The following is a 92,062-nucleotide window of genomic DNA, read 5'->3' as shown; positions in this document are numbered from 1 at the left end:
TTTAGCTTTATCCAATCAAAAAATTCAAGAGATTCTTTATTCAATTCATCATCCCACTTCTTAGTAAAAGTATCTATTTTTTATATTATACTAAATTATTCTTATTCAAATAAACTGCCATTAAGTGTAATAAGAACTTAACAAAAAGAGGACTTGGAATTGCTCCAGGTCCTTTTATAATTTGATGTATTTACTTGAGCTTTCATTCGGTCTAGCGTGTAAATAACGCCCAGTGGTGCTTACGTTTGAATGACCTAATGTATTTTGTACTAAATGAATTGGTGCTCCTGTCTCCTAGTCCTTTTGCCTTCTGCTTGTCGTATTTTTATCTTCTGGCGTTCTTTTTCAGCAAGATAACTATATAACTCAAAAACTATATTTTTAACATGATAATTCCTCACTCTCTTCGTTTTTAAAGGTACACCTTTATAGACGCATCGAGAGTTGAATTAATGGGTAATGCTATCGCTCGATTCCCCTAAGATTTAATTATTGTTTATGAATTTCCTCCAATAAAAAAGCTCCATCCATGTCCAATTAATATGTACTTTCTATAAAAATGAAATGATGCAGACATAAAAAAAAATAATTTCAAAAATCACACTTATGAATCTGACTTGTCGTGATTATAAAATCTATAATAAGATATAAATGAGAGAACTATATTAGAAGAATTTACATAAGATTTTATTTCTTTAATTCAAACAAAACTACCAGGAATTGAGTGTACTAGAAAAAGAGAAATATAATGGTTTTTGATTATTTTTGAAAAAGGAGTAATTGAAGATTATGGATGAGAATGTTTTTCCAAATGACGAAAAAGAATTTACTTTGAATAGAATACTATCTATTTCATCAGGGTTACAGGGTGTTCTTATTATGTTAAATGCACGTTTTATGATAGAAAGTATTGTGAATGTATTGATCACATGTTTATTTTTGTTAAGTTACTTAATTATTTTTATACTAATGCCTCGAACTAAACGAAATTACCTATCTTTTATTTTAAGTTTTTTATTTTTTGTATGTGTACTAATATTTGTTAATAAATAAAATAGAGTAAGTCAGCTTCTAGTTAATTTCATGCTGACCTACTCTATTTTAAATTGTTTCAGTCCAATAAGATTTTATTAATTTTGTACGTGCTGAATCGCTGTAATATATAATCATCCAGTAAATCATTTTGAGTTAGTTTGCTAATTGAAATTCTTCAATTAATTGGCGTACACTTTATCCTTCCATACATACCCTCTGCAATCTAATTTTAAAAATCGATCAACTTATTCTTGTTTTAGAATGTATGATAAATTTGTATGCAATCTAAAATTTTGATTTTCGACAAATTTAATCAATGAACCGTTTCGATTTAATAATGTTCCGTCTAAATCAAATAAAACGAGCTTTATTATAAGTTTCATCGCCACCTACTCTAAGATTTTAAAAAAATGGTCAACATATTAAAAAATGGATATTTGACCATCCGCCCAAACAAATCATATTAAATTTCATACTTTAATAGGGATTAAATTAAAAAGGAGTTGATAAAATGAACTTTTTCCCACAATATAGAACATTTCCAGGTTTCCCAGGACAACCGGGCGGATTTCCGGGGCATCCAGGTGGATTTCCGGGACAACCGGGTGGCGGAGGTGGAGGTGGAGCTCAAGGTCAACCAACAGCACCACCACCTTCATTTACTCCGGCACAAACTCAAGCTACAGCATTCGCGGTAGATCCAGGTGCAATTGCTGGATGTCGTTTTAGAAATACTTATGTTTGGTTGAATAATGGAGAACAATTTTGGTATTTTCCAACCTTCGTAGGAAGAACTTCAGTTGCTGGCTGGAGATGGATTGGCTGGAGATGGATTTTCTTTGGCATTGATACACATCGTATTAGATCGTTTACGTGTTTCTAAAAACTATAGCTACTTTAAAAGCCTTGTGAATAGTAAATCACAAGGCTTTATATCTATCTATTTAATGACATTTCAGTACCTACTGAATACACGTTTACTTGATTTCTACCATTCATTTTAGCCTCATACAATGCTTTATCCGCAAAATTTATAGCATCAACAAAATGCAATGACTCATTTGGTACTAAATTAACTAATCCAATGCTTGTACTAACAAATGGGATTGCTAAAGAGTTTATATTTGGAATCTTTAAATCTATAATTCTCTCTCGTATACTTTCTGCAATGACGATTGATTCTTCTTCAGATAGACCTGATAGAATCCCAATAAATTCTTCACCGCCGTATCTTGCCGAAAAGTCATCCGCTCTTCGCAAATTTTTAGAAATGATATTTGCGACCATCTGCAGACATTTATCCCCTTCTAAATGTCCATAAGTATCATTAAATTTTTTAAATGAATCAATATCGATGAGAATTAATGAAATCGGAGTTTGATTCATTAACGCCTCATTCCACTTAACTTTAAATATTTCATCAAAATAACGTCTATTTGCTAATCCAGTTAATCCGTCTGTGATTGATAGTTTGTGTAATAAGTGATTTGCATGCTGCAGTTTACGTTGTGCCTCTTTTTGTTCAGAAATATCTCTAAAACTAACCATGGTTGCTAATTGCCCTTGGTAGATTACTTTAGAACCCGAAAAAGAAAAATCTATTTTTATTCCATCTAATCGGATATATGTACTTTCCTTTTGGTCCTGCTTAAGATCCCCATTCATAAATTGATAATATCGATCATAAGATTCCGTTAAACCAATTGGTTCAATCAAATCAAAAACATTTAGATCAATTAAGTCAGACGGAGATTTTGCACCAAGGAGCGAAGCTGCTTTTTGATTAGCTAACTTGATTATGCCGTCAATTTGGACAAATATGCCATCAGGAGAAGTCTCTATTAATGTTCGATAGCTTTCTTCGCTTTCTTTTAATGCAAGTTTTAATTTATCACTTTTATTTAAGAAATGGATAAAAATAGCAATAAACACGCCCCCTAAAATGAGCGACATTTCGTAAATTGGCATGATTGGAAAAACTGAATTTGAATATTCAATCGTTTGATAGAAAAAGAAAAAACAACTTAATAGCACTAAAAAGGCAATCATACTGAACCATTTAAGCCAGTATGTTTTGAGCCATCTATTTAGATATCCGCTGACAATTGCACTGATTGAGATTGTAATACAAGCATAAATAGAACCATTACTCACACCGAAGTATGAAAAACGAAACGCTATGAGCATCACACCTGTAATGATCGTAGCTCTTAATCCTCCAAAATATGCAGCAGTTAAAATGGCTAGCTGTCTTAAATCTAATATGTTATTTTCATAAATTTTCATTCCAAAAAAGATTAATATAATACCAAATATCCCATGAATTATACCAACAAAAACTGGAAAGTCTCTTTGATATCTTTGTCTTAAAAAATTTTGTAATCGATTAAAGCCCATTAAGAAAAATATTAACAATGAAAAATTAAGAAATAAATCTTTTATCATAATTACACCTTTAAAATTGCTTAATTATAGGACACTCTTTAGTACATGATTGGTGCTTCATCCGTTTTTTAATATGGGATTTTAGAAAGAACTGAGTTATTTTTTGTTTATTTAATAAATAGACCCATCATTAATGTATTACAATATTTCCCATCAATAAACGTATCTTCCTTCATTATTCCTTCGATCTCAAATCCTAAATTTTTATATAATTGAATAGCTTTAAGATTATTTTCACTTGTTACTAATTGGATTTTTCGAGTGATTTCATTTTCCTTAGCCCAATCAATTAACGATTGCATTAATAACTTCCCTAAGCCTTTTCCCCAATACTCTTTTTTAATGACAATCCCTAAAGTACCTACATGTTTTGTTCGTTGTTTTTGACTAGAGTTAATTGAAGCGATACTTATTATTTGATCATTTATTGTACCTAATAATATAGCTGAATTCTTTTCATTAAACGTGTCTTCTAAATATGTCTTATATTCTTCTTCTTCTCTTTTAAACTCATTTCCACCAAATGATAGGAAATTTGTTTCTCCACCAACGATATTATAAAAATCTATGATTGTTCTAGCGTCGCTAATTGTTGCTTGACGTATGGTTACTATTTCTTCATTTTTTAATTTCAGTTCAAACATAATCTAACTCCTTACATAGTAAAAAGAACCGCAATCGCAGTCCCAAATTTTCAAACTAATATTATTAATACATTTTATCATAATACTTTTAAAAATCCATTTTATTCTCAACAATCTTTTTCTTTTCAGAAGTTACAACAACTAGTAATGCACCACCTAATACTACTGTGCCACCTAGTAGTTGAAATAAGCTCATATTTTCATGAAATAAAATAGTTGAACATACAATTGTCACTACAGGTTCAACCATGCTCAATACTGCACCTTTAGTTGGACCAATTAGTTTTACACCAGTGAAAAATGCACTCATTGCTATGACACTCGAAATAATTGAAATGCCTAAAATAGAAAGCCAACCAACAAATTTTAAATGAATATGAATTGAACTTGTGGACATCCCTACTAGAAAAAATGAAATGGAAGCAAATAATGAAATATAAGCACTTGTCACTAAAGGAGGAACTTCCAAAGAAACCCTCCCACCAACAATTATGTAGATCGAGTAAACAACAGCTGCAGACAAGGCTAATATGATTCCAAATAGATTAATATTTTCTGCAGGAGTTCCTAATACTAGTATAATTCCAATTAACGATAATAAAATTGAGGTCGTTATCGTTTTCGTAAATTGTTCTTTATTTACTAGAAAAGATAGAAGTGCAACAAAAACCGGATATAAATAAAGGATTAAAGCTGCTAATGAAGCTGGTATGTATTTGACCGAGCTAAAATAGAAACTTGATTGAAGCATGTATAATATTCCACCTAATAAAATGAATAATAATAATTGCTTTTTCGTAATTGTTACTAATTTTTTAGTAAAAACTAAGTAACTAAAGAACATAATTGTTGCAAAAGTAAACCTTAAAAATAATAATGTATTAACACTTATATTTTGATCATATGCATAGAGCGCAAAAATAGGCATTAATCCGAACGCTGTTGCAGATAGTAGAATTAATAAATAGCCGAAGTACAAAGCTTTATTCCTCCTTCCAATATACTTATCTGAATATTATAATTATTAGATAACAGTTTATCACAAAGTTTACCTTTAACTCTAAACAATTTTTATTTATACATAAGGAATATCCGATTAAATTCTAAAAAGGACGTGATTTTAGTGGAATTACTAGGAATTCATCATGTTTCACTACTGACTGGAATGGCTGAGAAGAATTATGAGTTTTATACGAAGATTCTAGGTATGAGACTTGTTAAGAAAACAGTAAATCAAGATAATACATCTAGTTATCATTTATTTTATGGTGATGCTAAAGCAAATCCTGGGACGGAAATTACATTTTTTGACATTCCTAATATAGGAACTTCCTATCCAGGTCATTCTATAATATCTTCAACTTCATTAAGGGTAGCAACCACTGACTCATTAAATTATTGGAAAGATCGCTTCACTAAGCTAAACATCTCACATGACCAAATTAGTAAAAGGGCAAATCGCGATACACTCGCATTTAGAGATTTTGAAGGAACAAGTTTAATTTTAGTGGCCGATAACGGAGAAACTGGCGTTGCACCAGGTACTCCTTGGAATCAATCGGATATTCCAACTGAACATGGAATTCTTGGTTTAGGTCCAGTAACTCTAACTGTAAAAGATTCTTCTCCTACTAGTAGAATCTTAACAGAAGTATTAGGATTTAAGCTTGTTGGTACATATCCTTCATTAGATGGAAACTTCGCAAATATAGAAGTTTATAAAATCGGTTTAGGCGGTGCAGGGGCAGAGGTTCACTTAGAAGAAAGACCTGATCTACCAAGAGCAAGACCAGGCCGCGGTAGTGTACACCATGTTGCATTTCGAGTACCAAACATTGAAGAATACGACAAATGGGCAGAAAAAATTAATTCACTTGGCATCATGAACTCGGGTAAAGTAGAACGATATTATTTTAAAGCGCTCTATTTTAGGGAACCAAATCATATTTTATTCGAATTATCAACAGATACACCAGGATTTGACGTCGATGAGCATATTGATACTTTAGGGGAACGACTAGCATTGCCTCCATTTCTAGAACCAAATCGAGCTGAGATCGAAGCAAGCTTACGTCCTTTAGACTTCAATAATCATTAATAAGTGGTTAGTTCTAAACTAAATACAATTAAATTGAAAACTCACTGGTTATTTTTGCAGTGAGTTTTCTTTATGAACGTAAATTTGTGCTTTATGAACTTAATTTCCATGCATTTTAGGCATAATTCCGTTCTTTATGAGCTTTATGAAGAAAAACCAATGCTTTCTGAACAAAAATCCATCCTTTATGAACAAAGTTCACAGCTTTATGAATAATGTACATATTGTGTTCGTATAACTCTCAAATTTAAATACAATAAAAAAAGGAAGTTTCTCAACGAAACTTCCCTTTTTCATTAAATAAATATATCTAGAACTAAAGTTAAACCAAACGCTATAAAAGAAAGAAGCGTTTCCATAACTGTCCAAGTTTTAAATGTTTCTTTTACGGTTAAACCTAAATATTCTTTTACTAACCAGAAGCCTGCGTCATTTACGTGTGAAAACATTAGTGAGCCCGCTCCAGTTGCGATTACTAGTAATTCTAAATTAACACCAGTCATATGCTGCACTACTGGTGAAACGATCCCTGCTGCTGTTGTTAATGCAACAGTTGCTGAGCCTGTAGCAATTCGAATTAAACCGGCTACTAAAAATGCAAGCACGATTGGTGATAATGACATTTGCTCTGACATTGTTGCAATCGCAGTACCTACGCCGCTTTCAATTAGAATTTGCTTAAATGCTCCACCTGCTCCGATAATTAGAATGATTGAAGCTAATGGTAATAGACATTCTTCAGTTAATTTTTTTATTAATGACTTGTCCATTCCTTGACGGTAACCTAGTAAATAATATGCTGCAAAACAAGAGATTAATAGAGCGATTACAGGACTACCAATTAAGATGAAAAATTTACCAACCGCTCCAGGTAAAGAAAGATATGGCGTTACGACTGTTAATACCATTAGTAATACAGGTAGTAAAATGATAAAGAATGATACACCTGTACTTGGTAATGCGTTTGATTTCGTTTCCACTCTAATTAATTCAGGTTCTCCAATTGGTGTTACACGTTTATGAATCCATTTAGAGAAGATTGGTCCTGCAATAATTGCTGTTGGAAAAGCAATTATTAATGAGTAAAGAAGGACATGTCCTAAGTTTGCATTATAAATACCAATCGCTGTCATAGCCCCAGGATGTGGTGGAACTAATCCGTGTACAATCGATAAACCAGCAAGAACTGGAATACCAATTAATAAAATATTTGAATTAGTAGATTTGCGTATTGAGATAACAAGAGGTAGTAAGATTACTAGACCTACTTCAAAAAACACCGGTATCCCAATAATAAAGCCAGAAAGAAGCATAGCCCATGGCAGGTTTTTCACGCCAAATTTTTTGATAAAGAAATCCGCTACTTGCATACCTGCTCCAGAATCCGACATCATTTTCCCTAAGATCGTTCCTAAAGCTAAAATTCCAACAAGATGACCAAGAACAGCCCCTACTCCGGTTTCATATGCTGTAACGATCTTGTCCATTGGTACTCCTGAAAATATTGCTAGAAAAAGGCCGGCAACTGATAAACTAATAAATGCATGCCATTTCCACCATGATACACCTAAAATAACGATAACGATCGCTACTAAAGTAATGGCGATTAAATATAAATCCATCCTACACACTCTCCCTTAGAAATCGCTTACATTTTAAACAAAGAAGGAAACTTACTGCGTTGAATCATTGTAAGTTACAATGTAATTTTGTTTAGCAGTATTATAATAAGCTTCGCTAAACTCTAATACATTTCCATCTTCATCACTAGAGCGACGAATTCTCTTTAATGTTGTTGTTCCATTTTCTAAATTTAATATTTCGCAAACATGTTTTGGAGCAACTGCTACTGCAAACTCATCTCGAAACGATTCAAGTCGAATATTATTTTCTTCTAAGAAGCGATATAACGAACTAAACTGAATTTCTTCTATTTCCTCATCTGTTACTTCTAATGAAATATAGTGCGTAAAGTGAATATAAGGTTCATTTTCCAGCAAATAAATTCGCTCAATTTGGACATATTTATTACCAAATAAAGAATACGGTATTGATTCCGTTGCTATTTCAGGTTTTTTGATGCTAAGCACTTTTTTTGTAATATGATGTCCCTCTTCAACTAATAATTCTGTAAAACGCTTTCCTTTTGAAAGTTTTGCACTTGTAACATTTGCAATAACCTTTGTCCCTTTACCACTTTTCTTTTCTAAGTATCCTTCTTGAACAAGCTCTTTAATAGCATTTCTAATCGTTATTTTACTAACACTAAATTCTTCTTCTAATTGAGGTTCAGAGGGAATGTTTGAGTGAATTGGATAAACTCCATGTAAAATTCGATCCTTAATCATTTCTTTAATTTGTAAATACAATGGTCCTTTTTTACGATTCACATTCATTCCCTTTCCTCTCCTCTAACGCTTAATATCATCAATTGTTCCAGCCATTGCTGAAAGAATGTCATCTTCCGTTGACATTGGGGTATCCCCGACAATCGTACATGCTAACATTCCCGCTGCAGCTGCGAATTTTACCGTTTTACTAGGTAAAAAATCAGCCAATTCGCCATGCAAAATGCCACTAGTATAAGCATCTCCAGCTCCAATACGATCATATACAGAAAATGATATATTTTCAGAGAAAGAAAACTCTTCATCCGTGTATATGTAACCCATAAGAGAGTGCGTATTGTCACTGTTTATTGAACGATGCGTCCCAGCAATAGTTTTTATATTAAATCGATTTGCTACTTGTGGAATTAGATCCTTTAGTTGTTCTTCTCTAGAAGTTTCTACTGTCTCCATTCCTAACACATACATTGCATCTTTTTCATTCATCATGACGATATCTGCTAATGATAGCATGTCTTCATAATGTGGTTTTGCTTTTTCGTATCCACCATCCCATAGAGAAGGTCTATAGTTACAGTCGAAACAAACTAATCCGCCATTTTCTTTTACTTTTTTAGCAAGGATTTTCATCGTTTCTCGAACATCATCCGTCATTGCTAGTGTAATTCCGCAAAAATGAATAACTTCTGCTTGTTTAGCAATTAAGTCCAGATCATAATCGGTAAGTGAAGCAGTATTAAAACTACTTTCTAATCGATTCGTATAGGTTACACGGCTAGCGCGTTGGCCAAATCCATTTTCTAAAAAGTACAGTCCAAGATATTTGCCGCCTCTAGAAATATAGTTTCGGTTTACCCCTAATCGTTGTAAGAAAGCAATTGCCGCATCACCTAATGGATTATTAGGTAATTTTGTAACGAGAAATCCGTCATGTCCAAGCTTTGTCATTGCAGAAGCAACATTCACTCCAGTTCCTGAAAACGAATATTGTAATGCGTTAGCCTGTGCCAGTAGTTCATACCCTGGCACCTGCAATCGCATCATTACTTCTCCAAAAGCAACGATCTGTTTACGCATATTTCTCAACCAAATTTTTAGTAATTGCTAATAATTTTCTTACATCTTCAGGATTAGTTTTTCCAGTTTCTTCATTAATAATAGAAGAATAAACGTGTGGAATAATTTTTGATACTTTTTCTTGTAAAGCGATTTCTAAAATTTCCTCAAAGTTTTCTAAATCAATTCCACCAGTAGGCTCTAAAGCAAATCCTTCTTCGCCACAAGCTTTAGCTACAGCACGGTACTCTTCAACATGCTTTAACCCTTTCATTGGGAAGTATTTAATTGCATTACCACCCATGTCGCGAATTAGGGCAATTGCAGACTTGATTGGTACAATCGCTGTTTCACTAGCTGCACTCACAGGACCTGTAGAAATATTTACATATCCTACTTTACCTGTTGGTGATACAAGTGAATTAATCCAGCTATCTTTTTCACCTAAATTAGCGCGTGTTGCTCCTACTGCAGGAAATACTTGATTAATATGGCTTCCTGGATAATATTTTGCGATTTCAGCTACAACTGCTGCTTGTCTGTTATCTCCAGCTCCAAGACCAATCGAAACAGCCTCATCAATAGCTTCACCATATTCCTTCATAGCTGATACTCCAGCCTCGACAGTAGGGTAATCTTTTGAAAGAACTCCTACTAACACATGGCCTTCTGCTGCTTCAAAAACCTCAACTGCATTTTCAATACTATTTGCTAATACATTTAGTGCCACACGGTTTTTATAAAAACGTTTTTCAATATTTGTCATTATTCATTTCCCCCTAAAATTGCTCTTAACCTAGCTTCAATTACATAAATATCATCTGCTTGTAATGGTCGTGGATCGATATCGAAAAAGCCTTGGCGAACGCCATAATCGCGAGTATAAATCGCAATATTACCGTTTCTCAGCTGATCATTAACTTCTTTTGCAGTTGTATTAGTTACAACCGGATCTATTTGAATTCGAGCTCTAAAAATAGCGCGTCCAGCTTCATCTTGTACAATTGTTATTTTTAAACCATCGATTGACTCAAGTGATTTTAAAACTTGTAAACTAGCTTTTTCATTTTCACTATTATCTGTTTTTACGAAATACTCATCCAATGCTTGTAACAGTCCAAAAGTTGTTTCTTTTCCAACTTTCATACTTCTACCGATACAGTGCAATTGCACTTTTAACCAATCGATATATTTTTGCTTACCAGCTACGATACCTGAAGTAGGTCCTTCAATCGCTTTTGAACCACTATAGATTGCTAAATCGGAAAATTTTACATATTTTTCTAAATCTTCCTCAGCAGCAGCATCTACAATTAATGGAACATTTTTTGACTTTGCTACTTCCCAAGCTTCTTCAACTGAAATCATATTCTTTTGAACAGCATGGTGAGATTTAACGTATAAGACAGCAGCAGTATTTTCATTAATCGCATCAGCAATATGCTCGGCTTTACCTTCGTTAGCATAGCCAACTTCCACTAATTTACCTCCACCGAGGAAAATCATTGTTTCAACAGGAGCACCATACTGGACGTTATGTCCTTTAAGCATGACAATCTCATTTTTTTGAATTGGTTCTTGGTGTAATCTCTCGCTTTTACGGCGGTTACCTTCAGTAACAATTGCAGCTACCGAAAGAGCAATCCCACTTGAAGCTGAATTAACTACAACTGCTGCTTCAGACTTAAGTAACCCTGCAATATGAGCCCCAGCTTTATCAACTAAGTCTGAAATTTCAACATAATTTTGTCCGCCAGTTTTCATTGCTTCCATAACTGTGTCTGTTGGAGCAGAAACACCAAGTATACTCATCCTACCACTTGCATTAATCACTCTTTTTAAACCATATTTAGCATTCAATGTGTTCTCCATTAATAACCACTCCTTTTACGACGATTTTTTGTTCTGCTGTTTTTTCATCACCTTCAGAATCAATTAAAGATGTTTGCTCATCCTCGACTGTAAACAGTGTAAGGTTTGCGAGATCTCCGATTGAAATTCTTCCAAGTTCAGGTTTCTTTAGCCATTTTGCTGCATTTACAGTAACGGCATTAATGATTTCTTCTAAAGAGTAACCTAGATATAAAAATTTTGTTAAAACATTTGCCATATTATAAACTGGGCCATTTAATCGATTTTTTCGATAAATATCAGTACTAATCGTATCGAATTTTATTCCATATTCTTTAGCATGCATTGCCGTTTTGAAAGAGAAACTTGCATTACCGTGACCTACATCTAAATGAACACCGCGATCGATTGCATCTAGTAGCTTAGGAAGAGGTCTTCCACTTTCATCAAATAAATTATTTGATTTACCATTTAAGTAATGCGTAATAATATCTTTATTTTCAAGTAAATCTAGTACATCATTAATATTTGGCGGTCCTGAGCCAATATGCACCATAAGTGGTAAATCGGTTTCATTAGAAAACTTACGTGCTATTTTTAATGGTTCTACACCGTTTGAACCTACTACACTTTTACTAATTCTTGCCTTCAGCCCGACGATAAAATCTTTATGTTCTGCGATTGTTTTGACTAGAAGTTCCTCATCCAACCAAGTAAGATTAGATAACTCATCGATTCGTTCTAAACCAATTCGAGAAATATTCAAAAAGGCGAATACATTTGTTTTTGAATTTTTACAGCTATTCACTAATTTTGATAAATTATCTGCGCCTGTGCTACCCGCATCAATAATTGTTGTTACCCCTGTTTTATAGCCAATCTCATCGACATCATCTCCATACGGTTCAAATTCAGCAAATGCATGGACATGCATATCAATCCAACCGCTAGAAACATATACTTTGTGATTGTAATCAACTAAGTTCTGACCATTTGCAGTTCCCGCAGTTACAATGTCAACAATCTTTCTATTTTCTACTATGATATCTACAGAACTTCCGTTTATCATTTTTACATTCTGCAGTACGAAATGATCTTTCATTTCCCTCATCCTTTTCAGTAACCAATAAATTAATTATTGAATTCGTTTTCAAGTTTCTTATTTATTATTCCAATGTAGAATAACATCTATTTTTTGATTAGTCAATATAACGTTATAATGTTTAAATCTTTTTTTATTCTATTTTTTATGGATTGCTTTATTATCTGCTAGTTAATAAGCATAAACATTAATATAATCGGGTAAAGTCAGTGTCTATTTTTCATATAACAAAAATAATTTTTTATTATACAAAAAAAACTTGTAGACATGGAACGAATTCCAATTTGTCTACAAGCCTAAAAATTGTCTTACTTATTATTTAAGTCCTAATTCACTTTTAATATCTTCAAGTGTTTTCCCTTTATATTTTTGTACAGGTTTTGGTGCATTTTCAACATATTGATTTTGTAGTAAATAATTTTTTTCAAATAATGCAAAGTCTTTTGCATCTACGACTTTATCAAAATTAAGATCGGCACTTCGTTTATTTGTTCCCCAATATGTTTGAAGATATAAAGCGTCCATTACATCGATTACATTATCTTTATTTATATCGCCTGCATATTCTCTTACAGTTGGGTACGAAATATTTTCACCAATATTAATTTCTCGATCTTTTCGACCAATTTCCATAGGCGTATATGTCGTAAAATGACCAGGAACATCTACGATAACCGTATATACTTGTTCTGAAATTGGAAGTTTACTAAATACTACGTTGCCGTTCTTTTGAACTTCTCCATTATATATTATACCTTTTGAGTCTATTGCTTTAACATCTGCACCAATCGTCGTGTAATCAATGGCAAAATTAAAACTTCCGTTTGCATTTAATAATGCTTCAGCATTGAGTTTCGCCGTTGCTGTTGAATAAGCAGAATAGCTAGGTAAATAACCGACCTGAGTATAAGGATTTACTGTTTTACCATTATTATCTTTATACGAAGAAGAAGTTACTGAAAAAAGTATGGAATTCACATTAACATATTCATTCGAGTTCGTCTCTACTTGCATATCAAACAATGGCATATCACCATTTAATCCATCTCCTGGTGCCTTTATATTAATTGTATTTGATTTGCTAGTAGTTCCTATTGCTGTGGCTGTAAATTGAGTATCCTCGGATAAAGCTTTATTTTTATTAATTACGACTGAATTAAAATATCTTGATGTGTAATCAAATTTAAGTGTTAGATCTTTTGCATTTTGCAGACCGTGTGCATAGAACGTATAAGTTAATTGATCACCCATATTAAAAGATGCTTTATTTGGTTTGGCATAAATATATTGTGCCCCTGGTTTCATATAATAAATGACCTTAGCCATCGTTGAATTACCAGCTCTGTCCGCCGCAACATATTGTAGCACACTGACTGGATTTGAAGAATCAACAGATATTTCTTTCGTAAACTTGCCATTCGCATCAGTAGCAATACCAATTGCCGGAGAGTTAGGTCCATACCAGACTTTATTAGTTGCTTGTGTTACGTTCATCCCGCTGTTTTCCATTACCGTTGCTTCATTATCTATAATACTTCCAGATAATGTGACTGTTTTTTGGCCAGGTGCTAATTGAACAAACGGCAAATCACCTTTAGGTAGAGCATTAGTGTCATCTAGTGTGAAAGTTGGACGGTTATTATCGATATATATTTGGTCAGTCTTTGTAAACTGTTTACCATCCGCATCTGTACCAATAACTTTCAATTTATATAAACCGTCAGTTGCTAAAACCGATGTTGCTCCAATCGGTTTTTTAGAATTCCCTGTAAATGGAAAGTACCTTCCAGCAAAAGCCTGTTGTAGGTAATAATCCTGATCAACTCCAGCACCCGAAATATTTGCAGTACCGATTATCCCTAAATCTTTATTTGTTTTTGCATCCTGTAAAATAAAATCCATTGTTTTCATAGGTGAATTTAATTTAAAATCCAAATCAGACGCCTTAACGCTATATGGGTTAGTTGCACGATTAGTAGAAATGCTCGGTGAATGAGCTCTAAAATATTCAAAACCTTCTTCTACTAGACGGAATCCAAACGGAATTTGATAATGATCATTTTGGTCCTTCTCATTCACAACATGAATATAGCCTTCATAAGTCCCTTTATTTGCAGAAGCCGGTATGCTTAGTTTTGCAGCAATCTTTTCCTGGGATTTCGGATCAATTTTAATGCTTTTTGGTACTGTTATACTAACCCCATTTGCATCTGCATCTAAAGAACCTCGTGCGCCAACATTATATTCAACTGAAACAGTATATTTTTGCGCTTTCTCAGAATGATTCGTAATTAAAATAGTAGTTTTTTTCGAAATATCATTTTTATTAGCTGGAATAAACCCATAACTTAGTCCACCAGTTTGCTCGTCAATCATGACTTTTTCATTATTTCTGATGAAAGGTGTTGTATCCTGTACTGCTAATTCAACTGGTGAATAAATCGCTTCATAAGGGTCCACTCTACCTGCCCCTACCTCAAACACACTATATTTACTTCTTAATGGATCAGCAGTATTCATCAAAACAGTTTTTATATCCGCTGGAGTATAGTCAGGATGTGCTTGTAAAAGTAATGCAGCAATCCCACTGACATGTGGAGTTGCCATTGATGTTCCAGACATTCTCATGTATGCAGAAGAATAATCAGTTACATCAGTTTTGTTGTTTATATATGAAGGAACAGTTGATAATACATCAACACCGGGTGCTGTGACTTCTGGTTTTATGTCGTATAAAGTTCCCGATGGGCCACGAGAGCTAAAGCTAGCTAAATCATCACCAGGAATTTCAGCTTCGCCAATATTTCCAAATGTTACAGAAGGTGTTCCATTTGTAAATAAATCCTTTATCGTCAATCCATCTATATTTGTCATCGAAAATACTGGAATATTATCATTGCTTTCTCCTAAATAATACGGAATTTGCCCTTCAGAAGCATTGTTGTTGTATATGATTACACCAACAGCACCATTTTGTTTTGCATAGTTCATTTTATCAACTAGTGCATATGTACCGCGGGCAACAAACGCAATCTTACCTTGTACATTTTTCCCAGTATAATCAGTAGCTCCGCCTTCACCTACGTTGACAATATCAAATGTTTTTCCAGACATATTTGTGAAATTATCTGTCCACTTTTTCGTCATCAATTGTAAAGTGCTGTTTGTTCCTTTACCATTGACTGAAAAATCACTTGCAAATGTTGTTACTTTAGTAGGAACAGAACTAGCTCCAACAGTTAATGCAAGTGCCGCTGCGCCTGGCGAACCTAAAGTATATAAACTGTCACCAGCGTTTCCTGCAGCAACAACAGCTGTAACGCCATTTAATACAGCATTGTCAATCGCTAAGCTTGTAGCTTCTAAAGGATCATTTAATGTCGATCCTAAAGAAAGATTAATAACATTCATTCCATCTTTAACGGAACGATCGATACCTGCGATAACTGCTGAATTCGAACCAGATCCATATGGACCTAATACTCGGTATACATACAAATCTGAATCAGGGGCTACCCCAGTTACTTTATACTCAGAATTGTTTTTCGCACGACCTGCAATTGTCCCTGAAACATGTGTCCCATGTTCTGTGTAATATGTGCTTCCATTAACAATTTCAGCCTTTTTAGAAGTTTTCCACTGATCATATGTAGTTTCCATCGGATCATTATCGTTATCAACAAAATCATATCCACCCTTATATGCATCTTTTAAATCAGGATGGTTATAATCAATACCGGTATCGATCACACCTATTTTTATATTTTTTCCTGTAAAACCTTCTTCATGTAATTTATCAATCTTTAAAAATGGAAAACTATCAACCTTTGTTTCATCTTTAGCTTCTGCAGATTCAGTAGGTGGGGTAATTTGAACTGTTGAGTCACTATAAACAGCTTTAACTGTATCCATTTTTAACAAATCTTTAATTTGATTTGCTGGAAGTGTCAATGAGACACCGTTAAAGGCGTTCTGATATGTATACTTAATTCGATATTTTTCCTTACCAGCCTTCGCTTTATTTCCCATTTTTTCTTGTAATTGCTGTTTAAAGCGTACATGAGACTTCGTTACATTCTCATTCGCTTTTTTTAAAGTAATCGATTCACCTTCTGTAGCTTTCTCTAATTGCGCTACTTTTGCCGGACGTTCTTTAAATTCAACAATTACAGATACTTCTTTATCGCTTGACAAGTCGATATCACCAGATAATCGTAAACCAGTCTTTGATTCAGCAATATTTAATTGTTTCAAAGCTGTTCTTTGTTCCGACGTAAGAGATTTAAGAATACTTTCTGCTTCACTCGAAACTGCATAAACTGGCTTTTTCGTCACCATTGTGGTTCCTAAAATCGTACTGCTAGCTAAAGCAAGGACTGATGTAGCTTGAAATATCTTACCGCTTAACCCCTTCATTTAAATAACCTCCAACTCTCTTCTAATAGTAGATAAAAAAAACGACAAATTCTTAGTTAATTTTTCAGAAAAATCGCTCAATTTACATTATAACGATTGTTTTTCGTGAAAAGTATTGGGGGAATTTTAATAAAAGAAGGGAAAAATTAAAGGTCAATAAAAAACATTTAATGTCGTATTAAGTAATATAAAGTAAAAAAATCGAAATCCACTTATCCTTTTTATAGAATTTCCATCAAAATTTTCAAAAAAAATAATTTGGGGGAAAATGTAATTCTTTCACCTTTTTTAATAGCCCATTCATTATAATTAATGAAAATTTAACGATTATTTTATAGTAGTAGACTCGAAGGTTTGGAAAAATCTGCAATAAATGCAAAAAAAAATGTCCCAAAATTAAGAGATAATTTAGGACAATCTTTTCTTTTTTAAAGACTCTGTTTTATATATATTATTGATTTTTTTATGTAATCACAGATTAGTTCAATATGAATTCACTTAAAAACAATCATAAATTTTGAGGAACGAATTAATCAAGGATTCTTTTAGAAGCTATTTATTAAATCGATATCCTGTACCCCAAAGTGTTTCAATGTACTCTGGATTGGAAGGATCTTTTTCTAGATTTTTTCGAATTTTTTGAATATGAACCGCAACAGTTGCCGTGTCTCCGAGACTGTCATCGCCCCAAATCCGATCAAATAAGTGCTCCTTTGTGAAAACAACATTTGCATTTTGAGCTAAAAACAGTAATAAATCGTACTCTTTCGTTGTAAAAGACACTTCTTTCCCACGGATGGAAACTTTGTGTGAGGTAGCATCAATGTCTAAGCCCCGAATACTGATTAGGGAAACGACGTTTGAATGTCCTTTCAATCGCTTATAACGGTTAAGGTGAGATTTCACCCTTGCTAAAAGTTCAGCAGGACTAAAGGGCTTCGTTAAATAATCGTCTGCGCCGTAATCTAATCCTCGAATTTTAGAAATATCTCCATTTTTGGCTGAAACAACGATGATGGGAATTTCGTACTTTTCACGTACTTCTTTGATAATTTCGAAACCGTTTTTGTTTGGGAGCATCAGATCAACAATAAGCAGATCGTAATTCCCAGTCAAAGCTTCTTTGCTCCCAAGCGAACCATCAGTCTCAATCGTTACATCGTAGCCATTTAAGCCGAGATAATCTTTTTCAAGTTCAGCGATATTCAGATCGTCTTCTACGATCAGTATATTCACGAAATCCCCTCCTTAGTTGGTCGTGTTCATAACTCTTAAATAAATATGAAAACTAGTCCCTTTTCCAAGTTCGCTTTCTACTTCAATCTTCCCACCCATTGCCTCAATCAATTCCTTTGAAATAGAAAGTCCAAGACCAGTAGATTCAAGATTTTTTGTTCTTGCATCTTCCACTCGATAAAATCTTTCAAAAATTCTTTCTAAGTTTGCTTTTGTAATTCCTTTTCCGTTATCTCGAATTGTAATTTTTATTTCATTTTCTAAAGATGAAAGGATCATTTCTACTTGCAGATTCTCGTTGTCCCCATATTTCAATGAATTACTAACAATATTTTGAATGGATTGATGTAGTCTTTTTCGGTCTACTTTTACAACTTTCGTATGTTCCGTCAGATCAGAGAAAATATACTCTAGACCCCTTTCATGAAAATCAAACTTATATTCTTCTGAAAGATCAGCCATGAATGGGTTAATTTCAACTTCCTCGATATCAAAATCAAGTTTCTGCATATCCAACTTCGAAAACAAAAATAAATCATCGATTAGCTTATTCATGTACTGAGCATTTTTCCAAATAACATCTAAGTACTGAGATTTTTTTTTGTCTGATAAAATTGTGCCGTCCTGCAATACTTCGATATAGCCTTGAATCGAAGTGATTGGCGTTTTTAAATCATGAGAAATATTGGTAACTAATAGTTTGCGATTTTCCTCGTATTCCTGTTTCAATTGTTCGCTCTCTTTTAATTTTCGTACCATTTGATTGAAAGAAGAAATCAAATGCCCGACATCATTGTGTGTATCTACTTTTACCTCAATATCTAGATTTCCATCAGCAACTTCGCTCATGCCTTTTTTTAATTTTTCAATCGGATGCACGATCTTTCCTTCAAAATTTCTTTGGAATCGAGAACCGATAAAACCAATAAGTAACACGATAATGACGATGCCAAATTGTGCTGGTCGCCCGATCCAAGAGAAAACTGTAAATAGACCGATAATATTTAAGCAAATCGTGATTGGGATAAAAATTCTAAAAAAACGCACGAATTTTCTTATATCGTTGCGATGAGGTTTATGTCCTCTATGATAGGAAGAGAAATGCGGTCTTTCTTTCTTACTATTTTGTCTCCAAGTCATTTTGACTCCGCCTTGTTTTTATTGGATGGTTCATTAATTTGCCATTTCATCTATTAATAGTATTGGTGTTTCTTTAGTCATTTTATTATATGATTGTATGAAATAGATAGATAGAAATTGACAAATAAAAGCTGAATATAAAATAAAGAAAGTCTAAGTGCGTGAACACTCGACTTTCTCGAATGATTAACAAAAATCACTTCTTTTTTTAATCAATATATCCTGAAAATAATTGTACTCTTCTTCTGTGATTTCATGTGTTATGCTGTTTTATTTCCAAGTAAATGTTGATTGATATTTCAATTCCAACACTTCTTGCGGCGTATCTTCATGATTTTTTAAGCCTTTAGCATAGACAGTTAGACTTTCAATTTCCTTGTTTGTGTTAACATTCGCTTTCACTAAGAAGTTAGGGTCTTCCACTTCTTGTAAAAAACTCATTTGATTCTTGTTGGAACAGTTAGCTCTTTGCATACCCAACATGAACTTTTTGCGATTTTCACGCATTTCTTTGAAAGATTCTTTTAAGTCTTCCGGAATATCCTTTGAATCTAGCATGAGCGTTGCACCATTTTCAGTTTCTTGAACTTCAATACTGCTTAATAAACCAAAAAACATAGACGCTCTTGAGAATCCCATTTTAAATTTTGAAGGGAATTTATGTTCTTTTAATTCATCCTGTTTGATGTTTTCTTGACAGAATTCACTATTTTGGTATTCCCCATTGCCACCTTGTTCAAAAAATCCTCTGTTTCTGAATCCAGGACCAAAAGGTCTTCTGCCGCGGTGTTGAAATGGGTGGAAAGAATGTTTAGTTAAATCCTTGTCAAACTCGCCACCAAAGAATGCTGTTTTTTGACCATTCTTTAAAATCTCAGCATCCAAATTTACTTTCACTTGCTCTTTTTTCTTCATTGTTTTTGTAATATCATACATTAATTTAATTTTGTTCATCTTCTTGAACCTCCAGTTATTAGGTGTTGTTTCAAGCGTTTTTAAGCGAAAAGTAATTTCGAATTGAAATTTCTTAATCAACTACTTGAAGCAATCCGGTTTTTTTTTTAATTACCGAAGTAACCTACGAGAACAATCTTAACTTAGAGGTTTAAAATCCAAATAAAACGTATTTAAAAAGAAATTAAAAACTTTTTAAAAATTTTATAAAGTGATTATTTATTGTTGACTGGCAAAATGAGCTGCATGTTGAACTTAAGGCAATTAATCTTAGATGAGAGGTTAAAAAAACAATTCATTGGAAATGTAGACAATGGAGTTATGTCTTTAATTTCATATATGAAAAAAGTACAAAAAATCTCATCAATTGAGAGCAAAAACACTTGAAGTGACTAATATAAAAAATAGAAAATAAATTCGGAAATTTTTTTTAGAGGAGTGATTTTGTGCAAAAGAATTTAGTTTTTCACATTCCAACTTATACGGACGATCATTCAACCTTTCCCAAACCCGTGAATGAGGAATATGATTATTGGACCCCTTTAATAAAATACTTTTTACTAAAATCTGATACGATTGAAATTCATTGTTGGAATGAAGAAATTGACACATTTGAAGAAATAAAAAAACTCAATTCTTTTGAAATATATAAAGAAGATCGTATTACTATCCTTAAGGGTATGAAAAACTCAATTCTTTCGATGTATCTATCGAAACATCATATCAATAATATCGGAGAGTTCAAATGGTTCACAGTTAATTTAAACAAAGGAATAGTGCCAGTATTTCATTCAGGTCATTGGGGAACTGAGTTCGTTGTAACTAATGCTAGTGAAAAAGACATTGAACTTATCAAAAGTATAATTCCAGCTAAAACAAGTTTTCATCAATATTAATGCATTTCTAAAGAGTAAGATAGTTGGAGGTCACGAGTCACAAAAATGGCTCGTTTTTTATTGAACAAAATGGGAAGCTAGCTAAATAAGGAAAAGGTATTAAACTGTAATTGTTGAATAGTAAAAAAGTATAAATTTATTAACGGGAGGTAACAAATGCTCTTAAATACCGAAGTTTTAGGAGAAGGTGAACCAATTGTCTTTTTACATACAGGTTTACAAACTGGAATGACTGACTTCGATTACCAAAGGGGTTATTTTGTACAAAAGAATAAAGTAATTCTACCAGATCTACGAGGGCACGGGAAATCAACAAGTAATGATTTATCTAATTTCTTTATAGATTCAGCAACAGATTTAACGGATACTTTTGAATATCATGAGATACAATCTGCTCATATTGTAGGTTGCTCTTTGGGTGCATTAGTAGCTTTATTTTTTAGTAAAAAGTTTCCCGAAAAGGTAAAAACTTTAACGATTTCTGGACTAATGCCAGAAAAGCCTACTGATTGGCTAGAAATCCACAAGAAAAATGTAGAACAACAATCAAAAACCATCAATTATTTTAATAATCTTCATGGAGAAGGATGGAAACAGTTTATTTATATGGGAAGGAACGAAGATTGGTATCCTTTTGAAATAACCTGTGATTTAAGTGGACTCAAAATGCCAATTTTATTTATGGTTGGAGAGGGAAATCTACATGAAATTAAAGGAACTATTACATATCCGAATGCAGATAATGATATCCATGTAGCTGTCATCCCTTTCGCCTCTCATCTTGTACACATTGACCAACCAGAAATATACACTAATATATTAGAGAAATTCATATCTCAATATGAACTACATATTAACTAACCTATTTACAATTGGTAAATGGGTATTTTTTTGAAGAGTATTTCCTTTTCTAACTCAACTAGCGCATATTTTAGTTACATATGAGTTCTAAAGGTAGTCTAAATAGACAACCTTTATTAGTTCAAAAATCTACATTTAAAATTAACTGTGCTTTTTAAAAGTAAGTTCTGTTAGCGTAAATTGTTGATTTTCATATTCAACTAAATAACAGGATAGTTTAATAAGAATGCAGTGTATAAGGATTGTTTTATAATGTAAAATACACTGTAAAATTAAAAAAGGAGTAATATTTTGTTCAAAATATATAGGATTGTCTTTGCTATAATTGCACTAACAATATCAATTTTTGGTTTGATAACTAGTAATCACGAGTATCAACCGTTTGCAATTATATTAGTAAGTGTAACGATAATGATTAATGGCATAATTGAATTAAAGGTAAAACAAAAGAAATTTTCTTTTGAAAATCCAAGTATTATTGTAGCTTTATTTCTGTTTGTAGTTACAATCATTTTATTTTTATCCAACTAATACATATGTTAGTTGGATCGGAGTTCTAAAAGTTGTCTAATGAGACAACCTCTTTTTAAGTTCAAAAAACAACATTATAATTTAACAGTGCTAAAATTAAAAAATAATATCGTAATCACCAATATTTTTTCATTAAATCCTTTGACCATTCTGCTTGTTTTATTTCGCCTTTTGGAAGAAACTCTCTCATGATTGGTTTAATATCAATTATTGGTGTGCTATCAATGGCATCCAATCCCTTCACCGTTAGGATTCGGCCATTATGTTTTAAAAGCTCTACAGCTGTTAACCCTAATTTATTCGGTCTATTTTTGCCTCTTTGGGCAAAAATTCCAACTTTTGGATACTTAGTATTATTTCTAGGATGTCTTGCATTGTATTGAATCATTTCGTCAGTAACTTTATCAAAATAAAAAATAATTTCAAGATGTGAAAAATCACTTATACCGCTGAATGCTTCTTCGTTTAATTCATCAACTAATTCGATTTCTGATACGATCGAACCCCAATAATCGTCTTCAATTTCTTTTCTTGAATTCTTCACAAAAGCGATTGGTTGAATAGCAAATGACATCATTCAATCTCCTAACTTATTTAATTTTTAATTACATTATAAAATAATGAAATGATAGGTTAATCTTAATTTTTATATTACTTGATTAGAAAAAAAAGTATGCGATAAAACGCATACTTTTTTACACATCGATATAGTCAGGTCAGTTTTTAAAATACTTTTAATTTCTACCTTTCATTTTTAAAGGTGCATTTTTCATCATTGGATATGTTAAAAATTGAAGTACAATTCCTAATAGCCCGATTAACGAAAATAGATTGATCGGCTTAATAGTTAAAATCCATGAAAATATGCTTGAACTTACACCACTTATTGATATGAAAGTAATGACAATACTTAAAATGACAAGTGTCATTAAAAAATAGAGAATACCTAAACGTCTAACTAATACAGCAATGAATGCTGAAAGACCTAGGATAATAAACCCGATCATTAGATCTACCCAATAATAAGTAAAGAAATGATATTCTGATGAAACTAATCTAGCAGGATGGAAAAAACGAAAACTATTTATTCCTTTGTCTAATAGTGCATTCATAATGAAATATAATATATTTAAGTAAGTTATGCTTGTTATTACCATAACTACTGCCATCACATTATATGATTTTAAAAACTGCCTTCTTGTACTTCCTAATCCAATTGCAACTTGAAACGGTATGACTAATGCTGCTACTGCAAATGTACAAATTCCCCCATAAGTCGGTCCAAATAATGCAGCTCCAGTTTGTAAAGGTATCTTAAATATTACACTAATCAATAAATAAACAACTGTTAGGAACAAAGTAATTAAAGAAAACAATTTAAAATACCATTTAAATTCATCAAAAACTAGTTGATAAGTACCTTGTTTAGACCTCATTTTTTCACCCCTTTATTCTTATTAAGTGTTTTATTTATTAGGTAGTCTTGTAATGTTGCTTTTTCAATTGTAAGCTGATTTGTCTCAGCGATTTTTTTCCATTCAGCAGTAAATAGTTCATCAATCATTACTTTTTGGGTTGAACTTATTTTAGAAGACTCAAGTATTGAAACATTTTTAGTTACTTCTTTTATAACTTCCATATCGCCTGATAGAATAATTCCTTTTTCTCTCATTACTTCCATTTGCTCATAAAATAATGACTTGCCATCATTTACAACAACCATTGTTTCACATAAAGGTTGAATTTCTTCAATATGATGCGTTGAAAGTAGAATGATTCTAGGGTTTTCTTCGTAACTTTCCAAAAGTGCATCGTAAAACTGTTTTCTTCTTACAGCATCTAATCCATTCGTTGGCTCGTCAAGAATTGTTATTTTCGCATTACTTGCTAATCCTAAAATGATTTGTGCTGCAGTTTTCATTCCTTTCGAAAACTTTTCAATTTTTTTCCTTGGTGGTAACTCAAAGATTTCAACTAAATGTTCAGCAAACTCTTGATCCCAATTTGGATGAAAGTATTTACCATACCTTAACAGATCACCTATTCGCCAGTTATGACCAAAAGGATGATTTTCTTGTATATAACAAATATTTTCTAAAGCATTTAAATTATTATATGGCTCTTGACCTAATATTTTAATTGATCCTTGATCCGGTCTATAATGGCCTGCTAGTAGACTCATTAAAGTTGTTTTTCCTGCGCCATTTCTTCCCCATAATGCAATAATCCTTGGCTCTGATTCAATAAAATTAAAATCAGTTAATACCGGCGTATTATTATAGGCATATGTTAGATTATTAATTTCGATCATTTTTTAATCCCCCTAGTTTGAATCGTTTTTTCTTTTGATTAAATCAATTACCATCTCTTCGTCTAAATGAATTCTGTTAGCTTCTTTAAGTAAAGGTGCAACATATTCTTCATAAAACTGTTGTTTACGTTCTAGAATTAACTTTTCTTTTGCACCTTCAGAAACAAACATGCCTACACCTCTTTGTTTGAAAATAATTTCCTTATCAACTAACGCTTGTAGACCTTTCCTTGCTGTTGCAGGGTTAATATTAAAAAATCGTGATAACTCATTAGTTGAAGGTACTTGTTCACCTTCTTTAATTCTTCCATCAATAATTTCGTCCATAATCATAACCGCAATTTGTTGAAAAATTGGCTGTGATTCATCTAATGTTGGTTTCATTAGCAGCATCCTTCTCTATTTAGTTGTTTAGTTAGTTACTTGTGTAACTAACCATACCACTCTTTAAATCATATGTAAAGCTACTAAATAAAGTACGCCTATTTTTTGAAATATAAAAAAAGTTCATTGCACTTGTGCAATAAACTTAAAATTTTAAAAAATAGCTATTATTTTTCCAGAATTCTACCAGTAATACAATATTTCCCTTCTACATAGATTGGATTCTGACTACTTGATGGTAAGATTTTCACTGACTTTATATACTTACTTGTGTAACTATTCGTATTTCCTGGCAGCACCGTAATTAAATGAGTGCTATTGCTATTTATTTCAATTGTTATTGGGTCTGTACTACTTTCACTATTATAGATTGAAATTGTTGCAAGAGCAGTTAAATTTTCTCCTAACTCCCACAACACAACTGGTTGAACAAGAACTTCTTGAATAAAAATATTTCCACATAGATCGATTGGAATACATGGATCAAACTTTGGTGGTATTGGAGACGGTGGTGTAGGTGGTACTGGCGGTGGAACAGGAGGCAGAGGAGGTGGGGGCGCAAGTGGTGAGGCAATACTTGGTAAATTCGGTTTATCTGGTCTTTTTGGTTTCAATTTTATCCCTCTCAATAGCAAAAAATTAAGAACTTATGTATGACTAAACTTTTAAACTATTAAGCCATACTGTTAAAAATTAAATTTTAATAAAAAAGTGACCACAATTTAGCTTTCAATATAACTTGTAGTCACTTTTTAAACTAACAAATCGAATATTATCCGACTCTCACAATAGAAAGTGTAGCCGCGGTAGTCCCTGCTGCTAACGACACCGTCGCTGCTAATGTAGCTGACACCATAACTTGGATCGTATCTCCAGCATTTACATTAATAATCACTTGATTGCTGACTAAACTGATCCCTATGGCAGCTGCAATGTTCGTACCTGCTACTCCAGCACCATTCCGAAATAATTGAAAAGTAGTTAACAAGGATAATGTAGGATACACCTGGTACGTTATCAAATACCTACCACTAGTATTAATTGTAAAAATAGTAGCTGTTGGGTTGTTAACTGTTATATCTGCCGATAAATTTTGTGCGTTAGGAAATGGTATAGGGGTTGGAGTTAATAATGTTAGTGCTATTGTTGCTCCAGAAGTATTTGCAGCAGAGCCAGAAGTGGTAAAACTTGTTCCAGTTGCTCCTGTTCTGCCTGTTGCTCCGGTTACTCCGGTTACTCCGGTTGGACCCGTTGCTCCGGTCGGGCCTGTTATTCCCGTTGCTCCAGTTGGGCCCGTTACTCCAGTCGGGCCCGTTGCCCCTCTGTCTCCAGCTATTCCTGTTGCTCCTGTTACTCCTGTTGGGCCAGTTGTTCCAGTTGTTCCAGTTGGGCCCGACGCGCCTCTATCTCCGGTTCTGCCTGTTGCTCCGGTTACACCAGTTGGGCCGGTCGCTCCTGTCGGGCCTGTTGATCCAGTTGAGCCTGTGGGACCAGTATTTCCAGTGAAGCCTGTTACTCCAGTCGAGCCGGTTGTTCCCGTCGGGCCTGTTACTCCGGTTGCTCCTGTTATTCCAGTTGGGCCCGTTACTCCGGTCGAACCTGTTATTCCTGTTGCTCCTGTTATTCCCGTTGAGCCTGTGGGACCAGTATTTCCAGTGAAACCGGTTATGCCTGTAGAGCCCGTTATTCCTGTTGCTCCTGTTGTTCCCGTCGGGCCTGTTATTCCAGTCGAGCCTGTTATTCCTGTTGCTCCTGTTATTCCAGTTGGGCCCGTTACTCCGGTCGAGCCTGTTATTCCTGTTGCTCCTGTTAGTCCAGTTGGACCTGTTATTCCCGTTGAGCCTGTGGGACCAGTATTTCCAGTGAAGCCTGTTGTTCCGGTCAGGCCGGATACTCCAGTTGGGCCGGTTGGGCCAGTTTCTCCTGTTGGACCTGTTATCCCCGTCGAACCCGTTTTTCCGGTCGGGCCGATTGCTCCCGTCGGACCTGTTTCCCCTGTCGTGCCCGTTATTCCAGTTGGACCGGTTGCTCCAGTTGTTCCCGTCGGACCGGTTACTCCTGTTTCTCCTGTTGGACCTGTTATCCCCGTCGAACCCGTTATTCCGGTCGAGCCTGTTGCTCCGGTTGGACCGGTTATTCCCGTAGGACCCATTATTCCTGTCGGGCCGGTTAGGCCAGTTTCTCCTGTCGGACCTGTTACTCCAGTTGGGCCCGTTATCCCTGTCGAGCCTGTTATTCCCGTCGGACCTGTTACTCCGGTCGAGCCGGTTATTCCAGTTGAACCCGTTCCTCCGGTTGGGCCCGTTATTCCCGTCGAACCTGTTATTCCCGTCGAGCCAGTTATTCCTGTCGAGCCGGTTACTCCGGTCAAACCCGTTACCCCAGTCGAGCCAGTTATTCCCGTCGAACCTGTTATTCCCGTCGAGCCCGTTATTCCTGTCGAGCCGGTTACTCCGGTCGAACCCGTTACCCCAGTCGAGCCAGTTATTCCCGTCGGGCCAATTTCTCCCGTCGGTCCTGTTTCCCCTGTCGTGCCCGTTATTCCAGTTGAGCCCGTTATTCCCGTCGAACCCGTTACTCCTGTCGTGCCCGTTATTCCGGTCGAGCCCGTTGCCCCTGTCGAGCCTGTTACTCCGGTCGAGCCCGTTATTCCCGTCGGGCCAATTTCTCCCGTAGGACCTGTTACCCCTGTCAAGCCCGTTATTCCAGTTGGACCGGTTATTCCCGTCGGACCTGTTACCCCTGTCGTGCCCGTTATTCCCGTCGAACCAGTTTCTCCTGTCGAGCCCGTTATTCCCGTCGGACCAATTTCTCCCGTAGGACCTGTTACCCCTGTCGAGCCAGTTATTCCAGTTGGACCGGTTGCTCCCGTTGGGCCAGTTATTCCCGTCGAACCAGTTTCTCCTGTTGAACCTGTTACTCCCGTCGAGCCAGTTACTCCCGTCGAACCTGTTATTCCTGTCGAACCAGTTACCCCTGTCGTGCCGGTTACTCCCGTCGAACCCGTTATTCCTGTCGAGCCGGTTATTCCCGTCGGGCCAATTTCTCCCGTAGGACCTGTTACCCCTGTCGTGCCCGTTATTCCAGTTGAGCCCGTTATTCCCGTCGAACCCGTTACTCCTGTCGTGCCCGTTATTCCGGTCGAGCCCGTTGCCCCTGTCGAGCCTGTTACTCCTGTCGAGCCCGTTATTCCCTTCGGGCCAATTTCTCCCGTAGGACCTGTTACCCCAGTCGTGCCCGTTATTCCAGTTGGACCGGTTGCTCCCGTTGGGCCAGTTATTCCCGTCGAGCCAGTTACTCCGGTCGGGCCAGTTTCTCCCGTAGGACCGGTTATTCCAGTTGAACCGGTTATTCCTGTCGATCCTGTTACCCCTGTTTCACCTGTTATTCCAGTTGAACCTGTTACTCCCGTAGGACCGGTTATTCCTGTCGAGCCGCTTATCCCTGTTGGACCGGTTGCTCCAGTCGGGCCCGTTATTCCCGCCGAACCGGTTGCTCCAGTCACTCCAGTAGAACCAGTTGGGCCAGTTATTCCTGTTACACCCGTTACGCCAGTGGGACCTGTGGGACCAGTTTTTTTAATCCCATTACAGGATAAAACATTACAAGAAAAACTATTACAGCAACTACATCTATTCGAATTAGAGTTTATTCCATTTAAATACGAATATAAAATTCCATTTTCTACTTTATTATTCACATTAAAAAACATGATTTTTCCTCATTTCATTACATAGTATCGTTCATTCAAAAAATCATGAATAATACTATTTAGATAAAATGAAATATTACATTGAATACCTAACAGTAATACAAAACTCTCCTTCAACAGAGCCAGGTAATCCAGTAGTATCGACTTGAATTTCATCAAATAATTTTTCTGAAAATCCGACGCTGCTTTGCGGAGGAACATTTAGAGTGTCAATTACTGTTCCTCCTCTTAAAAAATTCACAACGATAATGTCTGTTCCAGTATCATTTTTAACATAACCAGTTGCTGATACGATTGAAGCTATGTTATTTGTATAAATCGTAATTACCCCTGTTGTATTAACTTGCCAGGTAATACATACTTTATCTTGAAATATATTTTTAGTTGAACAACAACTTAAACCGTTACACATTTGCTTATCCCCTCATTTTCTTCATTTAAACTGAATAACGTGTCGTTATACAAAATTCACCTTGAAACAGAATATCTGCTCCAATAGGTATAATGGCTTGTATTACATCGAATCTTCTTATTGTAAACGCTAAGCTTGAACCTAATGTTACAGTTTCAGTATTAATCGTGCCCCCTGCAGAATTTAAAAAAACAATTTGTATTGGTAGCGTAGCTGAGCCAACCTCATACTTAACAAACCCAGTTCCAATAATATTTTGATTAATATTATTTTGAAATAAAGGAATGGTAACTGCCGTAGCGTCTCCAACTGCTTGCCATGGAGTACATACTTGGTCTTGTACAAAAATCTTTTCTGGACAGCAACTTAAAGTTGTTGTTGAACAATTACATGATGACATATATATTTAACTCCTCACTCTTTATTAAAAAAACATTATCTACATATATTAATCAGAAAGATATTAACCTGCTTGTACATTTGTCATCAAAAAAAGAATCTACCACTTTAAATTAAGTGATAGATTCCTTTTTTATATTTATTGATCTATCAACTCATCGATAGCCTTATATTACTTCGCCCATTTAGAACTGGTTTCCCCTATGAGGTCATTATTGAGATGGATCTAAAACAAAGTTTTACTAAAAAAATTCATACCTTAATAAAAAATGACGGAATTTATACTAAAAAACAAAATTCTAATTATATAATTGGATATACTTTAACTATAACTTACATACAAATTGTTTCATCAAACGGTGAATTCTAGTATAATAGATAGGATGTAAAAATTTTATTATGATCTTTGATTTAGAAAGGACTTTATAATAGATGGCAAATAAAGAATTAATGAATGAAGTTGCTAAGCGCCGTATTTTCGGAATTATTTCTCACCCGGATGCAGGTAAAACAACTTTAACTGAAAAATTACTACTTCACGGTGGAGCAATTCGTGAAGCTGGAACTGTAAAAGCTCAAAAAAATTCAAAATATGCAAAGTCTGACTGGATGGAAATCGAAAAGCAACGTGGAATTTCTGTAACATCTTCAGTTATGCAGTTTGAATACGATGAAAAAATGGTATCAATTATGGATACTCCTGGTCATAATGATTTTGGTGAAGATACATATCGTGTACTAACTTCTGTTGACTCTGCGGTAATGGTAATTGACGCTGCAAAAGGTATTGAAGCACAGACTAAAAAGCTTTTCCAAGTTTGTCGTATGCGTGGTATTCCTATTTTTACTTTTATGAATAAATTAGATCGCCAAGCTAAAGATCCTTTAGAATTAATGGAAGAATTAGAAGAAGTTCTAGGTATGCCTTCTGTAGCAGTTACTTGGCCAATTGGTAGTGGTATGCAATTTGAAGGAGTATATGATCGTCTAGAAAACGAAGTTCATCTTTTCCGTAAAGACGAAGTCATTAAACTAGGTTCAGAAGGCGTTCATGGTCCAGAATTAGAAGCTCGTTTAGAGCAATCCAATTTAGAAAATTTACGTGATGAAGTTGATTTATTAGAAGGTGCTGGTAATGAATTTAATTTAGATTTGGTTCAAGCTGGTGAATTGACTCCTGTGTTCTTTGGAACAGCATTAGTTGATTTTGGAGTTACACCATTTTTAAATCACTTCTTAGATATGTCACCATCTCCAGGACCACGTAAAACTGTAAACGGTGAAGTAAATCCGACTGATGAAGTATTTAGTGGATTTATTTTCAAGATTCAAGCTAATATGAATCCAGCGCATCGTGACCGTATTGCATTTTTACGAATTTGTTCAGGTGTATTTGAACGAGGTATGAACGTAACGCTTTCTCGTACAGGAAAACAAATTAAATTAAGTCAATCAACACAATTAATGGCAAATGATCGAGAAACAATCGACCGTGCATATGCTGGTGATGTAATCGGTATTTATGATTCTGGTACTTACCAAATTGGAGATACAATTACATCAGGTAAACAAAAATTATTCTTTGAACCATTACCAACTTTCCCACCTGAGCTTTTCTTACGTGTTAGCCCAGTTAACTCATTAAAATCTAAGCACTTCCATAAAGGCGTTGAGCAATTAGCCCAAGAAGGTGCGATTCAAGTTTATAAAAATGAATTTAATGAAGTAATTTTAGGTGCAGTTGGACAGCTTCAATTTGAAGTTTTCGAGTACCGTTTAAAAAATGAATATGGTTCTGATATCCGTAAAGACCATGTAGACTATAATATTGCTCGTTGGGTTAAAACTGATGATGTAAAAGGTCTAAAGAAATACCAAGATATGCGAAACATGCTAGTATACGACCGTTTCGAACGTCCTCTATTCTTATTTGCAAATGAATTTACTTTCAACCGCTTTAAAGAACGTCATGAGGAATTAGAATTAGTTGAAGCTCTTGATGTTAATAATGAGATACAAGTTGATTAATTGTCGTAAGAGACCGATTTATTCGGTCTTTTTTTGTTGGTTTTTGACGAGGTTCTTCTCGCCTATTTTATCCGATTATGCTTGTATTTTCAAACGTTATTTTGCGGAGAATATATAAGAATATCCCGGTCAATGCTAGTATAATTACGGTCATTTTTACGGAGAAACCGCGCCATTAAGGTACAAAAAAATATAACGTCCCTCGTTAGAAGGACGCTCTAAATTTATACTTTATCGATGACTATAAAACGTTGACCATTAGCGTATTCAAGTACTATTACATAGTCGTTAACATTTAATGTACTTTTAAATTTAATGTATTTAGTCGTCGCTGCAGAAAAGTTAGCATTATCAGATATTTGTATCTCGCGTACGGTTTCGTTTAAATGATCGCAAAGTAAGAAGTCGTCATCTGTATACTCTAAAATAAGCTTCGAGATAATAAACTTTATTTTTAAGTCTGGCAGAGGACTAATTACTTGCGCAACTAAAACACTAACGTCCGCATTATATCCTAGATTCTTTATCGCCTGTGCTAACCTAGTTGGACCACCTGTGCTCATTAGATTACCCCCACATGTGTCATAAGTTTTCGAGCTAATTTATCGGCAATTTCATTAATATCCGAATCTTTACGTACATTCATCGTCTCAATATTAATCGAGAATCCCTTACCGCCTTTACCGTTACCTTTGTTATAAGCGTCGTTTTCTTCCGGCGTCATAACTCTCTCACCCTTGTGGAGCGTAGCCTGATATCCATTGTACGGGACATTTGCGAGCCCACCAGCATGCGATTTACCTGCTCCGCCGCCAATTCCTACCATGCTACCAATTTTACTTCCGGCCGTACTGACCCAACTCGGCATTTTAAAGCTACGGATTTTCCCCATTAACGAATCCCAACTCGAAACTAACGCTTTTACTGCTCCAACAACCAATCCGATTGGACCAAGTAGTCCTAAGAATAAACTTTTTAACGGTCCCATCTTATTCCATAGTTCGACTGTCTTCGTTTTTACTAAGTCCCAATTTCGATAAAGTAGGACTGCTCCTGCCGCTAATGCTGCTATTGCTATTATTACAGCACCCACGGGATTCGCGTCCATGGCAACATTCAACGCCCATTGTGCTCCGGTTAGTAGTCCGTAGGCTAATTGCAGTCCTTTAACGACAGCTATTACGCCCTGTATTATCATCAATCCGAGCATTGCCGCTCTAAACGTTACGACCGCAGCAGTAAGCGCGAGTACGACCGAAATCGTTCCGGACCAATGACTCGTAATTAAAGAGACTATACCTTGCGCACCGGTTAATATTGCGCTAAATCCCGTTTTAATCGGCTCAAGCGCTGTATTAAAGTCTTGGAATTTTTGTTTAATCGTTGGCCAATTATCCTTAATGTACGAGCCTAACTCGACCGCTTTCGAAACTGCGCCGGCTAGGAAATCGGATCCCTTTTCTTTTAAAAAGTTGAGTCCACCGCCTTGAATCCAATTATTAATATCGGTCAATGGCTTTTTGAGTTTTTGGAGAGCTGCCGTTCCCATCTTGACGAGCGCCGTCGTGACATTACTTTGAAGCGTCATCCACTGCGCCGAAGCTGACGTATTTACTTGGTTAACGAATTTTTGCGTAAATCCAAGCTGATTAAGTACCTTGTCTAACGCTGCAATCTTTTCTTTTGCAGTGTCAGCGCCTTTAAATGTTTGCTTCAACATTGATCGAGGTATATTGAAACGTTCTTGTAATGAAACTAGATCACCGGACAACGCCTCACGAATTGCAAAGGCAGCGCCTTGCATCCCTTCAAGTTGGTTAGAACTCGCTAAACGTTCGGTAATTCCGAGCAAACTGTTAATTTGCCCTAAATCTTTCGTGATTGGCAAGAAGGCTTTGCCAGAATTCATGAAATCTGCGTCTGAGAATACGGACTTTAATCCTTTCTGCTGAAGCATATCGAAAAGCTTATTCGCTTTTTCTGTGTCGTTTACTAACGCAGAAAGTGTTAATTTATTTGTTTCGATTTCCATTGCGCCTTTCATTGCCGTTTTTAACGTGTCGACTGCAAGCGTAGTAACTTTATACGTCGCCCCTAATTTTACGAGTTGACTTGTTAAACTGCTCGAACTGCCCGACATTCTTGATACGGCTTGATTTGCGCGTCTTAGGCCTGAAGTAAACCCGTTATCGTTAAGTCGTAGGGCTGCGGTTAAATTAAATGACATCTACACCACGTCCTTCTACTTTGCGGATTAAACAGATAACCGTTCTAATCGTTTTAAGCATTGATTTAAGCTGCTTCTGAACGATTCGGCCAGTAGGCTTATAACGGCTAGCTAAATCGTTAAAAGTTCGCAATTCCTTAGTAAGAGTAATCGTCTTTACACCGAGAAGCTTAATTTCTGCGTCTTCCTTTCGCATCTTGAACTCTTCGCCAATACCGATCAACTCGGACATTTCTTCTAGTACGTCCGCATAATCAACTTTACGAGCAATTACGTTTTCAACGACAAAAAGGAGCTCGCTATACCGCTGAACTCTTAAATCATAAATATTCATCTATTTCACTCCATTCTATAAATTAAATAAAAAGACGCCAATTAAGGCGCCCCATACATTACTTTTTTGGTGTAACACGCTTAGTTACGATTGTCGGAACCTTTAAACTTTCCTTACCTGGGCGTGTTAGTTCGCGAAGTGTAATTTTTTTAGCCATCGTTATTCACCTCCTTCTAAATATAAAAAAGCGCCATATTAATTAGCGCTCTCTTCTGTTTCTTCATTTGACTGATTATTTAATTGCTGCTTTACCGCCGCATATGTTACACGAGCTTCAACTGACCCTAAAATACGTGCTGCAGCAGCCATTTTCGTTAAATCGTCTTCAGTTAATACACTTTTTTCAACTAATTTCTTTCTCATTTGGTTAATAACGATATGTGAGTTCATTATTTAACTTCCTCCTTGATTTCGCTTAATTTTTCGATGTACTTAAATCCGTCCGGGTATTCTAAGAAGTTAGAGTTTAGCTCTCTATATGCTAAAACTAAATCATGAATATTATCCGAAATTGTATTGAAATACTCGAAAGGATTACTTAAGTAATTTAAAACGCTAGTTTCTCCTGATTCTCTAGCCATCTTACTAATTTCCAGGGCTTCTTCTGTTAAATCTTTATACTGAGTTTTAAGAGATTCTTGATCGAAATACGCCGACATAAGTAAATTCATACCAAGTTCGGCCTTTTTGATTACTTCTGGGCTAAACTCCGAATATACTTCAGTTCTAAATTTTGACCACTCTTTTATAACGTCGGTTTTACTAATCTCACTAAATTTAGCGTTCACTACCTTCATTGCACTTTCAAATTCAGAATTAACGTAAACCAAATCAGCTTTTAAACTATCAATTTCTTTACGGAGCTTTACTTTCTCTTTTTCGAAATCGGCGTTCTCTTGAATTTCTTTCGTAACCAGCATTTCTAATTCGACTTTCTTTTCTTGAATCTTCGCATTTAAGTCATCAACTCGGCTTTGATACTTAGAAATCCACTCTTGTCTCGCAACATCCTGCGCTTTATATTTATCTAATAAATCAAATCGTTTAGTTTCATTCATAATTGTATTTACCCTCCATTTTAGTAGTTAATTTTCTTATTAATCTATAAATCCAAGCGTTAAACCTAGACGGCTCTCGTTTCGGTATTAACGTTGGGAATTCATGCAACTCTTGTAAAATAGATAACTCTTGTCGTACTAAATCGTCCATCTCCGGCATTTCTAACTTGTAATGAACTGCGATACCTGGCATTCCTCTATAATAATGAAGGAACGGAATGATATCCGATTCAATTTCGTAGCCATAAAACGAATGATATTGTACGATTGTCTCAACGCCCTCTAAGAACTTCGCTTCGGATTCAAACGGTCCGCAGATACCATCGCAGTAATGACCATCGGACCCGTAGAACAACGCGCAATAGATTGTAAGTCCATCAACCTCGCGCTTCGATATCTTTATATACTGTCTCAATCTCCGCTCATCCTCTCGCTCAATGAATTACGTCTTTCTACCGCATCTATTCCCAGGCTTACGGTGTCAAATCGTAACCGGTTCAAGTACTGAAAATCTAGCTTTACGTTAGCTCCTACGAACGGCCTGTTCTTGCGGACGAATTCCGCTTTCTTTTTAAAGTAGTTAATCGTAGAGATAAATGTTATTTCCGTCGCATCGTCCGGGGCTTGGCGTAAAATTAACGGGATAACGTGCTGCAATAATCGGCGCTGACTCGAAAACTCTGATCGCAACAAGTAAAGCGAGGCTATATAGATAACCTCGCCGTTTTTGTCTATTATCTCGACTCCTACTCCGTGCGCCTCTGAATCCTTCGAGAATACCGCTAAGTAAACTCGTAAACTCATTCTTTACCATCCTCTGCTTCATTTTTGAAATTAACCTTCATTTGCTCGACTTCAGTATCGGTGAGCTTTTTATTTATTAGGCTCTCGGTAAACTCACGCACGAAAGTAGTCCATAACTCCTCTGTAAATTTATCGCTAGACGAGTAAAAATCATAGATATGACGTTGCCCTTTACTAGAATTGCATCTTCGGCAAACAGGCAGTAAGTTTAACGGAAGGTTTAATCCGTGATAGCAATGATCGATCGTAGCTTCCGTAGGTGTTCCGTTAGCTCCGTCCATTTGTACACCGCAATAACTGCACGCCCTTTTACGTAATAACTTTTCGATTTCCTCAACCGATATTAATACGTCTCTATTGTGACGGATTGAGTATTTACGCAGTCTTTCACGTAAGTAAGCGCCTTGACTTATTCGGTATTCGCGCCTACATTTTCGGCACCTTTTCCTTACACCGTCTTTGTAACGCTTATCCGTTTCGAAAGCTGATTTCGGCTTTATTTCGTCACATACTTTACATTGGCGTGTTTCCATCATCGTTTAACACCACCTTGCTCGACGATTTTATCTAACTTAGCGTCGATTTTTCGTAAAATATCCGCGATATCGCCCATTGATTTAATAACTACCTCGATTGCTTTTTGCTCGTTTCTCTCACTCATTCTCACTCGCTCCATTCGATTTTAGTTTTAGTCGTTCAAAGAACGCTCTAGCTTAGCGATGGTATTCCGCATCTCATCGAATACCTTCACTTTTCCACTCTTTTCAACCTCGACTAGCACTCGTAAATACTCAATTAACGCATAAACTTCGGTTCGTTTTTCATAGTCCATCATTCGTAGCTCCTCTCTCTTCACTTTTTCGCTCTCTTACGGAAAGCATTACGTTTAATTGAAAATAACTCGACTAGCGACGGATCAGGCTCGCCGTCTTTGCGGTAGAATATCGCAGGATTAATACGGTAAAACGTTTCCGATGTTCCTACCGAGATATCCACAAATACGAAATGATCGCCAACTTGCATACGTCTAAACTTGTTATAAAGAGTCTTTTCGTCGATTCCAGTCAGCTCTGCGATTTCCGACTTATTTAGTGGCTCCGTATAGTCCATATCATTCTCATAAGGATTAGCGCAAAGTGTATTCGTTTCTTGATGCACGTACGGAAGCAGCTTATAAATAAAACCTAAGTCCGCTTGTTTAGCGCTCTTATATAACGATTTAACCGCCGTACAGAACGACTTAATTACGCGAGGGTCTTCAATTTTACCTTTATAGTGATAAGCTCTATTAACGTAATAAACCTTTTTAGATACCGTTATAATGTCGTTATTCTTCATTACTTTCATAAACGCATCGAACGTATTTTCACTTACGTCGAGTAGCTCGATTAACTCAACTCGATTTAACGGTCTACTATTTACGCTAATCGCACCTTCATAGTCGATATAGCATTGCAAGTATAATAAGTAGCCTAGATGTGTCATTTTAATATCGTTAGGCAATGATTTAACGGCTTCCATATCCGTAAATGTAAACCACTTATCGCGACCTTTTTTCGCTTCGTTACGAGATTTAAAGGCTTCGGCTTGCTTTACGCTAACCATTTTGTGAGTTGCTGCAGGCGCTTGGATAAGTAGCTCGCCCGTTTCCGGATCGATGACCGTTTTTACCTCTGTAAAATACTTATGCTCGTCAGTTAATCCCTGGATTTTTGTGTTCATACAATTTCTCCTTTGAATGTAATTTGTAAGCTTGCTTTAATTTTTCTAATTTGTAATCGCTCAGTTGAAACTCCCGTATTACTTTATTTGCAACCTTTGGAGTAAGATTGCGCTCATCCTTTTCTATTCGATAAATTAGCGAAGCTGAGATACCACAAAGAGCGCTCATCTCGTCCGCGGTTAATCGATAAAACATTCTTATAAACTTGAAATCTTCGTTTTTTAGATACATATAAACCCCTCCTTATTTGTCCTTTTTTTCGTACATTTCGGTAAAATAAAAAAAGCTACCCCGCGGAGGTAACTTAAGTTAGCGAATATTTAGGTGTTCCTATAAGGTATAGGCGTTAAGAGCCTAAAAACATGTATAGGAATTATGTTTTTTTCTTCTTCATATATAAGGATAACTAAAGGCATAAAAAACACCATTCTATTAAAAAAATTTATCCCTCACTATATAGGCCGTGGGAAGACGAAAATTATCGTATCCTTATGAAAAAAATATATCTCTCATATATAAGGATAACTAATCGGGTAAATTATCGTATTCACCGCAAATTTTTTATTACTACACTATATAAGCCGTTAAACTGTTAAAAGTGTGTATACGTTAGTAATTATTTCTTTCATATATAGGGATACATATTACACAAAAAGATGTAGTCTAATCGAAAATATTTTTATTCCTCACTATATAAGCCGTTAAAAGGCTGAAAATACACCATTACAGATAAAAAATTTTATCCTTCACTATATAGACCGTACTAACTCGAAAAATATGGGTACCTCGAAAAAAAAACTTTCCATATATACGGATACATATCGTAATGAATTATCGTATTGGATCGTTAATACTTCTCTCATAACGTATAGGCGTTAAGAAGCGTAAAATGGTGTATTCGAAATTAATTCTCTTCATAATATAGCCCGTTAAATGACATAAAAAGGTGTAGTCTAAATAAATATTCTTTTCAATACGTAGGACAGCAAATCGTAGAAAAGTATCGTATTCAAATTACGAAAATTATCTCCTCACTATATAAGCCGTAAGAGCACGAAAAATATACCCTCTGAATTGAATTTTTTATCTCTCATATATAAGGATAACAACTGGCCTAAATTATACCCCTCATATATAGGGATACATTTTAATAGGAAAAACACCCACGCAGTAAAACTTATTCTTCAATATATAGGCCACGAAATGACGTAAAATGGTGTATTCGGACGGAAAGTTTTTTATCTCTTACTATATAAGCCGTGAAATTGAATAAAATATGTACATTTAAGGTGAAATTTTTATCCCTTCTCTATATAGGCCGTGGGAATGAGTAAAATAGGGTAACCAAAGTAAAAATATTTTTATTTCTCACACTATAGACCGTACTAACACTAAAAAAACAAGGTTCTCATAACGTAGGACAGCAAATGAGCCAAAATTACACCCATTACCATAAAAAATTTTTGTTTCTATACTATAGGCCGTACTAAAAGATAATATGTAGGGTATCCCTTACTTATATGGATAACTAACGGTGTAAAATGGGGTATTCTAATCGAAAATATTTCTATTCACCTTATACTCCGTACTAACCGATAAAAGTTGACGCCTTCATTATATAAACCGTACTAACTGATAAAAGTTCACGTTTTATAACCTTCTCAATACGTATAGGCATTAAGGATTAAAAAATACACCATATAACTATAAAAAATTACTCCTTCATATATATGGATAACCAACGCCACAAAAGATGTATATTATCGATAAACTTTTTCGAAATTTTTTTATTAAAAGATAGCGCTACGATAGTTGCGCCATATTTATAATTCTTTAAATGATTCTAATTACTAATGCTTCTTATTTATGTGACGCCGATCCGTGTGACTAATCCGTGTGATTATCGGAGCAAAACAAAAAGCCGAGTCATACCCTCGCCTAGCGGGTACGATTCAGCTATCCGTAATGCAAGTATTTCATACCGTCCATTTTTACCACCTCACGTAGTTGCCGCTACATGATGCTACGTGTCTTAAGTTGTTTGCCGACAACCATTTTATTTTAACAGGGTTATTGCCGTAACCCTATCGCTTATTCAAGAATTAAGTTAATTAGTAGCTCCGGATTATCGCTTAAATGGTCTTCGCCGTCGTTATCTAAATCTACAACAACCGCACCTTCAGTTGGCGACGGATGAGCGTGATATATTGCTACGCCACCGATAGCGTCCGCAACGATTACTACACCCGCTTCTACGCAATATACACCGATTTCGTTCTCCTCTTCTCGAAAGTGATCCTCATAACGATATTCGACTACAACGCTTCTTCTCTCCATTTTCAATTCCCCCTAATTAATTAGTTTTTATTTGCTAAACTTTCGATAGCTTTTATAAATGGTTTACTTACTAACAATTCTTGATTTTCTTCAATAATGTCGATACTTAATCCGTCGACGTAACCGCCTACAGTCTTAATATGTAGATCGAAGGATTCTTCATCGATAACTATCTCTTCTTGATTGCGTGCAAGTTCTTCGTCTAAAATTCGGAATACAAATTCGCTGCTCTCTTCAAACAATTCAAGAAGTATGTGAGGTGCAATACGATATACGTCTTTTGTTTCGGACCAGGTTTCGCCGTTAAAGTCTTTACCTGTGCGAGTAAATTTCGTTGTGGGGAGTGTCATAGCGTAACCCCCTTCATTTTCGTAACTAATCCAGTTAAACATTTTATTGCCTCCTCAACTGTATTTTGACGACTGAAGTATAACTTCTGACTTAATAATATAACTACAGGAGTCATACGTCAATACTTTTTTTAAAAAAATTTAAAAATAAAAGTATGACTATAGAAGTATGACGGTATATAATAGAACTATCGATAAAGAAAGAGGGCTATTACTATGGGATTTAATTTTAAGTTAGCTGGTATCTTAAAAGATTTAGAACAAACCAAGAATAGTATTGCAGTTGAATCTAAAGTTAGACCTGCTACAATACATGATCTAGTTGAAGGAAATACTAAAAGAATAGAACTTCCTACTATAGAAAGAGTGTTAGATACGATTAATAAAGTTGCAAAAGATGCGGGTAAAAATAAGACATATACCTTAGACGATTTAATTGAGTACACAAAAGAAGACGCCGATGAGTAATCGGACGTCTCTTTTTTTTGCGCTAATTCATCGCGTAACTTAAAAGTAGTTCGTTCGCATTCTTAAATTGATATATTTCTAAGAACGTATCGATTTCGTAAGGTGTTTCGGAAAAAATAACGATATAAGGAAAGCGCGCGGGCTGCGGTTGCCACGGTAAAGACGCCCAAGCATTCGAGTGATAGTACTCTTCATACCGTTTAATCTTTTCGTCCATAACGGCTTTAGAGTATTTCGTAAGTTGGACTTCGACGAAAAATGGCGTTCTTTTCATTATCATAAAAGCGTCCGGCTCTACGGTTTTCTTCGGACCTAGCTTCGGCTCGACGTCGAACGTACCGATATAGTTTTTTAATGTTTTGTACACGTTGAATATTTCTAAGTAATGAGGGATTTTTTGCGATGTCTCTTTAATTGGGTTTTCTTTAGCGAAGTAAATTGCGGGATTTTGTCTTTTAGATTGTTTAATAAGACCACGATCTCGTAATCTTCTTAATACTTGGTTGCAATTTGAGACTGCGCTTTTCTTGGTTGAAAAAAATAGATTAATAAGATCATCGCGTCCCAAACATTTAAACTTATTTAGTGTAGAAAGTATTTCTAAATCTCGACTATTCACTTTAATACACCCCAGACGATAGCTTTTTTCTCCTTGCCTTTCTTAGCTTGCTTCTTGCTCGGCTTTGCTTCTTCCGTAGGCTCTAATTCCTCGATAACGGGCTTTTCAACTCTTAGAGGGTCTAACATTTCTTCCGCAATTACTTCATTTAATAACGGTACTTTAACATCAATTAGACCTATTGTAGATTTCATTTTCATATGTCCTTTAATTTTTATTTCCTCACACCCTTTAGTATCAATAATAATCTTACTATTCGTTGCATCTTGTTGCCTTCCACCAATGCGAACAGTTAACAACGCTTTAATTATTCCTTCAAGCACATCTGAATCTGGTCTTTGAGTGCTTAATATCAAATACACTCCTAAAGCACGGCCGATTGCAGCAATTTGTTTAATAGCTTTTATAGTACCTTTCCCTTCAATCAAGGAATATTCATCAATACATACGACAATATAAGGCGGTTTTACTTTTTTAGGAAGCCTGTTAATATGGGGCACTCTATTCTTTTTTAATAATTCACCTCTTTCTTTCAATTCGTTTACTAACTCATAAAAGCGTTTTTCAATTATTCTATTTTCGTGTGTGTTTTCTATAACATGTGGTACATCATCGAATATAAAAAACTCTGATTTTTTTAAATCAAATAAATATAACTTTAATTCTTCTGGTGTTTTATTAAATATTAATGTTGTCAATATGGATCTTAATAAAACACTTTTCCCGCTACCCGGCTCACCTGCGATTAATAAGTTAGGTTCTTCCACCATGTCATAAGAAATAACATTTCCACTTATATCCCTTCCAATATAGATCGGCAAGTTGTATTTTAAGTTCGATTCAATAGATGAGTAATTGTAATTATATTTTTCTTTTAATGGGTTGTTTACATAAACATATAGTACGAAAGTTTTAGAGCTTACTTTTTTTAGATGGACGTTAGTACCGAATTCTTGTTCAAAGACATACGCTTTCTTCGCTAAATCACCTGGATCGAAACCTCGAGGTAAGTTAAGGACAGCTTCTATACCATTCTCTAATAATCCAACTCTGACAATCTGCGGATACACTTGGACATCCCCGTATTTTCTAAACATTTCACCCAATTCGAAACACTCTTTTATCTTTGCTTCAAACAATTTCTTCGATTCTAACTCCTTTAAATATTCTGAATATTTTTTTATCATTTTCCATGTATAAAGAGCGACCCTTTTGGGCATACTCGGTGTTCCCTTTTCCTTCTCCATCTCTCTTCTCTCCCCCTCTTATTTACATAATTTCAACTTTACCGTTAAACCAACGTTAAACCCGTAATTGGTTAACTTTCGATGGTTAATCAAAAAGTTAGTTCGATAGTTAACTCGAAATATGATCGTTAGTTAATCAGCGATAAAACGGCTAGTTAATTAACTCTGTTTTAAATAGTTAACTAATCCGCTTAATATTTTATATGCGGCTGGTTAGTTATTATTGCAAGTCCGCTTGATAAAGGAATTTGTACTTTTTTATCGAATTATTTTATCGAGGTGGTTAACTTTGTTCGTTTCGAAATTAAAGGAAATTTTAGACGATCGCGGAATTAAATATACTCACGTTGCTAAAAAAGTAAAGATAAGCAATACGACGATGAGCTCATTAATTAATAATCAATCGGCCCCAACATATAAAACGGCTTACTATATTGCGAAAGAATTAAATATGAAGATGGAGTCGATCTGGTACTTTAAAGAGGGCTAGTAGAAGGATAATCGAAAAGCCTACCGAATAAGGTTATTATATAGATGGAAAATTTTAGGGGGCTTTATAATGAAAAGATCAATTAGAAGTATCGTATTAGGAACCGCAATCGCTACCGGACTAATTATCGCTAGTGGCTGCTCGAATACTACGGAATCACATGAATCTACGGGTAAATCCGTTGTTATAACGAAGGCAGAGTTCGATCAGGTTCAAAACGGCATGACAACGAAGCAAGTATTCGATATTATTGGCGGTAAAGGCGAGGTAATGAGCGAAGCAGGCGAGAAAGATAAGCCAGGGTATACAATTCTTTACACTTATAACGGTAAAGGAACGGGGGCTAACGCTAACTTTACGTTCCAGGACGGTAAGTTAATGGCGAAGGCTCAATTCGGATTAAAATAACGCAAATAGGCTTAATATGCACGAATGTCTATTTACATTTTGTTTAAATGGAATATATTGTAAAGAGTAGTTCTTGTTTGCTCAATATCACCTACCACCACCTATTTTAACCCAAAAGAGAAACTCCGGTGTTTCTCTTTTTTTATTTTACAAATGTAAACCCCGAGTTTATTTTTATTGCGCGGATTTTTAATGCACCAGAAAACGCATTTTCGAAGGGGCCGGTTGGGGGGAACGAAAAAAAAGGTCGACCTATTGAGCCGACTCTCGTTCGTTCTTATAACGGATAAGTGTCCGCTTCGGTATGCCCGTCTTCGCTTCTACTTCTCTATACGTATGGCCTTCGTTAAGTAATCCTAACGCATGGTCCACTTGCTTCTTCGAATACTTACGCGGTCTTCCTTCTCGATAGTCTGCGCTTTGCTTAGCTAACGCCTTGCCTTCTTGCGTACGTTCTACAATCATATTCCGTTCCATTTCCGCAACTGCTAGCATCGTTTGTAGGAAGAATTTCCCCATCGTAGTATCCTCTAATAATCCGACGTTTAAAACGTGGACTTTTACGCCCTTTCCGAAAAGGCCCTCGATAATCTCGATACCTTCCTTCGTATTCCTCGCTAGACGATCGAGCTTCGTTACGACTAAAGTGTCGCCTTCTTTTAACTCGCTTAACAGGTGATTAAACTCCGGACGGTCCGTCTTCGTTCCGGTAAACTTCTCCTTATAAATAACTTCGCAGCCTTCGCTCTCCAAGTGATTCGTTTGTACCGTTAAGTCCTGCGCTACAGTTGAAACGCGAGCATATCCGTACTTCATATTCGCCACTCCTTCTGCGCTAACTTATGTCACTAAGTTTAGGCACCGTTTATACCTTGATATTATCACGTTGGAATTACGGTGTCAATACTATTAAGTTATGTCACCAATTACGTAACCCCCTGAGTTCAAACCCGCGTCAGTACTGGCCCGAAGTTGCTGAAATATTACGTAGTATTACCTCGAAATGTTGCAATTCGTTGCGCCAATAATCTTAATTAACGTTGATCCTACGCTATTTATTAAAAAATGCCGTTTGCAACACTGAAAAATTTCGGAGGGGCGTCCGTCAGAGGCCTCGTGCTACTTAAAAGTCTAACTTTGTATAGTACAAAAGCCCCCGCAAACGTTGATATGATGCTATTCGTTAATTAAAACCTCGTTAGACTCAAACATTTATAAATCTATATTAAAGATATTGGTTAAAATAAAACGATAACTTAAAAGGAATGATTTGCTTGGAATTATTTACATTTATTGTATCCCTATTTATGTTTGGATTTCTTTTGTTGTGTGCTTGGGTTTTACGCAAACTCGACGAATAAAGTTTACGCAATATCGGTTTCATCAACATCAAATCGCTTGCTAAACGCTTCAATCTCATCGTCCAAGTTGTCGTAATCTACCGTGTTATCTTCTTCGATATACGGCGCTCTTGTTACCTCTACTTTATCCGATAACATTCCGTTCATCTGAAGTAAAAGCTTCGCTGCGGCAGCATTTCCGCCTTTGATGACCATATCCGTTAAAGCTTCGATCACTTCCGGTAATCTATTACGAGATTGGCGCACCATTTCCGCCTTAAGCTCCTTCTCAAATAACGGTTGTTTACGCCAGTTAAATACCGTTGCTCTACTTACTCCGCACTTCTTAGCGATTTCTTCAATCGTAAGTCCTCCGTTTTTAGGTTGCGCTAAATATTGTATTGCGATGTACTGCTCCGTTTTAATATACTTTGCCATGATATCGTTCTCCTTTACGTTTTATTATTTTAAGACATAAGAAAAGCGCCCCCTATCGGGAACGCCGTCTATTGTTTATTTTCGATATAACTTATATATTATCGATAATATTTAATATAAAGATAGCCCAGCCGTAATGAGCGTTAGCGAATGTAGGCGGGGCCAGTGTTGTTATCTTTTCCTTTATCTTCGGTATGAACGTATAGAGAAGATAAAGAATAAATTTTAGCCCTAAATCGGCTGTAACCGTTGGGAGAGTAAGGCTCAAGCCCTTTTTTCGAACCCAAAAAAAATGCCGATGTTTGGCCAATTTACCCCAAAAAAATGCCGATGATGTTAGACTCGTAAAGTGTTGTAAAGCTAATTAACCGCCCCTAGTATGCTTATTTTTGGGAAGTTTTGCGAATAAAAAGACGCCCAATATGAGCGCCGTTTGTTCGTTCATTTAATTAAAGATGTAATAAATTCGCTAAAGTTCCGAGTATTGCTCCGCCAAGTAATCCTAATATCACGTGCATATTTCACACCCCTTTACGGTTAGTGTGCCGAAATCTTTCCGAAATATTCATCAGGATAACGGTGAATGCTTACGTCCCCGTTCTAATATTACTTTCTGCTCGGTCCCTTCAACATATCTTTGCGTAGTTGATATTTCGGTATGACCAAGCAGTTTAGAAACGGTAAACAGGTCGACATGATCTAGCATAGATGTAGCGTAAAATCGTCGGAAATTGTGCGTTAATATTCTAGCATCTAGTCCGATTGCCTCGCAGGCCTTACGCAGAACATTCCGAGTAACAGTATAACTTATCATTGTTCCGCGATTAGAGAAGAATAAGTACGGACAATTGTCGCTATGAAGCTGTTTTTCTCTTACGAGTTGATAGCGAAATAGCTGCTTATGAAGTACGTCAGAAATCGGAACGAATCGCTCTTTATTACCTTTCCCTTTAATTCGTATCTCATTTTCGTAGATATCCCCTAATTTAATATGACAAAGCTCTGCGTTTCGGATGCCAGTTTCAGCGAAAAGTGTAATGATCGTTTTATTTCGTACATCTTGGAACCTTTTTCCGCGATAAAAATCTAACATTGATTTAATTTCTCCGACATTGTACGGTTTAATTACGCTAATTTCCTTCTTAACGTTTTTTATTTTATCGGTAGGATTCCGTTTAACGATTTCCTCTTCTACTAGCCAGTTAAAGAATCCGCGAATGATTCCTAGCCTCGTATTAATTGTACCGCCTTTAAGGTTGCGCTCTTGGCAGTCGTAAAGATAGTCCTTGACCATGCTTCGGTCAATCTCTTCGATATCATCCGTTTCGCACCAATTGAAAAAGTGCTTAATATCCTTGCGGCGAGCGTCAAGAGTATTCGGGCTAATTCCTTCGATTTTTGAATCGCGTAGATATGCGTTTAGATATCTTAGCATAATATTTCCTCCTAAATGCGCTAATGCTTGTATATTGCGCTCATTTTCCGAAGAAACCCCGTCATATCAACGTTTACCCCACCAAGATATGCGAAACATGCTAGTATACGACCGTTTCGAACGTCCTCTATTCTTATTTGCAAATGAATTTACTTTCAACCGCTTTAAAGAACGTCATGAGGAATTAGAATTAGTTGAAGCTCTTGATGTTAATAATGAGATACAAGTTGATTAATGTTATTTGAGGGTTAAAATACAGGGAGACAGGGGATAATTCCTCTGTCTTTTTTCTATAATTATTTCATACTTCCTTTTCACTTTATAAAATCGTTATGTAACTAACGCATTGCATTAGTTGAATTAGCATTAAAAAAATTGATTTCACCAAACAGTCTTTTTAGTACGCAAAAATCAATATTTTAGTTTAACAGAGCCTTATTAAAAAAAAGAAACCCATAAGATGCGGTTTCTCTTTTTCATTTATTCTTTAATTTCTCCTGTTTTAATGCCTAAATCAATTAAATTCTTATTCATTTTATCAAAGTACGTTGATACATCTTTTATATTATTTTTACCCGTAGCGTCAGTCATTAATATAAAGTTATCATTCCATTCACTCACATACTTTTCTTGTTTCATACCTTTTACACTGTTAGCTAGTTCAAGATAGTGACTTGAAGCTTTGTTTTCTTTGTCTAATAATTTGGTATAGTCGTCTGGTGTTATTTCCTCATTGTTTGATTCTTTTACCATTAATTTTAGTATGGAAATTTTAATATCCTGCATGGCTTTAACCATTTCACTATAATTTTGATGAATTTTTTCCTTAGTTTCCGCAGTTACTTTGCCTTTATTATCATTTACACTCTGACAACCAGCTAGACCAGTTAACATTGCTATTGCTGAAATTGACACAATTAATTTTTTCAATTGGATTAACTCCTTTTAACATATCGTTTCTTAATAATGAATGGGCAATCGCTATTGCTTAGAAATAAACATGAAACCTCACCTTAAATCAAATGAATATTTTATACTCTAAAACAAATACTCTATAATGTAGGTCTTGCTTATTACAACCAATCTCTAGTATACCTCTACGACCTACCTATGTACACTCAACACCTGTCTTACTGACAGGTGTTTTTAATTTTAGACTATTTATTTATAAAATACACAGACTACGATAAGATGAGCCAGCTCTGCTCCTTTACTATCATCCCTGCAGAATAAATAACTCAACTATTTTTTCCCGTAGTTAAAGATAAAACTTTTTTATACATCCTTCTTTTTTGAACTATTTTCCATTTCAGCAGACTTCATCGAATCCTTGTAGAGTAGTTTCACTAAGAATCGATACCTATCAACTATCCAGACTTCAATATACTTTTCCATAATTAACCCTCCCATTTAGTGTCCAGACATCTTGATATAATCTTGTATTCTCCCTCTCACCCCTAGTCCCCACTGTGTTTAATGGGTCGATATATGTGTAACATGTTAGTATATGACCGTTTCGAATGCCCTCTATTCCTATTTGCAAATGACTTTACTTTCAATCGTTTTAATGAACGTCATGAGGAATTAGAATTGGTTGAAGCTCTTGATGAGAATAATGAAAAACAAGTTGATTAATCAAAAAGCGAATGTTTTTACATCCACTTTTTTATATTGTTGAAAAAAATTTATAGGTGTTTAAAAACTCAAAAAAGCCGACTCTACTAAAATTAGTAAGTCGACTTTCTCCTAAATAATCTTAAAAGTTTTATTAGATTACATGTTTTTCTGAACTGATTTTATCATTTTTTTTGCTTGAAAATAAATTAGCTAATGCTTCTGGTAAGGCGATCATAGCCGGTAGGAAGATTGGTAGTAAAATAAAGCAAAGTACTACTAGACCTGTTATTACCGCTATAGCTAGTTCAAACAATAATAAAATCCCAGAAGGCATAAGTGTTGCAAATGTACCACCAAGTATGATTACTGCTGATATAATTACCCCACCTGTATGCTTAGACGCTAATACGATCGCTTCTTTTGCAGGCATATCACCATACTCTTTAAATCTCATCATTAAGAATATGCTGTAGTCTACTCCTAAAGCAACGATAATGATGAACGAGAAGAATGGGACAAATGAAGATATTCCTTCATAGCCTAGTAAGTTTATGAAAATATAATTAATCATAAACATTGCAGTATAGTATGCACCTAAAAGTGATGCTGTAATAAATACTGGTGTCCAGAATGATTTTATTACTAAGAACAATACAAGTAATACGCCAATAATTACAATTGTTGTTGTTTTATTTAGATCACTACTTAAAATATTGTTCATATCGTTTGTAGTTGCACTTGGTCCTGCAACTCCTGACTTAGCATGAGAAAGCTCTGTGCCCTTTAGTCCATTTGAAACAGCTGTATCTATTTTCGTAATTGTATTCAAAGCTTTTTTAGAGTATGGGTCGTCTTTTAAAACGACAGTAAGCTTTGTGATTGTTCTATCTTTTGACATAAACATATCAAGTGATTGCTTAAAGTTCTTATCAGTCAATGCTTCTTTTGGAATAAAGAACGTTTTATTTGAGTTAAATTGTGTTAAGAAATCGTTTGTTTTCCCTAATCCATCAGAAATTTTTTGTAAGCCACCTTTTACATCAGACAGTTTTTGTCCAAAAGTACTAAAACCATTAATGCCAGCTACAAGTTGCTGCTGACCAGATTTCATTTGACCAAGTCCATCTGATACTTTATTCATATTTGTTACAATTTTTCCTAAACCTGATGAAGCATCACCTAAGCCACTTTCAATTCTTTTTAATCCATTAGACATTTGAGCTAAACCAGTGCTCATACTAGAAAGATTTTTGTTTGCAGTAGCAAAGCCTGAAGTGACAGCATTGTAGTTAGTATTTAATGCTTTTATCCCTTCTGGTGTGATTTGATTTAAAGCTGCAATTGTTTGATCAAGTGTTTGTTTCAATGCTTGATAATTACTGTCACTATTTGAATTAGCGTAACTAGTTCCTAATGCAGTTACCATTGATTGCATTTGTGAAAGTGCACCTTTCATACCAAGGAGCGCTTGGGCTGCATCTTGATAATGAGATCCCATTTCTTTATAACCTGACTGCATTTTTTCGTAATTACTAGCTAATAGTGAAATACCATTACTCATTTTTAATAAATTCGTATCAATTGTCGCTAAACCATTACTGATCGTTTGTGATTTACTTGAACCATCATCGATCCCTGCTTGTATTTGTTTAATACCGCTACTTAAGGCTGTTACACCATTTTGTAGTTCAGTAGTACCATCTACCATCTGATTAACTTTTGAAAAATCTGCTGATCCAAGTTTATCTTGAGCTAAGCTTAATCCATCATGTATTTCGTTCACACCATCTTGTGTTTTCGAAATTCCATCTGTAACACTTCCCATTTGACTATCAACATAAAAACTATCTATTTGCTTACCTTCTGGTTGTGTTACGGAAGAAACTTGCTTAACTCCTTTTATAGTTTTAAGCCTCTCAGTAACATTATCAATTACTGCAAGTGATTGATTGTTATCAAGTGCTTTGTTATTCTCAATGACAACTGTAGCAGGCATTGCCTGACCTTTACCAAAATGATCTGCTACTATATTGAAACCTTTTGATGAAGGATATTTATTTCCAAGTTCTCCAATGGTATCAAAGTTTAGTTTTTCTTTATGAAAATAAACCATAGGAGATAATATCAGTAAAATAACAAAAACCGTTATAATCGGTTTCTTAATAGCAAACGCAGACGAATTACCAAAAAACTTGTTTTCCTTATGTCCACCAACATTTTTAGAAGGCCAGAAAAGTTTTTTTCCTAAAACCTTCATGATAAACGGTGTTAAAGTTAAAATTTCTAGTAATAATATACATACACCAATTACAACTACAACACCTGATTTATAAATTGGAGATTCAGCAAAAACAAGTGCAAGGAACGCGATAAATACAGTAAGAATACTATATGCGATCGTTTTACCTGCTGTTTTATATGTGTTTACAATTGAATCATCAACTGAATTACCTATTGAAAGTTCTTCTCTAAAACGATTAAAAAGAAGGATATTATAATCCGTACCAACACCAAAAAGAATTAGTATTAATAGCATTTGAGTTAGACTAGTGATTGGAAATCCAGCTTTATCAATTAATTGAGCTGCAATCCCCATTGAGCAAAGATAAGAAAATGCAACTGCTATTAATGATACAAACGGTGTAACAATTGATCTAAACGCAATAATTAATACAACTAAAATAAATATAACTGTAAGTGCAGCACTTTTTTCTACACCTGATTGTGAAGCTTTTAAATAATCATTATTGATAAAGTCTTCACCGCTAAGATAATATTTAACCGGAACATTACTTAGCTTTTGATCTAGTTGTTTTTGGATATCATCTATTTCTCTTCCGTTTTTATCAAGTTTATAACTCACCATTAACGTTTTACCGTCTTTTGAAATTAATGAACTTTTTGCATTCGGAATACTAAATGGATCAATAATTTCCGATATTCTTAGTTCTTTACTACTATCGCGTACTGCTTTAACAGCATCGCCGATTTTTTCCATTTCATCATTGGAAATCTTGTTTTTATCATAAAAAACAATTAAGTTATTCGTCCCTTTTGTTGTATCCATTTTTTTAAGGATATTATCTGCCATAACGGAAGGAGAATTACTATTTGCCCCTTCTTGCCCTTTATTCCGTAGTATTGCATTAATGTCAGGCTGAATGACAGTCAGTACTACAGTCGCAACTAACCAGATTGAAAAAATGATCCAGCGACCTTTTATTATTTTTCGCATTTAATCCCCGCCCAATCTCTTTTTAACTTAACGATCTTTTTTTCCTTTTTCCTCATCAAGAAAATACAACACATCAAAGAATTCATAATTATCCATTCCATCTGATTCCATCTTTTTCTTAACAGCTGTAACTAATAATTTTAATCCCTGTTCTACAATTTCCTGATCACTCGTCTCCAAAAGACCTAATGCACTATTTATTGACTTGTTTGCAATTTCTGAAATACTGCCATTAATTTCATCTGCAATACCCTCAGGTAAGGAGATTTCAACAGATCGTTTATCGTTTGGATTTGGTGTTTTTAATAATAGTCCCTTTGTCGTTAACCGTTCAACAATATCCGAAACCGTACTTTGTGTCATTTTTAAATTTTTAGAAAGCTGTTTTATACTCATTGTTTTATGAGCATAAACTTCCCCAATTACTCTTGCTTGCGGAATTGTAACACCATGCTCTTCTGAATGTTTCTGTAGACTTTTCATTAAAAAACGTTGTAAAAAATCTATCGACTCACGAATAAATTCAGCTCTTTCTACCATTTAATCCCTCCTTTTAAATACTTCCCAAAAAATACATCTTATACGATGTATCGCATAAGATTTATATTAAAAGTCAGAGTCCAAATTGTCAATTTATATAATAGAAGATTCATGAAAAATATTGTTATTTTAATCCTAAATGTTCACTTTTAAGATAAAAAATAAGGATGCCTAATTAGACATCCTTTTATATAGTGTTGAAAAATGAGTTTCTCAAAAGAGTCCAACAGTTTGTAGTGAATTTCTACTTTAGCCTATGAAAAGAATGGGGATTTGCATATTATTGCTTATTTGTGTGCTCATGAACCTAGAATAAGTGCGTTTTTTTCTTATGAGTTAATAATTTTCATTTTTCCTCTCTTTTTTTAACTCATGGACCTTTATGAGTTAATAATTTTCGTATTTTCCTTCTTTTTTTAACTCAAGGACCCTTTATGAGTTAATAATTATCGTATTTCCTCTCTTTTTTTAACTCATGGGCCCTTTATGAGATTATAATTTTCATTTTTCCTCTCTCTTTTTAACTCATGGACCCTTTATGAGTTAATAATTATCATTTTTCCTCTCTCTTTTTAACTCATGGACCCTTTATGAGTTAATAATTTTCATTTTTCCTCTCTCTTTTTAACTCATGGACCCTTTATGAGTTAATAATTATCGTATTTCCTCTCTTTTTTTAACTCATGGACCCTTTATGAGTTAATAATTTTCATTTTCCCTCTCTCTTTTTAACTCATGGACCCTTTATGAGTTAATAATTATCGTATTTCCTCTCTCTTTTTAACTCATGGACCCTTTATGAGTTAATAATTATCGTATTTCCTCTTTCTTTTTAACTCATGAACCCTTTATGAGTTAATAATTTTCGTATTTCCCTTCTTTTTTTAACTCATGAATCTTTCTCGGTATTTTACAATCACCTAAATCTTTCATATGTATTATCAATTTATTTTTCAATATTGATTTTTAAGATAATAATAAGGATGCCTAATTAGACATCCTTTTCCAAATTTGCAATTATCCTAAATTATGTAACGATCGCTAGCGTTATTCTCTTAAACTCGAATCATTCTTTTTTTGATTTTTAAATTGTCTCCAACACATAATTGAGAAAGCACAACATCCAATAAAAAATAATAAGCCACTAAACCAATTTTTATACTCATTTGGTATCATGTCGAGATATGGAATTGACGGGTTGAGTACAAAATAACAAAAACAAGAAACAAATGCATAAAATTATTATTTAGAAAATTAGATAGAGTCACATTCTCACACCTTTTTTAATTGTCTTACTAAAAATTATACCCACATAACTAGTATTTGTAATTTGGGGGAATTTCACCTTTTTTAAAGATTTTCAATTTTTATTTAGCTAGACTGCTTTTGACGAACGAAGTCTATCCCATAAATGCATCTGCAACCAGATTACTGAATTCCCTTAAATAATGGAGATAATTATTTCCACCATAGTTATATCTTTTGTTATACATTTTAGCAACAACAACATTATATTTAGGGATTACTAGAATAGTTGGACCTGTTATCCCTAATATTTGGTATGAACCTCGTGGTACTCGATCACCAATTTCACTATTTATTCTCGGAAAATCTTGAACATACCAAAACAATCCATTTTGTGGTAAATCTATATTCTTATTGTTAAAATTTTGAACTTGAGTTGCTATTTCAATAACTTCCTTCGGGACAATCTGTTTTCCATTGATATTTCCTTTATTCAAATGAAGATTACCCCAATATGCAAATTCTCTTGTAGTGACATGTAAGTTAGACTCAGAACCATCACTTGAATATCCCAATTTAAATGATGCTTCTTTATCCGGATTATCAATTACTTTCACTAAACGTTCATTTTCTTTCGTTTCCCAACTAGTTTCTTGTAATCCTAATGGTATAAAGACCCTTTCTTTTAGGAGTTCTGGAAAGCTTTTGTTATACAGATTTTTCATGAGATTTGTCATCATTAATATGTTAATACCGCGATATGCCCATCCTCGCCCTGGTTCAAATTCTCTATAAACGCTTCCGTTATCTGTCTCATTCAAACCATGGGAATGTGTAACTAAATGTCTTATAGTTGTTTTTCCAAGTAAACCTTCATCTAGTTCATCAAAATAATCAATTGCATAATCATCAAGGCTTTTAATTTTCCCTTCATATATTGCAAATGCAACTGCTAATCCTAAATAGCTTTTTCTTGAAGAGGCAACATTGAACTTTGAAGTACGGGTTACTGGTATAGAAATAGGAGAATTACAATGAAAACCATTATAATTTTCTAGTACAATCTTATTATCTTTCATGATTAGTAAAGCTGAAGCAGAACTTTGATTTCGAACTTTTATATCCTCTACCCAGTTTATTATTTCTTTAAATCGATTACTCATTTACTTTATCCACCTATATTTCTTTTTTTATCTATAAATTCAACAAATAATTAAGAGTCCCTTGTAAATTACATTTTATTCACTGATAATCATCTAATTTCCCAATGTGACATTGATTATTGATATAAACTCCATCTTTTTTACCAGCAAAATAAACTTCAATAAATCTATACACAAAGTTTACTAGGTTTTAATATTCAGATGATATGATTGGTTTAACTTCAAATGAGGGGGCAGAATAAATGAATGTACGTGCAGTTTTTATTGATATGGATGGGACCCTGCTAACAGTCTCAAACAACATTTCTCGCCGAAATATGGAAGCTATTAATAAACTCATTGATCAGGGAATTATGGTTTTTCTAGCAACTGGTCGACATTATGAGGTAACCGCTCCTTATCATAAAGAAATTGGATTAAAAACTCCGATGATCTGTTTGAACGGTGCGGCCATTCATGATGGAGAGACAGGAAGAATGCTTCAAAAGAATACAGTCAACGTGGATGAAGAATTACTCCATCATCTGACTGCTGAAAACCCTTGTAATGTTATTATCCATACAGCTAATGGACTTTACTGTAAGGAAATAAATGAAGAAATTGATTATTGGACAAAAATTGGGCAAATTCCACCAAGATACACTGGTGATTTAAGACAAGTTAATTATAGTGATGTTCTTAAATACAGTGTTCGAACAGGTGTACAAAATACTGAACTATCTTCTTTATTTAAAAAAGAAGCTGAAGTCATCGATTGGAACGACGGTTTTGAAATGGTAGCTCCAAATGTATCAAAATGGTCCGCAATCAAAAACTTACTTCATGCATATCAAATTAATCCAACTGAAGTCGTAGCAATCGGAGACGGACCAAATGATATTGAAATGCTTCGTCACGTTGGTACCGGTGTCGCTATGGGGAACGCTAGAGAAGAAGTTAAAGCAGTTGCTGACTTTGTAACTGGACATCATGAAAATGATGGATTAGCTGAATTTTTAGAACGTTATCTGCTTACATCAAAAGAAACATTTGCGATTTAGTAAGTAGGAGTAAATTCTAATTCCTCAATTAAAACAAAGGCTCAGAATAAACTCTGGGCCTTTTTGGCATATTCGCATAATCCTTACTTATAAAAATAATTTTTATCACATTTTATTTACATGTTTCTGTTAAGCAATAAACTCATATATTAATTGACCATAAACTCTGAGTAATTTAAATTACACTCTTGATTGATTTCGTATTCTATCTCATTCCTTGATCTTCATCCACTTGGAGCAATAGTTTGTTCCCCTACTATTCATTCATATTTTGATCATCAGACTACTTTCATACAATAAGAATGTTTTTTTATGCTTAATAATTACCAGACGGGTCTTAATCTCGCTGGTAATTTACCTCCATTTGCTTCATAAATTAATTTTGTTAAATCTTCTTTGAGTATTTGCATTCGTTTAGAACCTATGTTTTCCATCCAACGTTGCTCAATTTCAGTTAGTATTTCATCTTTTGCTTTCATTGCTGACCAACCGCGTTCGGTCAAAACAATAATTTTCCCTCTCTTATCAAAGGGATGATTTTGGCGTATTACATAACCACTTTTCTCCAGAAAATCCACCATTTTACTCACTGCTTGCTTTGTAATTCCTAAATAATCGGCTAGTTCTATACCTGTTGCTCCATCAGGAATAATACGTTTAAACAAAAAACCATGTGCAGATCGAATATCTCCAAATCCTAATTCACTCATTCTGTCATTTAGTTCATTAACCAATGTACTAAATGACATTGACAAAAGTGTTGTAAGATCCATTTCACTATTTTCTTGGTGATTCATATAGATAACCCTCTCTAGAAAAGTCAATCTAGTTGACTTTATTTTATACACATTGTACTATTTATTATATAGTCAATCAAGTTGACTTTATTTAAGTTCCGTTTTACCATGCATAATATAGTCAACCAAGTTGATTAAATTCCCTATTATTATAAGGAAATGAGATACTCATTTTTAATTAGTAAATAAAGAATATTATAAGAATAACTAGCAGGAGGAGAACAGAATGACAACAGTTTTATTTATAAAAGCAAACAATCGACCAGCAGACCAATCAGTGAGTGTTAAATTACATGAGGCTTTTTTAACGAGTTATAAAGAATCACATCCAAACGATACAGTTGTAAACCTTGATTTATATAACGAAGAATTGCCTTATGTAGGAGTAGATATGATTAACGGTACTTTTAAGGCTAGTAGGGGTCTTGATTTAACAGAAAAGGAAGCAGAAGCAGTAGCCATTTCTGATAAATATTTAGATCAATTCCTTGCAGCTGATAAAGTTGTATTTGGTTTCCCTTTATGGAATTTAACAATCCCAGCTGTACTACACACATATATTGATTACTTAAACCGAGCGGGCAAAACATTTAAATATACATCAGAAGGTCCAGTAGGTCTTATTGGAGATAAGAAAATTGTATTATTAAACGCAAGTGGCGGTGTATATTCTGAAGGCCCAAAAGCTGAAGTAGAAATGGCCGTTAAATATGTAGAATCTATGATGAGTTTCTTTGGTGCAAAAAACATCGAGAAAATAGTGATTGAAGGACACAATCAATTCCCAGATAAAGCAGAAGAACTTATTGCTGCGGGACTTGAAACGGCGGTTAACGTAGCAAGTAAGTTTTAATTAACAAGATATATTTCGTTATTACTTTGGAACCCTGGACCTAGTCTAGGGTTTTTGTTTCTACAAAAAAGCGATGCCTTTTATATGCATCGCCAAAATTATTTGAACTTATGATACTAGTAAATAAAGACACTGATTTATTTTCACTGAAACCATTAAATCGCTTCTTTCTAATACATTTTCTACGACCACCACAACCATCAAATCTGAGGATTTTGTATCATACAAAAATCAATCTTAAGTTTCATGCTTTTTTAGAGTCATATTGAAAAGTCGTTTTCTGTTTTGGTTCTTTTATAGATAAATAAACCGCAATAACAATAATAATACTTCCGACGAAAAAAGAAGGTTTAATTTCTTCATTTAATAAAAAGTAGCCAAAAATCGTACCAATCAATGGTTGTAAAAAGAAAAAGAGAGATCCCGTAGACGTGTCAATATATTCAAATCCTTTATTCCATAGATAAAATGCTCCAGCTGTAGAAATCGTTCCTAAAAATACTACCCCAAGCCAAATCCATAGATTAGTAGGTAAATCAGTCATGTGTTTCGATTGTTCTATTATTGAAATAGGTAAAGTAAAAACTACTCCAAAAACAGTTGCCCATGTTGTTACGGTTAAAGAAGAATATTTATTAGTCTGAACTTTACTTAAAACTGTATATAATGCCCAAGTTATTGCTGCACCTACTAAAATAAGATTTCCAAAATATGCTCCTATATTTGAATCACCTTTTGGAAAACCAATTACAACAACTACTCCAATAGTAGCTAATAATAATGAAATGATTTTACGACTATTAATCTTTTCTTTTAAGATAAAAAATGCAAAAAGAGATATTAATGCAGGTGAAGCTGATGTGATTAATGAGCCTATCGCCGCTCCAGATAGTTTTGTTCCAACAAATTGTAGTCCAATTGAGCCGGTGTAGCCTACCAATGCTATAATTGCCATTGGAAATAGATCTTTCTTACTTATTTTCCAGCTCTTTTGAAAAAAGCTAATGATTCCTAATGTTACTAGTGCTAGTAAAAATCTTATTTCTAATAATAGCCAAGGAGAAATGCTATCTAATACTACTTTACTGACGACATATGTCATCCCCCAAATACTAGCAGCTAACGATAAATATATTGCTCCTTTAAAGAAATTCAATTATTACTCATCTCCTAAATCATTCCATTCATTTTTTGAAAGTTCAAATATGATATCAGTTATATATCTCCCTTTAAAATAAGAGTTTTCGATTGTTCCAACCTGTTTAAAACCTAATTTCTTTATTAATTTAATTGAAGATGTATTTTGTTCGATTGCTGTTGCACTTATTTTCTCTTTATTTAATTCATTGAACAAATAAGCTAAAAGTGCTTTTAATGCTTCAGTTGCATAGCCCTTATTTTGAAACTCCGGCTCTAAAGTAAAGCCAATTTCAACTTGATTTGGTTCAGTTAATGTATGTACTCCGATGTCCCCTATCAATCGACACGTCTCTTTATTTTCAATCGCTACTTGAACCCATGAATCTGGAATATTCATAACAGCACATTTTTGTTTTTCTATAAAATCAGTCGCCTGCTCAACTGTATACTTTTCCCAACCTTGATAAATAGCCACATCCGGATTCGAACGATATTTATAAAAGTTGTTTAAATCTTCATCTTTAAACCTTCTAAGCCTTAATCGACTCGTTTCGATCTCAAAAAATTTTGCTCTACTCATATTACACCTCAACTATTCACATATTACTAAATGTCTTCCTATTATACTTTGAAATTTCGAAATAAACATAATTTTTTCACTTAAATTTCTAATAGTCATTGAATCAACTTGCTAAAACAATAAGTTCAATGCTCAAAAAATGACAACTAAAATAATCTATCAAAACTTCCGTTATCAGATAAAGTATTTATTTTAATGAGTACGTAAAAAAATGATCCCAATGATTACAATTATTAATATCCAAGAAATTGGATTCGCCCAGTTAACCGTCCATCCTATTCCAAATGCTTTAGGTATTAAAAAATTGGAATCTTCTTTGTTAAAATAAAAGAAAGCTCCATTTTTCTTTCTATACTCATCTATTTCAGCATGTGTCCACTTTCTCTTACTCAAAACCGCTCACATCCTTTAAAGTTTATGTTTTTTTGTAAATTTCTTCTCACTATTTATTCATTTAATGAGAAATGCTGGTGACTAAATAAATTAACCAGCATCCTTCGATAATATCACAACATTTCCCTTCATTTTTTAATCAAATCTAATACGTGTTTTGTCTTTTAAACTAATGTAACATAATTTAAAGCAGAATCTTCAAGTTGAAGTTTTTCACAAAATAATTGATTAAATATAAGCTGATTGTTGATTTTCTTTTAAATGGCTGTTTAATGCAAAAAGAATTGTCTGAAATTCTACGTTAAAATTGCAAATTCCCCCAAGTTACTAATTACGACTAAGTTGGTAAAATTAAATTGTTATTCCTTTCAAAACTAAAGAACGCAATTATGGATTATGGCACTAATTCAATTTTTATGGTGCCAACACCGTTTTTTTTATATTGTATGTTATACTATTTCGAAGAATTGATATTAATAGGAGGTAAGCATTATGGCTGTTAAAAAACTCGAACATGTAGGGATACAAGTAAGAGATATAGATACATCGATTGAATTTTATACTAGAGTTGTGGGGTTAGTGTTTTTGGAAAAACAGGACCATTTCGATCCAAAAATTAAATTGGCGTTCTTAGGATTTGAGGATTCAAAGGAACCGATTGTAGAATTAATTTCTGGTTATAACCCAGATTTACCAGCTGAAGGAAAAGTTCACCACCTTGCATTTGCAGTAGATAATATTGAAGCGGAGATCGCACGTGTTAAGGACCATCATGTAACATTTGTAGACGAGTCAGTCGCAACATTACCAAGTGGATCAAAATATATCTTCTTTTATGGACCAGACGGAGAGTGGATTGAATTTTTCCAGTCTTAATAATTAAAGTCTTACTTTTAGGATTTAATAACAATAAATCCAATATTTAATTAAATAGAGCCTAAATAAAAAAGAGTGTAGAGAACTATAAGGTTTCTCTACACTCTTTACGTCGAAAATATTAGCTAGTTTAAAAATATTAATATTGACTCAATTTATTTAATGGCGTTTGAATAATAAGCGGTTTTTTTGCGGGATCTAACCATTTTAAAATTGATACTACATTCGTTTTTGATGTAGCTGTGCATCCAGCAGTATAGCCTGAAGTTCCTGCTATATGGAAAAATATTGCACTTCCTTTTCCTGGCGTTCTCGCTTGATTATAGTTTATAACAAATCCATAATCATATTGTGAAATGTTCATCTTCTCTGCAGTTTTCCATCTACCATTATTAGCTGATGCTGATTGCCAAGTATTATACAATTTACTATTCGAATCATCGACCCATACATCATTGGACGTGATTTTTCGATACGTCATTTTAGTTCCTGGATTTGTATTTCTTCCAAAAGCTGTCGTTATTGTATATTTTCCTTCCGGTGTTTCGTAGTCACCTTCATGTTTATTACTAATCATGCCATTTTTACCGATCACACCTGTGTATGTATGTAACTTCTTCCAAGTAGTTCCACTTTTTTCAAATGTCTCTATTAAAGCATTTCTCGTACTTTCATTGCTAGCTGAAACAACAATTAATTGTTTTGATGTACCTAAAGTTTTCATTTTGTTCACAGTCGCTGCTGAAACTGTTGTAGCGGATTTTTTTATGTATTTACTTGAAACCCATCCAGTCTTGCTTCCGCTAGTAATTTTATACCAAGTTCCACTTGTGCTCGTAATCGAAACTTTTGCACCTTTTTTAAGTGTTCCAACAATTTTATTGCTCGTGCTTGGACCACTTCTAACATTTAATACAGTTGCAGTTACTGTACCATTAACTGTAGCAGCTTCCACTGTCTTAATCGCATTTGGAGTAATATTACTATAGAATAAACCTCCAGTTAAAATTGAAAGCGCCAAAGTTGTTTTGCAAATACTTTTAATCATTTAATCAGCTCCATTGTAAAGTAAATCGATCTTCATGAGCCTCTATTATACAGAACTAACCTTTACATAATAAGGACATTTTTATTACAATTCAACTTGTATTATAACATTTCTTTTAAAATTGTAGAAACTATTAAAATTTGTCCGATTAGTACTAAATTATTTAATTTAGCCTCTCTGTTATACTATATTTTTGATTTTCAAAAAAATAGTATGGATTATCTCAAAATTAAGTTCCCATATCATCAGCAATAAAATTTAAAAAAGCTAAAAAAAAACAGAAGCCATACTATTTCTAGGCTTCTGTTTTTAATTTATTAATGTCCTACCATCATTGAAGATTTTGATTCGTCAAGTTCAGCTTGAGACGCATCTGAGTCTTTCAATTTCGGTTTACGTAATATGATTGCTAATAATGCACCTGCTAATGCGATCCCTGCAGCAAGTAAGAATGTATCACCAAATGCTGAAATCATTGCATTTAAAGGATTCTTTGCTGTTGCCATATAATCTTTTGTGCTAGATGTTAAGAATCCAGCCATACCAGCTACAGCAAATGAAACCATAACTTGCTGTGCAGCAGCAGTTAATGGCGTTACACGACTTACTAAATGTCTAGGTGCTGATTGTAATACATGTGTATTAATTGGCATCATTGATAAGCCCATTCCAGCGCCCATCATTGCAAGAGTTAACATGATGAATGCATTTGATGAATCAACTGAAATCTTAGAGAAAATGAATAGTGCAGATGTAATGATTGTTAAACCAACCAGTGCCATCGGTCTAGCGCCAACTTTATCATACATTTTACCACCGATTGGCATCATTAAAGCCGAGGCTAAAGCTTGTGGTAACATGATTAAGCCTGTTTCAAACGCTCCATATTGCTTAACTGTTTGTAAAAATAATGGAACGATTAAGAACGAACCAAATAACGCAATTTGCATGATCCATGTGATTAAAATACTTCTAACAAAATCAGATGATTTAAATACACGTAATTCAAGCAGCGGTTGTTTCTGACGAAGCTCAACTACGATGAAAAGTAATAGTGCTACTCCACCAACGATTAAGCCTGTTAATGTTCCTTTAGAAGTCCAACTAGTTGCACTTTGGCTAACTCCGTATGCTAACATTGAAAAAGCGATTGGAGCAATAATAATCCCTAATCCATCAAGAGATGGTACTGATTTCGTTTCAAAATTCGGTAAGAATTTAAATCCGATGATCATCGCAATAATACCGATTGGTAGATTAATTAAGAAAATCCAGTGCCATGTAGAATATTCTACAAACCATCCTGAAATAACTGGACCTAATGCCGGAGCAAGTAACATTGGAATTCCTAGCATTCCCATAATTGATCCGATTTTTTCTGGAGGAGCTAATCTAAAGATGATTGCCATACCGATTGGAGCTACCATTCCTCCGCCTATTCCTTGAATAACACGGAATAAAATTAACTGTTCTGGTGTTTGTGCAACTGAGCAAAGTACTGAACCGATCGTGAAAAATAGAATCGTTAAAATGAAAATTCTCTTTGCACCAAATCGATCAGACATCCATCCTGCAAGTGGAATTACTGCTGATAATGCTAAAGTATATCCGGTAATCGTCCACTGCATTTTTGTTAAGTCAGACTTAAAGTATTCCGTAATCCCTGGTAATGCCACGTTTACTACGGTACTGTCTAAAATAACCATGATCATCCCTACGATTACTGCCATCATAGGACCGATAATCGTTTTTACGCTAAACGGCTTCTCAGCCGTATCATGCTGATTATTCATATTTTATCCCCATTTCTTCTATATATATTTTGAAAAACTTGTTCAAAATGCTCAAAAATTTAGTAGTCCAATAATCAAAAAATAATAACGGTGCAATTTGAACAGAATGTTTATCATACAAAAAACTAAACAAAATGTAAATGGTAAATGTTTCTACTTCAGAAACAGTATTCACAATAAGTACAGTATATTTGATGTTTTAGTCCATTTCAAGTTTAATTTTCATTAATATTTGTAGATTTTGTGTAAACAGAAAAAACTTCTAACGCAAAAAAAATAGCCTTTATGATTTTATTCACAAGGCTATTTTTTAATTACACTAATTTAGTTATTTGTTTTTAACGTACTTCATCATTAAGCCTGCAATAGTATGTTGCTCTTGTTCATCCGCAACATTCCAAAGGTCTTTTAAGATTTGTTCTTCTGCATTTTTAGGCTCTACTTCATTTGCTAAATAATTTCCTAAGCGAAAAGCCATTTCATTAATAGCGCCTTCTCCAACACCTTTTTCGCCTGTTGCATCTAAACGATCACCTAAAAAGTCTTTCCATTGATCCCAATTATCTAAAATTGACATTGCTTTCACCTCATAAAATTAAAGTTGAAGATTACATAAATACTATTTACTTCTTTCAAAGAAATTATGTATCAAAAATTATCCTGGTATTACTTTTTAGATGAATTAAAAAAAGAGCTATCTTCACCTTTATAATGAAATTTAGCTCTAATTTTATCTTATTGTTTGTTTTCATTCATAAAAAATATAGCCAATGTACCTGGACCTGCATGAGCACCAATTGCTGATCCAATTGAATTAATGACAAATTCCTTACATCCAAACGCTTCGGCCACTGCATTTTTTACCTCGATGGCTTTATCTAAATCGTCCCCATGAGATATACCAATAATTTGACCAGATAAATTTGTTCCTCTTGATTCCATAATTTCAAGAATTCTTTTCAACACTTTTTTAGAACCTCTAATTTTTTCAAGTGGAATTAGTTTCCCACCTTCAACGTGTAAGATCGGTTTAATATTTAATAAATTCCCAACAAATCCTGCAACTTTACTTAAGCGACCTCCACGCACTAAATACTGTAAGTCATCGACAGTGAAAATATGCTCAATATGTTGAATATTATTTTTTATTTTCATAACAACTTCTTCTTTCATTGCACCGCTATTCGCTAGTTTTGCAGCATTAACAGCAATTAACCCTTGTCCAATCGAAGCACCTTTTGTATCATAAATCTCTAAATCAAAGTCAGGAAATTCTTCCTTCAGCTCATTTTTTACCATTACAGTTGATTGATATGTACCTGAAAGTTCAGACGAAAAAGCGATATATATACACGGCGTATTTTCTTTTGCATATTTAATAAACGTATTATAAATATACTCATATGAAGGAAGAGAAGTTTTAAATACTTTTCCATTACGCATTTCATTAAATAAAGTTTTTGAATCTAATGTTACACCATCAAAATATTCTTTTTCATCTTCCGAATAAACTCTTAGAGGAATCACATCAATATTGTATTCCTCAATTATTTCTCTAGGCAAATCAGCCGCACTATCTGTTATTATTTTTACATTCATATATTCTTACCTCGGTTTCAAAAATTAATTTATTTTATTTTCTCATATATTGTTATTACAGAAAAACAAAATGTTTTAATTTACTTTTAATAATTAGTAATTAGCTATTAAAAATAATATACCTTCTTTTTTTCATATTCTTCACAAAAAATTTATATATACCATTCAAATTTTTTATTTGGATAATATCCGTATCTATGTTCTGAATGATTTTCTTCTTCTTCTTTTTGCCTCTTTTTATTCGTCAGTGCATAAACAATTAATATTGCTCCAAAGACTTGAACCCAGCTTCCTACAAGTAAAAGTTGGTCTCCTAATATAGCTTTATCATTTAATAATGCCACATTCCCTACTCCATCAATTAGCGCTCCTAATCCAATTAATTCATTACCATAAGCTTCGATATTGGTTAGAAAAGTACCTTCCTCTAATGCACCAGTTGTTTCAATCTGAGCACCAATTGCTTGTATAATACTTCCAACTGTATTTAGCTTATGTCCTTCTTCTTCTAAACCTTCACGTTCTATATTTGTGGCAATTGTATTTGTTATGTTACCTGCCGCTTGAGACCAAGCGCCAACCATTATTAATAACTCTGTTTTGTCTTGTTCCTTTTTATATAATTTTTCTCGTCCTATCGCTTGCAGGGAGTTGCCAAATGCTTCGATTGCATTTCCTTTTGCAAATAAGTCTCTTCCGAAATCTTCACTAACAATTTTTTTACTTGAAACGCCAACAGCAGAAGTTAATGTACCAAATATTAAAAAGTATCCACCGATCAAAACCAAATCTTCACCCGGATCGTTCATCTTGGCACCTCCCATTTTATTTGCATTTAAATCATTTTATTCAATTTTAATTTTAATTGACAATTATTATTGTTTTAATTAATATAATAACAATAAATATTTCGACATTTAAAAGCCATGAAGAGAAAAGTAGTAAAGCTAACATTATTTACAGAGAACTCTGGTAGCTGAAAAGGAGTAATAATATGCTTTATGAAAAAAAGACTTGGAGCTTCGTATGGAACTAAAGATTACTCTTTAGGGATGGTACGACGGGATCTCCCGTTATAGAGATAGGGTATAAGCATTATGCCGTACCCGATAAGATTGATATGGTAACGTATCAATAAACTGAGGTGGTACCACGAAGTTGACAAACTCTCGTCCTCAAGATGAATAATCTTGGGGGTGGGAGTTTTTTTATTTTCTTTTTTTATTGATTCAACTAAATAAAACAAAAACTTTGAGGTGAAAAAACATGCATTGGGCATATAAAATCGCAAATGAAATAATTGAAAAATATCCAAATAAAGAAACCTATGTTTGTGCATCTGGCATTAGCCCATCTGGTTCCGTTCACATTGGAAATTTTCGTGAGATCATTACATCCTATTTTGTCGTTAAAGCATTAAAAAATTTAGGTAAAAAAACAAGATTTATCTTTTCTTGGGATGACTTTGATCGATTCAGAAAAGTCCCAAATAATATTGATCCCTCTTTTAGTAAATATATCGGACAATCGTATTCAAGTATTCCTGATCCATATGGGTGTCACTCTTCTTTTGCTGAACACTTTGAGAAAGAATTTGAAAATGCTTTGACTGATTTTGGAATTGAGATCGAGTTTATATACCAAAGTAAAGAATACAATTCTGGGCGATATAAAGATGAAATTATTCACGCACTTGAAACAAGAAAAGAAATCTATGATATTTTAATGAAATTCAAAACAACTATTCCAACTGAACAAGAACGGAATGAATTTTATCCAATCACACTTTATTGTGAAAATTGCGAGAAAGATGACACGAAAATTACTGAATATAATAGTAAAAGCAAAATTTTATCTTATTCATGTAGCTGTGGATATTCAAACCTTTTAAATGTAAATGATGCAAGGAATATTAAATTAAACTGGAAAATTGATTGGCCAATGAGATGGATGAAAGAAGATGTCGTTTTTGAACCCGGTGGTAGGGATCATTCGTCTGAGACGGGTAGCTATAATGTATCTAAAGAAATAGCGAAAACAATTTTTAATTTTGAAGCTCCCCACTATGCTTCTTACGAATTTATTGGCATTAAAGGGCAAAATAAAAAAATGTCAAGTTCGACTGGAAATTTGATTACACCAGCTGAATTGCTGAAAGTTTATTTACCTGAAATAATCCTATTTATGTTTGCAAGATACAAACCAACTGCATCATTCAATATAGGACTTGATGAAGATGTTATTAAAAACTATTCAGAATTTGAAAGATATAAAGCGAATTTTATGAATCACACTTTACACGACCAAGATCTTCTTCAGTCCATTGAATTTGCCCATAATAGTGCGATTGAGACCGAGCTACCTAAATTTAATCACATTGCAAGCATTCTACCTTTAGTGAATTATAATGTAGATTTATTACAAAATATTTTTGAAAATAATGGTGAACCTTATCCAATTGAAAAAATTCGTAAAATTAGTCAACGGGCTGAATATTGGATAAAAAAATATTATCCTCAAAAACATATTATTGTTAATCAACAACAAGAAACGGAATACTATCATTCTTTAACTAAACAACAACAAAATTGGTTAACTGTTTTATGTGAACAAATTTTAAATAATGAAAGCACAGAGAATTTAATGAAAGAATTATATTCAATTTGTTACCATGAAGATAAAAAATTAATGAAAACAAATCAAAAACATTTTTTCACAATGATCTATCAGTTAGTTTTAAATAGACCTAGCGGACCACCAATCCCTTTGTTATTTGAGGCAGTAAGTAAAAATGAACTAATTACTTTACTAAAATTTCATTAAGGTTAAATAATTAAAAATGGGACTCAAATTGATTATCTGAGTCCCATTTAATAATGCTATTAAATTCGATTTTTAAAAGCTTCTTCTGTTACGATATAATCTTCTTCACGATCTTCATGTTTACGGTCTTCTGGAGCAACTACTGACCCTTTCGGACTAGTTGGCGCATGACCTTTTTTCTTATGATTAAAGCTTTTCCCTCTTGCCATTTAAAATCCTCCTTAAACAAATCATCATTAATAATATGAGTATTTCAACTTTATCTTATAGATGGTAGATTATTACAAAGAGTTCATTTTTTAATTCTATTTTTGATGATATGATAAATGTAAACCAACTTAAAAAACAGAGGTATATGTATGAAGAAAGAATTTGCAATTGGCATTTCAAATCATATTAAAAACTGGATGGAGTTCAATCATTCGTTATTTGAAATAGAGGAAATTCCAACGACTTTCAATACTTTACAAAATTTTCAACAATGGGCAAATGGAAAACCGATCATTTCAGCTTTTCATTTAAAAAAAATAGAAGAAGAAAGCTACTATTTATTATTTATCGATTGGCATCGAAATGAGAATTATTATTTAGTAATATATGTTGAAAATAAATCAACAACTGCTGCTGAAATAAGGGAGCTTAAAGAAATTGATGGTAAATTTTCATTAGTATGGAAATATAACCCATTAAAGCGTGATGGAAAGAATGCTGAGCGTAAAGCTTATTTCAAACAGGTATTCGGATCTCTTCAAGTAGAAATACAAATACCTAGCACTTCTAATGAAGTTGAAGAGTTTTTTAATAATCTATACAAGCTTTGTAGAAATCGCCAAACAGCTGATCGAATAATTGATGTATTTGATTATTAAATCAATCTACATTTATTTAATTAAACAAAATAAAGGCTGCCGATTTTTTCGACAGCCAAACTTTTTAGTCAATATGAGGCTTTTCACCTTTTAACTCATCATAACAAATAACACAATTTTTCCCGGTTTGTTTCCCTACATACATTGCTTGATCTGCGCGACTGATACTTTCTGATACCCCTTTTTGCCGATCAAACTTTGATAATCCGAAAGTCATAGTTACGTGGATAGCATAATTCTCATAGTGATATTCAAATTCATCAATTGCATGTCTCAATCTTTCTGCAATTTCCTTTGATTGATTGTATGGCGTGTTTGGTAATACAATTAAAAACTCTTCTCCACCCCAACGTCCAATATAGTCATTAGAACGAATTAATTCCTTAATAATTTTAGCACTTTGGCTTAATACAAAATCTCCCACATTATGGCCGTAATTATCATTTATTTTTTTAAATGAATCAATATCAAATATTAAAAATGAACAGTTATTATCTGATGCTTTTATATTTTCGAGGTCAGAAAGGATCAATTTGTGTAACCCTCTTCGATTTAATACCCCAGTTAACGGATCATTTAAAGAAAGCTCTTCTAATTCATTTTTCTTGTATTCTAAATCAATCACTAAATTTTTTAATTTTTTTTCAGCATCCATTCGTTTTTCGGCTATCCACGCAATCCATATTAAAAGAATTGTAATAAAGATTATTGGTAGTATTTTTCCGCCTATTAACGAAATTTTATCTGAAGTTGGTAAAAAGTAATAAAACGTCCAATTTGTACCTGGTATTTCTCTTTTTATCGTATACATTCCATTGAGTATTTTAAGTTTATCTTTCGGTGTCGTGTTCAATTGTTGAAGAATATTTCTAGAATAAGTTTTTCCAAGTATACTCATCTTAGTAATTTTATCATTCGATTGAAATTTTGCATTTGAGGAGGCAATAATATTTCCATTAGCATCTGCTAATACTGCATCAAAATCTTTATTTAACTTTTTACTTAAGTTTTTAAAGGTAATATCAATCGAAACTGAACCCACATACTTATTTTGAAAATCCACTGGAGAGGATACCGTAACCATCATCCCTTTTCCTGCACGGTCTAAATAAGGATGGCTCCAATACGATTTACGACTTGGATTTTTTTCAAATGTTCCAAGCGTTGTACTCTCTTCTTTTAAAACATCATTTGAAAATTTAAATTTATCTGAAGGAACAAAAGGATACAAATTATTAAATCCAGAGTTACTCGTGTAATAGATCCAAGAAATTTCTGGATAAGCATTGTACATTTCAGAGAAATAATTATTTAAGCAATCCGATAACAATATCTCTTTAAATTTAGTTGGATTATCGTTTGGCTTACCGACACCTGAAATATTGCCTTTATTAGTTTCTTGCAAATTCGCCTTGAGTGAATCACTGTTAAAGGTGTTGGTTTTAGCATCATAATGAATATAACTTAGATAACCATTTCCATTCGTTGCTTTGTCAGCTAAATATTCATTTGAATAGATTCTTAATATATCAGTGAATTCAGAGCCTACTTTTGAATAATCTTTAATTTTTTGATAGTCAATATCAAAACTATTTTCAAATTTTGTTTTTTCAGTTTTAGTAAAATAATATAAGGTGCTTCCTACAAATATGATTGAAACAATAATGACCAACAATAAACGAATACGTTTCAAAATCCTCCACTCCCGTTAAACCTTAGTTTTTTAGTTGGTCATGAAACTTCTTATCTAAATCTTCCACAGGTAAAGGTTTACTATAATAATATCCTTGTGCATATTTACAATTTTGAATTTGTAAAAATTCAACTTGAGTTTCAGTTTCAACACCTTCAGCAACCATGTCATATCCAAGCTTATTGCCTAAATCAATAATCGCGCTAACAATTGCTACTGAATTCGAAGATGCATTAATTTCATCAATAAATGCTTTATCAATTTTTAACTTATCAAATGGAAATTGTTGTAAATAACTAAAAGATGAATAACCAGTACCAAAGTCATCTATTGATAATCTAATCCCTAAAGCTTTTAGCTCGTTCATAATTTTAGTAGCTTCTATAATTTCTTGAGTGACACTTTCTGTAATTTCTAAGTCAAGATAGCTTGGTTCAAGGTTTGATTCGATTAAAGTTTGGTTAACAATATCGACAAACTCTTTATCTCTAAACTGTACACCAGACACATTGACTGCAATACTTTTAAGTGGAATCCCTTCATTTAACCAGTTCTTAAATTGATGGCACGCTGTTTTTAAAACCCATTTGCCTAATAAGTTAATTAGACCTGTTTCTTCCGCAACTGGTATAAACTCAATTGGCGGAATAAAACCATATTTAGGATGCTGCCATCTAATTAGTGCTTCTAAACCAATGATTTGATTAGATTCGAGATCGATTTGTGGTTGGTAGTGTATACTAAATTCATCATTTTCTAAAGCTTTACGAATCCCAATTTCAAGTTCCATTTTTCTGTCATTTGCTAACTTAACCTGTTCTGAGTAAAAATTATAACCATTTTTACCAGTTTCTTTTACTGTATTCATTGCCGTATCTGCATTTTGAAATAAAACTTCTACGGTTTCTCCATCGACTGGATACATACTAATACCAATACTGAAGGTAACATGTATATTGCGTTCATCAATCATTAATGATTTCGAAAACGATTCGTGAATCTTTTTTACTAATTCTCTAGGTTTTTTACTATCTGAGTTTTTTAATATAATGACAAAGCTATCTCCGTCAAAACGGAATAATTCACAATGATTACCAACTGAAAGCTTTAATCTTTCCGTTACTTTTTGAAGCATTTTATCACCAAAGCTATGACCGAACGTATCATTAATATTTTTAAAACGATCAAGGTCCATAAACATAATTGACATACTTTGATTTAATTCGTTACTTTCCCTCAAGGCAATATCAATTTGCTTGTATAATGCATTTTGATTCCCTATACCAGTTAATTGATCGTAATATGCAAGATATTCAAGCTTTTCAGCAGTTCTTTTTCGCTCTGTAATATCTCTTGCTACGACTTGTAAAGCATCTATACCTTGGAAAACTGTTAAATATGATAAGGCTTCTGTAAATATAATTGTCCCATCTTGTTTGAATAAACTATATTCATTCTTAATGATTTCTCCAGCTATTACTTTTTCTATATCTTTTTGCGCAGTTTCTATCGATTCTTTTGTTAAAAACTCAAAAACATATTTTCCGACTACTTGGTTTATGTTGTTTGCACCAACTAATTTTAATCCTGCACTATTGATATAAAGTATTTTTCCATCTAGCCCATAAATTAAAGTAGTTTCTGGAGAATATTTAACTAATTTTTGATAACGTTCTTCACTTTCCATCAGTTTTCGTTCAGATTGAGTTTGTAATGTAATATCTTGTGCAAAATACATTAACCACTGAACTTCACCTTGATCATCTACGATCGGAATGCATTTGCTTTCTAAAACGACTTTATAACCATTTTTATGTTCAAATCTCACTTTAAACTGCGACGTATCTTTAAATGTTTTCCGATTATGAAACTCTTCTTTCATTAATGAGACATCTTCTTCTAAAAATTCAAAGATTGATTTCCCTTCATATTCTGATTGCTCATATCCTAATAGTTGATGAACTGAAGGTGAAGTATATTCAATTACGCCTGTAAGATCTACAATGACTAAAATATCAGACGAATTCTCAACAAACATACGATAACGGTCCTCTACAGAACTATCCTCTTTATTTTTTTTAATTAGGATGTAATAAAAAAACATTGCAGTAATGATGATATAAATTAAACCTTTTAATATTGCAACGCTAGAATCAATTCTGCCCATGTAATGTTCAATTAACGAATCCGATAAAAAAATCCAAATAGTACTGAACAAGAGATAATAAAAAACTGCGTAAAACGATATTTTCTTCTGTCTTCCCCAGTTTTTTTGCATTCACAACACCTTTCTTATTTACATTTCACTTAGTTGTTATTTCGAAATAGTAACCTCAACCTTATTTTAGCGTCGAGGTATACTATTCTCAACCTTTAAAATTTGGAAATAATAATTGAATTAACGTTAACTCTTAACTAATTTTCAAACAAAAACAAACCTAGCTCAACTGAACTAGGTTTGTTTTATAAGTAATTTTATATGTAAATTATACATTGACTGAATTTTGAAAACTTGAGGCTTTAGTTAACACGAAAGGCGTTATTATAAAACCAATAATCAATCCTGCTAAGTGACCAGTTAGACTTGTCGATGGAATGATTAATGAAGAAAGTAATCCAATTCCTAAAAAAGTAATGACAAACTTGCGATCATCTGAAAATAGCATGTTTTTTCGAAATAAAGTAATAAATAAATACATTCCTAAAAACGCATATCCAACGCCAGATGCGCCAGTTTCAACTGTATTTGGCGTATAGAAAAAATTAATAATAAGACCCGTCATAATGACGACTGTTAAATAAAAAAGTAAAAACTTTACAGAGCCTAATGCTCTTTCAAGTGGTCTGCCTAATATAATCATAAAAGTCATATTCATAAAAAAATGTGCGTAGCTGCCATGCATAAACGCATATGTAAAAAGTCGCCAAATTTCACCTTGCTCAACTAATTCGTGCTCATATCCACCTAAATCGATGATATTTTGAATTGTATATCCTCCTGTAAATGTCGTAATGATTACTAATATAGAACATATGCCAACCATAACAGTTGTTATTGGATATTTCTTAATAAATGTTTTGAAGTCTTCTGTCACTAAAAACATCAATCTCGTCCCTTCTGGAGCTATTATCAAAAAGTTGTATGACTCATTATTACTTAATTCGACATTTTTCAATAAAATCCTATTCTCAAATAAAAAAATCCTACAAATAATTGTGTAGAGAATAGGAATGGATCAATTTAGGGGAAATAAATACGAAGCTGGACAAGAGCTCCTTAATTTATGATGATTGAAAATACTTTTGGAAAATTTTTAATGGGACATTTGTTTCAATATATTTTGCACTCGTAAAAACAGCAACCAATTGTTGCTTTGGTGAAATAATGATACATTGGCCTCCATATCCCATAGCAAAATAAATAGAAGAATCAACTGTTTTTGGCTCATCATTTTCAGCTACCCACCAATGATATGCATATGAACCTACATGATGATATGTATGAAATTTCGCTTTTGTAGACTGTGATACCCAATCACTAGAAATAATCTGTTTATTATTCCATTTTCCATTTTGAAGCATTAAGATTCCAAGTTTTAGCATGTCATTCGGTTTTAAACTTAAACCAAACCCACCGATATTAATTCCGTTTGAATCCTCATGCCAAATAAATTCAGTTATTTCTAATGGTTCAAATATCATTTTATTTGCGAAATAAGCTAATTTTTCTTTCGTTACAATTTGAATAATTGCACTAATTACTTGTGAAGCTCCAGAGTCATAAATCATTTTTTCCCCCGGACTATTGACCATTTCTTTCTCTAAAACGTATTGTACCCAGTCTTCACTATTAATCATAGGGACTGGTCTACCACCCCATTCTCCCCATTCTTGCCAGTCATACCCCGCTGTCATTGTTAGAAAATGTTCAATTGTGAGCTCCTTTTTGTTTGGTTCTATATTTGGGAAGAATTCTGAAATTGGTGTCTTTACACTTTCAATAAAACCTTTATCAATTGCAATTCCTATTAACATAGATAAAACGCTCTTAGTCACTGAATTAACCTTAAATAATTTAGTTTCACTTTTCGTATTTTTATAATATTTATACTTAATTTCACCATTTTGATAGATGATGCATGTCGCGATACGCTCTTTTACTAGTTCATCTTCTAACTGTTCATAATTCATTGTATTTATTTTCAAGTAATTTCTCCTTATCGCACGTTTTCAAGTAGTTTTACTAATTTATGTATTAATCTTCCCATTAATCTAAAAAAAGCAAATAATCATTCATAAAAACAAAGCGAGCTGCAACAGCAACTCTAAATTTTTTGTCATTCGCAATATTTATCTATCTAGTATTTAATCAAACCATGTTTCTTTTAAAGGATTTTGATAGTATTCATACATTAACTCGATTTGAGCAGCGGTGTTACGGCTTAGTGAAAGCTCCGGTAATTCACTTACATCAAAAAAATCAATTCCACTCGTTTCTATACCAGTAGTAGAATTCCCACCTACAATTTCACATTGGATAAATAGTTTGTAATAGTGATATAACTGAGGCGGATGAGCATGTTTGGTCATATCTAAAACTGCTAGTAGCTTCTTCACTTCTACTATATAACCAGATTCCTCAAAAATTTCTTTTACGACATTTTCAGAAGCTGATAAGCCTACATCACAAAATCCACCCGGTAAAGACCACTTATTCTCACTTTTTTCTCTTACTAATAAAATTTTCCCATCTTTAAAAACCACACCTCTAACATCAACTTTAGGCGTTGGATAACCTCGTTCATTAGCGAATAATTCCTCGATTTCATCGAATTGTAAGTTAGAGTATTGATTCAAAATATCCGCACTAATGTTTCTTAATTCTACATATCTTTCTTTATCAAAAGGATCTTTCGTAAAGGCCAATCCTGCTTGAGAAATTGCTTGGATTTGCTGTGCCCATTGTAGCCACTTTAAACTCATTGGAGCCATCCTTTCCAAAACATTTTTATTATTTTACTAAATTTCTATATAATTTGTCCTAACGTTAGTTTACGCACCAGTAACTCCTGTTGACATAATAATTGCCTAAAAGTAAAAAAGAAAGCTCTAAATACTAAGAACTTTCTTCTCAAATTAAATAATCGAATCCTTCATCGTCAACATAATCGGACAATGGTCACTGCCCATTATTTCGGCGTGTATTTCTGAGTTAATTAATTCAGTTTGAAGTCGATTTGAAATAATAAAATAATCAATACGCCATCCAATATTTCGCTCACGCACTTTTGCCATATAAGACCACCAACTATAAGAACCTTCTTTAGTTGGATTTAAAAATCGAAAACTATCTGTAAATCCATTCTCTAATAAAACGGTCATTTTCCCACGTTCTTCTTCAGTAAAGCCCGAATTTTTACGATTAGATTTTGGATTTGCCAAATCAATTTCATTATGTGCAACATTCAAGTCTCCACATAAAATGACTGGTTTTTGCTCATCAAGTTTCGTTAAATAATGTTTAAACTCATCTTCCCATTCTAATCTGATTGGTAATCTTGCCAAGTCTCGTTGCGAATTAGGCGTATAAACATTTACCATATAAAATTTTTCAAACTCTAAAGTTAATACTCTACCTTCTACATCTTCTTCCTTTCCATTAAATCCAAAGCTTACATTTAATGGTTGATGTTTCGTAAAAATTGCAGTTCCTGAATAACCTTTTCTAACTGCCGAATGCCAATATTGATAATAACCATCTAATTCCAATGCTATTTGATCTTCTTGACACTTCGTTTCTTGAATACAAAAAATATCTGCATTTTGTTCATTAAAATAATCTAAAAAACCTTTTTGTACACATGCTCGAATTCCATTTACATTCCATGATATTAATTTCATACTTTTTTCTCCAATTTACGTTTCGGTTTTGGTTTTACTAAAGATGAACGATAGTCAAACTGATGAATTTGTCCATGGTAAATTGAAGTTTTATCATATAACTCTTCAAAAGATGAGATTTCATATTTCTTCGTTAAATGTAGAAATATTTTTGCACATGCTTCTGCATCTGCTAATGCATGGTGATGGTGATCTAATAAAATACCGAACTGGTTTGACAAAGTATCTAATGAGTAACGGGATTGTTTAGGCAATACCTTTTTAGCAAGCTGAAGTGAACATAATAAATTGTTTAAAGCTGAAGGTACTCCATATCTTGATAAATTATCTTTTAATGCATAACCATCAAACGGTAAATTATGTGCTACCAGTGTTTTCCCTTCAATTTTACTTTTAATTGTTTCATAAAATTCCGGGAAAAGAGGTGCATCCTGAACATCTCTTGGTCTAATTCCGTGCACAGAAATATTCATAGAATAAAAATCTTCTTCAGGATTAATAAGGGAATAAACTTGATCAACAATTACTCCATCTTCAACAAATACAAAACCGGCAGCGCAAATGCTATGGCGATTGTAATTTGCTGTTTCAAAATCAAACGCTACAAATGAATTCATATTATTTAACTTCCTCTGTTTTTATGATAATTCTATTATAAACTTTTTTAATAAAAGATGCATTTTTATAATAACGAAAAAAATTCACATTTTCGCCACAATTTGTTGTACAATATGTAGATTAATAATCACATAGTTAGTAAGATTCAAAGGATGTTGATCATGAAATTTGTACAATTGATTGTTCAAATAAGTTTTTTATACTTATTATTTTTTATCGGAAATTTAATACAGAAATACTTTCATTTAATGATTCCTGGAAGTATTATTGGTATGTTTTTACTATTCGGTATACTATTTATTCCTTTTTTTAATGAAAAATGGATACAAAATGGAAGCAATTTTCTAAGTAAGCACTTAACTCTTTTATTTATTCCAGCAACAGTAGGAATCATGAGATATCCTTCCATCTTAAACTTACATGGATTCATCTCTATTATTATTGTATTAGTCAGTACTGCAGTTGTATTTAGTACTTCAGCTTATATTAGTTCGTATCTTTCAACGAGAACCCGTAAAAAGCAAACGGAAGATCTAGTGATTGGGAGGGATACGAATGAAGGACTTTAAGAGTTTGCTATTTATTCTATTAACCATTTTATGTTATATCCTGGCTAAAAAAATGTACGCTAAATTTACTTTTCCGCTATTAATTCCGATTGTAACCTCAACTACAGTTATTATCTTACTTCTTCTAAAACTTCATATTACTTATGAATCGTACATGCTTGGTGGTAAATGGATTAATTTGCTTTTAGGACCTGCAGTTGTTTCCTTTGCCTATCCATTATTTGAACACCGAGCAACTTTAAAGAAATACGGTATGTCTGTGTTTATTAGTGTATTCGCTGGAACAGTCGTTGGATTATTATCAGGTGTCTACTTATCATTGTGGCTCGGAGTAAAAAAAGTCATTATCCTTTCTTTAGCTGCAAAATCAGTTACTACCCCACTAGCTATGGGGATTACTTCAATGATTGGTGGCATTCCGTCTTTAACTGTTGTATATGTAATGATTGCAGGTATATCTGGTACGATGTTTGGCCCATTTATTCTATCAAAGCTCAAAATAGACCACCCAGTTTCAATTGGACTATCATATGGTATTGCATCTCATGGTGTTGGTACTGCTAAAGCCGCAGAATACGGGAAGTTACATCAAGCAATCAGTTCAATAGCAATGACATTAAGTGCAATTTTAGCTTCTTTACTGATTCCTTTTATAATCAAAATCATTATAAAATAAAAAGAAAAAAGCCACATAAAAAATGTGGCTTTTATTGTTTTTTAGTTTACCAAGGTCTTCCACAACATGGGCCATATCCGCCCCATGGACGATAGTAACCCCACGGTCTTCCCCATCCCCAAGGTCCAAATGCCGCTGCTCCAAATAAAAATGGGAAGAAGAATGGGAAAAATCTTTCATCCTCATTTTGCTGCACTTGTGAATATTGGTAATAAGGTTGCTCAATTTGATGACGATAATCATACATTTTGTATCACCTCCATACTAACTATTGTACGGAGTTTAGCTCATTTAGGAGCAAGGTCAAGTATATAGGCATAAGTACAAAAATGAGATGTAACTTGCTTAATTTGATATGATTTTAATTTACTTAAAGCATGCTTGAGAAACCCCAGCTAGTAAATATATCCCAATATTCGAACCTTTCAATACAAATTCCTAATTTAAATGTAGATTCAAATACTACAAAATCAAAATCACCCTTAGAATACCCGCTAAAGTTAACAATCCAATTAATATCACTAAAAATATCTTTTAACCTTAAACTGATTGCGCCTGTTTCACGGTAATTCAAATGAAATAAAATTACTTCCATTTCTAGAAGATGGGTGGGAATTTTCTTATATAACAAATCAAGTTCTTTAACTGCTTTAGAGTAACTATGGTCAAACTTGAATTCTTCTTTATTTTCACCTAACTTATCTATTTCGTTGTAAAAATTAATAAGTAATTTTCTAGAATATTCAGGATCTACGAAAGAACTAAATGTTAGATGAATGTCTTTAGATATCAATTCTTTAATTTTGTTATTTCTCTTATTTTTCATTTGAAGTAATTTAATCTTTTCTTTTCGATCATCAAGATCCACTTAAATATTCTCCTCTCATTAATGGATATATTAGCTCTATTTTAACAAAAAGTTATATCGCACCTATAATATGTAGCCATTTTGTCAAATAAGAATTTTATAAATACCACAACAAAAATAGAGATGCGAATTGCATCTCCAAACTATACTTTATTTATTGTTTCACCACTGAACCGAATTTTGTTAATCCTAGTCTAAATTAATTTATACATCTCATATTGAGCTATTTTTTCTCTCTTAAATTCTAATTTATTCATAAATCCTTCTAAGCTATTATTATTTGGGATTGATGTTGAAATCGCTTTTAAATTTAGTTCAGTAGCTGCATATTGTAATAAGTTAGTTGCTATTTTTTGATGACGGTATGCTTTATCTACCATTAGGAAACTTATTCTGCCATTTGCATTTATAGCCAACGCTCCTATGTTTTCATTGTTAACTTTTGCTAAATAGTAGCTAAAATTAGTTAGTTTTTCTAAATAATCAATATCATTTTGCCAGTTTATATGGAAATCCCATTTATTAAACGTTTCCTTAAAATGATGAAAATCGACTTTATGGATCTCTGCATTTGCTTGGCTTTGTAATTGTTGCAAGTTAGTTAAATCAGATTTTGAGAAATAAGAAAGATCATAGATTTTTTCATATCCTAGTTTTTTATAGAAATTAATCGCGCGATCATTTCCAACAATTACTTCAAGGAAAAGTTGTTTACATCCATTTTTCTCTGCTTCTTCTTTGTGAAGTTCAATTAACTTCTGACTGACACCTACTCCTCTATAATCTGGACTAATTGCCAATGTCCCGCATCGCATAGTTTTAATATTTTCATAGGTTTTAATACCACCTAATATAACTCCAACAGCTTCATTTTCATGAATAGCTACAAACGAGTGCTCAAGTTTGTTCCCTTCTGCTCCGAAAAACACATTAACAAATTGTTCCTTTGAGTACTCAAATTTAACCATGTAATCTGAAAAGCCAATTGAAAATGCTTGAAATGCTAAATCAATATCCACTTCGCTACATCTGAAAAAATTTATTTTCTCTAGTTCTATACTATTTTTCAAATTTGTTTCCATGCAGTCACGTCCCTTGTCTATTATTATTTAGAAACCATAATTTCATTTTCAGTATTTTGAATAGAATCATAGTTAAAATTGATTTTTCTCTTAATTAGTAAGTAACCGGTTACAGACATAATCATTATGATTAAGCTTCCATGAAACAGCCAGACTAGATGTGGCATAGTTATAAATGATAATAATGGTGATGCCGCTACAAAACCAATTGTAAAACCCACTCTATTTAATAAATTTGCTACACCGAAGATTCTTCCTCTTATTGAATTTTCAGTTTTTTGAATCATTGTTGAAAAGTAAGTTCCGGCTGCATTATCAAAAAAGCCTGTGAAAAATGCAAATAAGAATACAATCCATAAAATTTGATTAGATAAAAATAAAATGAATCCTAATGATGTTAACACTGATGCTCCGTAATACATAAATAAATAATGCTGTTTTAACCATGATACTTTTGGGATTAACCAAGTCGAAATGATTCCTCCAATACCCCAGGTTCCCCAAATTAATCCTTGATAAAATGTTGCATGTTCTGAACTTATTTTTTCTGCTAATATTGGTACTCCAACATTATGAGAACTGGCTGAAAATGTTTGAAACAAAAAGACCATGAACACTAATAATAATAATGGTTTGACCAGTACGTAAGTTTTCACTTCTTTTAAATCATCAAACAACTGTCGCCAATGTTTATTTCCATTATTTTTAACCGTATTTTCCCATTTATAAAAGATTAAAACAAAAGCCGACATGAAATATGAAATAGCATCAATTCCAATAATCACTCGATAATTTACTACAGTTGATAAGAAAGCTGATCCTAAAAATCCAATAACCATGCTAATTGCAGCAAGCCGAGAAATAAATGCATTAATTTTTAAAATATTTTCTTCACCAAATATTTGTGGTAAATCAGCACTAAAGCTGACTGAAAAAAAGCTTCCCAATGCACCTATAACAAACGCTGCAATCGCAATCATAGTAGGCGAAGGAAAAATACATAAAAATAAGATACTAATACCTCTAGTAATATCACTGAATATCATTAGCTTTCTTCGATTATATCGATCTGCAATTACGCCAGAGAATAAACTTGTTAAAATCCCGCCACAAACACGGAGTGCTAGAACTGCTGCTAGCCATGTTGTGCTTTTCGTCATCGAATAGATTACTGCATTCATGATAACCAATTCCATCATACTACCTATATCTGAGAATGCTTTTGTATATAAAAAGTAAACCTTCTTTCCCACAATAATCCCTTCAATCTACCAAAATTAAATAACAAATTACTTTAGCAAAACATAGACAAGTAAATAAGTCTAATTTGGACTGAATTCATTGTTATTCCTCCCTTCAAATCAAAACTGACTATTAAGTTTATTTTATTGTATGAATAGTGTATGTTGTTTGCTTTATTTTTAACATAAAAAAATTTCAGAATTTTTTTTAGGTAGGAAAGTATTGACCTTCACTACCTAAAATTTATTTACTAATTAAAATATAAGACATAATCATTTCTTCAATTGCTTTAAATTGCGCCTTGTAGATTTCATCATCTTCTACAACCGAGTAATGCAAACAGATGCCATCAACATTAGCCCAAAACAAACTTGAAATAATATCAGGATCGATATTATTCTTAAATTCACCTGATGCTATTCCTTGTTTAATAATTTCACTTAAAAATAAGCGATATTGATTTTTATATCTTTCAATCATGATCGCTTGTAAGTTTTCATGCCTAGCCGAATTAATCCAAAACTCCAATTGTACTCTAATCATATTACGCCATATTTCCGTTAAAGTAATTTCACTATACATTAGAAATAGCTCTTTCAACTTATCTTTTGGCGAACTAATATTTTGAAATCGTTGATTAATTTTTTCAAATGTTTGAACTGTTCTTTCTTGCATCAAAGTTAGATACAGCTCTTCCTTACTTTTAAAGTAATTATAAATTAACCCTTTACTCGTTTTAGAATATGCAACAATATCATCCATTGTTGTCGTATGATATCCCTTTTCTCCAAAACATTTTAATGCACTTTCAAGAAGACTCTCTCTTTTGCGTTCTTTGTAATCATCTGAGACTTTTGGCATTGAACACATTCCTTTACTCTCTAAATTTATTTAAACTGACTATTTAGTTTAGTTTATCAACTAAATTATGGAATTTCAATAAAATATTCAAAATAATCACACGATTATTTTCATCCTGATAAAAAAAGTGACTAAAAGTCATAAGACCTAGTCACTTCATCCAGACATAATTAGTTTTGTTCAAGTTTTGCTTTAACAGAAGCTAATTTACCTTCCATTGTGCTCTTCTTGTCACGACGATCATCAATTCGAATTGTCGTTGCAACTCTTGAAATTCCATTTGCAAATGGAACCTCATGCATCTCTTGAACAACTTTTAATAATACTGGTAATTCACCTTCAATAATTGTATTCATAGGTGTAAGTTGGTATTTAACTTCACCTTCATACTTTTCTAAAACTTTATGTATATTTGCTACATAAGCACTCACACTAGGTGTTTCAGTGCCAATTGGTACGATTGAAACGTCAATAATTGCCATTGTTAAATTTGCTCCTTTTATCATCAATTTCTTACATGTTATATCCTACCATGTTTATGAAAAAAATGAAAAATTTAACCATTAAATGATGGGCTAGTTTTAGATATGATTAATAACCTTTGTCAATCTTAACTATATTTCTTAATTGTTCATTATTTTCTAATTTTGAAAGTGTGTCCACAAAACACTTAACTCCATCATTTGGTAAAGTAACCGCTGAAATATGTGGTGTTATTTTAACATTAGGCATTTGCCATAATTCTGAATCTGCTGGAAGTGGCTCAACCGCAAAAACGTCTAAAATAGCTTTTCTTATTTTTCCACTTTTCAAAGCTTCTTTTAAAGAATCTTCACATACAGTTGCTCCTCTACCAACATTTATGAATCCTACATTGTTTAAATGTTTAAACGTATCCATATTTAATATATTTTTCGTTTCATTTGTTGATGGAAGAACACTTACAATCCAATCCGCATTGTCTAAAATTGTGGATGCTTCTACGAATGGTACTATTTTTTCGAAGTATGGCTTTTCGTTCCCACTCATCGAGACACCAAACACCTTCATGCCTAGGTTTGATAAAACCTTTCCGATGTATCCTCCAATTTCACCTGTACCATAAATGACTACTTTTTGATCCTCTAATGATTTCGGTATGTGAAATTCCCACTTATTTTCAGACTGTAAACTCGAAAATTGTTCGTGTAATTGTGAATCCTGGAGTATGTAACTTAAACAATATTGGCTCATCTTTGGACCAAAAACGTCAATAGTTCTTGTTAAGAGCACATCATTTTTCCAGTTTATTTTCATAAAACTATCAACACCCGCAGCTAATGAATGTACCCATTTGATGTTTCCAAACTCAAAATTTGGCGTCGGACGAAAACCAACATATGTATCAGCCCACTCATAATCCTCTTTCGTTACTTCATCTTCCGGTAAAAAACGGAATTCCTTTGTTAGATTGTATGAATCAATAATGTCTTTAAGCTTATGTTGGATTCTGCTAGTTACTAATATTTTTTGACTGTTCATCGTTCTCTACTCCTTTATTTTTGCTACTTAAATTTTAACATAATATTTCGAAAACAATAAAAAGAAAGACCTTAGAAATTTACTATTACATTGAGGGTGACCTATAAGTCTATCAAATGGAAAACAAATTTGTGGAATTGAAAATTAAAATGCAGAGGACTCATCTGCATAAAGCTTGTGAGTAGTGCAAATAAGTTTGTCAGAACGGCAAATATGTAGTTCATGATCGCAAATAAATATGGATTCGTTGCAAATAAAGTACTAACTGCAATTAAATGTCTAAAATCGCAAATAAAATAGTCAGAACTGCAATTAAAATTAGAGAATCGCAAATAAAACTAGTATACCTGCAATTAAAACATCAATAAGTGTAAATAAACGGATGATTTACACCTACCGGTAATGGTATTATGGCTAAAAATAGACTCTTTTCAAAAGCCAAACTAGCAAACTAGCTTTAATTATTACGTAATCGGTTAAAAACTTGATAGAATTTAATCACTTTTCTATAAAAATGATTGATAAAGCGACTTCACATTAAAAAACGCCGAAATATACCCACTAGGTATCTCCGGCGTTTACAAGTTACTTTCTACCTTCCTTATAATACTTTACTTAAAAAGCTTTTCGTACGTTCATGCTTTGGAAAGTCAAATATTTGACCTGGATCGTTTTCTTCAACAATATAACCTTGATCCATAAAAATTACGCGGTCACCAACTTCTCGTGCAAAGCCCATTTCGTGCGTTACAATGACCATTGTCATTCCTTCTCTAGCTAATTGCTTCATAACTTCTAATACTTCTCCGACCATTTCAGGGTCAAGGGCAGATGTTGGTTCGTCAAACAACATAATTTTAGGTTCCATCGCCAGCGCTCTCGCAATTGCTACACGTTGCTTTTGACCACCAGATAGAGAGTCAGGATATACATTTGCCTTATCTGAAAGACCGACCTTTTTTAGTAGTTCTAATGCTTTTGTTCTAGCAATATCATTCGGTTTATTTCTAACCTTTTTAGGAGCTAGAATAATATTTTCTAAAACTGTTAAATGTGGGAATAAATTAAAATGTTGAAATACCATACCTACTTCGGTACGAACTTTATTTATATTAGTCTTTTTATCTGTAAGATCGACATTCTCGATAAATACTTTTCCCGCAGTAATTGTTTCTAACATATTTAAACATCGCAGAAAGGTTGATTTTCCCGAACCAGAAGGACCAATCACAACGCATACTTCTCGTGGTTGAATTGTAATGTTGATATCCTTTAATACTTCAAGCGAACCAAATGATTTTTTTAGTTTTTCTACTTTAATCATCCTGTTGTCAACCTTCTTTCGATACGATTTAATACAAAGCTTAATGACAATGTCAGTACTAGATAGATAGCAGCGGCTGAAAAGTAAGGCTCCCAAACTTTATAATATTGCCCTTGCATAGCTCTACTCCAATACATAATTTCAGGTGCTGCAATGATGGCTGCTATTGAAGATTCTTTAATTAATACGATAAATTCATTTCCAAGTGGAGGAATCATACGTTTAACAGCTTGAGGCAAAATAACATTTCTCATTGCTTGTCCATGTGTCATTCCAAGCGAGCGTGAAGCCTCCATTTGCCCTTTATCGATTGATTGAATTCCAGCGCGGAAAATTTCAGCAATATACGCTGCTGCATTTAATGAAAGTGCGATGATTGAAGCTGCAATTGCATTTGTCTCACCTATGAAATACGGAACTACACCGAAATGTATAAGCAAAATTTGTACAAATAAGGGTGTACCTCTAAAGAAATTGATATACCATTTAAATGGAAGTGCTAACCATTTATTATTTAGCATTTTACCTAATCCAATAAATAATCCAATTATTGTACCAAAGAAGATCCCTGCAAAAGATAAACCAATTGTTAATGCAGTTCCTTTAAGGAAAAACGGTATGTACTCTTTTATAATGCCAAAATCAAATCCCATTTCTTTTCCCCCATTTAGATAAAATTGCGTAACACAAATTTTGCGTTACGCAATTTTTAATTTACTATTTATTTTCTTCTGCTTTTAATGTCGCAAGATCTGGCTCTGATCCAAAATGCTTTTTATAAATTTCTTCATAAGTTCCATTGTTTACGACTTCCTTAATCGCTTTATCTAGTTTACCTTTTAATTTACTTCCATCTTGAAGTAATAAGCCATAGTATTCAGGTTCAAAACTATTTTTATCATCAATAACTACTAACTTTTTATCAGGGTTATTTTTTGCATAAGCTTCAAGTACCCCATTATCAGCAACTACAGCATCAGCTCCGTGGTTAAGAAGTTCTAAAATTGCTAAATTGTTATTTTCGAATTTTTTTAGATTTTTATTGTTCTTTCCAAATATTTTTTCAACTGCTGCTTGGCCTGTTGTACCATTTTGTACTGCAACAACTTTCCCTTTTAAATCTGCAGCTGATTTAATACTACTACCTTCAGGAACTAAGATTTTATTAATTGAAAGAAAATATGGAGTCGTAAAATCATATGTTTTCTCACGATCTGCGTCAATTGAGATTGAAGACATACCAATGTCTGCAGTCTTTCCACCAATTTCAGCAAATAAAGGATCCCAACCCGTATTAACAATTTTTATTTTCAATCCAGCCTCTTTAGCTACGGCATTCGTAAAATCAACATCAAAACCAACTATTTTTCCATTTTCAAGATATTCAAATGGTGCATATGCAGCATCAGTAACAACTCTTAATGGTTTGTCCGCTGATCCATTCGTTTTGGCATCCTTTCCACATCCCGTTAAAGTTAGAGCTGTTGTAACTGCAAGTGCAAACGATAGTGTCTTAAACTTTTTCATTTAAATACCCCCAATTAGTTTAAATATGTAATTTAGCTTTTTATTAGATTGAATATATTGAAAATTTAATATATTTAGATTTTTTATAATTATATCTATTCTTGTTTAAATATGCAATACTATGTCAAATATTGTTAAATCCCTCCAATACCCAGTTAGTTTACAAAGTTTAACTATCAATTTTATTACTTGTCTCCTATTACATATATATTTCATTTTATAAAACTTATTTGTAAAATTAATAAACCGGAAACAAACATCTTGTTTCCGGCTTCATTTCATATTATTTAATTAAAATTGAGATCTCCGAATAACCTTTATTCGTCTTATGAACTTCAATTACTGCTGGCATTGCATCCTTCACATCTTGCACATGGGAAATAACGCCAATTAAACGACCTGATTTTTGAAGCTGAATTAGTGTATCTATTGCTTTTGACAATAATTCATCATCTAGCGAACCAAACCCTTCATCTATAAACAGCGTATCAATCGATACACCACCTTTATGTGCTTGAATGATATCTGCCATTCCTAAAGCTAAACAAAGCGATGCGTTAAACTGTTCTCCACCCGATAATGTTTTTACATCTCTGGCTAAACCTGTATACGAATCGTAAACTTCTAATCCTAATCCACTTTGTTTTCTTCCTTTTTCAACTGCATCTTTTCGTTGTAATTGAAATTGGCCATTTGATAAATGATCGAGTCGAATATTTGCTGATTCAATGATTTGTTCAAAATAATCCAATAAAACATATCGTTCAAACGAAATCATTTTATCATTATCGCCTTTTGTTACTTTATATAAATCAGTTAAACCAGCTAAATCTTTTTCGGTTTTTACAAACTCCTCTTGATAAATATTCAAATCAACTTTCAACTGATTTAATCGTTTAGTTGATTCTTGAATACGAATCATTTCATTAACGATTCCATCTATATTTTGTGTAATTTCTTGTACCTTGCTTCTTAGATCACTCTCATCTATCTTTTCGTTCGATTGCACTTGTTGCTCAAGTAACCCTTTTTCAGTAGTTAGTCTTTGCAGATTCTCTTCGAATGTCGATAAATCGTTACGATATTGATCAATATACTGAATATAATCAATTGCGCTTATAAACTCTGATTCAATTTTAAACTGATGCTCAGATAATTTTTCGTGATACGTTATCGAAACTTTTTCAATATCTTGCTTTATTTTTAGTACATCATTTTCAAGATGCGAACATGTTGTCTCTTTCACTGTTTTCTGCTCAGTTAAGAATTTGTGCTCTTCTTCAATTTTGGAGATTTTCGCTTTTAATGTAGCAATTTGTTTTTCTAAATCATTTTTTTCCGTTTGCCATTGCTCAAGTGTTCTAAGCTGTTCAGGTAATCTCGATTCAATTTGAACAACAACTAATTTTAATTCATTTATTTCATTAGTCAGCTTATTCATTACTTCTGATTTCTCAGTAACTTTTATCATTAACTCACTAACTAATTGTTCTTTTATTTTTATTAATTTATTAACTTGTTCAAATGTAGCCTTTTTCTCTGTAAGCTCTTTTAGTATTGTTTCATTATCATTAAACTCTTTTACTAGACCTTTTAAACCTTCATTTGAAAAGTCAAATCGACCATACTCTTCTAAAAAGGCCTCTTCATCCCTTATCACGGTGTTTTCAATGCTTCGAATGCCACCTTGGATTGTAGCAAGTTCAGTCTGAAGTGCATTCACTTGTTGTTTCAGCTTTTCTACATCTTCTTCGTTTACTGTCCCGTTAAATTTAGCAAGAGAAGGATGATGAGTGCTTCCACATACCGGACACTGCTCTTGATCTTTTAAATCTTTCGCTAGAAAAGCAGCCTTTTGTTGAATCATTTCATGTTCAATTCGGTCTAATTCATTTTTAAATTTACTATGCTCGACTTCTTTATTACGATAGTCAATTACTTTTTGCTCTAAGTCTCTTTTTGCAAACACGATCCGTTTTGCAGCTCCGCCTTTTTGTGAAATTTCTTTACTTAATAAGGAAATTTTAGCCCACTCTTCATGGATTCCTTCTAGGTCAATTAAACTCATTTTTAATTTGTTTAATTCTTCGGTTTCTTTTTTTAATTCAATTTGTAATGATTGTTCTTCTCTTTCAGCTTTGATTAGATTTTTCGACTTATGATCGAACTCAATTTTTAGATTTTGAAATTGATTAATATCATCTTTTAGAGCTACTAAATTACTTAATTGGCTTTCAAAACTTACTAATTTTTTATGTTCTTCAGGAAGAGTTTCTACTTCTGCTGAAATTTGTTCAATTTTCGAAAGTGTTCCTTTTAAACTTTCAATTTCAACTAACAATTTATCATTCGTAACTTGAAGTGCATTATTTAGCTTTTCAAGTTCAGTTTTTACAGGCAATACTTTCTCAGCATTTGTAGCTAATTTTATTTTCACTTTTTTATCTTCAATTTCTAACTCTTGGTCTTTCAACAACGCTAATAATTCAATGATTTCACGCAAGCGATCAATGTTTTTATTATGCGTTTGTGCTGAGAATAATTTTTGTTGATGAACCTCTAATTGTGATTTTTGAAGTTTTTCTGTTTCTTCAAGTCTTTTTAAATCTTCTATCATACTTGAAATATGTTCAGTCAAAATATCATTTACTAAATGCAGGTTAATTTGAGAATCGTCAGCTAGTTGAATGCCTTTTTCACTTAAGATTTTTTCAATCACTTCTAATTTAATCATTATTTTTTGTTTTAAATTATTAAAGTGACTTTCCTTATTTTTTCTATCTGAATTCAAATCTTCAGCTACTTTTTCATATAATTCAGTTCTGAAAATCTTACGTAAAATTTCTTCTTTTTCTTTCGTATCGGATACTAATAATTTTCTAAATTCACCTTGAGGAAGTAATACGATTTGTTTAAATTGATCGGCATTAATTCCTAATAACTCTTCAACTTTTTTATTTACAATAGAAGTTTTATTAAATTCTTGGCAATATGGTACCTTTTCCTCATTTTCAATTTTATAAAACTCTATTTTGTCGCCAGTTATTCCTTTATTTTGCTTTTTCTGATGCCCTTTTTGCCTAAAAATATTGTAATGATTCCCTTTTAATTCAAAAGTCAGTTCTACACTTGTATATAGGTCATCATCTGCAAAGTGGCTTCGAAGTAAAGCTTGATCATTTCTATTTTCACCGCTCGCTTCTCCAAATAAAGCAAAACAGATTCCATCAAAAATCGTTGTTTTACCTGCACCAGTTGGACCAGTAATCGCAAATAAGCCTTTTTCATTTAATTTACTAAAGTCAACATTCACCTTATCTTTGTAAGGTCCAAATGCATGAAGTACTACTTTTAATGGCTTCAATTCTATTCCTCCCTTACAAAAACCCCATGAATTATTTCTTTCATAAATTGTTCATCTTCAATTTTTAAATCTTCATTTTTCATTTCTTTATAAAATGCTTGAAACAGTTCAAGTTGATTTTTTGATTGTTTATCTACTAAACTTAATTGATTTTTGTTATCTAATTGTAATGCTGAACGCTTTCGACTAACATGCATTGCGTTTGGATAAACGGTTCTAATTTGCTCCATCGGTTGTACAACCATATGATCATCAGTTAATTTTACAAACACATAGTCATTATTTACTTGATGTTGTCTTATTTCCTCAATTGTTCCTTCAATTGATCTTAAATCTCGAATTGGATGAAACTCTCTCTTTTCAACAGTTAACTCGCCATTACCTTGTATTTCAACAATGAAACAACCTTTTTTATGATTTTCTTCTGATAAAGAATATTTTAGAGGAGAACCTGAGTATCGAATTGATTTATTGCCTACATAATGCGCGCGATGCAAATGCCCTAAAGCAGTATAATTAAAATGCTTGAAATTATGATGAGATACATATTCAGCCCCACCAATCGAAAGTGTACGCTCTCCCTCAGTCTCTTCATCTGAAGGCTCACCATTATTCGTTACGAATGCATGTCCAACAAAAACATTACGGACAGACGTGTCTAATTCTTCATCTCTAATTTTATTAATGATTGCTCTCATTGCATCATCATGCGAATGGATATCGTCGTTCTGTAATATATAGCGAACAATACTCGGCTCTGCATAAGGAATTAAATAAAAATGCACTTCACCTTCAGCATCATTCAAAATCACTTTCTTAAAAGGAGTTTGAAATTTCCCAACTAAATAAATACCTTCTTTTTCCATAAAACGACTACCAAATTCAATTCGTTCAGCACTATCATGATTTCCAGCAATAGCAAGAATCGGCGTATTGCACTCAATGACAATCTTATGGAACACATCATTTAATAGTTCAATTGCTTCAGTCGGAGAAACACTTTTATCATATAAATCACCTGCAATTACTACTGCATCCGGCTTTTCTTCTTTAATTATTGATATAAATTCATCTAAAATAGATCGTTGGTCTTCTGTCATATGTACACCATGTACAATTTTACCAAGGTGCCAATCTGCAGTATGAATAAACTTCATTTAATACACCTCATTAATTTTATTGGCCGTTTTCTTGTATCGAAACTACAGCTTTTATTTAATTATATTTTACATCAACATACGAACATTTGTATCCTTTTTAAATGAATAAATTAAAAAATGCATTATTAAGCTAAAATAATTGAAATACTACTAAATATGATACAAAATATAGCTATAAAAGCTTAGGAGGCAATTATGGAAAAATTAGTAGATGTAAAAAAATATGAAGAAGTTATAAATAGTGAAAAGCCAGTAGTCGTTAAATTCTTTGCAACTTGGTGTCCTGATTGTACACGTTTAGATGCATTTATTGGAGAGGTAATCGAAGAACATCCTTCATTTACTTGGTACACAATGGATCGCGATGAGTTTCCAGAAATCGCTAGTGAACAACAAGTAATGGGTATTCCAAGTTTATTAGTATATAAAAACGGTGAAAAAATTGGTCATTTACATAGTGCGAACGCAAAAACGCCAGAATCAGTAGAAGAATTCTTATCTACTTTTGAATAATAAAGTTGATATTAATTATAAAACCACAAGGCAACAATCATTGAATTAGTAATTTAAATAATACGCTAATTGGTATTAAATAATATAATGCAAAAGAGGCATTGCTTGAGCAATGCCTTTTGTTTATTGTTAATTTTCTTATACAACTATCGAATGCGCTTAGTTGGATATAGATATATAGTATGTATGCAGGTAAAAAAATTCAATTTACTTCTTTTTCTTTCTTCTCTCCAATGAGAAAGTAATATATTAACCAAATGACATTGAACTACTCACCACTTAACACCCTTACGGGTTGTTTGAAGTGGGAGATTCTTGGGAACAGAGCATACTTGCTAGTGTATTTTTTTGCCAGCAGAGGTTTCTCTTATTTACCAAGCTACCCCCGTAGATTC

At 33.5% G+C, this 92,062-nt stretch carries 91 protein-coding genes, 1 pseudogene and 1 other annotated feature; of the genes and pseudogenes, 19 read left to right on the top strand and 73 right to left on the bottom strand.

The window, feature by feature from the left end; all coding sequences use genetic code 11:
• Window positions 1–174 precede the first annotated feature (174 nt).
• Window positions 175–282, bottom strand: a pseudogene (locus tag CN601_RS28050) (tyrosine recombinase XerC); the annotation flags it as partial.
• Between the two features lie 1,264 nt (window positions 283–1,546).
• On the opposite strand from CN601_RS28050, the gene CN601_RS20825 reads away from it, so the two are divergent.
• Entirely contained in the window at window positions 1,547–1,918 is a 372-nt protein-coding gene (locus CN601_RS20825) for a transporter (RefSeq protein WP_098172223.1), read from the top strand.
• A 53-nt stretch (window positions 1,919–1,971) separates the two neighbouring features.
• Here the strand turns inward: CN601_RS20825 and CN601_RS20820 are convergent, their stop codons facing one another.
• The 3 genes from CN601_RS20820 to CN601_RS20810 all read right to left on the bottom strand — a co-directional run bounded on the left by CN601_RS20820 (window position 1,972) and on the right by CN601_RS20810 (window position 5,103).
• Window positions 1,972–3,480 (bottom strand): diguanylate cyclase, encoded by a 1,509-nt coding sequence (locus tag CN601_RS20820; protein ID WP_098172222.1) that lies wholly within the window; start codon window positions 3,478–3,480, stop codon window positions 1,972–1,974.
• Window positions 3,481–3,587: 107 nt separating this feature from the next.
• Window positions 3,588–4,124, bottom strand: coding sequence for a GNAT family N-acetyltransferase (locus CN601_RS20815; RefSeq protein ID WP_098172221.1), 537 nt, complete (start codon window positions 4,122–4,124; stop codon window positions 3,588–3,590).
• A gap of 88 nt (window positions 4,125–4,212) precedes the next feature.
• Window positions 4,213–5,103: a DMT family transporter gene (locus CN601_RS20810; protein ID WP_098120871.1), complete on the bottom strand. Its 891-nt coding sequence runs from the start codon at window positions 5,101–5,103 to the stop codon at window positions 4,213–4,215.
• A 144-nt stretch (window positions 5,104–5,247) separates the two neighbouring features.
• Between CN601_RS20810 and CN601_RS20805 the strand changes: the two genes are divergently transcribed.
• A complete protein-coding gene (locus tag CN601_RS20805) occupies window positions 5,248–6,222 on the top strand; it encodes a ring-cleaving dioxygenase (protein WP_098172220.1) in 975 nt (324 codons plus the stop codon).
• A 296-nt stretch (window positions 6,223–6,518) separates the two neighbouring features.
• On the opposite strand, the gene CN601_RS20800 is transcribed toward CN601_RS20805, so the two are convergent.
• The 10 genes from CN601_RS20800 to CN601_RS20755 all read right to left on the bottom strand — a co-directional run bounded on the left by CN601_RS20800 (window position 6,519) and on the right by CN601_RS20755 (window position 20,325).
• Window positions 6,519–7,844: a GntT/GntP/DsdX family permease gene (locus tag CN601_RS20800; RefSeq protein WP_098172219.1), complete on the bottom strand. Its 1,326-nt coding sequence runs from the start codon at window positions 7,842–7,844 to the stop codon at window positions 6,519–6,521.
• 51 nt (window positions 7,845–7,895) lie between these two features.
• Window positions 7,896–8,618 carry a GntR family transcriptional regulator gene (locus tag CN601_RS20795; RefSeq protein ID WP_098120868.1) on the bottom strand — a complete coding sequence of 241 codons (723 nt, stop codon included), beginning with the start codon at window positions 8,616–8,618 and terminating at the stop codon, window positions 7,896–7,898.
• A 15-nt stretch (window positions 8,619–8,633) separates the two neighbouring features.
• Complete coding sequence (locus tag CN601_RS20790) at window positions 8,634–9,647, bottom strand: sugar kinase (RefSeq protein ID WP_098172218.1); 1,014 nt, start codon at window positions 9,645–9,647, stop codon at window positions 8,634–8,636.
• The gene (dagF, locus tag CN601_RS20785) at window positions 9,640–10,392 is read right to left on the bottom strand and encodes a 2-dehydro-3-deoxy-phosphogluconate aldolase (protein ID WP_098120866.1); all 753 of its coding nucleotides are present in this window, start codon (window positions 10,390–10,392) and stop codon (window positions 9,640–9,642) included. The genes CN601_RS20790 and dagF overlap by 8 nt, the downstream gene beginning before the upstream one ends.
• The gene (locus tag CN601_RS20780; RefSeq protein WP_098172217.1) at window positions 10,392–11,498 is read right to left on the bottom strand and encodes a DgaE family pyridoxal phosphate-dependent ammonia lyase; all 1,107 of its coding nucleotides are present in this window, start codon (window positions 11,496–11,498) and stop codon (window positions 10,392–10,394) included. Before CN601_RS20780 ends, dagF begins: the two co-directional genes overlap by 1 nt.
• Entirely contained in the window at window positions 11,476–12,579 is a 1,104-nt protein-coding gene (locus tag CN601_RS20775; RefSeq protein ID WP_098172216.1) for an amidohydrolase/deacetylase family metallohydrolase, read from the bottom strand. Before CN601_RS20775 ends, CN601_RS20780 begins: the two co-directional genes overlap by 23 nt.
• 315 nt (window positions 12,580–12,894) lie before the next feature.
• Window positions 12,895–16,995: a S8 family serine peptidase gene (locus tag CN601_RS20770; protein ID WP_098172215.1), complete on the bottom strand. Its 4,101-nt coding sequence runs from the start codon at window positions 16,993–16,995 to the stop codon at window positions 12,895–12,897.
• Between the two features lie 552 nt (window positions 16,996–17,547).
• Complete coding sequence (locus CN601_RS20765) at window positions 17,548–18,231, bottom strand: response regulator transcription factor (RefSeq protein WP_098172214.1); 684 nt, start codon at window positions 18,229–18,231, stop codon at window positions 17,548–17,550.
• Between the two features lie 12 nt (window positions 18,232–18,243).
• Window positions 18,244–19,371 (bottom strand): sensor histidine kinase, encoded by a 1,128-nt coding sequence (locus CN601_RS20760; protein ID WP_098172213.1) that lies wholly within the window; start codon window positions 19,369–19,371, stop codon window positions 18,244–18,246.
• A 270-nt stretch (window positions 19,372–19,641) separates the two neighbouring features.
• Window positions 19,642–20,325, bottom strand: a complete 684-nt coding sequence (locus tag CN601_RS20755; RefSeq protein WP_098172212.1) for a hypothetical protein — start codon at window positions 20,323–20,325, stop codon at window positions 19,642–19,644.
• 446 nt (window positions 20,326–20,771) lie between these two features.
• Here CN601_RS20755 and CN601_RS20750 point away from each other — a divergent pair, with 446 nt between their 5' ends.
• From CN601_RS20750 to CN601_RS20740, 3 genes are all read left to right on the top strand, one after another.
• Complete coding sequence (locus CN601_RS20750) at window positions 20,772–21,221, top strand: hypothetical protein (protein ID WP_098120859.1); 450 nt, start codon at window positions 20,772–20,774, stop codon at window positions 21,219–21,221.
• 156 nt (window positions 21,222–21,377) lie between these two features.
• On the top strand, window positions 21,378–22,082 hold the full coding sequence (locus CN601_RS20745; RefSeq protein ID WP_098172211.1) for an alpha/beta fold hydrolase: 705 nt from the start codon (window positions 21,378–21,380) through the stop codon (window positions 22,080–22,082).
• A 291-nt stretch (window positions 22,083–22,373) separates the two neighbouring features.
• The gene (locus CN601_RS20740; protein ID WP_098120857.1) at window positions 22,374–22,613 is read left to right on the top strand and encodes a hypothetical protein; all 240 of its coding nucleotides are present in this window, start codon (window positions 22,374–22,376) and stop codon (window positions 22,611–22,613) included.
• A gap of 115 nt (window positions 22,614–22,728) precedes the next feature.
• On the opposite strand, the gene tsaA is transcribed toward CN601_RS20740, so the two are convergent.
• From tsaA to CN601_RS20700, 8 genes are all read right to left on the bottom strand, one after another.
• Window positions 22,729–23,187, bottom strand: a complete 459-nt coding sequence (gene tsaA, locus CN601_RS20735; protein ID WP_098172210.1) for a tRNA (N6-threonylcarbamoyladenosine(37)-N6)-methyltransferase TrmO — start codon at window positions 23,185–23,187, stop codon at window positions 22,729–22,731.
• A gap of 160 nt (window positions 23,188–23,347) precedes the next feature.
• Window positions 23,348–24,049, bottom strand: a complete 702-nt coding sequence (locus tag CN601_RS20730; protein ID WP_098172209.1) for a hypothetical protein — start codon at window positions 24,047–24,049, stop codon at window positions 23,348–23,350.
• Window positions 24,046–24,924, bottom strand: coding sequence for an ABC transporter ATP-binding protein (locus CN601_RS20725; RefSeq protein WP_098172208.1), 879 nt, complete (start codon window positions 24,922–24,924; stop codon window positions 24,046–24,048). Before CN601_RS20725 ends, CN601_RS20730 begins: the two co-directional genes overlap by 4 nt.
• 12 nt (window positions 24,925–24,936) lie before the next feature.
• On the bottom strand, window positions 24,937–25,308 hold the full coding sequence (locus CN601_RS20720) for a GntR family transcriptional regulator (RefSeq protein WP_098120853.1): 372 nt from the start codon (window positions 25,306–25,308) through the stop codon (window positions 24,937–24,939).
• Window positions 25,309–25,475: 167 nt separating this feature from the next.
• Window positions 25,476–25,922, bottom strand: coding sequence for an S-Ena type endospore appendage (locus CN601_RS20715; RefSeq protein WP_098172207.1), 447 nt, complete (start codon window positions 25,920–25,922; stop codon window positions 25,476–25,478).
• A 158-nt stretch (window positions 25,923–26,080) separates the two neighbouring features.
• Window positions 26,081–29,020, bottom strand: a complete 2,940-nt coding sequence (locus tag CN601_RS27910; protein WP_098172206.1) for a beta strand repeat-containing protein — start codon at window positions 29,018–29,020, stop codon at window positions 26,081–26,083.
• Between the two features lie 76 nt (window positions 29,021–29,096).
• Window positions 29,097–29,432 carry a DUF3992 domain-containing protein gene (locus CN601_RS20705; protein ID WP_098172205.1) on the bottom strand — a complete coding sequence of 112 codons (336 nt, stop codon included), beginning with the start codon at window positions 29,430–29,432 and terminating at the stop codon, window positions 29,097–29,099.
• A 25-nt stretch (window positions 29,433–29,457) separates the two neighbouring features.
• Window positions 29,458–29,832, bottom strand: a complete 375-nt coding sequence (locus tag CN601_RS20700) for a DUF3992 domain-containing protein (protein ID WP_098117786.1) — start codon at window positions 29,830–29,832, stop codon at window positions 29,458–29,460.
• 431 nt (window positions 29,833–30,263) lie between these two features.
• Here CN601_RS20700 and CN601_RS20695 point away from each other — a divergent pair, with 431 nt between their 5' ends.
• Window positions 30,264–31,859: a peptide chain release factor 3 gene (locus CN601_RS20695; RefSeq protein WP_098117788.1), complete on the top strand. Its 1,596-nt coding sequence runs from the start codon at window positions 30,264–30,266 to the stop codon at window positions 31,857–31,859.
• A gap of 224 nt (window positions 31,860–32,083) precedes the next feature.
• On the opposite strand, the gene CN601_RS20690 is transcribed toward CN601_RS20695, so the two are convergent.
• From CN601_RS20690 to CN601_RS20635, 13 genes are all read right to left on the bottom strand, one after another.
• The gene (locus CN601_RS20690; protein WP_098172204.1) at window positions 32,084–32,422 is read right to left on the bottom strand and encodes a DUF2577 family protein; all 339 of its coding nucleotides are present in this window, start codon (window positions 32,420–32,422) and stop codon (window positions 32,084–32,086) included.
• Window positions 32,422–33,630: a phage tail family protein gene (locus CN601_RS20685; RefSeq protein WP_142317391.1), complete on the bottom strand. Its 1,209-nt coding sequence runs from the start codon at window positions 33,628–33,630 to the stop codon at window positions 32,422–32,424. Before CN601_RS20685 ends, CN601_RS20690 begins: the two co-directional genes overlap by 1 nt.
• Before the next feature lie 445 nt (window positions 33,631–34,075).
• The gene (locus tag CN601_RS20680) at window positions 34,076–34,420 is read right to left on the bottom strand and encodes a hypothetical protein (protein WP_098172202.1); all 345 of its coding nucleotides are present in this window, start codon (window positions 34,418–34,420) and stop codon (window positions 34,076–34,078) included.
• Window positions 34,421–34,615: 195 nt separating this feature from the next.
• Window positions 34,616–34,810: a hypothetical protein gene (locus CN601_RS20675; RefSeq protein ID WP_098172201.1), complete on the bottom strand. Its 195-nt coding sequence runs from the start codon at window positions 34,808–34,810 to the stop codon at window positions 34,616–34,618.
• Window positions 34,810–35,478, bottom strand: coding sequence for a hypothetical protein (locus CN601_RS20670; protein WP_098172200.1), 669 nt, complete (start codon window positions 35,476–35,478; stop codon window positions 34,810–34,812). Before CN601_RS20670 ends, CN601_RS20675 begins: the two co-directional genes overlap by 1 nt.
• A complete protein-coding gene (locus CN601_RS20665; RefSeq protein ID WP_098172199.1) occupies window positions 35,471–35,893 on the bottom strand; it encodes a hypothetical protein in 423 nt (140 codons plus the stop codon). The genes CN601_RS20670 and CN601_RS20665 overlap by 8 nt, the downstream gene beginning before the upstream one ends.
• A gap of 385 nt (window positions 35,894–36,278) precedes the next feature.
• Window positions 36,279–36,563, bottom strand: coding sequence for a hypothetical protein (locus CN601_RS26600; protein WP_142317390.1), 285 nt, complete (start codon window positions 36,561–36,563; stop codon window positions 36,279–36,281).
• Window positions 36,564–36,814: 251 nt separating this feature from the next.
• Window positions 36,815–36,943: a hypothetical protein gene (locus CN601_RS27655; RefSeq protein ID WP_257131769.1), complete on the bottom strand. Its 129-nt coding sequence runs from the start codon at window positions 36,941–36,943 to the stop codon at window positions 36,815–36,817.
• A 27-nt stretch (window positions 36,944–36,970) separates the two neighbouring features.
• Window positions 36,971–37,117 (bottom strand): hypothetical protein, encoded by a 147-nt coding sequence (locus CN601_RS27070; protein WP_179865635.1) that lies wholly within the window; start codon window positions 37,115–37,117, stop codon window positions 36,971–36,973.
• Between the two features lie 17 nt (window positions 37,118–37,134).
• The gene (locus CN601_RS20650; protein ID WP_098172196.1) at window positions 37,135–38,004 is read right to left on the bottom strand and encodes a hypothetical protein; all 870 of its coding nucleotides are present in this window, start codon (window positions 38,002–38,004) and stop codon (window positions 37,135–37,137) included.
• The gene (locus CN601_RS20645) at window positions 37,976–38,236 is read right to left on the bottom strand and encodes a helix-turn-helix domain-containing protein (protein WP_098172195.1); all 261 of its coding nucleotides are present in this window, start codon (window positions 38,234–38,236) and stop codon (window positions 37,976–37,978) included. The genes CN601_RS20650 and CN601_RS20645 overlap by 29 nt, the downstream gene beginning before the upstream one ends.
• Window positions 38,237–40,096: 1,860 nt before the next feature.
• Complete coding sequence (locus tag CN601_RS20640) at window positions 40,097–40,342, bottom strand: hypothetical protein (protein ID WP_098172194.1); 246 nt, start codon at window positions 40,340–40,342, stop codon at window positions 40,097–40,099.
• A gap of 20 nt (window positions 40,343–40,362) precedes the next feature.
• Window positions 40,363–40,692 (bottom strand): hypothetical protein, encoded by a 330-nt coding sequence (locus CN601_RS20635; RefSeq protein ID WP_142317389.1) that lies wholly within the window; start codon window positions 40,690–40,692, stop codon window positions 40,363–40,365.
• A gap of 216 nt (window positions 40,693–40,908) precedes the next feature.
• Here CN601_RS20635 and CN601_RS20630 point away from each other — a divergent pair, with 216 nt between their 5' ends.
• Window positions 40,909–41,160, top strand: a complete 252-nt coding sequence (locus tag CN601_RS20630; protein WP_098172192.1) for an XRE family transcriptional regulator — start codon at window positions 40,909–40,911, stop codon at window positions 41,158–41,160.
• Between the two features lie 22 nt (window positions 41,161–41,182).
• Here CN601_RS20630 and CN601_RS20625 read toward each other — a convergent pair whose 3' ends face one another.
• A complete protein-coding gene (locus CN601_RS20625; RefSeq protein ID WP_179865634.1) occupies window positions 41,183–41,779 on the bottom strand; it encodes a replication-relaxation family protein in 597 nt (198 codons plus the stop codon).
• On the bottom strand, window positions 41,776–43,026 hold the full coding sequence (locus CN601_RS20620; protein ID WP_098172190.1) for an FtsK/SpoIIIE domain-containing protein: 1,251 nt from the start codon (window positions 43,024–43,026) through the stop codon (window positions 41,776–41,778). The genes CN601_RS20625 and CN601_RS20620 overlap by 4 nt, the downstream gene beginning before the upstream one ends.
• Before the next feature lie 289 nt (window positions 43,027–43,315).
• Between CN601_RS20620 and CN601_RS20615 the strand changes: the two genes are divergently transcribed.
• Window positions 43,316–43,516 carry a helix-turn-helix domain-containing protein gene (locus tag CN601_RS20615; RefSeq protein ID WP_098172189.1) on the top strand — a complete coding sequence of 67 codons (201 nt, stop codon included), beginning with the start codon at window positions 43,316–43,318 and terminating at the stop codon, window positions 43,514–43,516.
• Window positions 43,517–43,585: 69 nt separating this feature from the next.
• Window positions 43,586–43,924, top strand: a complete 339-nt coding sequence (locus CN601_RS20610) for a hypothetical protein (RefSeq protein WP_098172188.1) — start codon at window positions 43,586–43,588, stop codon at window positions 43,922–43,924.
• A 252-nt stretch (window positions 43,925–44,176) separates the two neighbouring features.
• Here the strand turns inward: CN601_RS20610 and CN601_RS20605 are convergent, their stop codons facing one another.
• The 3 genes from CN601_RS20605 to CN601_RS20595 all read right to left on the bottom strand — a co-directional run bounded on the left by CN601_RS20605 (window position 44,177) and on the right by CN601_RS20595 (window position 47,137).
• Complete coding sequence (locus CN601_RS20605) at window positions 44,177–44,740, bottom strand: recombinase family protein (protein WP_098172187.1); 564 nt, start codon at window positions 44,738–44,740, stop codon at window positions 44,177–44,179.
• A 548-nt stretch (window positions 44,741–45,288) separates the two neighbouring features.
• Window positions 45,289–45,702: a phBC6A51 family helix-turn-helix protein gene (locus tag CN601_RS20600; RefSeq protein ID WP_098172186.1), complete on the bottom strand. Its 414-nt coding sequence runs from the start codon at window positions 45,700–45,702 to the stop codon at window positions 45,289–45,291.
• Between the two features lie 568 nt (window positions 45,703–46,270).
• A complete protein-coding gene (locus CN601_RS20595; protein ID WP_098172185.1) occupies window positions 46,271–47,137 on the bottom strand; it encodes a tyrosine-type recombinase/integrase in 867 nt (288 codons plus the stop codon).
• Window positions 47,138–47,234: 97 nt separating this feature from the next.
• Between CN601_RS20595 and CN601_RS27065 the strand changes: the two genes are divergently transcribed.
• Window positions 47,235–47,372 carry a hypothetical protein gene (locus tag CN601_RS27065; protein WP_172444389.1) on the top strand — a complete coding sequence of 46 codons (138 nt, stop codon included), beginning with the start codon at window positions 47,235–47,237 and terminating at the stop codon, window positions 47,370–47,372.
• 245 nt (window positions 47,373–47,617) lie between these two features.
• On the opposite strand, the gene CN601_RS20590 is transcribed toward CN601_RS27065, so the two are convergent.
• Window positions 47,618–48,067 (bottom strand): hypothetical protein, encoded by a 450-nt coding sequence (locus tag CN601_RS20590; RefSeq protein ID WP_098172184.1) that lies wholly within the window; start codon window positions 48,065–48,067, stop codon window positions 47,618–47,620.
• A 558-nt stretch (window positions 48,068–48,625) separates the two neighbouring features.
• Between CN601_RS20590 and CN601_RS27060 the strand changes: the two genes are divergently transcribed.
• Window positions 48,626–48,772, top strand: a complete 147-nt coding sequence (locus CN601_RS27060; protein ID WP_179865633.1) for a hypothetical protein — start codon at window positions 48,626–48,628, stop codon at window positions 48,770–48,772.
• Window positions 48,773–48,905: 133 nt separating this feature from the next.
• On the opposite strand, the gene CN601_RS20585 is transcribed toward CN601_RS27060, so the two are convergent.
• From CN601_RS20585 to CN601_RS20575, 3 genes are all read right to left on the bottom strand, one after another.
• Window positions 48,906–51,989, bottom strand: a complete 3,084-nt coding sequence (locus tag CN601_RS20585; protein WP_098172183.1) for an MMPL family transporter — start codon at window positions 51,987–51,989, stop codon at window positions 48,906–48,908.
• Between the two features lie 27 nt (window positions 51,990–52,016).
• Window positions 52,017–52,529, bottom strand: coding sequence for a MarR family winged helix-turn-helix transcriptional regulator (locus CN601_RS20580; protein WP_098117792.1), 513 nt, complete (start codon window positions 52,527–52,529; stop codon window positions 52,017–52,019).
• 1,400 nt (window positions 52,530–53,929) lie between these two features.
• The gene (locus CN601_RS20575) at window positions 53,930–54,937 is read right to left on the bottom strand and encodes a serine hydrolase domain-containing protein (RefSeq protein ID WP_098172182.1); all 1,008 of its coding nucleotides are present in this window, start codon (window positions 54,935–54,937) and stop codon (window positions 53,930–53,932) included.
• A gap of 242 nt (window positions 54,938–55,179) precedes the next feature.
• Between CN601_RS20575 and CN601_RS20570 the strand changes: the two genes are divergently transcribed.
• Window positions 55,180–55,977, top strand: coding sequence for an HAD family hydrolase (locus tag CN601_RS20570; protein WP_098117794.1), 798 nt, complete (start codon window positions 55,180–55,182; stop codon window positions 55,975–55,977).
• Window positions 55,978–56,300: 323 nt separating this feature from the next.
• Here the strand turns inward: CN601_RS20570 and CN601_RS20565 are convergent, their stop codons facing one another.
• The gene (locus tag CN601_RS20565) at window positions 56,301–56,774 is read right to left on the bottom strand and encodes a MarR family winged helix-turn-helix transcriptional regulator (RefSeq protein WP_098117796.1); all 474 of its coding nucleotides are present in this window, start codon (window positions 56,772–56,774) and stop codon (window positions 56,301–56,303) included.
• A gap of 226 nt (window positions 56,775–57,000) precedes the next feature.
• Here CN601_RS20565 and CN601_RS20560 point away from each other — a divergent pair, with 226 nt between their 5' ends.
• Window positions 57,001–57,627, top strand: coding sequence for an FMN-dependent NADH-azoreductase (locus CN601_RS20560; RefSeq protein ID WP_098117798.1), 627 nt, complete (start codon window positions 57,001–57,003; stop codon window positions 57,625–57,627).
• A gap of 244 nt (window positions 57,628–57,871) precedes the next feature.
• On the opposite strand, the gene CN601_RS20555 is transcribed toward CN601_RS20560, so the two are convergent.
• The 3 genes from CN601_RS20555 to CN601_RS20545 all read right to left on the bottom strand — a co-directional run bounded on the left by CN601_RS20555 (window position 57,872) and on the right by CN601_RS20545 (window position 59,740).
• Window positions 57,872–58,783 carry a DMT family transporter gene (locus CN601_RS20555; RefSeq protein WP_257131768.1) on the bottom strand — a complete coding sequence of 304 codons (912 nt, stop codon included), beginning with the start codon at window positions 58,781–58,783 and terminating at the stop codon, window positions 57,872–57,874.
• 3 nt (window positions 58,784–58,786) lie between these two features.
• Window positions 58,787–59,347 (bottom strand): GNAT family N-acetyltransferase, encoded by a 561-nt coding sequence (locus CN601_RS20550; RefSeq protein ID WP_098172181.1) that lies wholly within the window; start codon window positions 59,345–59,347, stop codon window positions 58,787–58,789.
• A gap of 192 nt (window positions 59,348–59,539) precedes the next feature.
• Window positions 59,540–59,740, bottom strand: coding sequence for a DUF5808 domain-containing protein (locus tag CN601_RS20545; protein ID WP_098172180.1), 201 nt, complete (start codon window positions 59,738–59,740; stop codon window positions 59,540–59,542).
• A 492-nt stretch (window positions 59,741–60,232) separates the two neighbouring features.
• On the opposite strand from CN601_RS20545, the gene CN601_RS20540 reads away from it, so the two are divergent.
• Window positions 60,233–60,616, top strand: coding sequence for a VOC family protein (locus CN601_RS20540; protein ID WP_098172179.1), 384 nt, complete (start codon window positions 60,233–60,235; stop codon window positions 60,614–60,616).
• Between the two features lie 139 nt (window positions 60,617–60,755).
• On the opposite strand, the gene CN601_RS20535 is transcribed toward CN601_RS20540, so the two are convergent.
• The 5 genes from CN601_RS20535 to CN601_RS20515 form a co-directional block, all read right to left on the bottom strand.
• Window positions 60,756–61,664, bottom strand: coding sequence for an SH3 domain-containing protein (locus CN601_RS20535; protein ID WP_098172178.1), 909 nt, complete (start codon window positions 61,662–61,664; stop codon window positions 60,756–60,758).
• A gap of 317 nt (window positions 61,665–61,981) precedes the next feature.
• Window positions 61,982–63,457 carry a DHA2 family efflux MFS transporter permease subunit gene (locus CN601_RS20530; protein WP_098117804.1) on the bottom strand — a complete coding sequence of 492 codons (1,476 nt, stop codon included), beginning with the start codon at window positions 63,455–63,457 and terminating at the stop codon, window positions 61,982–61,984.
• A 328-nt stretch (window positions 63,458–63,785) separates the two neighbouring features.
• Window positions 63,786–64,034, bottom strand: coding sequence for a DUF3243 domain-containing protein (locus tag CN601_RS20525; protein WP_098117805.1), 249 nt, complete (start codon window positions 64,032–64,034; stop codon window positions 63,786–63,788).
• 158 nt (window positions 64,035–64,192) lie between these two features.
• Window positions 64,193–65,056, bottom strand: a complete 864-nt coding sequence (locus CN601_RS20520; RefSeq protein ID WP_098172177.1) for a DegV family protein — start codon at window positions 65,054–65,056, stop codon at window positions 64,193–64,195.
• A gap of 152 nt (window positions 65,057–65,208) precedes the next feature.
• Entirely contained in the window at window positions 65,209–65,865 is a 657-nt protein-coding gene (locus tag CN601_RS20515) for a DUF6944 family repetitive protein (protein ID WP_098172176.1), read from the bottom strand.
• 108 nt (window positions 65,866–65,973) lie between these two features.
• Window positions 65,974–66,236: a binding site (T-box leader), on the top strand.
• Between the two features lie 86 nt (window positions 66,237–66,322).
• Between CN601_RS20515 and lysS the strand changes: the two genes are divergently transcribed.
• The gene (gene lysS, locus CN601_RS20510) at window positions 66,323–67,879 is read left to right on the top strand and encodes a lysine--tRNA ligase (RefSeq protein ID WP_098172175.1); all 1,557 of its coding nucleotides are present in this window, start codon (window positions 66,323–66,325) and stop codon (window positions 67,877–67,879) included.
• Between the two features lie 59 nt (window positions 67,880–67,938).
• On the opposite strand, the gene CN601_RS27055 is transcribed toward lysS, so the two are convergent.
• The gene (locus CN601_RS27055) at window positions 67,939–68,088 is read right to left on the bottom strand and encodes a hypothetical protein (protein WP_179865632.1); all 150 of its coding nucleotides are present in this window, start codon (window positions 68,086–68,088) and stop codon (window positions 67,939–67,941) included.
• 150 nt (window positions 68,089–68,238) lie between these two features.
• Between CN601_RS27055 and CN601_RS20505 the strand changes: the two genes are divergently transcribed.
• Window positions 68,239–68,748, top strand: coding sequence for a hypothetical protein (locus tag CN601_RS20505; protein WP_098117810.1), 510 nt, complete (start codon window positions 68,239–68,241; stop codon window positions 68,746–68,748).
• 64 nt (window positions 68,749–68,812) lie between these two features.
• On the opposite strand, the gene CN601_RS20500 is transcribed toward CN601_RS20505, so the two are convergent.
• The 7 genes from CN601_RS20500 to CN601_RS20470 form a co-directional block, all read right to left on the bottom strand.
• Window positions 68,813–70,441: a sensor domain-containing diguanylate cyclase gene (locus CN601_RS20500; RefSeq protein WP_098172174.1), complete on the bottom strand. Its 1,629-nt coding sequence runs from the start codon at window positions 70,439–70,441 to the stop codon at window positions 68,813–68,815.
• Window positions 70,442–70,463: 22 nt separating this feature from the next.
• Window positions 70,464–72,719 carry a sensor domain-containing protein gene (locus CN601_RS20495; protein ID WP_098172173.1) on the bottom strand — a complete coding sequence of 752 codons (2,256 nt, stop codon included), beginning with the start codon at window positions 72,717–72,719 and terminating at the stop codon, window positions 70,464–70,466.
• A gap of 208 nt (window positions 72,720–72,927) precedes the next feature.
• Entirely contained in the window at window positions 72,928–73,545 is a 618-nt protein-coding gene (locus tag CN601_RS20490; protein ID WP_098172172.1) for a rhomboid family intramembrane serine protease, read from the bottom strand.
• Window positions 73,546–73,723: 178 nt separating this feature from the next.
• Entirely contained in the window at window positions 73,724–74,647 is a 924-nt protein-coding gene (locus tag CN601_RS20485; protein ID WP_098172171.1) for a serine hydrolase domain-containing protein, read from the bottom strand.
• A 159-nt stretch (window positions 74,648–74,806) separates the two neighbouring features.
• Window positions 74,807–75,424, bottom strand: a complete 618-nt coding sequence (locus tag CN601_RS20480; protein ID WP_098172170.1) for an NUDIX hydrolase — start codon at window positions 75,422–75,424, stop codon at window positions 74,807–74,809.
• 153 nt (window positions 75,425–75,577) lie between these two features.
• Window positions 75,578–76,342: an exodeoxyribonuclease III gene (locus CN601_RS20475; protein WP_098117818.1), complete on the bottom strand. Its 765-nt coding sequence runs from the start codon at window positions 76,340–76,342 to the stop codon at window positions 75,578–75,580.
• Complete coding sequence (locus CN601_RS20470) at window positions 76,339–76,959, bottom strand: 3'-5' exonuclease (protein WP_098172169.1); 621 nt, start codon at window positions 76,957–76,959, stop codon at window positions 76,339–76,341. Before CN601_RS20470 ends, CN601_RS20475 begins: the two co-directional genes overlap by 4 nt.
• Window positions 76,960–77,121: 162 nt before the next feature.
• On the opposite strand from CN601_RS20470, the gene CN601_RS20465 reads away from it, so the two are divergent.
• Together CN601_RS20465 and CN601_RS20460 are read left to right on the top strand one after the other, a co-directional pair.
• Window positions 77,122–77,529, top strand: a complete 408-nt coding sequence (locus CN601_RS20465; protein ID WP_179865631.1) for a CidA/LrgA family protein — start codon at window positions 77,122–77,124, stop codon at window positions 77,527–77,529.
• Window positions 77,516–78,205, top strand: coding sequence for an LrgB family protein (locus CN601_RS20460; protein WP_098117821.1), 690 nt, complete (start codon window positions 77,516–77,518; stop codon window positions 78,203–78,205). Before CN601_RS20465 ends, CN601_RS20460 begins: the two co-directional genes overlap by 14 nt.
• Window positions 78,206–78,251: 46 nt before the next feature.
• Here the strand turns inward: CN601_RS20460 and CN601_RS27050 are convergent, their stop codons facing one another.
• From CN601_RS27050 to CN601_RS20400, 12 genes are all read right to left on the bottom strand, one after another.
• Window positions 78,252–78,452, bottom strand: coding sequence for a hypothetical protein (locus CN601_RS27050; RefSeq protein ID WP_098117822.1), 201 nt, complete (start codon window positions 78,450–78,452; stop codon window positions 78,252–78,254).
• Window positions 78,453–78,575: 123 nt separating this feature from the next.
• Entirely contained in the window at window positions 78,576–79,073 is a 498-nt protein-coding gene (locus CN601_RS20450; RefSeq protein WP_098172168.1) for a YxiF family protein, read from the bottom strand.
• 194 nt (window positions 79,074–79,267) lie between these two features.
• On the bottom strand, window positions 79,268–80,155 hold the full coding sequence (locus CN601_RS20445; RefSeq protein ID WP_098172167.1) for a GNAT family N-acetyltransferase: 888 nt from the start codon (window positions 80,153–80,155) through the stop codon (window positions 79,268–79,270).
• A gap of 23 nt (window positions 80,156–80,178) precedes the next feature.
• Window positions 80,179–81,408 carry an MFS transporter gene (locus CN601_RS20440; RefSeq protein ID WP_098117829.1) on the bottom strand — a complete coding sequence of 410 codons (1,230 nt, stop codon included), beginning with the start codon at window positions 81,406–81,408 and terminating at the stop codon, window positions 80,179–80,181.
• Window positions 81,409–81,640: 232 nt separating this feature from the next.
• The gene (locus CN601_RS20435) at window positions 81,641–82,258 is read right to left on the bottom strand and encodes a TetR/AcrR family transcriptional regulator (RefSeq protein ID WP_179865630.1); all 618 of its coding nucleotides are present in this window, start codon (window positions 82,256–82,258) and stop codon (window positions 81,641–81,643) included.
• A 170-nt stretch (window positions 82,259–82,428) separates the two neighbouring features.
• Complete coding sequence (locus tag CN601_RS20430; protein ID WP_098117833.1) at window positions 82,429–82,740, bottom strand: MTH1187 family thiamine-binding protein; 312 nt, start codon at window positions 82,738–82,740, stop codon at window positions 82,429–82,431.
• Window positions 82,741–82,849: 109 nt separating this feature from the next.
• Window positions 82,850–83,779, bottom strand: coding sequence for a D-2-hydroxyacid dehydrogenase (locus tag CN601_RS20425; RefSeq protein WP_098172165.1), 930 nt, complete (start codon window positions 83,777–83,779; stop codon window positions 82,850–82,852).
• Between the two features lie 601 nt (window positions 83,780–84,380).
• Window positions 84,381–85,103, bottom strand: a complete 723-nt coding sequence (locus tag CN601_RS20420) for an amino acid ABC transporter ATP-binding protein (protein ID WP_098117836.1) — start codon at window positions 85,101–85,103, stop codon at window positions 84,381–84,383.
• A complete protein-coding gene (locus CN601_RS20415) occupies window positions 85,100–85,756 on the bottom strand; it encodes an amino acid ABC transporter permease (RefSeq protein WP_098117837.1) in 657 nt (218 codons plus the stop codon). The genes CN601_RS20420 and CN601_RS20415 overlap by 4 nt, the downstream gene beginning before the upstream one ends.
• A 64-nt stretch (window positions 85,757–85,820) precedes the next feature.
• Window positions 85,821–86,630 carry a basic amino acid ABC transporter substrate-binding protein gene (locus tag CN601_RS20410; RefSeq protein ID WP_098117839.1) on the bottom strand — a complete coding sequence of 270 codons (810 nt, stop codon included), beginning with the start codon at window positions 86,628–86,630 and terminating at the stop codon, window positions 85,821–85,823.
• A 283-nt stretch (window positions 86,631–86,913) separates the two neighbouring features.
• Window positions 86,914–89,994, bottom strand: a complete 3,081-nt coding sequence (locus CN601_RS20405) for an AAA family ATPase (protein WP_098172164.1) — start codon at window positions 89,992–89,994, stop codon at window positions 86,914–86,916.
• A gap of 2 nt (window positions 89,995–89,996) precedes the next feature.
• A complete protein-coding gene (locus CN601_RS20400; RefSeq protein ID WP_098172163.1) occupies window positions 89,997–91,151 on the bottom strand; it encodes an exonuclease SbcCD subunit D in 1,155 nt (384 codons plus the stop codon).
• Window positions 91,152–91,349: 198 nt separating this feature from the next.
• Here CN601_RS20400 and CN601_RS20395 point away from each other — a divergent pair, with 198 nt between their 5' ends.
• Entirely contained in the window at window positions 91,350–91,667 is a 318-nt protein-coding gene (locus tag CN601_RS20395) for a thioredoxin family protein (protein WP_098117844.1), read from the top strand.
• The last annotated feature ends 395 nt before the right edge of the window (window positions 91,668–92,062 follow it).

The sequence above is a fragment of the Bacillus sp. AFS017336 genome, from assembly GCF_002555445.1.
Lineage (GTDB): Bacteria > Bacillota > Bacilli > Bacillales > Bacillaceae_G > Gottfriedia.
Note: the sequence above shows the minus strand (reverse complement) of the source record. Positions and strands in the feature narration are given on the sequence as shown.

Excerpts from the sequence above, each read along its gene's own strand:
- CN601_RS20550 (WP_098172181.1), bottom strand. The coding sequence starts at position 59,347 with ATGAGTAGAGCAAAATTTTTTGAGATCGAAACGAGTCGATTAAGGCTT.
- dagF (WP_098120866.1), bottom strand. The coding sequence starts at position 10,392 with ATGACAAATATTGAAAAACGTTTTTATAAAAACCGTGTGGCACTAAAT.
- CN601_RS20725 (WP_098172208.1), bottom strand. The coding sequence starts at position 24,924 with ATGATCGAAATTAATAATCTAACATATGCCTATAATAATACGCCGGTA.
- CN601_RS20635 (WP_142317389.1), bottom strand. The coding sequence starts at position 40,692 with ATGACACTCCCCACAACGAAATTTACTCGCACAGGTAAAGACTTTAAC.
- CN601_RS20775 (WP_098172216.1), bottom strand. The coding sequence starts at position 12,579 with ATGAAAGATCATTTCGTACTGCAGAATGTAAAAATGATAAACGGAAGT.
- CN601_RS20815 (WP_098172221.1), bottom strand. The coding sequence starts at position 4,124 with ATGTTTGAACTGAAATTAAAAAATGAAGAAATAGTAACCATACGTCAA.
- CN601_RS20820 (WP_098172222.1), bottom strand. The coding sequence starts at position 3,480 with ATGATAAAAGATTTATTTCTTAATTTTTCATTGTTAATATTTTTCTTA.
- CN601_RS20770 (WP_098172215.1), bottom strand. The coding sequence starts at position 16,995 with ATGAAGGGGTTAAGCGGTAAGATATTTCAAGCTACATCAGTCCTTGCT.
- CN601_RS20700 (WP_098117786.1), bottom strand. The coding sequence starts at position 29,832 with ATGTCATCATGTAATTGTTCAACAACAACTTTAAGTTGCTGTCCAGAA.
- CN601_RS20525 (WP_098117805.1), bottom strand. The coding sequence starts at position 64,034 with ATGTCAATTTTAGATAATTGGGATCAATGGAAAGACTTTTTAGGTGAT.
- CN601_RS20465 (WP_179865631.1), top strand. The coding sequence starts at position 77,122 with ATGAAATTTGTACAATTGATTGTTCAAATAAGTTTTTTATACTTATTA.
- CN601_RS20540 (WP_098172179.1), top strand. The coding sequence starts at position 60,233 with ATGGCTGTTAAAAAACTCGAACATGTAGGGATACAAGTAAGAGATATA.
- CN601_RS20640 (WP_098172194.1), bottom strand. The coding sequence starts at position 40,342 with ATGGAGAGAAGAAGCGTTGTAGTCGAATATCGTTATGAGGATCACTTT.
- CN601_RS20720 (WP_098120853.1), bottom strand. The coding sequence starts at position 25,308 with ATGAAACCAACATTAGATGAATCACAGCCAATTTTTCAACAAATTGCG.
- CN601_RS27055 (WP_179865632.1), bottom strand. The coding sequence starts at position 68,088 with ATGGCAAGAGGGAAAAGCTTTAATCATAAGAAAAAAGGTCATGCGCCA.
- CN601_RS20470 (WP_098172169.1), bottom strand. The coding sequence starts at position 76,959 with ATGAATTCATTTGTAGCGTTTGATTTTGAAACAGCAAATTACAATCGC.
- CN601_RS20490 (WP_098172172.1), bottom strand. The coding sequence starts at position 73,545 with ATGTTTTTAGTGACAGAAGACTTCAAAACATTTATTAAGAAATATCCA.
- CN601_RS20520 (WP_098172177.1), bottom strand. The coding sequence starts at position 65,056 with ATGAATGTAAAAATAATAACAGATAGTGCGGCTGATTTGCCTAGAGAA.
- CN601_RS20755 (WP_098172212.1), bottom strand. The coding sequence starts at position 20,325 with ATGAACAAAATTAAATTAATGTATGATATTACAAAAACAATGAAGAAA.
- CN601_RS27050 (WP_098117822.1), bottom strand. The coding sequence starts at position 78,452 with ATGTATGATTATCGTCATCAAATTGAGCAACCTTATTACCAATATTCA.
- CN601_RS20645 (WP_098172195.1), bottom strand. The coding sequence starts at position 38,236 with ATGTATCTAAAAAACGAAGATTTCAAGTTTATAAGAATGTTTTATCGA.
- CN601_RS20800 (WP_098172219.1), bottom strand. The coding sequence starts at position 7,844 with ATGGATTTATATTTAATCGCCATTACTTTAGTAGCGATCGTTATCGTT.
- CN601_RS20400 (WP_098172163.1), bottom strand. The coding sequence starts at position 91,151 with ATGAAGTTTATTCATACTGCAGATTGGCACCTTGGTAAAATTGTACAT.
- CN601_RS20420 (WP_098117836.1), bottom strand. The coding sequence starts at position 85,103 with ATGATTAAAGTAGAAAAACTAAAAAAATCATTTGGTTCGCTTGAAGTA.
- CN601_RS20730 (WP_098172209.1), bottom strand. The coding sequence starts at position 24,049 with ATGAGGTCTAAACAAGGTACTTATCAACTAGTTTTTGATGAATTTAAA.
- lysS (WP_098172175.1), top strand. The coding sequence starts at position 66,323 with ATGCATTGGGCATATAAAATCGCAAATGAAATAATTGAAAAATATCCA.
- CN601_RS27070 (WP_179865635.1), bottom strand. The coding sequence starts at position 37,117 with ATGATGGACTATGAAAAACGAACCGAAGTTTATGCGTTAATTGAGTAT.
- CN601_RS20695 (WP_098117788.1), top strand. The coding sequence starts at position 30,264 with ATGGCAAATAAAGAATTAATGAATGAAGTTGCTAAGCGCCGTATTTTC.
- CN601_RS20560 (WP_098117798.1), top strand. The coding sequence starts at position 57,001 with ATGACAACAGTTTTATTTATAAAAGCAAACAATCGACCAGCAGACCAA.
- CN601_RS20680 (WP_098172202.1), bottom strand. The coding sequence starts at position 34,420 with ATGAATATTTATGATTTAAGAGTTCAGCGGTATAGCGAGCTCCTTTTT.
- CN601_RS20780 (WP_098172217.1), bottom strand. The coding sequence starts at position 11,498 with ATGGAGAACACATTGAATGCTAAATATGGTTTAAAAAGAGTGATTAAT.
- CN601_RS20475 (WP_098117818.1), bottom strand. The coding sequence starts at position 76,342 with ATGAAATTAATATCATGGAATGTAAATGGAATTCGAGCATGTGTACAA.
- tsaA (WP_098172210.1), bottom strand. The coding sequence starts at position 23,187 with ATGTCATTTGCTATTCAACCAATCGCTTTTGTGAAGAATTCAAGAAAA.
- CN601_RS20575 (WP_098172182.1), bottom strand. The coding sequence starts at position 54,937 with ATGAGTAATCGATTTAAAGAAATAATAAACTGGGTAGAGGATATAAAA.
- CN601_RS20620 (WP_098172190.1), bottom strand. The coding sequence starts at position 43,026 with ATGGAGAAGGAAAAGGGAACACCGAGTATGCCCAAAAGGGTCGCTCTT.
- CN601_RS20535 (WP_098172178.1), bottom strand. The coding sequence starts at position 61,664 with ATGATTAAAAGTATTTGCAAAACAACTTTGGCGCTTTCAATTTTAACT.
- CN601_RS20760 (WP_098172213.1), bottom strand. The coding sequence starts at position 19,371 with ATGACTTGGAGACAAAATAGTAAGAAAGAAAGACCGCATTTCTCTTCC.
- CN601_RS20395 (WP_098117844.1), top strand. The coding sequence starts at position 91,350 with ATGGAAAAATTAGTAGATGTAAAAAAATATGAAGAAGTTATAAATAGT.
- CN601_RS20425 (WP_098172165.1), bottom strand. The coding sequence starts at position 83,779 with ATGAACAGTCAAAAAATATTAGTAACTAGCAGAATCCAACATAAGCTT.
- CN601_RS20605 (WP_098172187.1), bottom strand. The coding sequence starts at position 44,740 with ATGAAGTACGGATATGCTCGCGTTTCAACTGTAGCGCAGGACTTAACG.
- CN601_RS20585 (WP_098172183.1), bottom strand. The coding sequence starts at position 51,989 with ATGCGAAAAATAATAAAAGGTCGCTGGATCATTTTTTCAATCTGGTTA.
- CN601_RS20675 (WP_098172201.1), bottom strand. The coding sequence starts at position 34,810 with ATGAACTCACATATCGTTATTAACCAAATGAGAAAGAAATTAGTTGAA.
- CN601_RS26600 (WP_142317390.1), bottom strand. The coding sequence starts at position 36,563 with ATGGACGGAGCTAACGGAACACCTACGGAAGCTACGATCGATCATTGC.
- CN601_RS27060 (WP_179865633.1), top strand. The coding sequence starts at position 48,626 with ATGTGTAACATGTTAGTATATGACCGTTTCGAATGCCCTCTATTCCTA.
- CN601_RS20650 (WP_098172196.1), bottom strand. The coding sequence starts at position 38,004 with ATGAACACAAAAATCCAGGGATTAACTGACGAGCATAAGTATTTTACA.
- CN601_RS20460 (WP_098117821.1), top strand. The coding sequence starts at position 77,516 with ATGAAGGACTTTAAGAGTTTGCTATTTATTCTATTAACCATTTTATGT.
- CN601_RS20670 (WP_098172200.1), bottom strand. The coding sequence starts at position 35,478 with ATGAATGAAACTAAACGATTTGATTTATTAGATAAATATAAAGCGCAG.
- CN601_RS20410 (WP_098117839.1), bottom strand. The coding sequence starts at position 86,630 with ATGAAAAAGTTTAAGACACTATCGTTTGCACTTGCAGTTACAACAGCT.
- CN601_RS20690 (WP_098172204.1), bottom strand. The coding sequence starts at position 32,422 with ATGAGCACAGGTGGTCCAACTAGGTTAGCACAGGCGATAAAGAATCTA.
- CN601_RS20505 (WP_098117810.1), top strand. The coding sequence starts at position 68,239 with ATGAAGAAAGAATTTGCAATTGGCATTTCAAATCATATTAAAAACTGG.
- CN601_RS27910 (WP_098172206.1), bottom strand. The coding sequence starts at position 29,020 with ATGTTTTTTAATGTGAATAATAAAGTAGAAAATGGAATTTTATATTCG.
- CN601_RS20630 (WP_098172192.1), top strand. The coding sequence starts at position 40,909 with ATGGGATTTAATTTTAAGTTAGCTGGTATCTTAAAAGATTTAGAACAA.
- CN601_RS20825 (WP_098172223.1), top strand. The coding sequence starts at position 1,547 with ATGAACTTTTTCCCACAATATAGAACATTTCCAGGTTTCCCAGGACAA.
- CN601_RS20480 (WP_098172170.1), bottom strand. The coding sequence starts at position 75,424 with ATGAGTTTAAAGTGGCTACAATGGGCACAGCAAATCCAAGCAATTTCT.
- CN601_RS20600 (WP_098172186.1), bottom strand. The coding sequence starts at position 45,702 with ATGGCAAAGTATATTAAAACGGAGCAGTACATCGCAATACAATATTTA.
- CN601_RS20565 (WP_098117796.1), bottom strand. The coding sequence starts at position 56,774 with ATGAATCACCAAGAAAATAGTGAAATGGATCTTACAACACTTTTGTCA.
- CN601_RS20795 (WP_098120868.1), bottom strand. The coding sequence starts at position 8,618 with ATGAATGTGAATCGTAAAAAAGGACCATTGTATTTACAAATTAAAGAA.
- CN601_RS20595 (WP_098172185.1), bottom strand. The coding sequence starts at position 47,137 with ATGCTAAGATATCTAAACGCATATCTACGCGATTCAAAAATCGAAGGA.
- CN601_RS20745 (WP_098172211.1), top strand. The coding sequence starts at position 21,378 with ATGCTCTTAAATACCGAAGTTTTAGGAGAAGGTGAACCAATTGTCTTT.
- CN601_RS20415 (WP_098117837.1), bottom strand. The coding sequence starts at position 85,756 with ATGGGATTTGATTTTGGCATTATAAAAGAGTACATACCGTTTTTCCTT.
- CN601_RS20495 (WP_098172173.1), bottom strand. The coding sequence starts at position 72,719 with ATGCAAAAAAACTGGGGAAGACAGAAGAAAATATCGTTTTACGCAGTT.
- CN601_RS20435 (WP_179865630.1), bottom strand. The coding sequence starts at position 82,258 with ATGCCAAAAGTCTCAGATGATTACAAAGAACGCAAAAGAGAGAGTCTT.
- CN601_RS27655 (WP_257131769.1), bottom strand. The coding sequence starts at position 36,943 with ATGAGTGAGAGAAACGAGCAAAAAGCAATCGAGGTAGTTATTAAATCA.
- CN601_RS20530 (WP_098117804.1), bottom strand. The coding sequence starts at position 63,457 with ATGAATAATCAGCATGATACGGCTGAGAAGCCGTTTAGCGTAAAAACG.
- CN601_RS20580 (WP_098117792.1), bottom strand. The coding sequence starts at position 52,529 with ATGGTAGAAAGAGCTGAATTTATTCGTGAGTCGATAGATTTTTTACAA.
- CN601_RS20570 (WP_098117794.1), top strand. The coding sequence starts at position 55,180 with ATGAATGTACGTGCAGTTTTTATTGATATGGATGGGACCCTGCTAACA.
- CN601_RS20610 (WP_098172188.1), top strand. The coding sequence starts at position 43,586 with ATGAAAAGATCAATTAGAAGTATCGTATTAGGAACCGCAATCGCTACC.
- CN601_RS20445 (WP_098172167.1), bottom strand. The coding sequence starts at position 80,155 with ATGGAAACAAATTTGAAAAATAGTATAGAACTAGAGAAAATAAATTTT.
- CN601_RS20705 (WP_098172205.1), bottom strand. The coding sequence starts at position 29,432 with ATGTGTAACGGTTTAAGTTGTTGTTCAACTAAAAATATATTTCAAGAT.
- CN601_RS20790 (WP_098172218.1), bottom strand. The coding sequence starts at position 9,647 with ATGCGTAAACAGATCGTTGCTTTTGGAGAAGTAATGATGCGATTGCAG.
- CN601_RS20430 (WP_098117833.1), bottom strand. The coding sequence starts at position 82,740 with ATGGCAATTATTGACGTTTCAATCGTACCAATTGGCACTGAAACACCT.
- CN601_RS20515 (WP_098172176.1), bottom strand. The coding sequence starts at position 65,865 with ATGAACGATCCGGGTGAAGATTTGGTTTTGATCGGTGGATACTTTTTA.
- CN601_RS27065 (WP_172444389.1), top strand. The coding sequence starts at position 47,235 with ATGCTAGTATACGACCGTTTCGAACGTCCTCTATTCTTATTTGCAAAT.